A 112361-nucleotide genomic window follows, 5' to 3' on the forward strand; every position below is an offset into this window, starting at 1 on the left:
CCCCGGGCCTTCGCCCCGGCCCGGGCCTCGGCCGCCCCGCTTCGGCCCCGGGGCCGGGCCTCGGCCTCCGTCCCTGGCCGCCGGGCTGCCGTGCCTGGCCTCGAATCCTCCCCTCCGTCTCAGTCCGGCATGCCGCCCGGGCAGCTCGGGCCGTTGTCCGGGTTCCAGCCGCGGCCCGTCGCGTAGCCGTCGTCGCGGTTGTGGTGGCGGCGTAGCAGGCCGCCGTCGCGGGAGAAGTGGGGCAGGAAGAGGGTGAGGGCCGGGTCGCCGTAGAGGGCCACGTACAGGAGTACGTCCTTCGCGTCGGTGACCTGGCGGCGGTGGGCGGGCAGGGGGTGTCGGGCGCGGAGGTTCGCCAGGAGGCGGCGTGCGGCGCGGGTGGTGGACGGGACGCAGAGGAGGGCCGCGGCGGCGAGGACCGGTATCGCGCCGAGCGCGAGCGCGAGCAGGGAGGGCAGGGGGTCGCCTGCCGTCGGCGCCGTCGCGAAGAGGCCGATGCCGACCGTGACCGGCACGCAGACCAGCAGCACCCGGGCCGCCCGGAGCCGCCCCGGCGGGCGCAGCAGGCCGCTTCTGCCGAGCTCCGCGCGCAGCGCGTCGAGTGCCTGCCGGGCCTTCGGCCGCCCGGCCAGGACCCGCAGCGCGAGGGCCCGCTGCAGCGAGCGGTGCACGCCGAGCTGGAGCGGGTCGCGGGTGCGGCCGGCCCCGCCGTTGGCGCGAACCGTGCCCCGGCGGCCCGCCGCCACCGCCCCGCGCTGGTGCAGCGCGACGAGCGCCACGATCACGGCGGCGCGCGGTCCGCCCCGCAGCAGCGCGAGCGCCTCCGGAGCCAGCTCCGGGCGCTCCTGGCTGCGGGTACGCAACAGCAGGCCCGCCAGGAACAGTTGGACCACCGCCGCCCCAAGGAACCACCACATCCCCGTTGTCATGGTGTTCACCCCCCCAGGATGTTGTGCCCGGGGTTGGGGCGGTCATCACGTACGAATGGCCGAAATACTCACTGAGCCACGGGGATGACGCGGATCACGGGGCTCCGGTCGCGAGGAGTTCACCGGCCGGGCCGTTGACCGGTTGCGGCGTGCCCGTCAGGTCGAGCACAAAGAGCGGGACGCCGAGGCCCTCGGCGCGATCGTGGGCCTCGGGCGTGTAGCCGGCCAGCGAGAAGTAGACGCTCACCGCCGCGTTGCTGAGCCCGTTCAGCCACAGGCACTCCACCGCCCGCAGCCCGGTCGGCCGGGTGCTCGGATCCACCTGGGCGACGAGCCCGGGTGCGCGCAGGTCGACGGCCGACGCCGACCGCTCCTCCGGCTGGACCACGTCCCGGAAGCCCAGCCAGCGCAGATACCCGGCCGAGGCCGCCACCGCGTCCCGCGTGGTCCGGATCGTGACCGGGCGGAACGCCGTGCGCGGCGAGGCACCGGCCTCGGCCCGCCCCGGGTGCGGGGCCGGCGGCGGCAGCGGCGAGGGATGGCGGCGTGCGAAGGAACCGGGCGAGGAAGGCGAGCCGGGTGAGGAAGGCGAGCCAGGGGAGGAGGGAGAGGAGGGGGAGCCGGCAGCCCCGGTAGCCCCGGTGGGCCAGGGGGAGTCCTGCACGGGCGCGTCCGACTGGTCGGCGGCCGCCGGTCCTGCCGCGGGCCCCACGCCGGCCTCGGCACCGCCGGGCCGGCCAACGGGCCCGGCGCCTGTCCCACTGGCCTCGGCACCGCCAGACCAGCCACCTGCCCCGGCACCAGCCCCGGCGCCTGCCTCGTCGGCCGGCCCGCCACCTGCCCCGGCACCAGCCCCGCCGGCCGGGCCGCCGCTCGCCTCGGAGCCCGGGCTGCCGGCCGCCTCGGCGCCGCCGGGCCCGCTACCCGGCCCCGCGCTTGCCCCGCCGCCCGGCCAGGCGCTCGCTCCGGCGCCCGCCGCGCCGCTCGCCGCGCCCCTCGCCCCCGTACCCGGCCCGCCGCCGGGCTCCCGTACCGCCCGCGCCCCGTCCCCTACCCCCTCTGCCGCATCCCGCCCGGCCACATCCTGCTCCGCTGCACCCCGCCCAGCCACGCCCCACTCCGCCGCATCCCACCCCGCCGCGTCCCGTACCGCCACCCGCAGTACCGCCCCGCACGGGCAGCCGACTTCCGGGTGGGGCCAGTCCGAGGTGCGGGCGCAGGCGGTGCAGCGGACCGTGACCCACTCGTCCGACCAGTTGCGGTGCGTGATCGGTACGGCGGCGGCGCCCGGGATCACGGGTGGCGCGACCGGGGTGCCGCAGACGCAGGGGAAGGCGGGCGCCGCGTACCGGAGTGTGCGGAGGCATTCCGGACAGCGCACCTGGACCGACTCACCCACTTGCGAACCCCCTCTGCGTCGTGCGTCCCCATAGTCCACCAATCCGGACCCCCAAGGGGGGCACTTCGGCCATCACGCCCCCGTCCCGTGCCCGCGGTGGCATGCCGCTGGCATGTCACCGGCGTGGACGTCTCTTGACGCCTCTCCACACCCCCACCTACATTGCTTCCGTATAGCAGAACAGTACTTCCGCATTATGGAAACAAGCCGTCAAGGCCCCGGAGAGGGAGCACTCCCATGCCTCGTATGACCGCCGCAGCAGCGGCCGTTGAGATCCTCAAGCGCGAAGGCGTCACCAACGCGTTCGGCGTGCCCGGTGCGGCGATCAACCCCTTCTACCGCGAGCTCAAGAACGTCGGCGGCATCAGCCACACCCTGGCCCGCCACGTCGAGGGCGCCTCCCACATGGCCGAGGGTTACACCCGCGCCAAGGCCGGCAACATCGGCGTCTGCATCGGCACGTCCGGCCCCGCCGGCACCGACATGATCACCGGCCTGTACTCGGCCATCGCCGACTCGATCCCGATCCTGTGCATCACCGGCCAGGCCCCGGTCTCGAAGCTCCACAAGGAGGACTTCCAGGCCGTCGACATCGCCACGATCGCCAAGCCCGTCACCAAGGCCGCGACGACCGTCCTGGAGGCCGCGCAGGTCCCCGGCGTCTTCCAGCAGGCCTTCCACCTGATGCGCTCCGGCCGCCCCGGCCCGGTCCTCATCGACCTGCCGATCGACGTCCAGCTGACCGAGATCGAGTTCGACCCGGAGACGTACGAGCCGCTGCCGGTCTACAAGCCGTCCGCGACCCGCGCCCAGGCCGAGAAGGCCCTGAGCTTCCTCCTGGAGTCCGAGCGCCCGCTGATCGTCGCCGGCGGCGGCATCATCAACGCCGACGCCTCCGACCTGCTCGTCGAGTTCGCCGAGCTGACCAACATCCCGGTCATCTCCACCCTCATGGGCTGGGGCACCATCCCGGACGACCACGAGCTGGCGGCCGGCATGGTCGGCGTCCAGACCGCGCACCGCTACGGCAACGCGACCTTCCTGGAGTCGGACTTCGTCCTCGGCATCGGCAACCGCTGGGCCAACCGCCACACGGGCTACAACCTGGAGGCGTACACCAAGGGCCGCAAGTTCGTCCACGTCGACATCGAGCCCACCCAGCTCGGCAAGATCTTCGCCCCTGACTACGGCATCGCCTCCGACGCCAAGGTCGCCCTGGAGCTCTTCGTCGAGATCGCCAAGGAGCTGAAGGCCGCCGGCAAGCTGCCCGACTTCTCCGCCTGGGCCGCCTCCGCGCAGGAGCGCAAGGCCACCCTGCAGCGCCGTACGCACTTCGACAACATCCCCATGAAGCCGCAGCGCGTCTACGAGGAGATGAACAAGGCGTTCGGCCCGGAGACCCGCTACGTCACCACCATCGGTCTCTCCCAGATCGCGGCCGCGCAGTTCCTGCACGTCTACAAGCCGCGCCACTGGATCAACTGCGGCCAGGCCGGCCCGCTCGGCTGGACGATCCCGGCCGCGATCGGTGCCGCCACCGCCGACCCGGAGACCCCGGTCGTCGCCCTCTCCGGCGACTACGACTTCCAGTTCATGATCGAGGAGCTGGCGGTCGCCGCCCAGCACAAGGTCCCCTACGTCCACGTCCTCGTGAACAACGCCTACCTGGGTCTGATCCGGCAGGCGCAGGGCGGCCTCGGCATCAACTTCGAGGTCAACCTCGAGTTCGAGAACATCAACACCCCGGAGATCGGCGTCTACGGCGTCGACCACGTCAAGGTCGCCGAGGGCCTTGGCGTCAAGGCGATCCGCGTCGAGGACCCGAGCAAGCTCGGCGAGGCCCTGGAGCAGGCCAAGAAGATGGCCGCCGAGTTCCGCGTCCCGGTCGTCGTCGAGGCGATCCTGGAGCGCATCACCAACATCGCGATGAGCAAGACGGTCGACATGAGCGACGTCACCGAGTTCGAGGAGCTGGCCACCGAGCCGGGCCACGCGCCCACCGCGATCAAGGCTCTGAAGGTCTGACCAGGCATTGAAAGTCGGACCAGGCCCTGAAGGTCTGACCGCACTGGTGGACTGACCAGGCTGCCGTGACAAGGCCCTCGCCCCGTTGAGCACCGGGGCGGGGGCCTCATCGTGTCTGTGCCCGTACGAGGACGGCGCCCGCCTCCGTCCAGTCGTACAGCACCGAGCGCCCCGCCCGACGCCGCCGGACCAGCCCCGCGTCCAGCAGCACCTTCAGATGCCGGCCCACCGAGCCGAGTCCCTGCCCGGTCAGCGCCACCAACTGGCTGGTGGACAGCGGGGATTCGAGCCGTACGAGGATCCCGGCGCGAGCCCGCCCGAGCAGCGTCCCGAGCGCCTCGGGCACGGCCGGACCGTCGTCGTCGGCGAGGGCGCCCGCGCACGCGTACACCACCGCGAACCGCTCCGAGCCCTCCCATGACACCCAGCCCGTGGACGGGGTCACCGGCACGAAGAGCAGCGTGCCGCCGTCCACCGAACGCGGCGGGTTGTCAAGGGCGTTGACCTGGAGCCGGCCGTCACCCAGCCAGCGCGTCCGCCCCGGCCGCAGCTCGTCGAGGGCCGCCGCCCAGCCGTCCCGGGCGAGCCGAGCGGTCCGCGCCGTGATGTCGGCCTCCAGGATCCGGCGCCGGCGCGGCCAGTCCGGCAGCACCGTCTCCCGCCACACCCACTCCAGGACCGTCGCCATCCGGTGCGGCAGGTCGGGTGCCGAGCGCAGCGGCTCCGGTACGGGACCGCCGACCGCGACCTCCAACTGCGGGACCGCGTGGGCGGGTTCGGCCTCCCGGACCGCCACGACCTCCTCCTCGAAGGACTGCTCGCCCTCGCCCAGCGGCGTCGGCGTCAGGAAGTCCGCGTTCCAGGTCGGCCGGATCGCCGCCCGGACGAGCAGGGCGTCGAGCGGTTCGGCGGCGAGACGGCGCCGGTACGCGGGCAGGTGCGCGGCCAGCCAGGCGCGCTCGCCCGGGTGGGCGCCCGAGGCCCTGTGCAGGGTCTGCAGGGCGGCGACGGTCTCGGCGAGCGGCGAGACGACGAACCGGCTGCCGGCGAGCGCGTCCGTACCGATCCGCCACCAGCCCACCGTGTGCCCTCCCGCCCCTGATCGTTTCGCCCCGGCGCGAAACAATATCGGGGCGGCGCGGACCTGCCCGAGACTCCGGCGCATGCCCCGCAACAGCCCCCGCCACAGCCCCCGCAACGGCTCCGGCAAAAGCCCCCGCTACCGCGACGTCCTCCGCACGCCCGAGTTCATGCCGCTCTTCCTCGCGAGCTCCGCCCAGGTCGCCGCCCAGACCTTCTCCGGCCTCGGCCTCGCCACCCTCGTCTTCCGCGCCACCGGCTCACCGCTGCTCTCCGCCCTCGCCATGTTCGGCCCGGCCCTCGCCCAGCTCGTCGGCGCCACCACACTGCTCTCCGCCGCCGACCGGCTGCCGCCGCGCGCCGCGCTCACCACCCTCGCGCTCGTCTTCGCGGCCGGCACCGCCGTCCAGGCGATCCCCGGCCTCCCGGTCGCCGCCGCCTTCGCGGTCCTCTTCCTCCAGGGCCTCGTCGGCTCCGTCGGCGGCGGCGTCCGCTACGGCCTGCTCACCGAGATCCTGCCGCGCGAGCGCTACCTCATCGGCCGCTCCGTCATGAACATGGCCGTCGGCGTCTGCCAGATCGCAGGCTTCGCCACCGGCGGCCTGCTGCTCGCGCTGCTCTCGCCCCGCGGCACCCTGCTCGCCGGCGCCGCGCTCCACGTCCTCGGGGCGATCGCCGCCCGCGCCGGCCTGTCCCGGCGCGCCCCGCGCGCCACCGGCCGGGCCTCGGCCGCCGCGACCTGGCGGACCAACGTCCGGCTGTGGGCCTCGCGCCCGCGCCGCCACACCTACCTGGCGCTCTGGGTGCCCAACGGGCTCGTCGTCGGCTGCGAGTCGCTCTTCGTCCCGTACGCCCCCGAGCGCGCCGGCCTGCTCTTCGCCTGCGCCGCTGCCGGGATGCTGGCCGGGGACACGGTGGTGGGGCGGTTCGCGCCGCCGGCGTGGCGGGCCCGGCTCGCCGCACCCCTCCAGGCCCTGCTCGCGGCCCCGTACCTGCTCTTCGTCCTCCGCCCCGGACCCGCCCTCGCCCTGGCCGCCGTCACGGTGTCCGCCGTCGGCTACAGCGCGAGCCTGCTCTACCAGGAACGCCTCACGGCCCTCGTCCCCGACGAGCTGAGCGGCCACGCGCTCGGCCTGCACACCTCGGGCATGCTCGCGCTCCAGGGTCTCGGCGCCGCCCTCGCGGGCGCGCTCGCCCAGCTCACCTCGCCCGCCACGGCGATGACCCTGCTCGCGGCCGGCTCGCTCGCGGTCAACCTGGCGCTCGTCCTCACCGAACGGCCGCCGGGCACACGGCCGCGGGACACCCGACCGGCCGACCCCGCTTGCCCGGCCGCCCACGGCGGCCGACGCTGAGGCGAGAACCCCCTCCCATCCGATCGGCGAAGGGCAGGACGTGCTCATGGTGAACAGCTCGCGGACGGCGGCCGGAGACCGCCCGGAACCGGCAGCGGAACGAGCCATGACCCCGGACGCGCCCGTGGACCCGGACACCCCCCAGGACCCCGGAGAGCCCGGACAGACCGCGCATCCGGCGGAAGAGGCCTGGCAGACTCCCGGCCACACGAACGTCGAGACCGCGCTCGAAGTGACCGGGTACTCCCAGGCCACCCGCTGACGCCCCCGGACATGCTGCTCAAGGTGCTCGGCACCGCGGCCGGCGGAGGCGTGCCCCAGTGGAACTGCGCCTGCCGCGGCTGCGCCGGCGCGCGCGCCCACCCCGAGCGCCGCCGCCGGCACGCCTCGCTCGCCGTCGAGGCGGCTCCGGGACGCTGGTACGTGATCAACGCGACCCCCGACATCGCGGACCAGATCGAACGCTGCCCGGCGCTGCACCCGCGCCCCGGCACCGACCCGCGGCGCACTCCGCTCGCCGGGGTGGTCCTGACCGACGCGGAGCTCGACCACACCCTCGGCCTGGCCCGGCTCCGCGAGGCCGAACGGTTCGAGGTGATCGCCGCCGACCCGGTACGGGACGCGGTACGGGACCGTCAGGGCCTGGGCGAACTGCTCGCCCCCTACGCCGATGTGACATGGCGTCGGCTTCCGCTGCCGGGCAGCCCGGCTGGCCCGGGTGTCGCAGGTGGCCCGGACAGCCCGGACGAACCGCTCACGCCCGGTTCCACCGTCCACGTCGGTGCCGTGCCCGTCTCCGGCAAACACCCCCGCTACGCGGCCTCGGCCCCGCAGCCGACCAGCCCCGGGGCCTCCTGGGTGGTGGCGCTGCGCCTCACCGATCGCGCCACCGGGCGGACCCTCGTGTACGCGCCCGCGCTCGGCGCCTGGCCGGACGCCCTCCAGGCCGCCGTCGCCGAGGCCGACTGCGTGATCGTCGACGGCACCTTCTGGGACGACGAGGAACCGCGCGCGACGGGCTGCTCGGACCGCACCGCGACGGCCATGGGCCATCTGCCGATCACCGGGCCGAACGGCACGGCCCGGCGGCTCGCCGGCCTGCCGGGCCGCCGCCTCTACACCCATCTGAACAACACCAATCCCCTGGTCGACCCCGACGCCCCGCAGCACAAGGAGCTGATCCGGCTGGGCATCGAAGTGGCCGCCGACGGAACGGAGATCGTGCTGTGACCCTCTCGGAGACAGGAGCCGACGCGGCCGAGCCGTGGGGGAGGGCCGAGTTCGAGGAGCGGCTCCGTGACGTCGTCGAGCGCCGCTACCACCACCGGCATTCCTTCAACGTGCGCATGCACGAAGGCGAGTTGAGCCCCGACGAGGTGAGGCGCTGGATCACCAACCGCTTCCACTACCAGCGCCACATCCCCGTCAAGGACGCGCTGATCATGTCCAAGCTCGACACCCCGGAGCTGCGCCGCATGTGGGTGCGCCGGGTGGAGCAGCAGGACGGGCGCGCGGCAGGGGGACGCACGGCAGGGGGACGCACGGCGGACGAGGGCGGCATCGAACGCTGGCTGCGGCTGGGCGAGGCCGCCGGCCTCGACCGGGCCGTGCTGCTGGCCGGCCGGCAGGTCCTGCCGGGGGTGCGGTTCGCGGTCGACGGGTACGTCAACTTCTGCCGCCACCGCCCGGCCCTGGACGCCGTCGCGGCCTCGCTCACCGAGCTGTCCGCGCCGGACCTCATGCGACGCCGGACGGCGGCCTTCGAGCGGCATTACCCCTGGGTCCGGAGCAGCGGGCTCGCCTACTTCCGGGACCGCGTCCATCAGGGACGGCAGGCCGGCGACGAGGCGCTGCGGCTGGTCCTGGACTGGGCCCGTGACCGGGCCGGACAGGACCGGGCGGTCGCCGCGCTCGCCTTCAAGTGCGAGGTCCTGTGGTCGCTGCTCGACGCCGTCGACCACGCGTCCTCGCCCCCGTCCTCGGAGGCGGGCTCGCCGTCGCCCTCGTCCCCGCCGTCGCCGTCGATGTCGTCCTCGCCCTCGTCCTCCTCCTCGCCGTCGCCGCCGTCCTCGCCGTCGCCCTCGGGGGACGCGCGATGAGCTGGCGTCCCGTGCTCGCCCCGGCGGTCGTGCTGCGGCCCGACCGCGTGCGCGGCACCGATCTGCTCGTCAAGCCCGAACGCGTGGCCGTGCTGCACGGCGCGGCCGCCGGCGTCCTCGGCCTCTGCGACGGCCGGCGCACGGTGCCCGGGATCCTCGCCGAGCTGACGGCACGGTTCCCCGGAGCCCCGGTGGCCGAGGAGGTCCCCGCGTTCCTGGACCGGTTGCGGGCCGAGGGCTGGCTGCGGTGACGGCGGGCGAGCGCGTGCCGCGGCCCTGGGCGCTGCTCGCCGAGCTGACCCATCTGTGCCCGCTGCGCTGCCCGTACTGCTCCAACCCGCTGCAACTGACCGGTCGTTCGCGCGAGCTCGGCACCGCCCAGTGGCAGGACGTGCTGCGGCAGGCCGCCGAGCTCGGTGTCGTACAGACCCATCTGTCCGGTGGGGAGCCGCTGTTGCGCACGGATCTGGCCGAGATCGTCGAGGCCGCGGAGTCGGCGGGCGTCCACACCCAGCTCGTCACCAGCGGTCTCGGCCTGGACGAGGAGCGGCTGGCCGGCCTGACGGCGGCCGGGCTGCGCGCCGTACAGCTGTCGGTGCAGCACGCCGAGGCGCCGGCCTCCGACCGGATCGCCGGGCGCCGGTCGTACGAGGCGAAGGAGCGGGCCGCGGCGCTGGTGCGGGACGCGGGCCTGCCGCTCGGCCTCAACGTGGTGCTGCACCGGGCCAACCTCGACGCCGTCGACGCCCTGGTGGAACTGGGACTCGCCTGGGGCGCGGACCGGATCGAGCTGGCCAACGCGCAGTACTACGGCTGGGCCCTGCGCAACCGTGCCGCGCTCCTGCCGAGCCCTGCGCAGCTGGCCCGGGCGGCGGAGCGGGTGCGCTGGTGGCGGTCGCGCCTCGCCGGGCGTACCGAGCTGGTGTGGGTGGCGTCCGACCACCACGGGGGAGTGCCGAAGCCCTGCATGGGCGGCTGGGGACAGGTCTCGCTCACCGTCACCCCCGACGGCACCGTCCTGCCGTGTCCGGCGGCGGCGACGCTGCCAGGGATCGACGCGCCCAGCGTGCTGACCCGGCCGCTCGCCTGGATCTGGGAGCACTCGGCGGCCTTCGGCCGGTACCGCGGCACCGACTGGATGCGGGAGCCGTGCCGCACCTGTCCGCGCCGCGCGGAGGACTTCGGCGGCTGCCGCTGCCAGGCGTACGCGCTGACCGGTGACGCGGCCCGCACCGACCCGGCCTGCCGGCTGTCGCCCGACCACGGTCTCGTCGAGGGTCTCGTCCGTGCGGCGGCGTTGGACACGGACGCGGAGGACCGGGCGGCCTATGCGTACCGCACGTACGCGGACACGAAAAGGACCAGGGCCTGACCCTCTGTGCATGGGTCAGACCCTGGTCTTCGAACGCCCAGCGCGGGACCGTAAACCGCGCTGCGCGACGTGGTGACCGCCCGACGGTGCGAGGCTGGCGCGACAGGACGTTCGCGCCGCCGGGCGGAGTCTGGCCCCCTTCCGTGCGAGAAGGGGGTGCGTTGGGACCGCGGTGGCACCGACGGACGCCGCGGCCGGGTCCCCTTCCTTCAGGTCAAGAAGGGGAGCCGCGGGTCCTTACCACCGCACTGGCTCGGCGCCACCGCGGTCCTCACGCTGTCCGGCTCGACGACCACCCCTCATCCGGGCCGGCGAGCCGGACCGCGCACGGCACTGACCTCCCGTCAGGTGCCGTACGCAGCCTTGGAGTCGAAGGCTCAGTCCTCGCGCAGGGCGCGGACGGCCTCCTCGACGCGCCGGCCGTACTCGGCGTCGGCGGCGGCGAAGTGGGCGAGGTTCTTCTCGATGATGTCCTCGCGGGCGACCTGGGAGAGGCTGCCGGCGATGTTGGACACCAGACGGGACTTCTCGTCCTCGGACATCAGGCGGTAGAGCTCACCGGCCTGGAAGAAGTCGTCGTCCTTGGCGTGCTCCGGGGCCGCGTGGGTGCCGGTCCAGCCGTGGATGGCGAGCGGCGCGGAGAGCGCGTTGTCGGTCTGCGCCGGGCCCGAGTACGAGTTGGGCTCGTAGTTCTTGTCGTGGCGCGAGCCGTTGCGGGTGGCCATGAAGCCGTCGCGGCCGTAGTTGTCGGCCGTGGTCGCCTTGGGGGCGTTGACCGGCAGCTGGGTGTGGTTGACGCCGAGGCGGTAGCGGTGGGCGTCCGCGTAGGCGAAGAGACGGCCCTGGAGCATCTTGTCCGGCGAGGGGCCGATGCCCGGCACGAAGTTGTTCGGGGAGAAGGCGGCCTGCTCGACCTCGGCGAAGACGTTGTCCGGGTTGCGGTCGAGGACCAGGCGGCCCACGCGCTGCAGCGGGTAGTCGGCGTGCGGCCACACCTTGGTGAGGTCGAACGGGTTGAAGCGGTAGTCCGCGGCCTCGGCGGCCGGCATGATCTGGACGTAGAGGGTCCAGGACGGGCACACACCGCGCTCGATGGACTGCAGCAGGTCGGTCTGGTGCGAGTTGGCGTCCTTGCCGACCAGCTCGGCGGCCTGCTCGGCGGAGAGCGAGCGGATGCCCTGGTTCGTCTTGAAGTGGTACTTGACGAAGAAGGCCTCGCCCGCCTCGTTGGTCCACTGGTAGGTGTGCGAGCCGTAGCCGTTCATGTGGCGGTACGAGGCCGGGATGCCGCGGTCGCCGAAGAGCCAGGTGATCTGGTGGGTCGCCTCGGGGGCGTGGGCCCAGAAGTCCCAGACGTTGTCCGCCTCCTGCTTGCCCGTGAACGGGTCGCGCTTCTGGGAGTGGATGAAGTCGGGGAACTTGATCGGGTCCTTGATGAAGAACACCGGGGTGTTGTTGCCGACGAGGTCGTAGTTGCCCTCTTCGGTGTAGAACTTCAGCGCGAAGCCGCGCGGGTCACGGACCGCGTCCGCGCCGCCGAGCGAGTCGGCCACGGTGGAGAAGCGCAGGAAGGTCTCGGTCTTCTTGCCGACCTCGGAGAGGAAGGCGGCCTTCGTGTAGGCCGTGACGTCGTCGGTCACCTCGAAGTAGCCGTACGCGCCGGAGCCGCGGGCGTGCACCACGCGCTCCGGGATGCGCTCACGGTTGAAGCGCGCGAGCTTCTCCAGCAGGTGCTGGTCCTGGAGGAGGATGGGGCCACCGACGCCGGCGGTGGCGGAGTTCTGGTTGTCGGCGACGGGGGCGCCGGACTCGGTCGTAAGCACGCGCTTCGACATGGTGGACCTTCCGTGAGCTGCACTGCTACTGGTCAAGTGCTCTGGAGCGTAGGTACGCCCGGCAAACGACGTCAACAGTTTGTTGAAAATGAAGTGTGGTGTTCCGGACGGCGGCGGCGCCTGGGCGCGACAGGACAGGTGTCAGCGCCGCCGCCGCCCGGAAATCTGGGTCAGACCTGCTGGCCGGAGAGGCGCTCGACGGCGCGCAGCAGGGCCGAGTGGTCCAGGCCGCCGTCACCCTGGGCACGCAGGGAGGCGACGAGCTGGGCGACCACGGCGCCGACCGGAAGGGCCGCGCCGACGTTGCGGGCGGCGTCGGTGACGATGCCCATGTCCTTGTGGTGCAGGTCGATCCGGAAGCCGGGCTTGAAGTCCCGGTTCAGGAAGTTGTCCTTCTTGCGGGTCAGCACGGTGGAGCCGGCCAGACCGCCGTTGAGGACGTCGAGGGCGGCGTTCAGGTCCACGCCGGACTTCTCCAGGAAGACCACGGCCTCGGCGCACGCCTGGATGTTGACGGCGACGATGAGCTGGTTGGCGGCCTTCACCGTCTGGCCGGAGCCGTGCGGGCCGCAGAGCACGATGGTCTTGCCGAGGGCCTGGAGGATCGGCAGGGCCTCGTCGAAGTCGGCCTGCTCGCCACCCACCATGATCGACAGGACGGCCTCGATGGCGCCGGCCTCGCCGCCGGAGACGGGGGCGTCGATGACGCGGATGCCCTTCTCCTTGGCGTTCGCGGCCAGGTCGACGGAGGTCTGCGGGGTGATCGACGACATGTCGATGATCAGGGCGCCCGGCTTGGCGTTCTCCAGGATGCCCTCGGGACCGTAGGAGATGGCCTCGACCTGCGGCGAGGCGGGCACCATCGTGATGACCACGTCGGCGTCCTTGACGGCCTCGGCGATCGAGCCGGCCGCGGTGCCGCCGGCGGCGGCCAGGCGGTCCAGCTTGTCCTGCTCGAGGGTGAAGCCGGTGACGGAGTAGCCGGCCTTGATCAGGTTCTCGGACATGGGGGAGCCCATGATGCCGAGGCCGATCCACGCGATCTTGGGGAGGTTGCTCATGAGGGTGCCTCTCAAAACAAGGTGGTACGGGGAGGGGGCGAGGGTCAGCGCGCCGCGCGGTCCTCGGCGGGCAGCCATTCGAAGGAGGCGGCGGCGTCGGCGGCCTTGTACTCCAGGCCCACCCAGCCGTCGTAACCGGCCTTCTTCAGCTCGCCGAGCAGGTCCGCGAGCGGCAGCTCGCCGGTGCCCGGGGCGCCACGGCCCGGCATGTCCGCGATCTGGACGTGACCGGTCTTGTCGGCGTACTGCGCGATGACCTGGCTGACGTCCTCGCCGTTCATGGCCAGGTGGTAGATGTCGAGCAGGAACTTGGCGTTGCCGAGCCCCGTGGCCGCGTTGACCTTGTCGACGATCTCGATGGCGGCGGGGGCGCTCACCAGCGGGTAGAGCGGCGACTCCGGCTTGTTGAGGGTCTCGATCAGCAGGATCGCGCCGACCCGGTCGGCCGCGCGGGCGGCCAGGACCAGGTTCTCCAGGGCGAGCTCGTCCTGGACGGCCGGGTCCACACCCTCGACGCGGTTGCCGTAGAGCGCGTTCAGCGCCTTGCAGCCGACCGAGGCGGCGAAGTCCGCCGCGATGTCGATGTTGGCCCGGAAGCGGTCCGACTCCTCGCCGGGCACCGAGACCGCGCCGCGGTCCGGGCCGGGGAGCTGTCCCGCGTAGAAGTTCAGGCCGACCAGCTGGGTGCCGGCGTCCTCGAGGGCCTTCTTGAGGGCGTCGAGCTCGCTCTGCTCGGGGGTGGCGGTGTCGATCCAGGGCCACCACAGCTCGACCGCGGTGAAGCCCGCCGCGGCGGCGGCCGCGGGGCGCTCCAGGAGCGGGAGTTCCGTGAAGAGGATCGACAGGTTCACATCGAAGCGCTGGTCCGTGCCGGCGCCTTCAGAGAAGCGGGCCATGAGGGGCGGCGCTCCTTCCGTATTGCGGAAGTAACTTTCTGTCTGACGGAATGTTGTAGCGGGAGCGACCGACTTGTCAAGAGGTCCCCGCAGGTCCGGGGCTCCCGCTGGGGCCCGGACGGGCCGTAGCGTGGGGGCATGGTGCGTTTGAGAGTGGAGTTCACGACCGAGCCGTTCGACCTCGACGAGGCGCCGGCACACGCGGTCGTGGCTCGTGAGGTCATCCAGTCGGCCGAGCTGGACGCGGTGGACGTCGGCCCCTTCGGCAACACGGCGGAGGGCGGCGCGGACGCCGTGCTCACCGCCGTGGACGAGCTGCTGCGCAAGTCCCTGGCGGCGGGCGCCACCCGTGTCTCGCTCCAGGTGAACGTCCTCGACGGGTCGGGGGAGGCGGGCAAGTGACCGAGCACCCCCTGGTCGCGGCCGTGAAACCGCTGGTGGACGCGATGGGCGCGGAACTGCTCGGCCCCGAGCAGGCCGGGTCCGACGACGTCGTCCTCGCCTGGGAGGGCGAGGACGTGCTCGCCGTACGGCTGCCGCAGCTGTCCGAGTCCCTTGACCACATCCTCGCGGCGATGGAACGGCGGCACGGGATGCCGCTGGCCGAACTCGACCGCAAGGCGAAGCAGGAGATCGTCCGCATCCTGGAAGCACGCGGTGCCTTCTCGGTGCGCCACGGCGTGGAGACGGTGGCCGGTGCGCTGGGCGTCTCCCGCTTCACCGTCTACAACTACCTGAATCGGGAGACTGCCCTGAACAGGCAAAAACCCCCGAAGAACGGTTAGTTGATCATGTCTTGCCACAAGCCGTCGTCCGCATGTCGGGATGACGGCTTTTGTATGACCGAGTTTTCAACAAAGTGTTGACGTGGTGTTGCGGAGGGCGTTAGCTATCCGCAGCCCGTCCGACGCACAGCGAAAAACAGCCACGGAGGCTTCCCGTGACTTCAGGTACGACTCCGGGTCTCGCCCGGTTCAACACCTCGGCGGACGGCGACGCCGTCGCCGCACTCCACGAGGTGTGCTCCAGTTCGGCGTGGGGGAGCAAGCTCCTCGCCCAGCGCCCGTACGCCACCGCCGAAGCCCTCTTTCTCGCCAGCGACGCCGCCATGGCCGAGCTGACCGCCGAGGACCTGGCCGAGGCGATGGCGGGCCACCCGCCGATCGGTCGTCCGAAGGCCGGGGACCCGACCTCCTCCCGCGAGCAGAGCGGGATGGCCGGCGCCTCCGCGGAGCTCAAGGCCGAGATGCTCGAACTCAACCTGGCCTACCAGGACCGGTTCGGCCATGTCTTCCTCATCTGCGCCACCGGGAAGACCGGCGAGCAGATGCGCGACGCGATCCGCGCACGGATCGAGAACTCGCCCGAGCAGGAGCGGGAGATCGTCCGCACCGAACTGGGCAAGATCAACCGCATCCGCCTGACCCGTCTCGTAGAGACCGAGGAAGAGAACTGATGAGCACCGACACCACCGCCTCGGTGTCCACCCACATCCTGGACACCAGCCTCGGCCGGCCGGCCGAGGGCGTGGCCATCGCGCTCGCGGCCCGCGCCGGCTCCGGCGCGGAGTGGGTCGCCCTGGGCGGCTCCGCCACCGACGCGGACGGGCGCTGCAAGGACCTGCCGGCCCTGCCGGAGGGCACGACCCACGTACGTCTCGACTTCGAGACCGAGGCGTACTTCCTGACACAGCAGAACAAGCAAGCCGAGGCGCAGCAGGACGCCCCCGCGAATCGGGACAGCGGTGCGACCGGTGTGTTCTTCCCGGAGGTGGCGATCACGTTCGCCGTCGTACCGGGCGAGCACTACCACGTACCGCTGCTGCTCAACCCGTTCGGCTACTCCGTTTACCGAGGGAGCTAGCAGACATGCCCACGATTCTCGGCCAGAACCAGTACGGCAAAGCAGAGAACCGCGTCGTCAAGATCACGCGCGACGGCGGCACGCACCACATCAAGGACCTGAACGTCTCCGTCGCCCTCTCCGGTGACCTCGACGACGTCCACCTCACCGGCTCCAACGCCAACTGCCTCCCCACCGACACGACGAAGAACACCGTCTTCGCGTTCGCCAAGGAGTACGGCATCGAGTCCGCCGAGCAGTTCGGCATCCACCTCGCCCGTCACTTCGTGACGAGCCAGGAGCCGATCAAGAAGGCCCGGATCCGGATCGAGGAGTACTCCTGGGAGCGGATCGCCACCTCGGACGCCAACTCGAAGTTCATCGGCTCCGACGAGGTCAACCACTCCTTCGTCCGCAAGGGCCAGGAGACCCGCACCACCCAGGTCACCTTCGACGGCGAGAAGTGGGAGGTCATCTCCGGCCTCAAGGACCTCGTCGTCATGAACTCCACCAACTCGGAGTTCTGGGGCTACATCAAGGACAAGTACACCACCCTCAAGGAGGCGTACGACCGGATCCTTGCCACCCAGGTGTCGGGTCAGTGGCGGTTCAACTGGACCGACGACGAGCAGCGGATGCCGAACTGGGAGCGGTCCTACGAGCAGACCAAGAAGCACATGCTCGAGGCGTTCGCCGAGACCTACTCGTACTCGCTGCAGCAGACCCTCTACCAGATGGCCACGCGGATCATCAACCACCGCGCGGAGATCGACGAGGTCCGCTTCTCGCTCCCGAACAAGCACCACTTCCTCGTCGACCTCGAGCCCTTCGGCCTGAAGAACGACAACGAGGTCTACTACGCCGCCGACCGCATGTACGGCCTGATCGAGGCCACCATCCTCAGGGACGGCGCCACGGCGCAGATCCCGGTCGACATGACCAACCTCTAAGCGGCACTGAAAAGCCCCCGAGGCACTGCAGTCGCCTCGGGGGCGAGTTCCCGCAAAAGCCGGTTGAAACCGGAGGGAACCTCACGTGACTCCGCCCCATGGGGGCTTCCCGCTCGGCCGCGGCCTCGCGGCGGTCAAGCCCTGACCGCTCTTCCTGAGGGAAGGCAAGCAGTTTACTACGGCTCAGGAGATGTGCATGGCCCGGCAATCGGCCGTCCACCCGGTGGACGAGAAACTCCCCGCCTCGCGGCTCGTCCCCGCCGCGCTCCAGCACATCGCCGCCATGTACGCAGGCGTCGTCACCCCTCCGCTCATCATCGGCCAGGCCGTCGGCCTGGACGCCGCCGGAATGACCCGGCTCATCGCCGCCAGCCTGCTGATCGCCGGCTGCGCCACCATCCTGCAGACCCTCGGCCTCGGCCGCTTCGCCGGAAACCGGCTGCCGTTCGTCAACGCGGCCTCCTCCGCCGGCATCGCGCCCATGCTCGCCATCGCCGAGACCAGCGCCAAGGGCCACCAACTCCCCGCCATCTACGGCGCGGTCATGGTCGCCGGCGTCTTCTGCCTCGCCGTCGGCCCCTTCTTCGGGCGCCTCCTGCGCTTCTTCCCGCCCCTCGTCACCGGCGTCGTGATCACCCTCATCGGGGTCACCCTGATGCCCGTCCCGGTGAGCTGGGCCCAGGGCGGCGACAAGAACGCCGCCGACTTCGGCGACATGAGGTACCTGGCACTCGCCGGCTTCACGCTCGTCGTCATCCTGCTCTTCCAGCGCTTCGGCAAGGGCTTCGTCAAGCAGATCGCCCTGCTCCTCGGCCTGTTCATCGGCACGGTCGCCGCGATCCCCTTCGGCATGGCGGACTTCAGCGCCCTGCGCGAGGCGCCGGTCGCCGCGCTGCCCGCCCCCTTCGCCTTCGGCGCCCCCGAGTTCCAGCCCGCCGCGATCCTCTCTCTGTGCATCGTGATGCTGGTCCTGATGACCGAGTCCAGCGCCGGCATGCTCGCCCTCGGCGAGATCTGCGACCGGCGCAGCGACGGCCAGACCATCACCCGCGGCCTGCGCACCGACGGCATCGCCACCCTCCTCGGCCCGGTCTTCGGCGGCTTCCCCACCTCCGCCTTCGCCCAGAACGTCGGCGTCGTCTCGCTGACCCGGGTACGCAGCCGGTACGTGGTCGCCGTCGCCGGCGGCGCCCTCCTGGTCCTCGGCGCCTTCCCGGTGCTCGGCGCGGTCGTCTCCCTCGTGCCGATGCCGGTCCTCGGCGGCGCGGGCATCGTGCTCTTCGGCTCGATCGCCGTCAGCGGCATCCGCACCCTCTCGGAAGCGGGCCTCGACGACAGCTCCAACATCATCCTGGTGGCCGTCGCGCTCGGCGCGGGCATCATCCCGCTCGCCGCGCCCAGCTTCTACGCCGGCTTCCCCGCCTGGGCGCAGACCGTGCTCGGCTCCGGCATCAGCGCCGGCGCGCTCGTCGCCGTACTGCTGAACCTCTTCTTCCATCATCTCGGCACCCGGCACCGTCAGACGGCTCCGGCACTCAAATCCTCCTAGGGTCCTGCCGTGCCCGACCATCCCCCTGTTGATGAAGGAAGCACCGCCATGGCAGCACCTTCGGCAGCACCCCGGCGCATCGTCATCGAGAATGCGGCGATCGCGACCGTCGACGCGGACGACACCGAGTACGCCGCCGGCCATCTCGTCGTCGCCGGCAACAAGATCGAGTCCATCGGCGCCGGCCGCGCGCCGGACGGCCTCGACAACGTGGTCCGGCGGATCGACGCCACCGGCCATCTGATCACGCCGGGCCTGGTCAACACCCACCACCACTTCTACCAGTGGATCACCCGTGGGCTCGCGACCGACCACAACCTCTTCGACTGGCTGGTCGCGCTCTACCCGACCTGGGCGCGGATCGACGAGCAGATGGTGCGCGTCGCCGCCCAGGGCTCCCTCGCCATGATGGCCCGCGGCGGTGTCACCACCGCCATGGACCACCACTACGTCTTCCCGCGCGGCACCGGCGACCTGTCCGGCGCCATCATCGGCGCCGCCCGCGAAATGGGCGTCCGCTTCACCCTCGCCCGCGGCTCCATGGACCGCAGCGAGAAGGACGGCGGACTGCCGCCGGACTTCGCCGTCGAGACCACCGAGGGCGCGCTCGCCGCGACCGAGGAGACGGTGAAGCAGCACCACGACGCCTCCTTCGACGCGATGACCCAGATCGCCGTGGCCCCCTGCTCGCCCTTCTCCGTCTCCACCGAACTGCTCCGCGAGGGCGCGGCCCTCGGCCGCCGGCTCGGCGTGCGGATGCACACCCACGGCTCGGAGACGGTGGAGGAGGAGAAGTTCTGCCACGAGCTGTTCGGCATGGGCCCGACCGACTACTTCGAGTCCACCGGCTTCCTCGGCGAGGACGTGTGGATGGCGCACTGCGTCCACATGAACGACTCCGACATCGCGGCCTTCGCCCGCACGAGGACCGGTGTCGCCCACTGCCCCTCGTCGAACGCGCGGCTCGCCGCCGGCATCGCCCGCGTCCCGGACATGCTCAGGGCGGGCGTGCCGGTCGGCCTCGGCGTCGACGGCACCGCTTCCAACGAGTCGGGTGAACTGCACACCGAACTGCGCAACGCGCTGCTCATCAACCGCCTCGGCCACCACCGCGAGGCCGCGCTGAACGCCCGCCAGGCCCTCCGTCTCGGCACCTACGGCGGCGCGCAGGTCCTCGGCCGCGCCGACAGCATCGGCTCCCTGGAGCCGGGCAAGCTCGCCGACTTCGTCCTCTGGCGGATCGACGGCCTCGGCCACTCGTCGATCGCCGACCCGGTCACCGCGATCGTCTTCGGCGCGGCGGCCCCCGTGACCGCGTCCTTCGTCAACGGCCGGCAGATCGTCGAGGACAACCGACTCCTGACCGTCGACGAGGACACCATCGCGCGCGACGCGCGCACGGAGGCGCAGCGCCTGGCCCGTATCGCGGCCCGGAGCTGACCCACCCCAAGACGTCCGACCGAGGGGGACGGCCCTCGGTCGGTCGCCGTGGACCCGAGCGGGGCCCACGGCAGCCGGGCCGGGGGGTGTACGTACGCCAAGTCGTACGGCACCCCCCGGAACGGTGAACCCGCGCCCGCCCCCCCACCGGGCACCCGTCCCGCGCCGCACCCCCTCCGCCGGCGCACCACCGCAGTACCTCCCGCACCCCCCTCGCACCACCCCCGCACCGAGCCGCACCTCCTGCACCCCGCACCGCATCGCACCACCTCCCTGCATCCCACGTCCCCGCCGACGTGTACCTGACCGGAGGAACCGCCGTGGCCGCCAAGCCCCAGGTTCGCAATGCACCAGACGCAAACACCGCCCCCGAAGGGGCCGTCCCCGACGCCGACCGGACCAAGCATCCGGTCGACGAGACGCTGCCCCCAGCCAAGATGCTCACCAGCGGTCTGCAGCACGTGGCCGCCATGTACGCGGGCGTCGTCGCCCCGCCCCTGATCGTCGGAGCGGCCGTGGGCCTCACTCCGACCGAACTGACGTTCCTCACCGGAGCCAGCCTCTTCACCGCCGGCCTCGCCACCTTCCTCCAGACCCTCGGCGTCTGGAAGATCGGCGCCAAGCTGCCCTTCGTCAACGGCGTCACCTTCGCCGGCGTCGCCCCGATGCTGGCCATCGTCAACACGACGAAGGACAAGGCCGACGCGCTCCCGGTGATCTTCGGCGCGATCATCGTCGCCGGACTCCTCGGCTTCATAGCCGCCCCGTTCTTCTCCCGGCTCGTGCGGTTCTTCCCGCCGGTCGTCACCGGGTCCGTCATCACGCTCATCGGCGTCTCCCTGCTGCCGGTCGCCTTCGGCTGGGCGCAGGGTCCCAACCCGAAGGCCGACGACTACGGTTCGACGACCTATCTGTCGCTCGCCGGCATCACCCTCGTGATCGTGCTGCTGCTGCGGCGCTTCACCACCGGCTTCCTCAAGCAGGTCGCCGTCCTGGTCGGCCTGGTCGTCGGCACGGTCATCGCGATCCCGTTCGGCGTCGCCGACTTCTCCCCGGTGCGGCAGGCCGACGTCGTCGGCTTCCCGACGCCCTTCCACTTCGGCGCGCCGCAGTTCGCGACCGCCGCGATCATCTCCATGTGCGTGGTCATGCTGGTCTCCATGACGGAGTCCACCGCCGACATGCTCGCGCTCGGCGAGATCGTCGAGCGGCCGGCCGACGAGAAGACCATCGCGGCCGGACTGCGCGCCGACACCCTCGGCTCCGCGCTCAGCCCGCTCTTCAACGGCTTCATGTGCAGCGCCTTCGCCCAGAACATCGGCCTGGTCGCCATGACCCGGATCCGCAGCCGCTTCGTCGTGGCCTGCGGCGGCGGCTTCCTCGTCCTCATGGGCCTGTCGCCGATGGCCGCCTCGCTGATCTCGGTCGTGCCGCGGCCGGTGCTCGGCGGCGCGGGCGTCGTCCTCTTCGGCTCGGTCGCGGCCAGCGGCATCCAGACCCTGGTCAAGGCCGGCCTGGAGAAGGACAACAACGTGCTGATCGTGGCGGTCTCGCTGGCCGTCGGCATCATCCCGATCACGAAACCGGAGTTCTACCACGCCTTCCCCGAGACCGCGAAGATCATCCTGGACTCGGGCATCTCCACCGGCTGCGTCGCCGCCGTGCTGCTGAACTTCGTCTTCAACCACCTCGGCGGGCACCGGAACGACGACACGGTGACGGCGCCGATGGAACCGGGCGAGGAGATCTCGGAGACGGCGGCGGCGAAGGCGGCGCACGTCCACTGATCCCGTGAGCCGCCCACTGCCACCGTCGCCGCCCGCCCCGGATCCCGCGCACCCCGCGGGGCCCGGGGCGCCGGCCGTGGTCCTGATCAACCCCAACACCGCCACGGCGACGACCCGCATGATGACGGCCATCGCGCGCCGCGCGCTCGCCGTCCCGGGCCTGCGCGTGCGCGGCGTGACCGTCGCCCACGGCCCCGCGATGCTCACCGACCCGGCCGCGCTCGGTGAAGCCGCCCCGCACGTCCTCGCCGCCGCGCGCGAAGCCCTGGCGTCCGGCGACTGCGCCGCCCTGATCGTGGGCGCCTTCGGCGACCCCGGAGTCGAGGAGCTGCGGACCTGGCTCCGCCGCCGGGCGCGGCCCGGTAGGACGGGCGGCGAAGCCCGTCCCGGAACGCCGGCCGCTACGACGGTGGGCTCGTCCGTCGCCTTTCCCGTGCCCGTGCCCGCGCCCGTCCCCGTCGTCGGCATCGGCGAGGCCGCGCTCGCCGAAGCGGCCGAGGGCGGACGGCGCTTCGGCATCGCCACGACCACGCCGCGCCTCGCCGCCGCGATCGACGCCCACGTCGCCCGCCTCGGCCTCTCCGCCGCGTACACCGGCGCCCGCTTCACCTCCGGCACCCCCGAACAGCTCGCCGCCCACCCCGATTCACTGCTCGCCGCCCTGACGGAGGCCGCGCGCGCCTGCGTCGTACGCGACGGAGCCGAGGCCGTCGTCATCGGCGGCGGCCCACTCGGCGACGCGGCAGAAGCGCTCCGAACCCGCCTCGCCGTCCCCGTCGTGGCCCCCGTCCCGGCGGCCTGCCGCGAGGTGGTGCGACTGCTGGGCGCGGCCTCGGGCAGCAAGTAGGGCACGGCCCCGGAAAGGCCCCAGGGCACGGCCCCGGCCGCGCGCCAGGACCCGTGCTCGGGCGCGCCCCCGGACCCGCGCCGTGCTCCGTGCCAGAACAAAGCCCCGGCCACCAGTTCGGGCAGAACCCTGGACCCGCGCCCGGACCGTCGCTCCGATCTGCGCGGGGCCCAGTGCCAGGGCCGACGCTCGGCCCAGCGCCCGGACCCGCCCGCGGGCCGTGGCCTGGACCCGCGCCAGGGCCGTGGCCCGGACCCGCCTGCGGGCCGTGGCCTGGACCCGCGCCAGGGCCGTGGCCCGGACCCGCCTGCGGGCCGTGGCCCGGACCCGCGCCAGGGCCGTGGCCCGGACCCGCCTGCGGGCCGTGGCCCGGACCCGCCCCCGGGCCGTGGCCCGGACCCGCACCCGGGCCGTCGCTCGGCCCAGTGCCAGGGCCGTCGCTCGGCCCCGCGCCCGGGCCGTCGCCTGGACCCGCCCCCGGACCCGCCCGCGCGCCGCCACCCGGTCACCGCTCCCCGACGCGTCCTCACCGCTCCACCGCCGCTCGCCGCCTGCACTCGTGCGCCAGGTGTGGATATGCCGCCGCGATCGCCTCGTACACCCGGCGGCGCAGCAGGCGTTCGGCCTCGGCGCGGCCGGTGTCGCCGTAGAGGTCGTCGAGGAGGGTGTCGTAGCGGGAGAGGGCGTGTCGCAGATAGCCGACCTGCCAGCGGACCATGGCGCCGGCGGTGAGGCCGCCGGGGCCGCGGGCGCCGAGCAGGTGGCGGTGCCGGACGGCGCGGCGCTCCAGTTCGGCGGCCGGGAGGCGGGGCACCTCGATGGGTTCGGCGCGGATCGCCGCGAGGACCGCGCGACGGCGCCGCTCGGCCGCGAGCAGGCTCGCGGCGCCGGCCCGGCCGGCGGCCTCGGCGGAGGCGGCGAACTCCGGTGTGCGCTCCACGGCTTCGACGCGCGCCAGGAGATAGAGGCGCACGGGCGCGAGCGACCAGCGCCTCGGGTCGCGGCCCTGCACATCGGCCTGGCCGAGCATCTCGCTGACCATGGCGTCGCTCCAGCCGCGCACGCGCAGCCCGGCCAGTGACACATAGGTCGTACGGTCCGTCATGATTCCCCCAAATTCGGTTACGGAGAGTGATGGGACCAGTGAAGCGCACGCCACTGACAACGCCCTCTTGCCGGCGCCCCACCCGCTGTGCGATATAGGTCTGGACCTTTCCCGGATCCCCGGCCGGACGGAGGCACCCCCCATGCAACGCCCTTACCTCGCAGCCCCGTTGGCAGTCGCCGCACTCGGCTTCACCTTCACCCTCGCCGGCTGCGCCGGCCCCGCCGCGGCCGCCAAGGACACCCGCGCCCCCACCGCCCCCACCGGAGTCACCGCGACCGCCGGCAGCGCCACCACCGTCCACGTCATGTGGAGCGCCGCCACCGACGACCGGGGCGTCACGTCCTACGCCGTCTACGACCGGGGCCACGAGGTCAAGGAACTCCCCGCCGCCACCCTGATGACCGACATCAGCGGCCTGGCCCCCGCCACCCTCCACACCTTCACCGTCCGCGCCCGCGACGCCGCCGGGAACCTCTCCCCGGCCGGCGCCCCGGCCGCGGCCACCACCCTCGCCGCGACCGCCGAGGACCGCACACCGCCCACGCGCCCCACCGCCCTGCGCGCCGCTCCCGCCGGACCCGGCGCGGCGGTCCTCACCTGGCGGCCCGCCCGCGACGACACCCGCGTCACCGCGTACGACGTCTACCAGGCCGACTCCCGCGTCCACACCGTCCCCGGCACCGCCACCACCGCCCGCCTCACCGGCCTGCGCCCCGGCACCGCCTACTCCTTCACCGTCCGCGCCCGCGACGCCGCCGAGAACTCCTCCCCGGACAGCGCCCCCGCCGACCTCACCACCGCCCCCGCCCCCGGCGCCCCGCCCAGCACGGCCCCCACCGCCGTCAGCGTCCGCCCCGCCCGCGGCACCCTCACCGTCACCTGGACCCCGCCCCGTACCGCCACCGGCACCGCCGTCAAGGAGCACCAGCTCTATCTCGACGGCCGCTTCGCCACCACGATCGTCTGGGGCACCCAGCCCGCTTTGGGCCCCGTCACCTACACCCTCACCGTCCCCACCACCCCCGGCCTGCGCTACACCGTCACCCTCCGCGCCAAACTCCCCGACGGCACCTGGGGCGACTTCTCCGCACCCCGCACCGCCATCACCCCCTAGGGGGTGTCTCGTCGATCATGCCGGGCTCGCGACGCCTGGCACCGCGCCTCGCCGCGTTGTCGTCGGTCGCCGATGCTCCGCATGGACTCCCTCCTCCGCCTTGCGATGCACGGCACCAGACGCCGCTCCCTGATCCGGCCTGATCGACGAGACACCCCCTAGCTCCCCCCGCCCCCTTGGCCACACATGGCCGAAACGGCTCCCTTTCCGGACCCGCCCGCCGCGCCGCACCCTGCGAACGGGGCACTTGCCGAAGGGCGTTGGGGGAGCCGATGGCCGAGCCGAGCTACGTACCCGTTCTGCCCGCACGACCGAGCGCACGGAAGGCGTACGAGGCCCTCACGCCCTCCGTGCGCGCCGCCGTCGCCCCTCTGTGGGTCGTCCCGCCCCGCGACCCGGCCGCCTGTCGGCGCGCCCGCCGGCATCCCGTGCACGAGACCCTCGCCCACATCGCCCGGGTGCAGGAAGGCAGACCCGCGTGGGTGGACACCCGGGGCGGCGAGTCCGACGCCGACCCGCGCCCCGTCGAGGAGGCGCTGCGCGACGTGCCGGCCCGCACGGCGCTGAGACCCGTGACGGGGCCCGAACGCTCCGCCTGGCAGCAGGCCGCCTGCGCGGCCGCGGCCCGTGCGTGCGGCGACGGCCTCGGGATACGGATCGCCCCGGCCGCCCTCGCCGACGAGCGCCGCCTCGAAGCCCGGTTGCGACGCCTGCTCGCCGAGCTCGCCGACCTCCCCCTGGACCTGCTGCTCGACTTCGGCGACGTCCAGGACGACCACCGCTTCGCCTTCGTCGAGGAGTCGGCCCTTCGTGCCCTCGCCCTCCTCGGACCGCTGCACGGCTGGCGCACCGTGGCCGTCCTCGCCGGTTCCTGCCCGGGTGCCGACGCCGTCCCCGACGGCTACGGGGCGCCCTTGGCCGAGGCGGAGCGCTACGACTGGGACCTGTGGCACGTGCTCGGCCGTTCGCCGGACGGGCGCCGGCTCCGCCTCACCTACGGCGACTACGGAGCCGGGCACCCCCGGAGCACCGCCCGGCCGGCCGACCCGGACGACGGATCGCCGTGGGGCCTGCTGCGTCACACCGGCGAGCGCACGTTCCTCCTCGGCAAGGTGCCCACCTGTGCGGACGGCCACGCGGCCGACATCCGGCGCACGGCGGCCGAGATCGTGGCCACGCCGGACTTCGAGGAGGCCCCGCACAGTGCCGCCAAGGACTGGATGCGGGCCTGCGCCGCGGGCCGGGGCAGCGAGGGCGCGGGTCATCCCGGCGTGTGGGCCTGGGCCGCGCACAACCAGCACCTCACCTTCGTCGTCCACCGGCTGCAGCGGCTCCAGCAGCTGCAGCGGCTCCGCCTGCTGCACCAGCTCCGCCGGCTCCCGCAGCCGCACCGGAGCGCCCCCTTCCACCGCACCGCGTGACCCGCCTGGCCGCACCGCACCGCGCCCCGCCCCGCCCCGAATTACGCTGGGAAGCGTGGCCGAGATCGTGCTCACCAACACCGGTCGTGACCTGTTCCTGGAGGAAAGCCCCGAGTTCCGGGGGCCGGGAGCCGTCAGGGCCGTGGACGCCGTGCTCGGGCTGCTCGCGTTGCGCGGGGCGGACCGGGGATCGGGAGTGCCGGAGCCGACGCCCGGCCTGGTGAAGCGGCTCCTCGTGGAGGATCTGCCGGCGTTCGTGTGGGCGGCGCCGGAGGAGCTGGCGGTGTATCCAGCGGTGCTGCGGGCGCTCGCCGGGCGGTTCGACGGGGAGCGGCGGACGCGGATCGAGGGGGTGATCGGGGAGGCCGTGGCCGATTTCGAGCGGGCCATGGGCGACCCCGGGAACCTGACCTGGCCCCGCTGGTACGCGCAGCTCCTGCGGGCCGACGGCACCGATCCCGGCGACCCCGAGGCGGTACGGGCCTGGCTGGCCCGGCTCGACGGGCCGCCGGTGCCCGACGGGGTGCGCCGGGCGGACCTGGTGGGCCGCACCGCCATCGCGGACCTGGTCCTCACCGAGGTGCTGACCAGGGCCTACGTACGCGATGCCGAGCAGCCCCCGGCCGCCGGGCCGCTGCTCAGCGACCACGACGTGGCGCAGGGCATCGGCCGGGTCGCCCAGGCGCTGCTCGACCGGTGGACGGCGGCCGGACTCGCCGAAGGACTCGCGGGGGAGTACGCGCACCTCGCGCCCGGACCCGACGACCTGCCCCATCTCGTCCTCGCCGACGCCCTGCTCGACGAGCACCTCGACTACTACGGAGACGCCTCCGTGCCGCTGCCGCCGCCGGAGCGGGAGGCCGAGGAGGCCGTCACGGACGTGGAGCGGGACGCCGACGTGCTGGCCGCCGCCGTCGACGAGCTCGCCGACGAGGGAACGTACGGCGGCGAGGCCGCCCACCTGCTCTACACGCTCTACCAGCGCGGCTGCTCCGCCGAGTCGGTCGCCCGCCGGGCCGCCGAATTCGAGGACTGGACCGTCGACCCGGCCCTGGAGGACGCCCCCGTCCGCGTACCGCCGCCCGCCTCGCCCGGCTACACCACGCCGACCGCGTCCGAACTCGCCCGCCTCCTCGGCACGCCCGGCCTCACCGACACCGACCGGGCCCGGCTCGACAGGCCCGCCCACGGCCTCGCGGCCGTCGTCGACCGGCTGGCCGCGACCGGACTGGTCTTCCGGCGCGGCGACGCCTTCGGGCTCACCCCGGGCGGCTGCGCCGCGGTCCGCTATCTGCTGGCGGTACGGCGGGTCGCGGTGCCCGACGCCGAGGAGACGGCCGAGTGGGACGCGGACACCCTGGTGGCCGCCACCGCGGGCTGGCCGCCGGCCGTCGCCGGACGGGTCCTCGGTGAGTGGCTGCACGCCCGTGGGCACGCGGCGGAAGCCTGGTCCGGGCTGCTCGCCGCGCTCGGGAAGGTCAACGCCGGCACCTCCGAAGCCGCCGGCACCCGCGGCCTGCTGCATGTCCTGGACCTGTCCGCCGCCCCGACCGGGGCGCTGCGCGACGCCCTCGCGAACCCGGCCGTCGGCGTCCGGGCGGCGGACGTGCTGCGCGACCGCGGGGAGCCGGTGGACCCGGACCGGGTGCCGGCCGCCGCGCGGGCCCTGCACGTGCTCGACGGGCTGCCCGGCAAGAAGGGGCCGCTGGAGTCCCGCCGGGGCGCCTTCGACGCGGCGGCCTCGCGCTGGCCGGGCGGCTCGGCGGCGCTGGTCGCCGCCATGTGCGCCGCCGACCCGCACGAGGCCGAACGCGTCCTGAAGCCTCTCGGCATCAGCCTGCCCTGACGTGGCCCGCCGGCGGATCAGCCCGCCGCGAGGTACATCCCCGACGAACCCGACCCCGCCGTGTTCCGGCAGCTGTAGTTGCCGGATGCCTGCGCGTTGATCAGCGCGAGACAGCGGCCCAGCGCCAGCTGCCCGTAGTAGTTGGGGTGCATGTCCTCCTGGAGCGGCCCCTGGGTCTCGTTCTGGTCGATCCAGCGCGCCCACTCGCTCGTCGTCGGCGACGCCGGCACGGTCGAGGACACCTGCTTGCTGCTCTTGGAGCACACCTCACGGCCCTGGAGCATGTCGCGCAGATCCATGAACTGCGCGCCCTTCGCCGTGGCGACGGCCTTCAGCCGGCTCGCGATCTGCGGCACGAGGGAGTCGCGCGCCCAGTCGGAGTCGAGGTTCCAGAAGGGGCAGCCGCCGGTGTTCGTACGGCTCCAGCCGCTCTCGCCGTAGCGGTTCTCGGCGGCGCGCGGGATGGGGGAGGGGTACGACTGGAGCACGATCCGGTAGTCGGCGGCGGTGTAGCCGGCGCCCGTCATCACGGCTCTGATCTCGTCGATCGACTTGCCGACGTCCGCCATCACGCCGTCGATCTTCGAGTCGACGACGGCCTGCTGGTCGTCGTGGCAGTAGGAGTACCAGACGATGTAGTCGGTGGCGCAGGTGCTGATGATGTCGGCGAAGCCGAGGTCGTTGCCGCCGATCGACAGGGCGATCAGCTTGACGTCGTGGGTGGCGGCGACGGCCGCGAGCTGGTCGGCCTGCGGGGCCTCGCCCTTGAACGCGGTCCCGCCGGAGGCCGTACGGAACACGTTCTTCGTGACGGCCCCGGAGCAGGCGATGTTGATCAGGTTGGTGGCGATCGGGCCGGCGCTGTTGACCTCGGCCGAGTCCGAGCGGTGACAGCCGCCGGCCTCGGTCGTGCCGTACACCCGGCTCGGGTCGTACGTGCTGCCGTTCCAGGCGCGGTCGGTGCCGTTGCGGCTGCCGGTGGTGGTCAGGCTGTTGCCCTGCCAGCGGCCGGCCTCGCCGGAGATGTAGCTGTCGCCCATGGTGACGACGGTGGAGGGGCCGGAGCCGGGAGCGGCGACGGCGGGGGACGGAGCGGCCAGGAGGGCGAATCCGGCGGTCAGGCACAGGGTGAGCAGACCGCGCAGAGCGCGGCGGGGGGACGAGGACATGGCTGTGCTCCTGCGAGGTGCGGTACGCGAGGTACGCATCGACGTGGGGGACAGCCGCCGGCCGGTGGCATGGCGGAACTTCGCACGGGCCGGCTTGTTACCGCTAGGTAGTTGCGTATTTCGGTTGAGTTACGTGACTTGTGAAACGCCATGGATCGAAAACCGGCCACGTCTTCCGCAAACAGCAAAAGGCCCCGCCCCCGGTGCTGTGCGAACACCGGGGGCGGGGCCTGCTCGGGCGAGCTGTTCGGCCGCTGTGCGGTCAGCCGACCAGCTGGTCGTACGCCGGGAGGGTCAGGAAGTCCGCGTAGTCGGCGTCGAGGGAGACGTGCAGCAGGAGGTCGTGGGCCTGCTGCCACTTTCCGGCCGCGAAGGCCTCCGCGCCGATCTCCTCGCGGATCGCGGCCAGCTCCTCGGCGGCCACCTTGCGGGCCAGCTCCGGCGTCGCCTTCTCGCCGTTCTCGAACACCACACCCGCGTTGATCCACTGCCAGATCTGCGAGCGCGAGATCTCGGCCGTGGCCGCGTCCTCCATCAGGTTGAAGATCGCGACGGCGCCGAGGCCGCGCAGCCACGCCTCGATGTAGCGGATGCCGACCTGGACGGCGTTGCGCAGGCCCTCGTACGTCGGCTGGGCGTCCAGGGAGGCGATGTCGATGAGCTCCGGGCCCTCGACGTGGACGTCCTCGCGCAGCCGGTCCTTCTGGTTCGGCTTGTCGCCGAGGACCGCGTCGAAGGAGGCCATGGCGATCGGCACCAGGTCGGGGTGGGCGACCCAGGAGCCGTCGAAGCCGTCGCCGGCCTCGCGGTCCTTGTCGGCCTTGACCTTCTCGAAGGCGACCTTGTTGACCTCGGCGTCCTTGCGGGACGGGATGAAGGCCGCCATGCCGCCGATGGCGTGCGCGCCGCGCTTGTGGCAGGTGCGGACGAGGAGTTCGGTGTACGCGCGCATGAACGGGGCCGTCATCGTGACCGCGTTGCGGTCCGGAAGGACGAACTTGGCGCCGCCGTCACGGAAGTTCTTGACGATGGAGAAGAGGTAGTCCCAGCGGCCCGCGTTCAGCCCGGCGGCGTGGTCGCGGAGTTCGTAGAGGATCTCCTCCATCTCGTACGCGGCCGTGATGGTCTCGATGAGGACCGTGGCGCGGACGGTGCCCTGCGGGATGCCGACGTAGTCCTGGGCGAAGACGAAGATGTCGTTCCAGAGGCGGGCCTCCAGGTGCGACTCGGTCTTCGGCAGGTAGAAGTACGGGCCCTTGCCGAGGTCGATCAGGCGCTGGGCGTTGTGGAAGAAGTAGAGGCCGAAGTCGACCAGCGCGCCGGGGACCGGGCGGCCGTCGACGGTGAGGTGACGCTCCTCCAGGTGCCAGCCACGGGGCCGCATGACGACCGTGGCGAGCTGGTCGGCCGGCTTCAGGGCGTACGACTTGCCCGAGCGCGGGTCCGTGAAGTCGATGTTGCGGGTGTAGGCGTCGATCAGGTTGACCTGTCCGAGGACCACGTTCTCCCAGGTGGGCGCCGAGGCGTCCTCGAAGTCGGCGAGCCAGACCTTCGCGCCCGAGTTCAGTGCGTTGATCGTCATCTTGCGGTCGGTCGGGCCGGTGATCTCGACCCGCCGGTCGTTCAGGGCCGCCGGGGCCGGCGCGACCCTCCAGGACTCGTCGGCGCGGATCGCCGCGGTCTCGGGCAGGAAGCCCAGGGTGGAGGTGCGGGCGATCTCGGCGCGGCGCTCGCCACGGCGGGCGAGCAGCTCGTCCCGGCGCGGGGTGAACCGGCGGTGCAGCTCGGCCACGAAGGCGAGCGCCGCGTCGGTGAGCACCTCCTCCTGGCGCGGCAGGGGCTCGGCTTCGACGACGACCAGGGAGGACGGCGCTGGTGCGGACATGAACTGTCACTTCCTTCAGCGGGCTTCACGGGCGGTGCGTGCCGGCCGCCGGGCGTCGTCGGGTGGCACGCCGTGCCACAGGCGCCGAGATACGGCCGGGAGCGCCGTCACGGAGGATCAGGCGCTTCTGAACAGTGGATACTAGTTTCCTCATAGTGGAAGTTCAATGGTTTGTTGATGTCGAGATTCTTTGGGTCGACACAACGTGGCTCTGAGTGTCACCACGCTCACTCCCGTTCCCTTCCCGCTTCCGCTCCCGCTCAGGCCAGACGCCGGAGATCCGCCTCCGTGTCGATGTCATAGGGCTCGGCCACATCCGAACAGTCCACGAGAGTGATCGCATCCCGGTGCGCCTCCAGGTACTCCCGCGCCCCCCGGTCCCCGACCGCCGCCGCCGCGATCCCCGCCCAGTGGTCCGCGCCGAACAGCACCGGATGGCCGCGCCTCCCGTCGTACGAGGCCGCGGCGAGCGTGGCGCGCCCTCGGTACGCGGCATGGACCCGGGCCACCGCCGCCGCCCCGATCCCCGGCTGGTCCACCAGCGACACGAGCGCCGCGTCGACTCCGTACGGAGCGGCGGCGAGCGAGGCGAGCCCGGCCCGCAGCGACGACCCCATGCCCTCCGCCCATTCCGGGTTCTCCACGAGCACGCACCCCGGCAGGTCCGCCTCCTGCCGTACACGCTCCGCCGCCGCGCCCAGCACCACGTGCACCACCTCGCAGCCGCCCTCCCGCAGCACCCGCGCCGCGCGCTCGACCAGAGGGCGGCCGCGGTACGGGAGCAGCGCCTTCGGCCGCCCGCCGAGGCGCCGGCCGCCGCCCGCGGCGAGCAGCAGCCCGGCGGTCCGGGGCCCCGTCGCGGGGGCGGCCGCGGGCTCCCCTGTCGTCTCTTGCGCTGACTCTCCTGCTGTCTCTCCCGTCATGGGGAGTGCATACCGCATCAGACCCCACCACCCGGATGCCTGAATGTGCGTCCGCCTGCTGGCGCGCCGGGCGCGCGAAGGAGTTAACTGGCCCGCGACCCCGAGCGCCCGACCGCCGCCCGAGGGGTCGCGCAGCGACGTGCACGTGCACAAGGGGGGCCGGCGGCTCCCTGGGGGGAGAACCATGTTGCGAAGCGTGGGGCAGAGGCGAGTGACCGCTGACGGCGTGGACCCGAGGGTGGCCGAACTACGCGCCGCCGTGTCCCGGCTCCGGCGAGAACTCGCCGGGCACCGGCCGGAGTTCGCCGACCGGGGGATCGCCGAGGACGAGCTCGCCGCGCTCGACGCGATGGCGCTCAGCGGCGCCCCCGAGGTGTGGCGGCTGCGCCGCTCGCTGCTCCTGGTCGCCGGCGCGATCGGCTCCGTCAGCGCCCTCACCGAGGGCCTCGCCGCCGTCCGCCGCGCCGTCGAACTCTTCGGCCCGGCGACACCCCGCCAGCCGGACGCCTGACCGGCGAGACTTCCCCGGAGGGACCTTCGGACACCGGGGAGGGGTTCACCGGGCGCCGGGCGGCCCACCGGGATTGCGGCGAGACTTCTGCGCAGAGGGGCTCTGCCCGGAATCCGACCGGAGGGTGGTGGCGAAACGTGGCGGCGGTGCGCGGCGACGCCCCGCGGGAACCGGGCGGGAAGGGCGAGGACGGGCGGGGGGCGGGCGCCCGCGGCGACTCCCACGGAGGCGGCGCCCGCCGTGACCCCCACGAATCCGTCGTCCCCAGCGCCGACCCGTACGGACCCGGCGCCTTTGGTGTCGACCCCTACGGACCCGGCGCGTCTGGTGTCGACCCGTACGGACCCGGCGTCCTCGGTGTCGACCCGTACGGACCCGGTGCCCTCGGCGTCGACCCCCTGGGTGACCCGTTCCTGCGAACCCGGTTCGTGCCGCCCGAGCGGCCCGCGACGTTTCTGAGGCGTGTACGGCTGGCCGAGCGGCTCGGGCAGGCGCCGCGGACCCCGCTCACGGTGGTCGAAGGGCGCGCCGGGGCGGGCAAGACGCTGCTGGTGGCGGACTGGGCCGCCGGTCTGGACGAACCGGTGGCCTGGCTCACGCTGGACGCGGCGATCCAGGGGCCGGGCGTGTTCTGGGCCCACTTCCTCCAGGCGCTGCGGGCCGGCGGCACGGCGTTGCCCTCGTCGGTCGGCTCGCCCGCCCGGGCGGGCGAGGCCGACCACGCGCTGCTGTCACGGCTCGCCGCGGAGCTCGGCGGCCGCGACCGGCCCGCGATCGTGGTGATCGACGAGTTCGACCGGATGACCGCCCCGGAGGTCGCGCGGCAGCTGGAGTTCGTCCTGCACCACGGCGGGGCGGGACTCCGCCTGGTCCTGGTCACCCGCACCGAGCCGCTGCTCCCGCTGCACCGCTACCGGCTGGCCGGGGAGACGACGGAGATCAGGGACGCCGAGCTGGCCTTCACCGTCGAGGAGGCGGTCACGCTGCTCGAGCTGCACGGCCTCGACCTGTCCGACGCGGCGGCCGGGGCACTGGTGGAGCGCACCCGGGGCTGGGCCGCCGGCCTGCGGCTGTGCGCCATGGCCGCGCGGCTGAGCCCGGACCCGGAGATCTACCTGAAGGAGTTCGAGGCGGGGCGCAGCACGATCGCCGACTTCCTGCTCGCCGAGGTGCTCGACCGGCAGCCGCCCCGGACCCAGGACCTGCTGCTCCGGGTCAGCGTCCTCGACCGGTTCCGGCCCGAGCTCGCGGACGCGCTGACCGGGCGGCAGGACGCGGCGCCCATCCTGGCCGGGCTGCTGCGCGACAACGCGTTCGTGGAGGACTTCGGGCAGGGGTGGTACCGGCTCCATCCGCTGTTCCGGGAGATCCTCCGGGCCCATCTGCGCCACCGTTCGCCCGGTCTGGAGCGGGACGTGCACCGGCGGGCGGCGGGGTGGCTGCGGCACTCCGGGACCCTGCCCGAGTCGCTCGCCCACGCTGCCGCCGCGGGGGACCTGGCGTTCGCCGCCGGGGCCCTGGTCGACGACCTGGCGATCGGTCAGCTGTTCGCCGGTCCGCGCGCGGACGAGCTGGCCGAGCTCTTCGCGGCCCTGGAGCCGAAGACGGGGAGGACGGAGCCGAAGACGGAGACGGAGACGGAGACGGAGGCGCCGGGCCCGGCCGCGGACCTCGTCCGCGCCGCGCGCGAGCTGTCCCGCCACGACCTCGCCCGCGGCCTGGCCCACCTCGGCCGCGCCGAGGAACAGCTGACCGCCGGCACCGGCGACTCCCCGGCGGCCCGGCTCGGCTGCGCGCTGCTCGCGGCACTGGCGGGCCGGCTGGCCGGCTCCGTGCGGCAGACGGAGGAAGCCGCCCGGTCCGCCGCCGGACTGCTGCGATCGGTGCCCGTCCCGCTTGTCGACGAACACCCCGAACTCCTCGCCCTGCTGTGGACCCACCTGGGCGCGACCCGGCTGTGGGCCGGACTCCTCGGCGAGGCCCGGGCCGCACTCACCGAAGTGACCCGCGGGCCCGGCGACGCCGCCACGGCACTGCCACGGCGGGACTCCCTGGAGCACCTCGCCCTCATCGACTACCTCGACGGCTGGCCCGGCCGGGCCGAGCGCCGGGTCCGCGCGGCGACGGCCGAGACGGAGCGCTTCGGCCTTCCCGCGCCGGCCGGCCCCGGCCTCGGGCAGCTGGTCCTCGCCGCGGTCGCCGTCGAACGGGACGAGCCGGCCCGTGCCGAGGAACTGCTCGGCCGACCGTCCGACGGACCGGCGCCGGATCCGGTCACCGCCGCGGCCCGCCGCCTCGCCACGGCCCGGCTGCTCCTGGCCCAGGGGCGCACCCGCGCCGCGTCGGCCGCCGCGCGACAGGTCGTCGCCGCCGACGAGGACTCCCCGTGGGCCCGGGGCCACGCCGCTCTGGTCGTCTCGGCCGCCCACCTCGCGGAGGGCCGCCCGGAGGCCGCCGCCGAGGTCCTCCGGGCGGTGGCCGCGGACCAGCCGATGTGCCTGGTCGGCGCGGCGCGGGCCCACCTCGCGGCCGGTGACCGGGCCGAGGCCCTCCGCCTGCTCGACGGCCTCGACGACCTCCACGGCAACGCCCGTCCCCCCGGGCTCGACGGCAACGCCCGTCCTCCCGGCGTCGACGGCAGCGCCGGTCCCTCCAGCCCCGACGGAAACGCCGGCCTCGACGACCTCTTCGGCAACGCCCGTCCCCCCCGCCTCCACGGCAACGCCCGTCTCCCCGGCCTCGACGGCGACGCCCGTCTCCCCGGCCTCGACGGCAACGCCCGTCCCCTCGGCCTCGACGGCGACGCCCGTCCCCCTGGCCGCGCGCACGTCGGCCCGGCCGTGACGGTGCGCGCCGCGCTGGTGCGGGCCCGGGCCGCGAAGCTGGAGGGCGACCTCGGGGCCGTACACACCCTGCTCGAACGTGCCCTGAGGGAGGCCAGGCCCGAGGAGTTGCGGCGTCCGTTCGCGGAGGCCGGACCCTGGATCGGTCCCTTCCTGGAGGCGGCGCCCCTGCGCGCGCTCGCCGCGGGCTGGCTCCTGCCGGAGGCCGGGCTGGACGGCGAAGCGGCCGGTCCGGCGGCGGAGGAGCCGCTGGTGGAGCCGCTGAGCGAACGGGAACACGAGGTGCTGGAGCGGCTCGCCCGGATGATGTCGACCGAGGACATCGCCGCCGACCTGTACCTGTCGGTCAACACGGTGAAGACCCACCTCAAGAGCGTCTACCGGAAGCTGTCGGTGCACCGGCGCAACGAAGCGGTACGCCGGGCCCGCGACCTGGGCCTGCTCTGATCCCGGGAAGTGCTCCCGGAAGGCATCTGCCCGACCCGCTCACCCGCCGCGGGTGAGGCGGCCGGCGGGCGTTTCGGGTGCGATGGCAGGGACGGGCCGACCTGGTGAGGTGGACACGATGAGGCAGTGGGGCGCTCTGATGGTCCTGGGGACGGCCCAGTTCCTGATGGTGCTCGACACCGCCGTCATGAACGTCTCCATCACCCAGCTGGTCGAGGACTTCGACACCGAGGTGACCTCGATCCAGGCCGTCATCACCCTGTACGCCCTGGTCATGGCCGCGTTCATGATCGTCGGCGGGCGGATCGGGGACATCCTGGGGCGCCGCCGCGTCTTCCTGATCGGCATGGGCGTCTACGGCGTCGGCTCGGCCCTGACCGCCGTCTCGCCGGCCCTGTGGGTCCTGGCGCTCGGCTGGTCGCTCATCGAGGGGCTCGGCGCCGCACTGGTGCTGCCGTCCATGGCGGCGCTCGTCGCCGAGTCCTACCGGGGCCGGGACCGCTCCGTCGCGTACGGCGTCATCGGCGGCCTCGCCGGCGCCGGCATCGCGGTCGGACCGTTGCTGGGCGGCTGGGTGACCACGTACCTCACCTGGCGGCTGGTCTTCGCCGGTGAGGTCGTGGTGGTCCTCGCCGTGCTGCTCTTCCGGCGCGCGATCAAGGAACGGCCGCCGACGGGCCGGCGCCCCGGCCTGGACGTCGTCGGCGCCGTGCTGTCGGCCGCCGGTCTGGGCCTCGGCGTCCTCGGAGTGCTGCAGAGCACCACCTGGGGCTGGGTCGCGCCGCTCGATCCCCCGTTCACGGTGTTCGGCTTCGCCCCCACTCTGTTCGTCGTCGCGGCCGGAGCGGGCCTCCTCCACGTCTTCCAGATCTGGGAGCGGCGGCGGGAGGCCCGCGGCGAGGACCCCCTCGTCCACCTGGCTCTGTTCCACAGACCCGTGCTGCGCTCCGGCCTGATGACCCTGCTCAGCCAGAACCTCATCCTGCTCGGCCTCTTCTTCACCATCCCGCTGTACCTGCAGGTGGTGCAGGGCTTCGACGCCTTCCAGACGGGACTGCGGCTGCTGCCGGTCTCCGTCACCATGCTCGTGGCCTCCCTGGCCGGCGCCCGGCTCGGACGCAGGGCGGGGCCGCGGCGGATCGTGCGGGTGGCGCTGGTGCTGCTGGCGGCGTCGATCGCCTGGCTCCTCGCCGCCATCAGACCCGTCGTCGACGACGCCCAGTTCTTCGGGGCCATGGCGCTCCTCGGTCTCGGCATGGGCCTGCTCGCCTCGCAGCTCGGCAACGTCGTCCAGTCCACCGCCGGGGAGCAGGAGCGCAGCGAGGTCGGCGGCCTGCAGTTCACCGCCCAGAACCTCGGATCCGCGCTGGGCACGGCCCTCATCGGCTCGATCCTGATCGGCGCCCTGGCCCACGCCTTCACCACGCACGTCGAACAGCATCCGGGCATCTCCGAAGAGGCCCGCCGGCAGACGAGCGTCGCCCTGGAAACGGGCATCAGCTTCGTCTCCACCGACCAGGTGCACGCGGCGGCCGAGCAGGCCGGGCTGCCGCCGGCCGAGGTGGACGCCGTCACGGAGTCCTACGCGAAGGCCCAGCTGAACGGCCTGAAGGCGGCCGTCCTCGCGACCGGAGGCATCACGCTGGCCAGCTTCCTGGTGACGCGAGGCCTGCCCGCCGCCGGCCCGGCGCCGGGCGCGGGCGAGTCCCCCGATCCCGCCGCCCCGTCGCCGGCACCGCCGAAGCGTGGGTCCAGCCCGCCGAGGAGGTCGTGATGTTCGGAACCGGACGCGTGGGTCACCCCCGTGCGGTGAGGCGGGCGGAGGTCTCCGGGGCGGACCGTCGCGGCCTGCCGTACGAGATCCGCGTCGAGGGGCACATGTCGGAGACGCTGGTCGGCGCCTTCCCCGAGCTGGAGCACGTGATGATCTCCGGCCAGACGGTGCTGTACGGCCCCGTCGTGGACGAGGCGCACCTCTACGGACTGCTGGCCCGCTTCCAGTCGCTCGGCCTCCAGGTGGTGGAACTGCGGCGCCTCCCGGACTGACACCCACGGAGCCCCGGACTCACCCGTCCCGGGTGAGGTGATCCCCCGAGGGGCCACGCACCCTGAAGAGAGCCCGGAACGGCGCCCGGCACCCGGGAACCGGTCCGGACGGAACGGAGCAGAGAGATGGGCACCTATCTCGCCTACGACTATCCGTTGCTGAACACCTTCTGGACCATGCTCTGGTTCTTCCTGTGGATCCTGTGGATCATCCTGCTCTTCCGGATCATCGGCGACATCTTCCGCGACGACGACCTGGGTGGCTGGGGCAAGGCCGGCTGGCTGGCGTTCGTCATCCTGCTGCCCTTCCTGGGCGTGTTCGTCTACCTCATCGCGCGCGGCAAGGCCATGGGCCACCGGGAGATCACGCACGCGCGCAAGCAGCAGGAGGCGTTCGACTCGTACGTCCGTGAGACCGCGGGCACCGCCGGCGGCACCAGCCAGGCCGACGACCTCGCCAGGCTCGCCGATCTCCGCAGCCGCGGTGACATCACCGAAGAGGAGTTCCGCCGTGCCAAGGAGATCGTCCTGAGCGGCGGCGGCCCGTCCGCCTCCGCCGGAACCGGAACCACCCCCCGGCAGTAGCCGGAGGGCGGGGACCGGGACCAGGACAGGGAAAGCGGGACACCCGAAAGGGACAGGGAAGGACAACCGAGATGGCCACCACACACACTCCCCGGATGCACTCGGCCAAATACGCCTGGGCCGAGGGGCTGACCGCCTTCGCCGCCGTCATGCTCGCCCTCGCGGGGCTGCTCGGCATCTTCCGCGGCATCATGGCGATCGCCGAGGACGACATCTTCGTCACCACGCCCAACTACGTCTTCAAGTACGACCTCACCGGATGGGGCTGGGTCCACCTCGCTCTCGGCGTCGTCGCCGTGCTCGTCAGCTTCGGACTCTTCCGGACGGCGACCTGGGCACGGATCGCCGGCGTGGCCATCGCCGGGCTCGTCATCATCGCCAACTTCCTCTCGCTGCCGTACTACCCGGTGTGGTCCGTCATCATGATCGCGATGTCCGGGTTCATCATCTGGGCCCTGTGCGTCAGCCGGAGCGGCAGGGAGCAGCTGTGAAGGACCTCAAGTTCGAGCAGAAGCGCTCGCTGAGCCGCGCCGAGGCCGCGGAGCTGCTGGCCGGGCTCGCCGAGGCGTTCCGGGAGGGCGGCGAGGCCGAGCTGACGCTGGGCCCGGGAGTGGAGCTGAGCCTCCGGGTCCCCGACGAGTTCCGCACCGAGGTGGAGTTCGAGGTCGACGACGGCGAGATCGAGCTGGAGATCGAGCTGAAATGGCCGCTGGGCGGCGGGCGCGCCACGCCCGCCACCGTCGCCGCCTCCGCCCGCAAGGCCGTCGAGTCCGGGGCCGCCGGGCCCGGGGCCGCGACCGGGCCGGCCGAAGAGCAGCCCGAACCCGCCGCACCGGCCGAGCCCTCCGCTCCCCGGAGCCGGAAGGCCACGTCGGCCGCCAAGCCGAAGCGGCCCCCGGCCAAGCGGACTCCCGCCAAGCGGACCGCCGCGAAACGGTCCTGAACCGGCCGCCCAGCGGCAGCGCCGATCCCGCCTACCGCCGGATCAGCCGCCGGGCGGTCGCGGCCGCCACCGCGGCCGTGCGCGAGTCCACGCCCAGCTTGGCGAAGATGTGCACCAGATGGGACTTCACCGTCGCCTGGCTCAGGAACAGCGCCTTGCTGATCTGCTGGTTCGACAGTCCCTCGCTCACCAGCTGGAGCACCTCCAGCTCCCGCTTGGTCAGCGCCTCCGCGGGCGTGCGCATCCGGTCCATCAGCCGGTGCGCCACCGCCGGGGCGAGCGCCGACTGGCCGGCCGCGGCCGTCCGTACCGCCGCCGCCAGCTCCTCCGGCGGGGCGTCCTTCAGGAGGTAGCCGGAGGCACCGGCCTCCACCGCCGCGAGGATGTCGGCGTCCGTGTCGTACGTGGTGAGGACGAGGACCCGCGGCCCGCCCCGTACGGCGGTGATCGCGGCCGTCGCCTCCGAGCCGTGCATCCCGGGGCCGAACTGGAGGTCCATCAGGACCACGTCCACGCCGCCCGCGGCGGCCAGCTCGACCGCCCGCTCGGCCGTCGCCGCCTCGCCGACCACGGCGAAGTCCGGCTCGGTGTCGAGGACGGCCCGCAGCCCGGCCCGTACCACCGGGTGGTCGTCGGCGAGCAGCAGTCGGATGGTCATGCGGCGGACTCCAGGGTGGTCATGCGGCGGGCTCGGGGGTGGTCATGCGGCGGGTTCGAGGGTCATGCGGAGGGCTCCGGGATGGTGGTCCTGCGTCAGGCTCCGGGGGAGTCGTGCGTCAGGTTCCGGTCGTGGTGCCGGCGGGCAGCGGAAGGGAGACGGCCACGGCGGTGCCCTGGCCGGGGGCGGACTCGACGGTGAAGGAGCCGCCCAGCGACTCCGCGCGCGAGCGCATCGCCGGCAGTCCGAAGCCGCCGTCCGAGGACGGGCGCACGGAGCGCGGCGCGGCCGGGTCGAAGCCCTTGCCGTCGTCGACCACGTCCAGCGTCACCGAGCCGCCCATGAACGACAGGGTGATCTCCGCCCGCGAGGCCGAGGCGTGCCGCACCGTGTTCGCGAGCGCCGACTGGGCGATCCTCAGCAGCGCCACCTCGTACGGGGTGGGCAGCTCGGCCGGTGTCCCGCTGACCGAGAACCGCACCCGCGGCCCGTCCGGAGCGGCCGGCGGACCGGCCGTCTCGCACAGCCGTTCCAGGGCCCCGGCGAGCGAGCCGTGCTCCAGATCGGGCGGGGTGAGCGCCCGTACGAAGCGGCGGGCCTCCGCCAGGTTGTCCTGCGCCGCCCGCCGGGCCGCGTCGATGTGCCCGGCCGCCGGCGAGCCCTCCGGCAGCGCGCGCTCGGCGGCCCGCAGCAGCAGCTGGATCGAGGAGAGCCCCTGCGCCAGGGTGTCGTGGATCTCCCGGGCGAGCCGCTCGCGCTCGGCGAGCGTCCCCGCGTGCCGCTCGGCCGCCGCCAGCTCGGCCCGGGTCGAGATCAGCTCCTCGATCAGCCGGCGCCGCCGCTCGCTCTCCCGGTACAGCGCCTGGTAGCCGAGGACGGTCGCCACGGCGACCGCCGCGCCGAGCAGCGGCCCGATGAACACGCCCGGGCTGAGGGCCGCGCCGTGCCGCACGTACGACAGGATCGCCGCGCACGCCGTGAGCGCCACCGCCGGCAGCGACCAGCGCACCGGCAGCAGGTGCAACTGCAGGAAGTACAGCGGGAAGGCCAGCCACAGCCCCTCGGGCGTCAGCCACAGCAGCACCAGCCAGGACAGGCACAGCGCGCCCAGCCAGACCGCCGCTCCGCGCTGCGAGCCGCGCACGGCGGGCAGCAGCGAGCCCGCCGCGTACACCGCGCCGGTCAGCACCGCCGCGACCACGCCCGCCGTCGTCTGCGCGCGCACCGCCGCCAGGACGAGGAGCCCCGCCATCAGCAGATGAAGACAGAGGCGCAGCGCGCGCAGGGCAGGGGTGAGGGAGCGGGGATCCATGATGGTTCCAGGGTAGGCGGGGCCGCGAGCCGGTCCGGACAATCCGGACTCAACCGAAAGTTTGATTACGGAGCCATCCGTGGCGCGATGCCCGCGCGGGGCTCCGGCCAGCAGGCTTGGCCCCATGTTCGTGGCATGGAGAGACCTGAGATTCGCCAAGGGGCGTTTCACCCTGATGGGCACCGTGATCGTCCTGATCACCCTGCTCGTCGGACTGCTTTCGGGACTGACCGCCGGGCTCGCACGGGAGAACATCTCGGCGATCACCGGTCTTCCGGCGGACCGGCTGGCCTTCGCCGCCCCGCCCGCCGGCCAGTCGGTCTCCTTCACCAACTCGGCCGTCACGGCCTCCCAGTGGCGCGACTGGGCCGGCCGCCCCGGCGTCGAGCGCGCCGCGCCGCTCGGCATCCGCACCCTCAACGCCACGGCCGGCGACCGCACCGCCGCCCTCTCCGCCTTCGGTACGGAGCCGGGCGCGGGCCTCGCGCCGGAGGGCTCGCGGCTGGGGCCGGGCAAGGTGGTCCTGTCCGAGTCGGCGGCGAAGGAACTCGACGTCACCGCCGGGGACGCGGTGCGCCTCGGCCCCCTGGACGCCACCGTCGTCGCGGTCGCCGGGGACGCCTCGTACAGCCACACGCCCGTCGTGTGGACCTCCCTCGACGACTGGCAGAAGCTCGGCCGGGCCGGCACGGGAGCCGGGTCCGAGCAGCAGGCCACCGTGATCGCCCTGAGCGGCTCGGGTGCCGACTGGGCGGCCGGGGACAAGGCCCTCGGCACGGCCGCGAAGACCGTCGACGAGGCCCTCGGCGCCATAGGGTCCTACCAGGCCGAGAACGGCTCGCTGCAGCTGATGCGCGGCTTCCTCTTCGTGATCTCCGCGCTGGTCATAGGAGCCTTCTTCACCGTCTGGACCATCCAGCGCAGCGCCGACGTGGCCGTCCTCAAGGCGCTCGGCGCCTCCACCCCGTACCTCCTGAAGGACGCCCTCGGGCAGGCCGTGGTGATGCTCGGCGCCGGCACCCTGCTCGGCACCGGGCTCGCCTCCGGCATCGGCGCGCTGATCAGCGGCGGCGACGTGCCGTTCGTGCTGCGGCCGCTCACCGTGCTCGGCCCGGCCGCCGTGATGATCGTGCTCGGTGTGCTCGGCGCGGCCCTGTCCATCCGGCGGATCACCGCCGTCGACCCCCTGACCGCGCTCGGGAGCGCCCGATGAGCCTGCTGCTCGACCACGTGACCCTGACCTACCCCGACGGCGACGGCCGGCTCACCGCCCTCGACGCCGTCTCCCTGGACGTGCCCGCCGGCCGCCTCACCGCCGTCGTCGGCCCCTCCGGCTCCGGCAAGTCCAGCCTGCTCGCCGTCGCCGCGACGCTCGTCACGCCGGACACCGGCCGGGTCGTCGTCGCCGGCACGGAGACCGGGGCGCTCACCCCGGCGGCCAAGGCCGAACTGCGCCGCGAGCACATCGGCATCGTCTTCCAGCAGCCGAACCTGCTGCCCTCGCTCAGCGCCCTGGAGCAGCTCCAGGTGATGGCGCACCTGTCCGGGCGCGGCCCGCGGACCGCCCGGGACCGGGCCCTGGAGCTGCTCGACGCGGTCGGCCTCGCCGATCAGGCGCACCGCCGCCCGCACCAGCTCTCCGGCGGCCAGCGCCAGCGCGTCAACATCGCGCGGGCGCTGATGAACGAGCCCTCCGTGCTCCTGGTCGACGAGCCGACGAGCGCGCTCGACCACGAGCGGGGCGCGGCCGTGATGGAGCTGCTCGGCCGGCTGACGGCGGAGCGGGGGACGGCGACGGTGCTCGTGACGCACGACCGGACGCACCTGGGGCGGGCGGACCGCACGGTGACGGTGGTGGACGGGCGGCTTACAGAGGAGCTACTGGTACAGAAGTAGAGTCAAGCGTGTGGCAGCGACGAGCTGCCACACGCTTGACTCACGACTGTACGAGTTTCAGACCTGGCCGTTGCCCGCCGTGTTCACCAGCGCCGCCGACAGCTCCTGGGCGACCTGCTGGAGGATCGGGACGATCTTGTCGGTGGCCGCCTCGGTGACCCGGCCGGCCGGGCCGGAGATGGAGATGGCGGCGGGGGTGGGGGAGTTGGGGACGGGGACCGCGAGGCAGCGGACTCCTATCTCCTGCTCGTTGTCGTCGACCGCGTAGCCCGTGTCGCGCACCAGAGTCAGGGCGTCCAGGAAGCCCTCGGGCGTGGTGATCGTCTTCTCGGTGGCGGCGGGCATGCCGGTACGGGCGAGCAGCGCGCGCACCTCGTCGGCGGGGGTGTCCACGAGCAGCGCCTTGCCGACGCCGGTGGAGTGCGGCAGCACCCGGCGGCCGACCTCGGTGAACATGCGCATCGAGTGCTTGGACGGCACCTGGGCGACGTACACGACCTCGTCGCCGTCGAGCAGCGCCATGTTCGCGGTCTCGCCGGTCTCCTCGACGAGCCGGGCCAGATACGGGCGGGCCCAGGTGCCGAGCAGCCGGGAGGCGGACTCGCCGAGCCGGATCAGGCGCGGGCCGAGGGCGTAGCGGCGGTTCGGCTGCTGGCGGACGTAGCCGCAGGCGACCAGCGTGCGCATCAGGCGGTGGATGGTCGGCAGCGGCAGTCCGCTGCTGGCGGAGAGTTCGCTGAGCCCGACCTCGCCGCCCGCGTCGGCCATCCGCTCCAGGAGGTCGAAGGCACGCTCGAGGGACTGGACGCCACCGCTCGCGGCGGCGGGCTTGGCGGCGTCGGTGGCGCTGGCGCTGGACGTCGGCACGGCAACGGTCCTTTCGGGGCAGGCGGGCAAGGCAGCAGCCTACCGGGCGCCCGGGCCGGGCACACGGCCCAGGTCCCGGCGTCCGGGCCGGTCAGCGGGGTGTTTGTCCGTTGTCGGCGGCTGCCCGGAGGGGTCCTGGTCCACCCCGCATGTGCGGAGCTACGTTCTACTGTACGAAATTCTCATTCCACTTCATGGAAACGTCCAATCGGCCCTCGCGAGAGCGGGGCATGCCGGGCGATCCTGAAAACGCGCCCTTGACGACATGTCGTCACGGCCGCAGACTCCTTCAACAGTTCGTTGAATTTCTGCTTCGCGGAAGAAGAAGGGGTACGGGTGGACGTCAACCTGGTCCTGCGCTCGACGCGCGTCATCACCCCCGAGGGGACTCGTGCGGCGTCGATCGCCGTCTCCGGCGGAACGATCGCGGCCGTGTGGCCGTACGACGCCGAGGTCCCGGCCGGGGCCCGGCTGGAGGACGTCGGCGACGACGTCGTCCTGCCCGGTCTCGTCGACACGCATGTCCATGTGAACGACCCCGGGCGCACCGAGTGGGAGGGCTTCTGGACCGCGACGCGCGCCGCGGCCGCCGGTGGCATCACCACCCTGCTCGACATGCCGCTGAACTCGCTGCCGCCGACCACCACCGTCGAGCACCTGCGGATCAAGCAGGACGTCGCCCGCACCAAGGCGCACATCGACACCGGCTTCTGGGGCGGCGCCCTGCCGGACAACGTCAAGGACCTGCGGCCGCTGCACGACGCCGGAGTCTTCGGCTTCAAGTGCTTCCTGTCGCCGTCCGGCGTGGACGAGTTCCCGCAGCTCGACCAGGACCAGCTGGCCGCCTCGCTCGCCGAGATCGCCGGCTTCGACGGGCTGATGATCGTCCACGCCGAGGACCCGCACGAGCTCGACGCCGCACCGCAGACGCCGGGCGCGAAGTACGCCGACTTCCTCGCCTCCCGGCCGCGGGTCGCGGAGAACACCGCGATCGAGAACCTGATCAACCAGGCCCGCCGGCTGAGCGCCCGCGTGCACGTCCTGCACCTGTCGTCCTCGGACGCGCTGCCGCTGATCGCCGCCGCCAAGGCGGAGGGCGTGAAGGTCACCGTCGAGACCTGTCCGCACTTCCTGACCCTGACGGCGGAGGAGGTCCCGGACGGCGCGACCGAGTTCAAGTGCTGCCCGCCGATCCGCGAGTCGGCCAACCAGGACGCGCTGTGGGAGGGCCTGGCGGACGGCACCATCGACTGCATCGTCTCCGACCACTCGCCGTCCACGGCCGACCTCAAGACCGGCGACTTCGCCACCGCCTGGGGCGGCATCTCCTCGCTCCAGCTCGGCCTGCCGGCCATCTGGACCGAGGCCCGCCGCCGCGGCCACGACCTCACCGACATCGCCCGCTGGATGTCCGAGAGCCCCGCCCGCCTCGCCGGTCTCGACCGGAAGGGCGCCATCGAGCCGGGCCGCGACGCCGACTTCGCGATCGTCGACCCCGACGCCACCTTCACCGTCGACCCGGCCGAGCTGCAGCACCGCAACCGCGTCACCGCCTACGCCGGCAAGACCCTCCACGGCGTCGTCACCTCCACCTGGCTTCGCGGCGAGCGCATCAACGACCGCGGCACCCTCACCGAGCCCACCGGCCGTCTCCTCGAAAGGAACAACTGACGTGTCCTCCATACCCAGCTTCACCGGAGACGCGAGCCCGTACGGCGGCGGTGACCCGTACGCCGACTACCGCACCGCCGACTTCCCCTTCACCCAGTACGCCGACCTCGCCGACCGCCGCCTCGGCGCGGGCGTCGTCGCCGCCAACGACGAGTTCTTCGCCGAGCGCGAGAACCTGCTCAAGCCCGAGGCCGCCGAGTTCGACCCCGAGCACTTCGGCCACAAGGGCAAGATCATGGACGGCTGGGAGACCCGCCGCCGCCGCGGTGTCTCCGCCGAGCAGCCGCACCCCACCGAGGACGACCACGACTGGGCGCTCGTACGCCTCGGCGCCCCCGGCGTGATCCGCGGCCTCGTCGTCGACACCGCGCACTTCCGCGGCAACTACCCGCAGGCCGTCTCCGTCGAGGCCACCTCCGTCGCCGGCTCGCCCTCGCCCGAGGAGCTCCTCGCCGACGACGTCAAGTGGACGACGATCGTTCCGCGCACCGCCATCGGCGGCCACGCCGCCAACGGCTTCGCCGTCGACGTCGAGCAGCGCTTCACCCACCTCCGCGTCAACCAGCACCCCGACGGCGGCATCGCCCGCCTCCGCGTGTACGGCGAAGTCGCCCCCGACCCGGCCTGGCTCGGCGTGCTCGGCACCTTCGACCTCGCCGCCCTGGAGAACGGCGGCCAGGTCGAGGACGCCTCCGACCGCTTCTACTCCCCGGCCACCAACACCATCCAGCCCGGCCGCTCGCGCAAGATGGACGACGGCTGGGAGACCCGCCGCCGCCGCGACAAGGGCAACGACTGGATCCGCTACAGCCTCGCCGCCGAGTCCGAGATCCGCGCCGTCGAGATCGACACCGCGTACCTCAAGGGCAACAGCGCCGGCTGGGCCGCGCTCTCCGTCGCCGCCGAGGGCTCCGACGACTGGACCGAGATCCTCCCGCGGACCCGCCTCCAGCCCGACACCAACCACCGCTTCGTGCTCGACACGCCCGCGGTCGGCGCCCGCGTCCGCATCGACATCTACCCCGACGGCGGCATCTCCCGCCTCCGTCTCTTCGGCTCCCTCACCGAAGCGGGCACGGCGCGCCTGACGGCCCGCCACCAGGAACTGGGCGGCTGACGGCCCCCCTCTTTCCGAGGCTCGGTTCCCCTCCGGGGCGCTTGAGCCGGACTCACAGCCCCGACCGTGCTCGACCCTCCCCCTGCCTTCGGCGGGGGGACCCCCACTCCTCGCGGGCCTCCGCGCGCTCGGGACTGTTCCCCCGTCGCGCCCCTTCGGCTCACTCGCCGCAGGCGCGTCGGGGGGGCAACCCCAGGGGTTTGTCGGGGGCACCCGAAACGGCCCCCGGCCATGAACTGGGCGGGCACGACACCCCGCCCGGCCCGCGAGGGCGCACCGACCCGACAGCACCGGTGCGCCCTCCACCTCTTTCCGAGGCTCGGTTCTCCTCCGACTCACTCGCCGACGTGTTCGTCGGGGCGTTTACGCGGCGTGGCCGCCGTCCACCGAGAACTCGGCGCCCGTCACGTACGCCGCGTCCGGGCCGGACAGGAACGCCACCATCGAGGCGACCTCGGCGGCCGTGCCGAAGCGGCCGAGGGCCGTCATCATGGCCTGGGCCTCGGCGTAGGGGCCGTTCGCCGGGTTCATGTCGGTGTCCGTCGGGCCGGGGTGGACGATGTTCGCGGTGATGCCGCGGCCGCCCAGCTCGCGGGCGAGCGACTTCGTCAGGCCGACGAGGGCCGCCTTGCTCGTCGCGTACAGCGTGCCGCCGGGGCCCGGTACCCGCTGCGTCATGCAGGTGCCGATGGTGACGATCCGGCCGCCCGCCGCCATCCGCGCGGCGGCCGCCTGCGCGGCCAGGAAGACCGAGCGGACGTTCACCGCGAGCACCCGGTCCACGTCCGCGAGGGTCAGGGACTCCAGCGGGCCGAGGACCCCGACGCCGACGTTGTTCACCAGCACGTCGAGCCGGCCGAGCGCGTCCGCGGCCCACTCCACCGCGCCGGCCGCGTCGCCCGCGTCCGCCGCGTCCGCGCGGAGGGCGAGCGCCTTGCCGCCGGCCGCCTCGATCCGGGCGGCGACCTCGCGGGCCTGCTCCTCGCCCTGGACGTAGGTGAAGGCGACGTCCGCGCCCTCCTCGGCGAGCCGGACGGCCGTCGCCGCGCCGATGCCCCGGCTGCCGCCGGTGACCAGGACCGCCTTGCCGCTCATCGTGGACATGTTGAACTCCTCGTACGTCGTCGACCGGTTGTCGTTGCGAGTTCAATCAAACGCGGGACGGCGTCCCCGCGCTGGCGGGAATCGGACGGCGAGCCGATCACCGCGCGGCCATCGATGAGTTCCGCGGGCGGGCGGGGTCTGCAGAGGTGAGACACGACGACAAGAAGAGAGAGGGCCCTCTCATGGCCACCCTGAGCCTCACCCAGTTCCTCACCCTCGACGGCGTCTACCAGGCCCCCGGCGGTCCCGAGGAAGACCCCGGCGGCGGCTTCGAACACGGCGGCTGGTCCTTCCCGTACGGCGACGAGGACTTCGGCCGCTACATGAACGAGGTCTTCGCGCGGCCCACCGCCTTCCTCCTCGGCCGCCGCACCTACGAGATCTTCGCGAGCTACTGGCCGAAGCACGACGACCCCGACAACCCCATCGCGACCAAGCTCAACACCCTCCCCAAGTACGTGGCCTCCCGCACCCTCACCACCGCCGACTGGGAACCGGCCACGATCCTCTCCGGCGACGTCGTGCGGGAGGTCAGCGCGCTCAAGGAGCGGTTCGACGGCGAGATCCAGATGCACGGCAGCGGCGGCCTCGCGCGGACCCTGCTGGAGCACGACCTCATCGACACGCTCCACCTGCTCGTCTTCCCGGTCGTCCTCGGCACGGGCCGCCGCCTGTTCGCCGAGGGCGCGAGGCCCACCGCCTTCCGGCTCACCGACGCGCGTACGACGCCGGCGGGCGTCACCCTCCAGACGTACGAACAGGCGGGCCGGCCCACGTACGGCAGCTACTGAGGGCCGCCCACGTGCGGCAGCCAGGAAAGGTGTAGCCACCACGGGCGGGCCCCGGTACGGTGATCACCCCTCCGCGTGCGAGCCGTCGAAGTCTCCACCCCGCCTGATCAGTTGGAGACGCCATGTCGTCGCTCGCCGCTCCCGCGACCCTCGGCGCCCCGCGCCGCGCCTGGCTCACCGACCTGCCGGTGCTGCTCGTCGCGGTGGTCTGGGGCGCCAGCTATCTCGCCGCCAAGGGCGTCACCACCGCCCACACCGTGCTCGCCGTCCTCGTGCTGCGCTTCGCGATCGTGCTGCCGGTGCTCGTCGCCGCGGGATGGCGCAGGCTGCGGGCCCTCGACGCGGCCCAGTGGCGCGGGGCGGCGGTCCTGGGGCTGATCCTCGCCGGGATCTTCGTACTCGAGACGTACGGGGTGGTGCACACCTCGGCCACCAACGCGGGCCTGATCATCAGCCTCACCATGATCTTCACGCCGCTCGCCGAGGCCGCCGTCACCGGGACCTGGCCACCCCGCGCCTTCCTCGGCGCCGCCGCGCTGTCCGTGGCCGGCGTGGCCCTGCTGACCCAGGGCGCGGGCTTCACCGCGCCCTCGGCCGGCGACCTGCTGATGCTGCTCGCCGCGCTCGCCCGTACCGTGCACGTCCTCGCGATGTCGCGCATCAAGGCTGTGCGGAGCGCCGACTCGCTCTCCCTCACCACCGTCCAGCTCGGCGCCGCCGTCGCCGTCTTCGCCCTCCTCGCCGCCGTCCCCGGCACCGGCGCCACCCCCTGGGCGACGGCCCTCGGCCTCGGGCCGGGCGAGTGGGCCGGACTGCTCTTCCTCTCCGTCTTCTGCACCCTGTTCGCCTTCTTCGTCCAGATGTGGGCCGTCCGCCGCACCTCCCCGTCCCGCGTCAGCCTCCTCCTCGGCACCGAGCCCCTCTGGGCCGCCGCCGCGGGCATCGCGCTCGCCGGCGACCGCCCCGGAACCCTGGGCCTCGCGGGCGCCGTCCTCGTGCTCGCGGGCACCAGCTGGGGCCGCCGGGCCGCCGACGCCGCCTAGGGCCTGTCCGACGGATCATGGCCGGACAGGCCCGGCCCTGGCCCGGAGGGCCGCCGAACTGGTGGTCTCCGAAGCGACGATCGGCAAGCACTTCGGCAACATCCTCACCAAGCTGGACCTGCCTCCTGCGGACGAGACCCACCGCCGGGTGCCGGCCGTCCTGACGTACCTGCGCGCCTGACGTACGCGCTCAGCTCTTCACCCGGTCCGATATCACCAGGACCACCAGTCCGAGCCCCGCGATCACGATGTTCGCGAACAGCTCCCGGCCCTCCAGGAAGCCGATGTTGTCGGTCAGGAAACGGGTCGCGCCCATCAGTTTGAACCAGCCGTCGGTCAGCTCGCGGATCACCCCGCACACGCCGAAGACCAGCACCAGAAAACCCGTGACCTCAAGAAGCCTCTTCATGCTCCGAGCATGATCCACGGCCGCCCCCGCCCGCGTCGGCCACCGGTATCCCCTTTCCGCGACTTCCGTACGACCTTCGTACGACCGAGGTCCCCGGCTCGCGCGACTTTGGTATCGCGTGGGCCGCACGGGGCCGCGACACGCCGCTCACCTGCGTACATTTCCCGTATGACGCGTACCTGGCTGCTCCCTTCCCATCTGGTCGAGGCCGCCCGCACCGGCGGCCGGGGGCCGGGGGAGGGGCGGCCGCGGCGGACCGTGCGGGACTGGGTGGTCGACACCACGATCTTCCTGCTCGCGGCGTTCGTGGGGCTGCTCGCGGCCGAGACCAGCGCCACGTACAGCAGCGAGGCCGTCGCGCTGACCGACCAGCTCGCCGGCGGGCTCGCCTGCTGCGCCCTGTGGCTGCGCCGCCGCTGGCCCACCGGGCTCGCGGTCACGCTCTCCGTCGTCAGCGTCGTCGCGCCCACGGCGGGCGGCGCCGTGCTCGCCGCGCTGTTCAGCGTGGCCGTGCGCCGCCCCTTCAGGGAGGTGGCGTGGATCGGACTGCTCGCCATGGCCGCGTCCACCGTGCAGGTCTTCGTACGGCCCGACCCGACCACCGGCACCCCGCTCGCCATCGGCATCGGGATCGTCCTGATCCTCCTGGTCACCGCCTGGGGCATGCTGGTCCGCTCCCGCCGCCAGCTCGTCGAGGCGCTGCGCGACCGCGCGCTGCGGGCCGAGGCGGAGGCGGGGCTGCGGGCCGAGCAGGCGCAGCGGCAGGCGCGGGAGGCCATCGCGCGGGAGATGCACGACGTGCTGGCCCACCGCCTCACCCTGCTCAGCGTGCACGCCGGCGCCCTGGAGTTCCGGCCCGACGCCCCGCCCGCGCAGGTCGCGCGGGCCGCCGGGGTGATCCGGGACAGCGCCCACGAGGCGCTGCAGGACCTGCGGGAGATCATCGGCGTGCTGCGCGCGCCGCACGACGACGAGGGCGACGGCAGCGCCGCGAACCGGCCGCAGCCCACCCTCGCCACCCTGGACAGCCTCGTCGCCGAGGTCCGCGAGGCCGGCATGAAGGTCGTCCTCGACTCCACCGTGGCCGACCCGGACACCGTGCCCGCCGCCACCGGCCGCACCGTCTACCGCATCGTCCAGGAAGCTCTCACCAACGCCCGCAAGCACGCGCCCGGCGCCGAGGTCACCCTCACGCTGCGCGGCCGCCCCGGCGCCGGACTCGACCTCGACATCCGCAACCCCGCCCCCACCGGGCCCGTCCCGCCCGTGCCCGGCTCCGGGCAGGGCCTCATCGGGCTGACCGAACGCGCCACCCTCGCCGGCGGCCGGCTCACCCACGGACCCGCCCCCGACGGCGGCTTCGCCGTGCACGCCTGGCTACCGTGGCCCGCATGACACCCACCCCGCCGCCCTCCTCGCCGTCCGCCCGGCCGCCCGTCCGGCTGCTCGTCGTCGACGACGACCCGCTGGTCCGCGCGGGCCTCGCCCTCATGCTCGGCGGCGCCGAGGACATCGAGATCGTCGGCGAGGGCGCCGACGGCGCCGAGGTCCCCGAACTCGTCGAGCGGCTCGCCCCCGACGTCGTCCTCATGGACATCCGCATGCCGCGCGTCGACGGCCTCACCGCCACCGAACGGCTCCGCACCCGGCCCGGCGCGCCCGAGGTCCTCGTCCTCACCACCTTCCACGCCGACGAACAGGTCCTGCGGGCGCTGCGCGCCGGGGCCGCCGGCTTCGTCCTCAAGGACACCCCGCCGGCCGAGATCGTCACCGCCGTGCGCCGGGTGGCGGCCGGTGACCCGGTGCTCTCCCCGGCCGTCACCCGCCAGCTCATGACCCATGTCGCCGGGCAGGACGCGCCGCCCACTCCCCGCACCGGCCCGCAGGAGCCCCCGCGCCGTGCCACCGCAGCCCGCCGCCTCGCCGAACTCGCGGACCGCGAACGGGAGGTGGCGCTCGCCGTCGGACGGGGCAGCTCCAACGCCGAGATCGCCGCGGCCCTCTACATGAGCGTCCCCACCGTCAAGACCCACGTCTCACGCATTCTGGCCAAACTCGGCCTCAACAACCGTGTCCAGATCGCGCTCCTCGTCCACGACGCCGGCCTGCTCGACCTCCCCGACGGAGCGGACGGCGCGTAGCCTGGACCGATGTCCGTCATTCAACTGGGGGAATACGGAGCGGACTTCACCGCCGACCCGTACCCGTATTACGCGAAACTCCGCGAGAGCGGCCCGGTGCACGAGGTCGTGACGCCGGACGGCATGCCGGCCTGGCTCGTCGTCGGCTACGAGGAGGCCCGCGCGGCCCTCGCCGACCAGCGGCTCTCCAAGTCCTTCTCCGAATTCGGCCCGGAACGGGCGCAGGACGAGATCATCGGACCCAACCTGCTCATCGTCGACCCGCCCGACCACACCCGGCTGCGCAAACTCGTCGCGGGCGAGTTCACCGGCCGCCGGGTGGAGGCGCTGCGGCCGCGCGTCCAGGAGCTCACCGACGAACTGCTCGACGCGATGGCCCCGGCCGGCCGCGCCGACCTCGTCGACTCCTTCGCCTTCCCGCTGCCCATCACCGTCATCTGCGAACTGCTCGGCGTCCCGGCCGCCGACCGCGACACCTTCCGGACCTGGTCCAACGCGCTCGTCGCGCCGACCGAAGACCCGTCCGAGCAGGAGGCGGCCGCGGTCGGCTTCTACGGCTACCTCGACGAACTCATCGAGGACAAGCGCGCCGCCGGGCCGCAGGACGACCTGCTGTCCGCCCTCATCGCCACCCGTGCCGAGGACGGCGACCGGCTCTCGCTTCCCGAACTGCGCGCCCTCGCCTATCTGCTGCTCATCGCGGGCCACGAGACCACCGTCAACCTGATCGCCAACACGGTCCGCGCCCTGCTCACGCACCCCGAGCAACTCGCCGCGCTGCGCGCCGACTTCGGCCTGATCGACGCCGCAGTCGAGGAGGGGCTGCGCTACGACGGACCGGTCGAGAACGCCACGCTCCGCTTCGCCAAGGAGCCGATCACCCTCGGCGGCGCCGAGATACCCGCCGGCGCGATCGTGCTCGTCGGCCTCGCCTCCGGCGCCCGCGACCCGGGCCGGTTCCCCGAACCCGACCGCTTCGACATCGGGCGCGACCCGCGCGGCCACCTCGCCTTCGGCCACGGCATCCACTACTGCCTGGGCGCTCCACTGGCCCGCCTGGAAGGCAAGACGGCGATCGAGTCACTGCTCCGGCGCTTCCCGCGGCTGGAACTCGACCCCGACGCGGCCCCCTGGGAATGGCTCCCCGGCATGCTGATCCGCGGCACCCGCCACCTGCCCGTCGTCTGGTGACCACCGAGCCCCGGGCCCGCCGTCACCGGCCCCCGGGGCTCACCCCGCCGGGACCTCCGCCACCCGCACCGGGCGGCGCTCCCGGCGCGAGCGCTCGCACGCCTCGGCGATCCGCAGCGCGGCGAGCGCCTCGCCGCCGTCGCAGGGGTTGTCCCGCTCGCCGCGCACCAGACCGACGAAGGCGTCCAGCTCCGCCTCGTACGCCGGCCCGAAACGCTCCAGGAAACCGGGCCACGGCTTGGTGGGCGGCGGCGGGCCCTGCGGCTCGACCGACTCCAGCGGGGTCCGCTCGTCCAGGCCGACCGCGAGCTGCGTCCGCTCGCCGGCCAGCTCCATCCGTACGTCGTACCCGGCGCCGTTGCAGCGGGTCGCGGTCGCCGACACCAGCGTGCCGTCGTCCAGGGTGAGCAGCGCGGCTGCCGTGTCCACGTCGCCGGCCTCGCGGAACATCGCGGGCCCCGCGTCCGACCCGGTCGCGTACACCTCCACGACCTCGCGCCCGGTCACCCAGCGCACGATGTCGAAGTCGTGCACCATGCAGTCCCGGAACAGCCCGCCGGACAGCGGAAGATAGGCGGCGGGTGGCGGCGCGGGGTCCGACGTCGCCGTCCGTACGGTGTGCAGCCGGCCGAGCCGGCCCGCGCCGACGGCCTCCCGCGCCGCCCGGTACCCGGCGTCGAACCGCCGCATGAACCCCAGCTGCAGCTCCGTCCCGGCCGCCGCCACCGCCCGCAGCGCGCCCAGCGTCCCCGGCACGTCGAGCGCGATCGGCTTCTCGCAGAACGCCGGAAGCCCCGCCTCCGCCGTCCGCCCGATCAGCTCCGCGTGCGCCGCCGTCGCCGACGCGATCACCACCGCGTCCAGCGCGTGATGCCCGAACAGCGCCTCCACCGAAGGCGCCGCCTCCGCCCCGAGCGCCCCCGCGACCCGCGCCGCCCGCTCCGCGTCGGCGTCCGCGAGCACCAGCGCGCCGACCTCAGGGTGCCGGGCGAGCAGCCCCGCGTGAAAGGCGCCGATCCGTCCCGTCCCGACCAGTCCGATCCGCATGGCCCCCAAGGTGGTGCGGAACGGACGGGGTGTCAAGGAAATGTCAGGACAACCGGACACCAACCCGTCCCGACCGCCTCCCGGCCACCGTTCCGGCCCGCTCCGCCTCCTTCCGGTGATCCGCCCCCGGGACTAGCCTCCCGTCCGTGTCTCCGCGAGGCCCCGAGCCGCCAGCGCACCTGCCCGGTCTGTCCGTGGACCGGGGCAGCCCCGTGCCGCTGTACTTCCAGCTCGCCCGGCAGCTGGAGACGGCCATCGAGAACGGGACGCTGCGCCCGGGCAGCCGGCTCGGGAACGAGATCGACCTCGCCGGGCGGCTCGGGCTCTCGCGGCCCACCGTGCGGCAGGCGATCGGGTCACTGGTGGACAAGGGGCTGCTCGTGCGGCGCCGGGGAGTGGGCACGGTGGTGGTGCACAGCAGGGTGCGGCGGCGGGTGAAGCTGAGCGGGCTCTACGACGACCTGGAGGCGGCCGGGCAGCGGCCGGCGACCCGGGTCCTGGTGGACCGGCTGGAGCCCGCCGGGGCCGAGGTCGCCGCGGCGCTCGGCGTGCCGGAGGGGGCGGAGGTGCGATATCTGGAGCGGCTCCGCTCGGCACACGGCGAGCCCCTCGCGTATCTGCGCAACCACCTGCCCGCCGGGCTGCTCGACGCGGACACCGCGAGCCTCACGGCCACCGGCCTCTACCGGCTGCTCGGCGCCGCCGGAGCGGACCCGCACAGCGCCACGCAGACCGTCGGCGCCCGGACCGCCGGGCCGGGGGAGGCGTGGCTGCTCGGCGAGCGGGAGGGTGCGGCGCTGCTGACGATGGAACGCGTGACCTTCGACGCGGCCGGCCGTGCGGTGGAGTTCGGCCGGCACCTCTACCGGGCCTCCCGCTACTCCTTCGAGTTCCCGCTGCCCGCCCGCGGGTAGGACGGGGACGGGACGCGGGCCCCGCTGAAGATCGGCGCGACCCCCATGACCGATACTGCAATGCACGCAGAAGGACACAAAGGAGGGCAGGTCCTGGTGACCAGGGTTCGCACAGGAGGGGTACGCGCGGCGATCGGCGCCGTGCTCGCGGTGGCGCTGACGGCCGCGCTCGCCGGCTGCAGCAGCACCGGCGGTAAGCGCGCGGAGGACGCCCGCAAGGCGGCCGCGGCGCAGGGGCGGGCGGCCGTGAACACCCCCCGCTGGACCTTCGCCATGATCACCCACTCGGGCGACGGCGACACCTTCTGGGACATCGTCCAGAACGGCGCCAAGCAGGCCGCCGTCAAGGACAACATCAACTTCCTGTACGCCCACAGCGACGAGGCGCAGCAGCAGGCCCAGCTCATCGACTCGTACGTGGCCAAGAAGGTCGACGGCATCATCGTCAGCCTCGCCAAGCCCGACGCGATGAAGGCGTCCGTGGAGAAGGCCGTCAAGGCCGGCATCCCGGTGATCACGGTGAACTCCGGCGCCGAGGCGTCCAAGGCGTTCGGCGCGCTCACCCACATCGGCCAGGACGAGACCGTCGCCGGCGAGGCCGTCGGCACGGAGCTCGGCAAGCGCGGCCGCAAGAAGGCCCTGTGCGTCCTGCACGAGCAGGGCAACGTCGGCCACGAGCAGCGCTGCGCCGGCGCGAAGAAGACCTTCGGCGGCGACATGCAGAACCTGTACGTCGACGGCACCAACATGCCCGACGTCCAGGCGTCCATCCTCGCCAAGCTCCAGGCCGACCCGACCATCGACGCCGTCGTGACGCTCGGTGCGCCGTTCGCCGACGCGGCCGTGCAGGCGAAGCGGACGGCCGGCAGCAAGGCCGAGGTCGACACCTTCGACCTCAACGCCAAGGTCGCCGCCGCGCTCGAGTCCGGCACCCTCGGCTTCGCCGTCGACCAGCAGCCGTACCTCCAGGGCTACGAGGCCGTCGACCTGCTCTGGCTCTACCGCTACAACGCCGACGTCCTCGGCGGCGGCAAGCCGGTGCTCACCGGCCCGCAGATCATCACCAAGGACGCGGCCGCCGCGCTGAAGGACTACACCGAGCGGGGCACCCGATGAGCGCCGCCGCACCGCCCTCGGCCACACCCCCGCCCTCACCCTCCGACGGTCTCGACCACGTCGACGAGCGGCTCCTGCGCACCTCCCCGCTGAAGAAGCTGCTCGCCCGCCCGGAACTCGGCTCGGTCGTCGGCGCGGTCGCCGTCTTCGCGTTCTTCTCGATCGTCGCCGACAGCTTCCTGCGCCCCGCCAGCCTCGGCACCGTCCTCTACGCGGCCTCCACCATCGGCATCATGGCCGTGCCCGTGGCGCTGCTGATGATCGGCGGCGAGTTCGACCTGTCGGCCGGTGTCCTGGTCACCACCTCGGCGCTGGTCTCCTCGATGTTCAGCTACCAGATGACCGCGAACGTGTGGGTCGGCGTCGGCGTCTCGCTGCTCGTCACCCTCGCCGTCGGCGCGTTCAACGGCTTCATGCTGACCCGCACCAAGCTGCCCAGCTTCATCATCACGCTCGGCACCTTCCTGATGCTGACCGGTCTGAACCTCGGCTTCACCAAGCTGATCAGCGGCACCGTCTCCACCAAGTCGATCGCCGACATGGAGGGCTTCCCCTCCGCCCGGGACCTCTTCGCCTCCACCTGGACCGTCGGCGGCGTCGAGCTGAAGGTCACCATCCTGTGGTGGCTGGTCCTGGTCGCCCTCGCCACCTGGATCCTGCTGCGCACCCGTTTCGGCAACTGGATCTTCGCCGTCGGCGGCGGCGCCGACGCGGCCCGCGCGGTCGGCGTCCCGGTCTACCGGACCAAGATCCTCCTCTACATGAGCGTGGCCTTCTGCGCCTGGATCTCCGGCCAGCACCTGCTCTTCTCGTTCGACGTCGTCCAGTCCGGCGAGGGCGTCGGCAACGAGCTGATCTACATCATCGCGGCCGTCATCGGCGGCTGTCTGATCACCGGCGGCTACGGCTCGGCCATCGGCTCCGCCGTCGGCGCCTTCATCTTCGGCATGACCGGCAAGGGCATCGTGTACGCGGAGTGGAACCCGGACTGGTTCAAGTTCTTCCTCGGCGCCATGCTGCTGCTCGCCACCCTCCTGAACGCCTGGATCCGCAAGCGCGTGGAGGCCACCAAGTGACCACCGAGCCGACCACCACCGACACCGCGAGCCCGCTCGTCGAGCTCGACGACGTCAGCAAGTACTACGGCAACATCCGCGCCCTCGAAGGCGTCTCCCTGGAGGTGAACGCGGGCGAGATCTCCTGCGTCCTCGGCGACAACGGGGCCGGCAAGTCCACCCTCATCAAGATCGTCGCCGGCCTGCACCGGCACGACGCCGGCAGCTTCCGCATCGAGGGCGACGAGGTCACCCTCGCCAACCCGCGCGAGGCCCTCGACCGCGGCATCGCCACCGTCTACCAGGACCTCGCCGTGGTCCCGCTGATGCCGGTGTGGCGCAACTTCTTCCTCGGCTCCGAGCCCACCCGCGGCAAGGGCCCCTTCAAGCGCCTCGACGTCGAGCTGATGCGCGAGACCACCCGGACGGCCCTGCTGCGCATGGGCATCGACCTGCGCGACGTCGACCAGCCCATCGGCACCCTGTCCGGCGGCGAGCGGCAGTGCGTGGCCATCGCCCGCGCCGTCCACTTCGGCGCCAAGGTCCTCGTCCTCGACGAGCCGACCGCCGCGCTCGGCGTGAAGCAGTCCGGGGTCGTCCTGAAGTACGTGGCCGCCGCACGTGACCAGGGCCTCGGCGTGGTCCTCATCACGCACAACCCGCACCACGCCTATCTCGTGGGTGATCGTTTCGTCCTGCTGAAGCGCGGGGTCATGGCGGGCAGCCACACCAAGGACTCCGTCACCCTCGACGAGTTGACCCGCCAGATGGCCGGCGGCAGCGAGCTGGAGGACCTGCGCCACGAGCTGGAACGCCCGTCCGGGACGTGATCGCGTCCGTCACGCGCCCCCTACACCCCACCTGGCAGAATCGAGCCGATGAGTACCTACCGTGACCTGACGCTCAGGGGCGCCTCCCGCGGCACGGTCCTGCGGACCGTCGGCACCCGGGAGCGGCGCTCGCACCTGACCGCGCCGCGGGTGCCGACCGTCGGCATCGACATCGGCGGTACGAAGGTGATGGCCGGCGTCGTCGACGCGGACGGCAACATCCTGGAGAAGGTCCGCACCGAGACCCCCGACAAGTCCAAGAGCCCCAAGGTCGTCGAGGACACCATCGTCGAGCTGGTCCTGGACCTCTCCGACCGGCACGACGTGCACGCCGTCGGCATCGGCGCCGCCGGCTGGGTCGACGCCGACCGGGCCCGGGTGCTCTTCGCCCCCCACCTCGCCTGGCGCAACGAGCCGCTCCGCGACGCCCTCCAGGACCGGCTCGCCGTCCCCGTCATGGTGGACAACGACGCCAACACCGCCGCCTGGGCCGAGTGGCGCTTCGGCGCCGGACGCGGCGAGGACCACCTCGTCATGATCACCCTCGGCACCGGCATCGGCGGCGCCATCCTGGAGGACGGCCAGGTCAAGCGCGGCAAGTACGGGGTCGCCGGCGAGTTCGGGCACATGCAGGTCGTGCCCGGCGGCCACCGCTGCCCCTGCGGCAACCGCGGCTGCTGGGAGCAGTACAGCTCCGGCAACGCCCTGGTCCGCGAGGCCCGCGAGCTCGCCGCCGCCGACTCCCCGGTCGCGTACAACATCATCGAGCGGGTCAAGGGCAGCGTCCCCGACATCACCGGCCCGCTCATCACCGAGCTCGCCCGCGAGGGCGACGCCATGTGCGTCGAGCTGCTCCAGGACATCGGCCAGTGGCTGGGCGTCGGCCTCGCCAACCTGGCCGCCGCCCTCGACCCCTCCTGCTTCGTCATCGGCGGCGGTGTCTCCGCCGCCGACGACCTGCTCATCGGCCCCGCCCGGGACGCCTTCCGCCGCCACCTCACCGGCCGCGGCTACCGCCCCGAGGCCCGCATCGCCCGCGCCCAGCTCGGCCCCGAGGCCGGCATGGTCGGCGCCGCCGACCTGGCCCGGCTCGTCGCCCGCCGCTTCCGCCGCGCCAACCGGCGCCGCGTCGAGCGCTACGAGCGGTACGGGCGCTACACCCAGGCCCTGCGCGCCCCCGCCGACCGCAGCTCCCGCACCACCCCCGAGGACCCGCAGACATGACCGTGGCGCCGCCCCCGCCCACCCTGCCCCACCCCGCCCCGGCCCCGGACGGCAGGCTGCCCGAGGACCGGCGGCACATGCTGCGCCGCCGCTTCCTCACGCTGCTCACCATCGTGCTGCTCATCGGCGTGCCGGCCGGCTATCTGGTGATCTCCGCCGACCAGAGCCGGGACAGCGGACTCGACAAGGAGCGCGAGTCCGCCCCCGTGGGCCTCCAGGACAACTGGCCCTCGCAGATGAAGCGCCGGGTCTTCGAGATCCCGGTCCCGTCCGACGCCTGGCACGTCGCCTACTACGAGACCAGCAACTGGAAGACCAGCCGGCTCTACGTGCAGTTCACCACCACCGCGAACGGGCTCGACACCTACCTCGCCGACAGCGGCACCAGCCGCGCCGCCCTCAAGGCGGGCCGGGTCACCGTCGGGGAGCACGACTCCGGCATCGTCGGCTGGGACTTCACCTCCGGCCACCACGCCTGGACCGGCACCAGCGTCAACCGCGAGAAGCCCCGCCCCACCAGCGACATCACCGTCAACCTCGACGACCCGGCGTTCCCGCGCGTGTACGTGGTCTCCACGACGTCGCCCTGACGGACGTCCCCCTGGCGCCCGGGCGCCAGGGGGACGGGTGATCAGCCGCGGTCCAGGACGGCCGCGAGGACCGCCCGCAGCGCCGTCTCGGGGTCGTCCGAGGGCCCCTCGGAGCGCCAGGCGACGAAGCCGTCGGGGCGGACGAGCACCGCGCCGTCCTCGGTGACACCGTGCACCTCCGCCCAGTCCGCGTCGCCCACCGGGGTCAGCTCCGCGCGGGCCCCCTGGCCGATGCGGTACGAGTCGATCGGCACCCCGAGACGTTCCGCGACGTGCGAGGCGGCGGTGTGCCAGCTGCCGGTCGTGCTCGCGGAGCTGAGCAGCACCAGGTGCCGCTCGTACAGGTCGAGGGTGGAGATGCGGGTCCCCGCGCGGTTCAGCCACACGTGGGGCGCCCGGCTGCCCGGCTCGCCCACCAGGCTGAGCCGGTCCGGCACCACCGGCTGGGCCGGGTCGGCGCCGTACACCGCGCCCTGCGGATAGCGGTAGCCGAGCGCCACATGGAGGATGCCGTTCCGCCTGCCCGCGGGGCCGCCCGCGCCGGGCGCCGGCGCGTAGCCGGGGTGGCTGTGCTCGACCGAACGCGAGGAGGCGCGCGCGCTCGTCGCCTCCGCGACCGGCCGGCGCTCCGTGTCGTACGACGCGAGCAGCCCCGGACCCGCCCAGCCGCCCAGGACGGCGGCCAGCTTCCAGGCCAGGTTGTGCGCGTCCTGGATACCGGTGTTGGAACCGAAGGCCCCGGTGGGCGGCATCTCGTGCGCCGAGTCGCCGGCCAGGAACACCCGGCCGTCCGCGTACCGTTCGGCGACCCGCTCGGCGGCGTGCCAGGGGGCCCGGCCGGTGATCTCCACATGGAGGTCCGGAACCCCGACGGCCCGGCGGATGTGCTCCCGGCACCGCTCGTCGGTGAACTCCTCCAGGGTCTCGCCCCGTTCGGGGTGCCAGGGGGCGTGGAACACCCACCGTTCCCCGTTGTCGACCGGCAGCAGCGCCCCGTCCGCCTCCGGGTTCGTCAGATAGCAGACGACGAAGCGCCGGTCGCCGACGACGTCCGCGAGGTCACGGGAGACGAACGTGATGCTCACGTTGTGGAACAGGTCGCCCGGGCCGGTCTGGCCGATGCCGAGCTGCTCGCGCACCGGGCTGCGCGGGCCGTCGGCCGCGACGAGGTAGTCCGCGTGGATGGTGGTGTGCTCGCCCGTCTCGCGGCTCTTGACGTACGCGGTCACTCCGTCGGAGTCCTGTTCGAACGACATCATCTCCGTCGAGTAGCGCAGGTCCCCGCCCAGCTCGCGGGCGTGCCGGAGCAGCACCGGCTCCAGGTCGTTCTGGCTGCACAGGCACCAGCCGGCGGGGCTGAACCGGGCGGTCCCGCCGCCCGGGTCGATCTCCCGGAACAGCCACTCGCCGGCGTCGCCCACCAGGGTCGGCGTCTGCAGGATGCCGTTGTTGCGGCTCAGCACCGACGCGGCCTCCTCGATGTGCCGCTCGACACCGGCGCTCCGGAACAGCTCCATCGTGCGGACGTTGTTCCCTCGCCCGCGGGGGTGGATCGACGTGCCCGCATGGCGCTCGACGAGGGTGTGCGGCACGCCGAGCCGCCCCAGGAACAGCGAGGTGGACAGGCCCACCAGAGAGCCGCCGACGATGAGGACGGGCGTGCGGTGACGGCCCTCGCCGGCCTCTTCGAATCGGTTCATTGATCGCCTCCAGCGTCAGCCACGACGCGAGTCGGGGATGGGGTCCGCAGATTCATGCCCGGCGAGGACCGATTCGTGCGTTCGGGGCACCCGGATGACGCGCGGTTCACTCATCCGCACCGTGGGAGTCGCGTGGATCGCCCCGCCCGCCAACGATCGGCACATGACGACCCCGGCCTTTCGGGCACGGCGGTCCCTCCCGACCCTCCCGGAAGAGAGAAAGAGGTGCGTCGGATGACCCCCTCGGGACGAGTGTCGCAGTCGGCCTTCGACGGCTCCAGGCTGCGGGTGATCCTGCTGCTCGATCTGTACGAAGGCGCACAGGAGCAGTTCCTGGAGGCGTACGAAGTGATGCGGAAGCAGGTCGCCTCCGTCCCCGGCCACATCAGCGACCAGCTCTGCCAGTCCATCGAGAACCCCTCGCAGTGGCTGATCACCAGCGAGTGGGAGAGCGCTCCGCCGTTCCTCGCCTGGGTGAACAGCGAGGAACACGTCGAGACCGTCAAGCCGATGCACAGCTGCGTCCGGGACACCCGGTCGATGCGCTACAGCATCCTCCGCGAGACCGGGGCACGACAGCCCTCCGCGTCGGACCGGACGACCAGGGGCGCGCAGGACGCGGTCCGCGTGGGCGACGGCGTGGCACGCCACGCCCTGACCTTCACCGTCAAGCCGGGCTCCGAGTCGAAGGTCGCGGAGCTGCTCGCCGGCTACCAGTCGCCCCGTGCCCAGGTCGACGAGAACACCCGGCTGCGCCGCACCTCGCTGTTCATGCACGGCAACCGCGTCGTGCGGTGCGTGGAGGTGGAGGGCGACCTCCTCGCCGCCCTGCGCCACGTCGCCCGCCAGCCCGAGGTGCGCGCGGTCGAGGAGGCCATCAACCCGTACCTGGAGCAGGACCGGGACCTGACCGACCCCGAATCGGCGCGCGTCTTCTTCACCCGGGCCGCCCTCCCGGCCGTACACCACGTGGTGTCCGACCGGCCGGCACCGGCCCGGCTGTCGCGGCACGCGCTGTACTACCCGGCCAAGGAAGGCCGCGGGACGGAGCTGGCCAGGCTGCTCGCCCACCAGGACCAGGCCGCGGCGGAGGACCCGGACAGCGCCGTGTACGGAAGCACCGTCTTCCAGCGGGACGACATCGTGGTGCGCCTCGTGGACCTGACGGGCGACCTCGACCTCGACCCCGTCGCCTCGCTCGGTCTCAAGGGCGCCGGGAAGGCCGCGGAGCTGGAACGTCTCCTCGACGGCGCCGCGCTCGGCGTCGAGGGCTCCCTGGAGACGGAACGCAACATCAACCGGCTCCTGTCGCACGCCGACATGCTGCCCGTCACCGACCGCAGCTCGGCGGAATCCTGACGGACGGCCGCGGCCGGCCCGTCGTGCCGGGCCGCGGCCGTTCCCCCGCACGCAACCGCTCCACTCGGAGGTATCAACCATGCTCAAGCAGCGACCCCGCATCGTGAACCTGAGCGACACGGAGCCCAACCGCAGGCGCGGAGGTGACCTGCGGGCCATGCTCACGCCCGCCACCGTGGGTTCCACCAGCGGCTTCATGGGCCTGGCCATCCTTCAGCCCGGCGAGCGCATCGGTGAGCACTACCACCCCTACTCCGAGGAGTTCGTGTACGTCATCCAGGGCGCGCTCGAAGTGGACCTGGACGGCGACACGTACGCGCTCCACCCCGATCAGGGGCTCCTCATCCCCATCGACATGCGCCACCGGTTCCGCAACGTCGGCACGGTGGAGGCCCGCATGGTCTTCCACCTGGGCCCGCTCGCCCCGCGCCCGAGCCTCGGCCACGTCGACACGGAGGCCACCGAGGACGGCGAGCTCGCCGCAGCCGGGCCGCACCTCACCGTGGGCGACCCCGGACAGGCGGCCGAGCGAAGCGGGGCCCTCGAGTGACCCGGCGCGTGGCGGTCACCGGGATCGGGGTGGTCGCTCCCGGCGGCACCGGAGCGGCGGCGTTCTGGGACCTCCTCGCCGACGGCCGTACCGCGACCCGTGGCATCACCCTGTTCGACCCGGCCGGCCTGCGCTCGCGGATAGCCGCCGAGTGCGATTTCGACCCGGCCGCGCACGGGCTGGACCCCGAACTGAGCGAGCACGCCGACCGGTACGTCCAGTTCGCCCTCGTCGCCGCGGACGAGGCCGTACGCGACTCCGGGCTCGACACCGCCGCCGGCGACCCCTGGCGCGTCGCGGTCTCCCTGGGCAGCGCCGTCGGCGGGACCACCCGCCTGGAACACGACTACGTCCTGGTCAGCGAGGCCGGACAGCGCTGGGACGTGGACCACCACCGGGCCGGCCCGCAGCTGCACACCGCCTTCCAGCCGAGCACGCTCGCCGCGGTGGTGGCCGAACAGGTCGGGGCCCGCGGCCCCGTGCAGACCGTCTCCACCGGCTGCACCTCCGGTCTCGACGCGGTCGGCTACGCCTTCCACGTCATCGAGGAGGGCCGGGCGGACGTCTGCATCGCCGGCGCGTCGGACTCGCCGATATCGCCGATCACGATGGCCTGCTTCGACGCCATCAAGGCGACCTCCCCCGACAACGACGACCCCGAGCACGCCTCCAAGCCCTTCGACAACCGCCGCAACGGCTTCGTCATGGGAGAGGGCGCGGCGGTCCTCGTCCTGGAGGAGTACGAGCACGCGCGGGCCCGCGGCGCGCACATCTACTGCGAGATCAGCGGCTACGCCACCTACGGCAACGCGTACCACATGACCGGTCTGACCACGGAGGGAATCGAGATGTCGCGGGCGATCGACTCCGCGCTCGGCCAGGCCCGGCTCGACCCGACGAAGATCGACTACGTGAACGCGCACGGCTCGGGCACCCGGCAGAACGACCGGCACGAGACCGCCGCCGTGAAGCGCTCCCTCGGCGCGCACGCCTACGACACGCCCATGAGCTCCATCAAATCCATGGTGGGGCACTCGCTCGGGGCGATCGGCGCGATAGAGGTCGCCGCCTGCGTGCTCGCGCTGAAGCACCAGGTGGTGCCTCCGACCGCCAACTACGAGACCCCCGACCCCGAGTGCGACCTGGATTACGTGCCTCGCACCGCCCGCCCGCGCAAGCTGAGGAACGTGCTCTCCGTGGGCAGCGGATTCGGCGGCTTCCAGTCCGCGGTGCTGCTGACAGGGCCGGGTGGGAGGACACGATGAGCACGCAGCCACGGTCGGCGGCCGTCACCGGGATCGGTGTGATCGCCCCCAACGGACTGGACGCCGACGCGTACTGGAAGTCCGTGCGGGAGGGCCTCGGCTTCCTCGCCCGGATCACCCGCGAAGGATGCGAGCACCTGCCCCTGAGGGTCGCCGGCCAGGTCGAGGGCTTCGACGCCTCGGCCCTCATCGAGGAACGCTTCGTCGTCCAGACCGACCGCTTCACCCACTACGCCATGGCGGCGGCCCGGCTCGCCCTCGACGACGCCGGCCTCGGCGGGGACGAGGAGCCCGGCGATCCGTTCTCCATCGGCGTCGTCACCGCCGCCGGGTCGGGCGGCGGTGAGTTCGGCCAGCGCGAGCTGCAGAAGCTGTGGGGACAGGGCTCCAAGTTCGTCGGCCCCTACCAGTCCATCGCCTGGTTCTACGCGGCGAGCACCGGCCAGATCTCCATCCGGCACGGCTTCAAGGGGCCGTGCGGGGTCGTCGCGAGCGACGAGGCGGGCGGTCTGGACGCCCTCGCCCACGCGGCCCGGGCCGTGCGGCGCGGGACCGACGCCATGGTCGTCGGTGCCGCCGAGGCGCCCCTCGCCCCGTACTCGATGGTGTGCCAGCTCGGTTATCGCGAGCTCAGCACCGCCGAGGAGCCCGACCGCGCCTACCGCCCCTTCACGGCGGGAGCCCGCGGCTTCGTGCCGGCGGAGGGCGGTGCCATGCTCGTCGTCGAGGAAGCAGCCCGCGCCCGCGACCGGGGCGCGCCGGTCCGGGCCACCCTCGCCGGCAGCGGCGCCACCTTCACCGGCGCCTCCCGCTGGGAGGAGTCCCGGGAGGGACTCGCGCGTGCGATCCGGCTCGCCCTCGACGAGGCCGGCTGCGCCCCCGAGGAGATCGACGTCGTGTTCGCCGACGCCCTGGGCGTACCGCAGGCGGACCGCGCCGAGGTGCTCGCGCTCGCCGACGCCCTGGGAGCACACGCCACCGACGTGCCCGTGACCGCCCCCAAGACCGGTATCGGACGCGCCTACTGCGGGGCACCCGTGCTGGACACCGCCGCCGCGGTGCTCGCCATGGAACACGGCCTGGTGCCCCCCACCCCGAACGTGTTCGACATCGCCTACGACCTCGACCTGGTGATGTCCCGCGCTCGCCCCGCCGAGCTGAACACGGCCCTGGTCCTGAGCCGGGGACTCACCGGATCCAACGCGGCGCTCGTGTTGCGCCGTGGCGGCGAATCCGTCCGGTAGCACCGGGCGGGGAAGGAGACACATGATCACCAAGGAACTGACCTTCGACGAACTGGCCACGCTGATGAAGACGTCGGCCGGCGTCACCGTCGATCCCGTGGAGCTGGAGCAGGCCTCGGACGCGCCGTTCAGCAACCTCGGTGTCGACTCGCTCGGCCTGCTCGGCATCGTCGGCGAACTGGAGAACCGGTACAGCGTGTCGCTGCCCAACGACGCCGAGCGCTGCAAGACACCGGCCGAGTTCGTCGACCTCGTCAACAACACCCTCAAGACCGGAGTCTGACGTGTCAGGACACACCGACAACAGCATCACCATCGACGCCCCCCTCGACTTCGTCTGGGACATGACCAACGACATCGAGAACTGGCCACGGCTCTTCAGCGAGTACGCCTCCGTCGAGGTGCTCTCCCGCGAGGGCGACACGACCACCTTCCGCCTGACCATGCACCCGGACGAGAACGGGACGGTCTGGAGCTGGGTGTCGGAGCGCACCGTGGACCGGGAGAGCCGGACCGTGCGCGCCCGCCGCGTCGAGACCGGACCGTTCGCCCACATGAACATCCGGTGGGAGTACGAGCAGCTGCCCGGTGGCGTCCAGATGCGCTGGGTGCAGGACTTCGCGATGAAGCCCGACGCCCCGGTCGACGACGACTGGATGACGGACAACATCAACCGCAACTCCCGCGTCCAGATGGCCCTGATCAGGGACCGTGTCGAGGCGGCGGCCCGGGAGAGCCGGCCCGCACCGGTCCGGTCCGCCTGACCGCGCCCCGAAGGGAAGGACAGCCGATGCACCACGCCCTGATCGTCGCCCGCATGAAACCCGGTTCGGCGCCGGCCATCGCCGACGTGTTCGCCGAGTCCGACCGCGGCGAACTCCCGCACCTGGTCGGCGTCAACCGGCGCAGCCTCTTCCAGTTCGGCGAGGTCTATCTGCACCTCATCGAGTCCGATCACGACCCGGCGCCCGTCATCGCCAAGCTGACCGGGCACCCGGAGTTCCGCAGCACCAGCGAGAAGCTGGCGGCGTACGTCAGCGCGTACGACCCGGCGACCTGGCGCAGCCCCAAGGACGCCATGGCGCACTGCTTCTACCGCTGGGAGCGCGACGCCGGCTCCTGAGCGAGCCCGGCGTCAACCCGAGGCCGCCCGCTCCGCGACAGACGCGGAGCGGGCGGCCTCGGGTTCGTTCCCGCTTCCGGTCAGGCGGGCGGCACGGCGCACTCGAAGGCGTGCAGATACGCGTTGACCGGGCGGATCTCGCCGATGACCAGGCCGGCGTCCGTCAGCCGCTCGACCATGCTCCGCCGGGTGTGCTTCGCACCGCCCACGTTGAGGAGCAGCAGCAGGTCCATGGCCGTCGAGAACCGCATGGAGGGAGTGTCGTCCACGAGGTTCTCGATCACCACGACACGGGCGCCGGGGAGCGCCGCCCTGCGGATGTTGGCCAGCGTCCTGCGGGTGCTGTCGTCGTCCCACTCCAGGATGTTCTTGATGATGTAGACGTCCGCCTGTACGGGGATCTCCTCGCGGCAGTCGCCGGCCACCACCCGCGCCCGGGAGGCCAGTTCGCCGCCCTCCCGGAGACGTGGATCGGCGTTCTCCACCACCCCCGGCAGGTCGAGCAGCGTGCCGTGGAGGCCGGGGTGCTTGTCCAGCAGACTCGCCAGGACGTGCCCCTGACCGCCCCCGATGTCGGCGACCGACGACGCCCCGCGCAGATCGAGCAGCTCGGCGACGTCCTGCGCCGACTGCCGGCTCGACGTCGTCATGGCCCGGTTGAACACGTGCGCGGACTCGGGCGCCTCGTCGTGCAGGTACGAGAAGAACTCCCGCTCGTACACGTCCTGGAAGACGTTGCGGCCGGAGCGCACCGCCTCGTCGAGCTTCGGCCAGACGCTCCACGTCCACGGCTCGGTGCACCACAGCGCGATGTACCGGAGGCTGTGCGGATCGTCCTCGCGCAGCAGGCGGGACATCTCGCTGTGCGCGAAGGAGCCGTCGGGGAGCTCCGTGAACACGCCCTGGCAGGACAGGGCGCGCAGCAGCCGGCGCAGGGTCCGGGGCTCGCTCTTCACCTCGGCCGCGAGCTCCTCCGCGGTCATGGGTCTGTCGCCCAGGGCGTCCGCCACGCCCAGGCGGGCGGCCGCGCGCACGGCGGCGGCGACCGCCGCCCCGAACACGAGCTCCCTCAGCCGCATGGGCGCCGGGGGAGCGGAATCGAGAGTCGTCATGTGTTCGCCTTGCCTTTGCTGTCGTGTCGTGTGGGAGGCGGTACGGGGGGAGAGGGGGCCGTCAGCACATGCCCGCGGGCTCGGAGAGCTCGCAGGTGTTGCCGCGGAAGGTGTTGCCCTTGCCGGTGTCGCGGTTGGCCAGGTCGGCCTTGCCGTTGCGCAGCGCGACGTTGTCGCGGATCTCGTTCCGCTCGTTGAGGGCGCCCACGAAGCTCTTGAACAGCACGATGCCGCCCGACAGCGGGGAGTCGCCCACGTTGTCCACGACCCGGTTGTTCGCGACGAGGGTGTCCTCGGTGCCGGTGAGGACGATTCCCGAGCCCTGGAGGAAGGGGAGGCGCGGGGTCTTCGGGCACTGCTTGTTGTTGGCGTGGATGTGGTTGCGGCGGATGGTCATCGCCCCGGCGCGCGGCAGGGACTCGTCGCCCACCACGAACACGGCGGCGCAGTTGCCGGTCATGTCGTTGTGGTCGACGCTCAGGTTCCGCAGCCGCCGGACCGTGACGCCGACCCGGTTGCCCGACAGCAGGCTGTGGCTGACCACCGTGCCGTGGGTGTCGGTGGCTCCCCCTTCCTTGTCGACGGTGTTGGCCAGGAACAGCCCGGCGTCGCCGTTGTCACGGGCGATGTCGTGGCTCAGCTCGCTGCGCACGGACCCCTGCTGGGCGATGCCCCAGGTGCCGTTCTTCTCGGCGATCACCTGCCGGACCCGCAGCCCGTCGGTCCACGACGCCCACAGGCCGGACTTGGCGAAGCCCCGAAGGGTCAGCGAGTGCACGGTGACGCCGCTGACGGGACGGCCCTCCGTCCCGGTGACGCAGATGCCGTTGCCGGCCTTCGCGCACGCGCTGTCGTCGGCCGTGCCGGGCACGAGCACGGTGGGGAGGACGCCGGAGCCGCGCAGCGTCAGGTTCGGTGTGGCGATGCGGACGCTCTCCCGGTAGGTGCCGGGGGAGAGGAGGACGGTGTCCCCCGGGCCGGCGGCGTCCACGGCCTTCTGGATCGATTCACCGGGGCGGACCCAGTGCACGGTTCTGCTGTGTGCCGTCGGTGCGGCGGCGCCCAACCCCGACGCCGCGAGAGCCGCGGTGCACGCCAGGAGGGCGATCTGTCGTGTGGTCATATGGCGAAGTTATGAGCGCGAGTTCGACCCGGCCACCGCTGATCGCCCGGGTGGGCTCCTGTCCGGCGTCCCTCGCCCGTTCGCGCGCCGGGCGCCGTCGGGCCCGACGCCCCGGGCGGTACGCCGTGACCTGCGACGATGATCACGGCGCGGACGCGTCGGAGCCCGACCGGGCGACACCCGCGCGTGTTCCTCCCGTTGCGGCGATCACCGGCCGGGGTTTCGCTCGTGCTCGGAGCACAGCACAGGCGCCGCGCGGTCGAGCCGGCCAGGCGGCTCCACCGTAAGGAGAGAATCATGCGCCTCGTCCGCATAGTCCCGCAGAGCGCCCTGGTCCTGGGCGCCCTCGTCCTGTCCGCCCCCACCGCCCTGGCAGCGGTGGCGGAACCCGCCGGAGGCGCCGCCGGGGACGTCCGGATCACCCCGGAGAAGGCGGCTCCCGGCACGACCGTCACCGTCACCACCTCCGCCTGCGGCAAGGAGACGTACGGCAAGGGCGAGTCGGAGTCGGCCGGCCAGTTCCACCTCCTGCCGGGCGACCGGAAGGGCGTCCTGGTCGGCGAGTTCCAGGTGCCCGAGGACGCCGACTCCGGCACGGACACGGTGACCCTCAAGTGCCCGCCCCGGATCAAACAGACCGTCACCTACCGGATCTCCGGCCGTCCCAACGGTGCCGTCGACGCCGGCTTCGGCTGGGGTGCCGCGGCCGCCGGGGCCGACGGCACCGGCGTCCAGCTCGCTCTCGGCGGGCTGCTCCTCGGTGCCGCCGTCACGGGCGGGGTGATCAGGCTGCGCCGGTCCTCGCCATGATCACCCGCCTCCGGGCCCGGGCGCCGCGAGGAGCCCGGGCCCGGAGGCCCGGCACCGACCAGAGGCACGATCGGCATGAGGAACGGCTTCACCCGCACCACCACCGGAAGGCCGCCGAGGCGCGTCCCGTCGGTCAAGACGCTCGCCTGGACGGCGCTCGCCGGCACCCTGCTGCTGACCCACGCCCTGCACCTCGACGGCCCGTCGCGCCCGACGGCGGCGCAGGCCGGGCCGTCCGCCGCCCGGACCGGCGTCCGCGCCGGCCCGGACGGCCCCGCACCCCTGCCGCTGCCCGCGGCGGACCCGACGAGGGTCAGGATCCCGGCCATCGGCGTCGACGCTCCTCTGACGCCCCTGGGACTCGACGGAACCGGAGCGCTGCGGCCGCCGCCCGCGACGTCCCCGACGGTGGCCGGCTGGTACGCCGACGGCACCACCCCCGGGGCACCGGGCACGGCCGTCGTGGCCGGGCACGTCGACACCCCGATGGGCCCGGCCGTCTTCCACCGGCTCGGCACCGTGTCGCGCGGCACCGAGATCGCGGTCGACCGTGAAGACGGCCGTACGGCCCTCTTCACCGTCGACAAGGTCGAGGTCCACCCGAAGGACGGGTTCCCCGACGACCAGGTCTACGGCAGCTCCGGCCGCCCGGAGCTCCGGTTGATCACCTGCGGCGGCGACTGGTCCGAGAGCACCGGCTACGAGGCCAACACCGTGGTGTACGCCACCCTCACCGGGACGAGATGAAGGACGGGGGCGGGAGCCGGCGGGTTCGACCCGGCTGGCTGGATCACCGCGGGAGATGAGAGGGTCTTGCGGGTGAGTGAGACACCGACGAACATCCTGCAATACCGCGCTGACGGCCGCGACGACGCTCCGGTGCTGGTCCTGGGGCCCTCGCTCGGCGCCACCTGGCACATGTGGGACCGGCAGATAGCCGAGCTCACGCGCACCTGGAGAGTCCTCCGCTTCGACCTCCCCGGCCACGGCGGCGCCCCCGCCCATCCGGCGAGCTCCGTCGCCGAGCTCGGCGACCGGCTGCTCGCCACCCTCGACGAGCTCGGCATCCAGCGCTTCGGGTACGCCGGCTGCGCCCTCGGCGGCGCCATCGGCATCGACCTCGCGCTGCGCGCCCCGCACCGGGTCGCCTCCCTCGCGCTGGTCGCCACCTCGCCCCGCTTCGGCACCCCCGACGAGTTCCGCCAGCGCGCCGTGATGGTCCGCGCCAACGGCCTGGAGCCGATCGCCCGCAGCGCGCCCGAGCAGTGGTTCACGCCCACCTTCGCCGGCGCCCAGCCCGCCATCGTCGACTGGGCCGTGCAGATGATCCGCACCACCGACCCCGGCTGCTACATCGCCGCCTGCGAGGCGCTCGCGGTCTTCGACGTCCGCGAGGCGCTCGGCCGGATCGCGATCCCCGCGCTCGTGCTCGTCGGCTCCGAGGACGCGGTCACCGGACCCGCCGAGGCCCGCACCCTCGTCGCCGGCATCGCCGACGCCCGGCTCGCCGTCGTCCCCGGCGCCTCCCACCTGGCCCCGGTCGAACAGCCCGCCGCCGTCACCGAGCTGCTCGCCGGCCACTTCGCGCAGCTCGGCCACGACACCCACGGCGCCCTCGCCGTCGTCCCCGCGCCGCCCGGCATGCCGGCCCCGCAGGTCCCGCAGGTCCCGCCGGGCCCGGCCGCCCCGCAGGTCTCCGCACCCGTCGTCCCGGCCGGCGAGATCGCCCCGGCCGCACCCGCCGAGGAGACCGGCGCGCCGCGCCCCGACCCGTACGAGACCGGGCTCAAGCTGCGCCGCGAGGTGCTCGGCGACGCCCGTGTCGACGAGGCCCTCGCCGAGCCCTTCGACGCGGACTTCCAGACCCTCGCCACCCGCTTCGCCTGGGGCGAGGTGTGGAGCCGCGACGGCCTCGACCGGCGCACCCGCAGCGCCGTCACGCTCGGTGCGCTGATCGCCGGCGGCCATCACGACGCCCTCGCCGACCACACCCGGGCCGCCCTGCGCAACGGCCTGAGCCCGGACGAGCTGCGCGAGATCGTGCTCCAGACCGCCGTCTACTGCGGTCTTCCGGCGGCCGAGAGCGCGCTGCGGGTCGTCCGCCGCGTGATCGAGGAGTACACGACCCCGCAGGCGTAGCCTGCCCGGTGTGAAGCTCACCAAGAACACCCACGCCTGCGTCCGCCTGGAGAAGGACGGGCGGACGCTCGTCATCGACCCCGGGATGTTCACCGAGGAGGACGCCGCGCTCGGCGCGGACGTCCTCCTCGTCACCCACGAGCACCCCGACCACTTCGACGAGGCCCGGCTGCGCGCCGCCCTGGACGCCAACCCGGCCGCCGAGGTGTGGACGCTGCGGAGCGTCGCCGAGCAGCTGACCGCCGCGTTCCCGGGCCGCGTCCACACCGTCGGCCACGGCGACACCTTCTCCGCGGCCGGCTTCGACGTCCAGGTGCACGGCGAGCTGCACGCCGTGATCCACCCGGACATCCCGCGGATCACCAACGTCGGCTTCCTGGTCGACGGCTCGGTCTTCCACCCGGGCGACGCGCTGACCGTCCCGGACCGGCCGGTGGAGACGCTGTTCCTGCCGGTCATGGCCCCGTGGAACAAGATCTCCGAGGTCATCGACTACGTCCGCGAGGTCAAGCCGGTCCGCGCGTTCGACGTCCACGACGCGCTCCTCACCGACCTGGCCCGCCCCATCTACGACCGCCAGATCGGCGCCCTCGGCGGCACCGACCACCGCCGGCTCGCCCCGGGCGACTCGACCGAGCTGTGAGACGCCGCCCGGTGACTGTCACACCCCGCGGCTAGGCTTGCGGACATGCGCATCGCCACCTGGAACGTCAATTCGATCACCGTCCGGCTGCCCCGGCTCCTGGCCTGGCTGGAGAGCAGCGGCACCGACGTGCTGTGCATCCAGGAGACCAAGTGCACCGCCGAGCAGTTCCCCACCGAGGAGCTGCGCGAGCTGGGGTACGAGTCGGTGGTCAACGCCACCGGCCGGTGGAACGGGGTCGCCCTGCTCTCCCGGGTCGGCCTGGAGGACGTCGTCACCGGCCTGCCCGGCGGCCCCGACTACGAGGGGCTGCAGGAGCCGCGGGCCATCTCCGCGACCTGCGGCCCGGTCCGCGTCTGGTCGGTGTACGTGCCGAACGGCCGCGAGGTGGCCCACGAGCACTACGCGTACAAGCTGCGCTGGCTGGAGGCGCTGAAGGCGGCCGTCGCCGACGACGCGGCGGCCGGGCGCCCCTTCGCCGTGCTCGGCGACTTCAACATCGCGCCCACCGACGACGACGTCTTCGACATCGCCGCCTTCGAGGGCGCCACCCATGTCACCGCGCCGGAGCGGGCCGCGCTCGCCGCGCTGCGCGAGGCCGGCCTCGACGACGTGGTGCCGCGCCCGCTGAAGTACGCCCACCCGTTCACGTACTGGGACTACCGCCAGCTCTGCTTCCCGAAGAACCGGGGCATGCGCATCGACCTGGTCTACGGCAACAAGCCGTTCGCCGACGCCGTCAAGGACAGCTACGTGGACCGCGAGGAGCGCAAGGGCAAGGGCGCCTCCGACCACGCCCCGGTCGTCGTCGACCTCGACGTCTGACGGTCTCCGCGACAGCGGATGATCTCCGCGTGCCGGGTGGTGCCGGGCAGGGCGCGGTGGGACGCTGTTCGGATGAACATCCCCTTCCTGGACAACTGGCGCAAGCGGCACGAGGCCGAACGGTCCCCGCTGGTCACGGTCTTCGACCGGGACCCGGCGGGCGCGGCCGAGCTGCTCGCCGAGTGCGAGCTGCTGCGCACCCGTGCCCAGGAGGCCGGGGTGCGGCTCGACGACACCCCGCGCTCGCTCGCCGCGCTCGACCAGCTGCCGCCGCGCTGGCGCGAGGACCCCGAGGAGCTGCCGTGGTTCGGCAACGACGCGGGGCTCTATCTCGGCACGGTCGTCGTACGGACCGTGCCCGGCGCCGGCTGGCGGCTGCGGCCCGACGGCCAGCCGGTGGTCCGGCTCGCCTCGGGCCGCGAGATCGACGTGGTGGCGGCCGGCCTCGACTGGGCGTCGACCGGCATCCCGGAGCTCTCCCAGATCTACGGCGAGGCCGCCGAGTACTGACCGCTTCGCCGGTCACCGGCAGCCGGTGGTCACTCCGTCCGCAGCGGCACCGACAGATACGAGGGGTCGTCCGCCGGTGAGGAGAAGGCCAGCCGCGCACCGGCCGGGTTGTGCTCGATGTAGAGCGGGTCGACGGTGTCCACGACCAGGGCGAGCCGGTGGCCGGCCGGCACGTCGTACGCGGTGGAGAACAGCTCCAGGTCGACGGCGAACGGGCGGCCGGGCGTGCGGTCGTGGAAGGTGTACGGGGCGTTGCTCACCAGCTTGCCGAGGCCGAGCGGGCCCACGTCGTAGAGGTAGGCGACGAAGGTGCCGCTCTCGGCGGTCGGCGTGACCGTCGTGTGCAGCCGCACCGTGCCGCGCACCCGCTGCGGGGCGTCGGCGCGCTCGGACTGCCACACGGCCGCGAAGGCGCGCGGGAGCAGTGGGATCGAGGCGACGGGCGGGGTCTTGAAGAACTGGTCGAGGGCGTTGGAGAGCATCACGACTCCGCCGTCGGCGCCGGAGTCGACGCCGGTGAGGATGCGCCGGGTGTCGTCGAGGGCGAACTTGCGGCGGTTCGCCTGGACGGACTTCCAGTCGGGGTAGCCCTCGTAGCCGGCGTCGGAGCGCGGCTTCAGCTGGACGGGCTGCTCGCGATCGATGCCGTTGTCGGCGCCCTTGAGGTAGTGGTCGAACCAGCGGTGGGCGCTGGTCCAGGTGTCGTTGGGCAGCCCGAACAGGCCGGTGGCCTCGGCGGTGGCGTGGTCGCCGGGCCGGAACTCCAGGCGCTTGGGCAGGTCGAGCTTCTCGTAGAAGCTCGCGTACTGGTTGGGCGGGAAGATGGTGTCGCCCCAGGCGTTGCCGAGCATGACCGCGGGGTGGCTGGCGTTGAGCGCGTCGAGATAGGTGGTGGCGGACCGGACACGGCCCCAGGCGATCATCTCGTCCTCCTTCGCCAGGTTGGAGGAGAGGAAGTCGCCGAGGACCTGCCGGAGTTCGGGTCCGGGCCGTCCGGTCAGATAACCGGCGCCGCCGAGCAGGGCCGCGGCCTGCAGGTGCTGGGTGCGGCCGCTGTAGATGGAGTCGATGAGATCGGCCCAGCCGCTGAGCGCGGCCACCGCCCGGATCCGCTTGTCGTGCGCCGCCGCGAGCAGGCTGATCCCCGCGCCGTACGACACCCCGGCCATCCCGACCTTCGCCGGGTCGGCGGGGGTGTGGGCGAGCGCCCAGTCGATGACGAGCGAGGCGTCGGCGATGTCCTTGGGGCCGGCGGTCTCGATCTCGCCGCCCGACTGCCAGAAGCCGCGGCTGTTGTAACTCACCACGACATAGCCGGAGTCGGCGAGCTTCTCGGCCTGCGCGAGGTACTCGATCTGGGGCATCGCCCAGCTCGTGGGCAGCACGATCACGGGATGGCGGGCGGAGCCGTCGGCGCCGGCCGGGGTGACGACGTTGGCCTTGAGGACGGTGCCGCCCTCGCCCGCGATGTCGACGAACCGGACGGTGGGGGCGGACTGTTCGGCGGCCTGGGCGGCGGGCGCGAGGCCGAGGGCCGTGCCGGCGACGAGGGAGGCCGATACGGCGAAGGTCAGGGCGGTACGCACGGGTCACTCCTCACTGGGTGCCACTGTGGGGACAGTGAATGGGGGGCAGTGAAAGTGACTCGACGGTAACCGCGAGGACTTACCGGAGGTAACTGTCCGGTAAGTTACGCAAGGGTAACGATCGCCTCCCGGTAGTCCTCGCTGTAGTCCTCCCTGCGAAGTCCGGCCCTGGCCTGTCATCATGGTGACGTCTTCACTCCGACGGGAGGAACGGTGGGCAGCAGCGGCACATCCGAAGTCCCCGAAGTTCCGGAAGTCCCCGACGTCTTCGACCCCCGGATCTACGCCGCCGGGATCCCGCACGAGCGCTTCCGGGTCCTGCGCGACCGGCACCCCGTCGCCCGCCAGGACGAGTACGAGGTCCTCGGCTGGCCCGCCGGGCCCGGCTTCTGGGCCGTGACGCGGCACGCCGACGTCGTACGGGTGCTCAAGGACACGGCCGGGTTCTCGTCGTACCTCGGCGCGACCCAGATCCGCGACCCCGACCCGGCCGATCTGCCGTTCATCCGGCGCATGATGCTCAACCAGGACCTGCCGCATCACGGGCGGCTGCGCCGGCTCGTCAGCCGCGCCTTCACCCCCGGCCGCATCGAGCGCTTCGCCGAGACGGCCCGGCAGCGCGCCCGTCAACTGCTGGACGGCGCACGGGAGTCGGGGGCGGACGGTGAGATGGACCTGGTGCGGGCCGTCACCGACGACTACGCGCTGCTCAACCTCACCGACATCCTCGGCGTGCCCGCCGCCGACCGCGGACTGCTGCACGCCTGGACCGAGCGGGTGATCGCCTACCAGGACCCCGACGAACCGCCCGTGCTCGACGCCGAGGGGCGGCCCGTCAACCCCCGCTCACCGGCGATGCTCGCCGAGATGTTCGGCTACGCGCAGGACCTCGCCGCCCACAAACGCGCCCACCCCGCCGACGACATCATGACCGTGCTCGCGCACTCCGAACTCCTCGACGCCGAGCTGGAGATGTTCTTCTTCCTGCTCACCGTCGCGGGCAACGACACCGTCCGCAGCGCCGCCCCCGGCGGACTGCTCGCACTCGCCGAACACCCGGACGAGCTCAGGAGGTTGTGGGACGGCACAGTGGACACCGGCACGGCCGTCGGCGAACTCCTGCGCGTCCACCCGCCCGTCCTGCACATCCGCCGCACCGCCGCCCGGGACACCGAGCTGGCCGGGGTGCCGATCGCCGCGGGCGACAAGGTCGTCGTCTTCCACGCCTCCGCGAACTTCGACGAACGCGCCTTCGCCGACCCGCACCGGCTCGACCTCGCGCGCACGCCGAACCCGCACGTCTCCTTCGGTGACGGCCCGCATGTGTGTCTCGGCGCCCACTTCGCCAGGCTCCAGCTCAGGCTGCTCCACGAGGAGATGCGAGACGCCTGCGCGGACCTGGAGACCGCCGGACCGCCCCGGCGCCTGGTCTCCAACTTCATCAACGGGATCAAGTCGCTGCCGGCGCGGGTGGCGTGGCGGAGCTGAGCGGCCGCGCCGTCGCCTGCCGGGTCACGTCGGCGACGATCTCGACGACATCGGGGCCGTACGCCTGCGAGTTCACGACGCGCAGGAGCAGGACGAAGGTGCCGTCCGGACCGTACTTGCCGGCCAGCGCCTTGTGGTGGCGGGCCAGATGGCGCGCGGCGGCCTCGTTGGTGACCGCGGCCTGACCGCACAGCAGGAACACGGGGCGGCCTCCCTCGCCGCGGGTGAGGCGGGCGAGGACGACGTACTCGCTCAGGCCCCGGTCCGCGCGGTAGGTCTCGCCCGCCACGGTGAACATCCCCCGGTCCTCGGGCGGTTCCTGCTCGACGTTCATGGTGAGCCCCGGCAGCAGGTTCGGCAGGTGCGCCGCCATGCGGCGGTTCGAGAACGGGCCGCCGATGCAGAACTCGGCTATCTCGCCCAGGCCCTGACGGGCCGTGTCGTGCTGCACGACCCGGGGCCGCGCTCCGCAGTCCTTGATCAGCGCCGACAGTTCGAGCAGCGCCGACACGTCGGTGGCGTGCACCCCGCGCTCGCTGCCGGCCAGACGGTTCACCACGAGCAGGCACTCCGAGCCGGAGGGCAGCCCGAAGAAGGCCTGCTTGCGCCGGAGTCGGCGGCGCCACAGATACGTCCGGGTCAGCCAGCCGATCGAGCCGCTGACGCCGGTGGCCAGGACCCCGAGCACGACATTGCGCAGGTCTTCGTTCATGGGCGCGCATGGTAGCGGGGAGCGGCCGGTTGTTCGAGATCGCGTTCGGACGCGGTCCGGACGCGGTCCGGATGCGGTCCCGACGCGGTCCTGACGTGACGCCGGGGCAGAAGTTACGCTGCGCGGACGCTCGTTGACTGGAGGTAGGGAATGCGCGTTTCCGCCGTACGTTACGGGTCGATCCTGGCCGTCGCCGCGACGGTCCTCACGGTGGGCGCGGCCGCCCCGCCGCCCGCGGACGCCACCTCCGCCAAGGTGCCCGTCGCCACCGGCTGGGGCGGCGCCGTCGCCAGCGTCGACGCGGACGCCTCCGCGGCCGGCATCGAGGTGCTCCGCAAGGGCGGCAACGCGGTCGACGCCGCCGTCGCCGTGGCCGCCGCGCTCGGCGTCACCGAGCCCTACTCGGCCGGCATCGGCGGAGGCGGCTACTTCGTCTACTACGACGCCAAGTCCCGTACGGTGCAGACCATCGACGGCCGCGAGACCGCCCCCGGCTCCGCCGACGCGAACCTCTTCGTCGAGAACGGCTCTCCCATCCCGTTCGAGGAGGGCCAGACCAGCGGCCGGAGCGTCGGCACGCCGGGCACCCCCGCCACCTGGCAGACCGCCCTCGACGCCTGGGGCAGCAAGCCGCTCCGGCGCCTCCTGGAGCCCGCCGAGCGACTGGCCCGCGACGGCTTCACCGTCGACGCCACCTTCCGCGCCCAGACCGCCGGCAACGAGGCCCGCTTCCGCGACTTCCCCGCCACCTCCGAACTCTTCCTGCCCGGCGGGCAGTTGCCCGTCGTCGGCTCGGTCTTCAAGAACCCCGACCTGGCCCGCACCTACGAGACCCTGGGCCGGGAGGGCGTCGACGCGCTCTACAAGGGCCCCCTCGCCGACGACATCGTGAACACCGTCCAGCACCCGCCGGTCCGCGCCGGCGCCACCCGGGTCGTCCGCGCCGGCGACCTGACCGAGGCCGACCTCGCCGGGTACGCGACGATCCGGCGCAGGCCCACGAAGGTCGGGTACCGCGGGCTCGACGTCTACTCGATGGCACCGTCCTCCTCCGGCGGCACCACCGTCGGCGAGGCTCTCGGCATCCTGGAGGGCACCGACCTCGCGCACGCCTCCCAGGCCCGCTATCTGCACCGCTTCATCGAGGCGAGCCGGATCGCCTTCGCCGACCGCGGCCGCTGGGTCGGCGACCCGGCCTTCGAGGACGTGCCCACCCGCGGTCTGCTCTCGCAGCGGTACGCCGACTCCCGGGCCTGCCTGATCCGCGACGACGCCGTCCTCACCAGCCCCCTCGCGCCCGGCGACCCGCGCGACCCGGCAGCGGGCTGCCGGGCGGGCGGGACCGCCGCCCCGACCACGTACGAGGGTGAGAACACCACGCATCTGACCGTGGCCGACAAGTGGGGCAACGTCGTCGCCTACACCCTCACCATCGAGTCCACCGGCGGCAGCGGCATCACCGTCCCCGGCCGCGGCTTCCTGCTCAACAACGAGCTGACCGACTTCTCCTTCGCCCCCGCCAACCCGGCCGTGCACGACCCCAACCTGCCCGGCCCGGGCAAGCGCCCGCGCTCCTCGATCTCCCCGACGATCGTGCTCGACAAGGCCGGCCGGCCGGTGCTCGCGCTCGGCTCGCCGGGCGGCGCCACCATCATCACCACCGTCCTGCAGACGCTCACCGGGGTCGTCGACCGCGGTCTGCCGCTCGTCGACGCCATCGCCGCACCTCGCGCCAGCCAGCGCAACCAGGCCACCACCGAGCTCGAACCGGCCCTGTGGAACAGCCCGTTGAAGGCGGAGCTGGAAGCGATCGGGCACGGCTTCCGGCAGAACCCGGAGATCGGCGCGGCGACCGGCGTGCAGCGGCTGCCGGACGGACGCTGGCTGGCCGCGGCGGAGCCGGTGCGCCGGGGCGGCGGCTCGGCGATGGTGGTCCGCCCGGACCCGGGCGACTAGACGGCCGGCGGCTACAGGACGGTCAGGATCCGCGGGCCGTCGTCCGTGATCGCCACGGTGTGCTCGGTGTGGGCGGCGCGCGAGCCGTCGATCGTACGGACCGTCCAGCCGTCCCGCGCCGTGTAGTGGTGGTCGCCGCCGCCGGCGATCAGCATCGGCTCGATCGCGATCACCATCCCGTGCCGCAGCGGCATGCCCCGGCCCGGGCGTCCCTCGTTGGGGACGTCCGGGCCCTCGTGCATGGTGCGGCCCACGCCGTGCCCGCCGAAGCCGTCCGGGATGCCGTACCCGGCCTTGCGGCAGACCCGGCCGATCGCGTGGGCGACGTCCCCGATCCGGTTGCCGACCCGTGCCGCCGCGATGCCGGCCTCCAGCGCCTCCCGCGCCGTGTCGATCAGCCGGGTGTCCTCGGCGCGGGCCCGGCCGACCGTGAAGCTCACGGCCGCGTCCCCGACCCAGCCGTCGAGCACCGCGCCGCAGTCCGCGCTCAGCAGATCGCCGTCGGCGAGCCGGGTGCCGTCGGGGACGCCGTGCACGATCGCGTCGTTCACCGACAGGCACACCACGGCCGGGAAGGGCACCGGCGCCCAGTCCGGGCGGTACCCCAGGAACGGCGACCCGGCCCCCGCCGCCGCGAGCACCTCCCGTGCCACGCCGTCGAGTTCGGCGAGCGTCACCCCGGGCGCCGCCTTCTCCCGTACGGCCTCCAGGGCGCGGGCCACGACCCGGCCCGCCTCGCGCATCGCCAGCAGGTTCTCGTTGCTCTTGATCTCCACCATGCCAATTACTATACCGGTATAAGAATGGGGTTCATGGCCGCGAGTCCGTAGAATGGGCTCATGGTGCGCACCCCCCTGACCCCCGAAGAGCGCGAGCGCGGCGAACGCCTCGGCCTCCTGCTGCGCGAGGCCCGCGGCCCCCGCTCCATGGCCGAGATCGCCGCCGCGGCCGGCCTCTCCGCCGAGACCCTCCGCAAGATCGAGACGGGCCGCGCTCCGACCCCCGCCTTCTTCACCGTGGCGGCGCTGGCGGGCGTCCTCGGGCTCTCGCTCGACCAGCTGGTGGAGCACTGCCTTCCCGTGGCGGCCGCCGCGGCCTGACGCGACGGCGGCCTGACGGACGAGTGCCGTGCGGAGCCGCTACGCCGACACCGCCAGCTGCACCCGGCTGTGCCGCGGCCGCTCGGCCTCGTCGACGATCGCGCGGGCGAGGTCGGCATGGGCGATCCGGCCCGGGCCGTCGAGCACCGTCCCGACCGCCGTGCGGTAGCCACCGGTCACGGGAGCCTCCGCGTCCAGGTCGAGCGGCGGCACCACCATCAGCCAGTCGAGCTCCGCGCCCGCCTCGGCCGTGAGCAGGTCGAACTCGTCGACATGGCCCTGCGAGAAGGCCCGGTACTCCGCGGGGAAGTCCGGGGCGTCCATCACCCGCACGCCCGGCGCGGTCTCCAGCGTCGTGGCGATGCCCACCACGACCAGCCGGCCCACCCCCGCCTCCGTGAGCCCCGCGAGCAGCGCCTTCGCGGCCGCCGTGAAGTAGTCCACGGCCGGGACGTCGAGCCGGACCGAGGCGTTCACCACCGCTGTGTGGCCCGCCGCGAGCGCCGCCACCGACCCGGGATCGGTGACGTCACCCCGTACCAGGGTCACCGAATCCCCCTCCAAGTCACGGTACTTGGCCGGATCGCGGACCACGGCCGTCACCCGCAGACCCCGGGCCACCGCCTCCGCCACGGTCGCACGGCCCACCCGGCCGCCCGCGCCGAACACCACGATGTCGTTCTTCCGGTCGTTCACGCTGTTCGTGTCGTCAGTCATGGGACGGACCGTAGGACGCGGGTACCCGGTTACTTCAACGGTACCGGCGCCCGCTGGGCTAGGTTCGGAGTCATGGAGGACCTGACCGAGCCGAAACCGCTGCCGCGCGACCTGTTCCGCGACCCCGACTGCACCGATTCCGCCCGGCCGATCCGCCTCGGCGGCAAGTGGACCGCGATGGTCCTGCGCTGCCTGGAGGACGGCCGGCCGCGCCGCTTCACCGAGCTGCGCGTCCCGCTCCACTGGGTCACCCCCAAGGTGCTCACCGAGACCCTGCGCGCCATGGAGCGCGACGGTTTCGTCTCCCGTACCGAGTACGACGAGAACCCGCCCCGCGTCGAGTACGTCCTCACCGACCTCGGCCGCTCCCTGCTCGACCCCCTGGACGCGGCCTGCGCGTGGGCCCGCGCCCACACCCCCGAGATCACCGGCGCGCGCCGGTCCTACGACACGGCCGCGAGCACCGGAAGCCCTGTGGCCTAGCAGCGGAGGCGGGGCCGGGCGCCCGCCCCACGTGGGAGCGTGCACCGTCGTCAGCAGCGACACCGACGGTCTCTTCGTGGCCTGGGAGACCCTCGCGCACGCCGGCAGCCCGACCCCTGCGTAGGCTCACGGGCGTGATGCCCGAAGAACTGCGGCGCGGCCGCTACGTCAGCCTCACCACCTTCCGCGGGAACGGCACCGGGGTCGCCACCCCGGTCTGGTACGCGGTCGAGGGCGAGACGCTGTACGCCTGGACCCGCACCGACTCCTGGAAGGTCAGGCGACTGCGCCGCGACCCGCGCGTCGTGGCCGCCGTCTGCGACGTGCGCGGCAACGTGGCCGCCGACGCCGTACGCGCCGAGGGCACCGCCCGGCTCGTCACGGGCGAGGAGCTGCGGCACGTCCGCAAGCTGCTCTCGCGCAAGTACACCTGGCAGTTCTGGGCGGTCGACTGGCCCGCGACGCTCGCCCGCCTCGGCAAGCGCCCGCACACGGGCATCGTCGTGAGCTTCCCGGGCGCCTGACGGAAAACTCTGCGTAGCCGCCCCGTAACACGAATGCGGTCCAATGCCGGTGGACCGAGCGGCAGTGGCACAGGGCGGGCGGCGGTAGGCATGACGGTGCATCAACTTCCGGTGGACGTCGTCATGTTCACCAGGTGGCTGAACGAGCTGGTGGGTCGGCTCCGCCCTGGCGAGGGCTGGTACGGGGAGTTCGCCGCCCGCGACCCCGAGGGCATGCGCGCCTGCTTCGAGGGCGCGGACATCCTGCCCTGGGACATCGTCGAGTCGCTCCTCCACGACCTCGGTGAGACCGCTGACGGGCCCCGAGGCGTCCGCGGCAGAGCGCTGTACGAGGCCGCCGCCACCGCCCACGACCGCGCGCCGGGCGCGGCGTCTGCGCTCGCCGAACGGCGCGAGCTGTTGACCCGCGAGGCCGCCCGCGCGGAGGCCCGCCTCCGCGAGCCGGACGCCGACGACGCCGAACGGGCATGGGTGCGCGACGACCTGGCCCGCGCGAGGTCGAGGTCGGCGGACCTCGGGAGGCGCCTGGCACGACTCGCCGAGGCCACGACGGCGCGGAGCCCCGAGCCGGTGACCGCGCCCGGACACGGGGCCGGCCCGGCGCCCCGGCGGGTGGCCGCACCCACGCTCGGGTACGGGGGCGGGGCGGCGCCCGGGTACGGCGCCGAACCGGCGTCTCACCCCGCGCCCGCGGCGCCCGGGTACGGCGCCGAACCGGCCTCTCACCCCGCGCCCGCGCCGCCCGGGTCAGCGCCCGCGCCGCCCGTGTCCCCGGCAGCGCCGCCCGGAACCCCGGCCGCGCCGATGTCCCGGCCGGCGTCTCACCCCGCACCCGCGCCCGCACCCCGCGTCCCCGCGTCCCCGCCGGGTCGGCGGCGCCCGCGTGGGGCGCGGTATGCCTGGGTGGAGGCCTCGTCGGACGAGGCGGAGCCCGTGAGCGTGCCCGCTTCCCTGGTCGATCTGCCGGTCGGCGGGGTGGCCGCTCCGCGTGGGGCCCGGTTCGGTGGTGTGGCCGCCGGGCCCGTGACCGCGCCCGCCCCGGCCCCGGCCCACGAGCCCGGTCCGGATTCCGCCCGCGCCGCCGGGAACGTCGTCTACGCGCTGCGGCGGCTGCGCGCCCAGGGGCGTAGCGGCGAGGCGCACGCGCTGCTGTGCGAGGCGCTCGGCGGGCCGCCCGGGTGGCTTCCGGTGCTGGCCGCGGAGTTGTGTGCCGCGGGGCTCACGGCGGACTGGTCCACCCTGCTGTGGGAGGCGGCCACGCTGCCGCCCGACCGGCTCGCGGCCGTCGCCGGGGCGCTCGCCGACGCGGGGCGCGCGCAGGACTGCGAGCAGCTGCTGCGGCAGGGCGTGGCCCGCCCGGTGGAGGAGCTGGCCGGGGCGTGCGCCGCGCTTCAGGGGGCGGGGCGCGAGGGTGAGGCCCGGGCCCTGCTGACCGCGTTCGTCCGCTGCCGTACCCCCGAGGACGCGGCCCGCCTCGCCGCCGCCGGCCCCGCCACGCTCACACCCGAGCTGCTCGCCGCCGCCCGTGCCGTGTCGGCGGTCCGCGAGCGCGAGCTGCGGCACGCGCTACGGGTCACGGGGCGCGCCTGAAGTCCGGAAGGACGGGACTTGAAGCTGCCGCTGCGGCAGCTTCTACGGTGCTGACCAGGGCCGGAACGACCGGCCCGGTGAACCCGTGAGGGAGGCGGCGATGGCCTGGCCGATCGCGGAGGTGGCCCGGATGTCGGGCGTGACGGCCCGCACCCTGCGCCACTACGACGAGGTGGGCCTGCTGCCGCCGGCCCGGGTCGGCGAGATCGGCCGGGTCCTCGCCGAGCAGGTCGACGAGGTGGAGGCGCTGCGCGGCCACCACCGCCGGCTGGTCGAGGAGCGCGACCGGCTCGACGCGCTGGCCGCCACCGTCTCCCGCACGATCACCGATCTGGAACGGTCCAGGAAGGACGGCACTCCCATGACCGCGATCAACCGCCCGGAGAACCTCTTCGAAGGCGTCCGTCCCGACGATGTCGCCGAGAGCCTGCGCGACTTCCCGGAGCACGCCGAGCGGGTCGCCGCCCACACGGCGACCCTGACCGCGTCGGAGGCCGACGCGGCGCAGCGCGAGCGGACCGCGCAGATGGTCCGCCTCGCCGAGCTGCTGGCCGCCGGCCACCCGGCCGGCGCGGCGCCCGTCCAGACCGAGGTCGCCGCCCAGTACGCGGCGCTGACCGCCCTGCGTACGGTGACCCCGGCCGAGTACCGGGCCTTCGCCGCCGCCTGCACCGACAACCCCGCGTGGCGCGCCGCCTACGAGTCGGTGGCCGAGGGCCTCGCCGCCTATCAGCGCGCGGCGATGGAGACGTACGCAGACGCCCGGCTGAGCTGAACCCGTCGGTCCGCGCTGCGGGGCGCCCCGCAGCGCGGACCGGTACGGCAAGATCGACATGTACCCGGACGTGTCGTTACGTGTCCGACGTCGACCACTCGGGTATGAAACATGATCGACTCAGCTGCTTCACGGCAGTGGTCTTGCTCCGGGCTGTGACGGGGCTTACGTTCTCCTCCTACGCATCGCGTCTACGTGCGTAGAGGCTCTCTGACGCCGTGCCGAAGGAGCAGCTCATGACCGACGTCGTACGCGCCGCGCTCGTCCAGGCGACCTGGACCGGCGACACCGAATCCATGATCGCCAAGCATGAGGAACACGCCCGCGAGGCGGCCCGGCAGGGGGCGAAGGTCATCGGGTTCCAGGAGGTGTTCAACGCCCCGTACTTCTGCCAGGTGCAGGAGCCCGAGCACTACCGCTGGGCCGAGCCCGTGCCCGACGGACCCACCGTGCGCAGGATGCGGGAGCTCGCCCGGGAGACCGGGATGGTGATCGTGGTGCCCGTCTTCGAGGTCGAGGGCGCCGGCTTCTACTACAACACCGCCGCCGTCATCGACGCCGACGGCTCCTACCTCGGCAAGTACCGCAAGCACCACATCCCCCAGGTCAAGGGCTTCTGGGAGAAGTACTACTTCCGCCCCGGCAACCTCGGCTGGCCCGTCTTCGACACGGCCGTCGGCAAGGTCGGCGTCTACATCTGCTACGACCGCCACTTCCCCGAGGGCTGGCGCCAACTCGGCCTCAACGGAGCACAGTTGGTCTACAACCCGTCGGCCACCCACCGCGGTCTCTCCTCCTACCTCTGGCAGCTGGAACAGCCCGCCGCCGCCGTCGCCAACGAGTACTACGTCGCCGCCATCAACCGCGTCGGCATCGAGGAGTACGGCGACAACGACTTCTACGGCACCAGCTACTTCGTCGACCCGCGCGGCCAGTTCGTCGGCGACGTCGCCTCCGACAAGGAGGAGGAACTCGTCGTCCGCGACCTCGACTTCGGGCTCATCGAACAGGTCCGGCAGCAATGGGCGTTCTACCGGGACCGCCGCCCCGACGCGTACGACGGGCTGGTGCGGCCGTGAGCAGCCTGTACGACCGCCACCGCGCCGTCATCCCCGACTGGGTCGCCCTCTACTACCGGCAGCCCATCGAGCTCACCCACGGCGAGGGCCGCCACGTCTGGGACGCCGACGGCAACCGCTACCTCGACTTCTTCGGCGGCATCCTCACCACCATGACCGCCCACGCCCTGCCCGAGGTCACCAAGGCGGTCGCCGAACAGGCCGGGCGGATCATCCACTCCTCCACCCTCTACCTCAACCGCCCCATGGTGGAGCTCGCCGAACGGATCGCCGCCCTCTCCGGCATCCCCGACGCCCGCGTCTTCTTCACCACCTCCGGCACCGAGGCCAACGACACCGCCCTGCTGCTCGCCACCGCCTACACCGGCTCCAACCAGATCCTGGCGATGCGCAACAGCTACCACGGGCGCTCGTTCTCGACCGTCGGCGTCACCGGCAACCGCGGCTGGTCCCCGACCAGCCTCTCCCCGCTCCAGACGCTCTACGTGCACGGCGGCGTCCGCAGCCGCGGCCCGTACGCCGGGCTCACCGACGAGCGGTTCATCGAGGCGTGCGTCGCCGACCTGGAGGACGTGCTCGGCCAGACCCGCGCCGGCGTCGCCGCGCTCATCGCCGAACCCATCCAGGGCGTCGGCGGCTTCACCTCCCCGCCCGACGGCCTCTACGCCGCCTTCCGCCAGGTCCTCGACCGGCACGGCATCCTGTGGATCGCCGACGAGGTACAGACCGGCTGGGGCCGCACCGGCGAGCACTTCTGGGGCTGGCAGGCACACGGCCAGGCCGGACCGCCCGACATCCTCACCTTCGCCAAGGGCATCGGCAACGGCATGTCCATCGGTGGCGTCGTCGCCCGCGCCGAGATCATGAACAGCCTCGACGCCAACTCCATCTCCACCTTCGGCGGCTCGCCGGTCACCATGGCCGCCGGGCTCGCCAACCTCACGTACCTCCTCGACCACGACCTCCAGGGCAACGCCCGCCGGGTCGGCGGCCTGCTCATCGAACGGCTCAGGTCCGCGACCGCCGGCGTCGACGCCGTACGCGAGGTGCGCGGCCGCGGACTGATGATCGGCATCGAGCTGACCGAACCCGGCACGGACCGGGCGAACCCGGACGCCGCGAGCGCCGTCCTGGAGGCCACCCGCGCGAACGGGCTGCTCATCGGCAAGGGCGGCGGCCACAACACCAGCGCCCTGCGCATCGCGCCGCCGCTCTCGCTCACCGTCGCCGAGGCCGAGGAAGGCGCCGCGATCCTCGAACAGGCCCTCAGGAACCTCTAGTTCACGATCCCTCTACCTTTCGGGGAGTAGTCCCGTGAGCACCCGAACCCTCATCCGCGGCGGCCTCGTCATCACCGCCGCCGACGAGACCCACGCCGACGTGCTGATCGAGGACGGGCGGATCGTCGCCCTGGCCGCCCACGGCTCCGACATCGCCGCCGGCTGGACCGCCGACCGCACGATCGACGCCACCGACCGCTACGTCATCCCGGGCGGCGTCGACGCCCACACCCACATGGAACTCCCCTTCGGCGGCACCTTCGCCTCCGACACCTTCGAGACCGGCACCCGGGCCGCCGCCTGGGGCGGCACCACCACCATCGTCGACTTCGCCGTGCAGAGCGTCGGCCACACCCTCCGGGAAGGGCTCGACGCCTGGTACGCCAAGGCCGACGGCAACTGCGCCGTCGACTACGGCTTCCACATGATCCTCTCCGACGTCAACGAGCAGACGCTCAAGGAGATGGACCGGCTCGTCCAGGAGGGCATCTCCTCGTTCAAGCTGTTCATGGCCTATCCCGGGGTCTTCTACAGCGACGACGGACAGATCCTGCGGGCCATGCAGCAAGGCGCCGCCAACGGCGGGCTGATCATGATGCACGCCGAGAACGGCATCGCCATCGACGTCCTCGTGGAGCAGGCCCTGGCCCGTGGCGAGACCGACCCCCGCTACCACGGCGAGGTCCGCAAGGCGCTCCTCGAGGCCGAGGCCACCCACCGGGCGATCCAGCTGTCCCGGGTGGCGGGCGCGCCGCTGTACGTCGTGCACGTGTCGGCCGAGGAGGCCGTCGCCGAGCTCGCCGCCGCCCGTGACAAGGGTCTGCCGGTCTTCGGCGAGACCTGCCCGCAGTACCTGTTCCTGTCCACCGACAACCTCGCCGAGCCCGGCTTCGAGGGCGCCAAGTACGTCTGCTCCACGCCGCTGCGGCCGAAGGAGCACCAGGCGGCCCTGTGGCGGGGCCTGCGCACCAACGACCTCCAGGTCGTCTCCACCGACCACTGCCCCTTCTGCTTCGTCGGCCAGAAGGAGCTCGGCCGCGGCGACTTCTCCAAGATTCCCAACGGCCTGCCGGGCGTCGAGAACCGCATGGACCTGCTCCACCAGGCCGTCGTCGACGGGCACATCTCCCGCCGCCGCTGGATCGAGATCGCCTGCGCCACCCCGGCCCGGATGTTCGGCCTCTATCCGCAGAAGGGCACCATCGCGCCCGGCGCCGACGCCGACGTCGTCATCTACGACCCGCACGCCACCCAGACCCTGTCCGCGGCCACCCACCACATGAACGTCGACTACTCGGCGTACGAGGGGAAGACGGTCACCGGCCAGGTCGAGACCGTCCTCTCCCGCGGCGAACCCGTCATCGAGCAGCGGAAGTTCACCGGCCGCGCCGGCCACGGCAGCTTCGTCCCCCGCTCCACCTGCCAGTACCTGAACTAGGAGGCCACCGAAGTGGACTTCGGACTCGTCCTGCAGACCGACCCGCCCGCCTCGCAGGTCGTCGGCCTGATGCGCCGCGCTGAGCGCAACGGCTTCCGCTACGGCTGGACCTTCGACTCCGCCGTGCTCTGGCAGGAGCCCTTCGTCATCTACAGCCAGATCCTCGAACACACCACCAAGCTCCACGTCGGCCCCATGGTCACCAACCCGGGCACGCGGACCTGGGAGGTGACCGCCTCCACCTTCGCCACCCTCAACGACATGTTCGGCAACCGGACCGTCTGCGGCATCGGCCGCGGCGACTCCGCCATGCGCGTCGCCGGCCGCAGGCCCAACACCCTGGCCCGGCTCGGCGAGGCGATCGACGTCATCCGCGACCTCGCGGAGGGCCGCGAGGCGGTCGTCGACGGCAACCCGATCCGCATCCCCTGGGTGAAGGACGGCAGGCTGCCGGTCTGGATGGCCGCCTACGGGCCCAAAGCGCTCGCCCTCGCCGGACAGAAGGCCGACGGCTTCATCCTCCAGCTCGCCGACCCGTTCCTGACCGAGTGGATGGTCAAGGCGGTCCGCCAGGCCGCAGCCGACGCCGGCCGCGACCCCGACGACCTCACCATCTGCGTCGCCGCCCCCGCGTACGTGGGGGACGACCTGGCGCACGCGCGGGACCAGTGCCGCTGGTTCGGCGGCATGGTCGGCAACCACGTCGCCGACCTGGTGGCCAAGTACGGCGAGCACTCGGGGATGGTCCCGGACGAGCTCACCGCGTACATCAAGGACCGGCACGGTTACGACTACAGCCACCACGGCCGCGCCGACAACCCGTCCACCGACTTCGTCCCCGACGAGATCGTCGACCGCTTCTGCCTGCTCGGCCCGGCCGAGGCCCACATCGAGAAGCTGCGCCACCTGCGCGAGCTCGGCGTCGACCAGTTCGCCGTCTACAACATGCACGACAACCGCGAAGGCACCATCGACGCCTACGGCTCCGAGATCATCCCCGCGCTCAACGCCTGAAGGGTCCCGTCGCCATGACCGCCACCACACCCGCGGAAAGACCCCGGATACCCGGCGGCCGCGTCGAGCTCCCGCCCGGCGCGGCCGGCGCCGACCCCCGTTTCGTCAACGACGACCTGCTCCCCGTCCCCCTCGCGCGGCGCCGCTGGACCACGTACAACTTCGCCGCCCTCTGGGTCGGCATGGCCCACAACATCCCGTCCTGGCTGCTCGCCTCCGGGCTCGTCGCCCTCGGCATGGACTGGCTCCAGGCCGTCCTGACCATCGCCCTCGCCAATCTCGTCGTGCTCGTGCCGATGCTGCTCACCGGGCACGCCGGACCCAAGTACGGCATCCCCTTCCCGGTCCTCGCCCGCGCCTCCTTCGGACTGCGCGGCGCCAACCTGCCGGCGCTCGTACGGGCCGGGGTGGCCTGCGCCTGGTTCGGCATCCAGACCTGGATCGGCGGCCAGGGCATCTTCGTCCTGCTCGACAAGGTCTTCGGCGGCCACTGGGCCGCGGCCCGGGAGGTCGGCGGGCAGCCGTGGACGCTCTGGCTCTGCTTCGGCCTCTTCTGGGCCTTGGAGCTCGCCATCATCCACCGCGGCATGGACGCCCTGCGCCGCTTCGAGAACTGGGCCGCGCCCTTCGTCATCGTCGGCGCGCTGGTGCTCCTCGGATGGGTCGCCGTCAAGGCCGGCGGCTTCGGCCCCCTCCTCGATCAGCCGTCCAGGCTGGGCTGGGGGGACGACTTCTGGCCAGTCTTCTTCCCCGCGCTCATGGGCATGATCGCCTTCTGGGCGACGCTCAGCCTCAACATCCCCGACTTCACCCGCTTCGGCGCCGGACAGCGCGCCCAGGTGTGGGGCCAGGCCCTCGGTCTGCCCACCACCATGACGCTGTTCGCGCTGCTCTCGGTCCTGGTCACCTCCGGCTCGCAGGCCGTGTACGGGGCGCCGGTCTGGGACCCGGTCGCGCTCGCCGCCAGGACCGACAACGTCTTCGGGCTGCTCTTCGCCCTGGTCACGGTGCTGGTCGCGACACTGTCGGTGAACATCGCGGCGAACGTCGTCTCACCCGCGTACGACCTCGCCAACCTCGCCCCGCGACTCGTCGACTTCCGCCGGGGCGCACTGGTCACCGGCGTCGTCGGGGTCCTGATCATGCCGTGGAAGCTGACCTCCACGCCCGAGCTGTACATCTTCACCTGGCTCGGCCTGGTCGGCGGACTGCTCGGTACGGTCGCGGGCATCCTCATCGCCGACTACTGGCTGGTGCGGCGCACCGTCCTCGACCTGGGCGGTCTCTACCGGGCCGACGGGCCCTACTGGTACCGCGGCGGGTGGAACCCGGCGGCCGTGCTGGCCTTCGCGGCCGGCGGCCTTCTGGCGGTCGGCGGCTCCCACTCGGCGCCCGGCACCGGGCCCTTCCCCGCGGACGGGCTGATCCCCTTCCTGAAGCCGCTCGCCGACTACGGCTGGGCCGTGGGCCTCGCCGCCTCCCTGCTGCTCTACACGGCCCTGATGGCGGGCCGGCGGACCGCGCGCGACGGCGGCCGGTAATCCATGGGCTGATCTTTACCGGGCAGTCTCCATGGCATAGCCTCGGCAGACGCGCGGCACAAGCGCGCGGACACGAGCAAGAGCAGAAGGCGGTCGTCGATGTCCGGCACGGAGTCCTCCGACTACACCCAGCGCCTGGCCCGGCTGGAGACCTCGGGGATCAAGCGACTGCTGCCCACCCAGGCCCCGTACCGCTGGAACCTCAAGCGGCTCGGCCTCGGGCGCGTGCTCGACATCGGCTGCGGCCTCGGCCGCAACCTGCTCAACTGCGGCCCCGACAGCGTGGGCGTCGACCACAACGCCAGCTCCGTCGCCGTCTGCCGCGAGCGCGGCCTCACCGCCTACACCCCCGACGAGCTCGCCGCCGCCGCGGACTGCGGACCCGGCTCCTTCGACAGCCTGCTCTGCGCCCACGTCCTGGAGCACATGGACGAGACGCTCGGCAACTCGGTCCTGGAGCAGTACCTGCCGCTGGTGAAGCCCGGCGGCCACGTCGTGCTGATCTGCCCGCAGGAAGCCGGCTACAAGACCGACGCCACTCACGTGCGCTTCGTCGACTTCGACGGCCTGCGCGCCCACGCCGAGAAGCTCGGCCTCACCGTCGACCGCACCTACTCCTTCCCCTTCGCCCGCTCGGTCGGCAAGGCGTTCCCCTACAACGAGTTCATCCTCGTCGCCCGCACCCCGGCCGCCTGACCCGCCGAGCTCACGGCAGCGGCGCAGGCCCCCACCCGGGCACCTGCGTGGCCGCGGCCCGCTCCCAGCCGGACACACCCCCGGCGACGGGCCACGCCCGGGTGATCTCCGGCGTCCGCTCGATCGCCCGCAGCGCCCTCGCGAGCGCCTGCCCCGCCGCGGCGCCGCGCACCCCGTCGAGCGGGCCGCCGCCGAGCGCGGCCATGCGGTGCGCGTACTCCTCGACCGGCCGGGCGGCGCACAGCGCCACGTAGGCGGCGTCGACGGCCCGTGACAGCAGCAGCACCTCCGGCCGGCCGCCCTCGGCGAGGGCCGCGACGAGCCGGTCGTGCCCGTCGAGCACGACCGGCGAGTTCAGCCCGCTGATCCACCACAGCAGTACGGGCGGCAGCACGCCCTCCCGGTACTGGCGCCGGTACGCCCTGACCCGGGCCGACCCCGGGTCGGACAGCGCTCGCAGCGGCAGCAGGTCGCGGGCGTCCTCCGCCGGGTCGCCATAACCGAACCAGGTCAGCCGGCCCCGGTCGGGATCGTGCGCGAGGAGCTTGGCCCAGTTGCCGTCCACGAACCAGCCCGGAGTCATCGGGCCCAGGTTCCAGTCGCCCTCGTGCAGCGGACCCCCGGCCGCGACGCGCAGCTCCGCCTCCGCGTACGCGGCCCAGCGCTCCGTCCAGGCGTCCGAGCCGGGCGCGGCGAGCGCGGCCACCGCGCGGGCCGTGCCGGCCCGCAGAGGCGCGACCGGAGAGGCGTACCGCCCGGTCCGGGCATAGTGCACCCCGCGGTGCCCGGCCCGCTGGCGGGCGAAGAGGACCGGCCGGTCGCCCTGCGTCAGGACGAGCCGGCCGCCGTCCGCGCACTCCATGCGCAGGCCCGGCCGCACAGGCTGTTCGATCCGCATGGCCCGGAGCCTACGAGACGATGCGAGGCCGCTGTCAGGGCACCCGGGCCGTCCACTCGGGCGACGAGAACTTCGTCTCGGCCAGCTCCTTGGCCAGGGCCAGCTCCTCCTCCGTGACGCGGCCCTCCGTCAGGCCGTAGCGGTCACGGAAGGAGGCGATCATGCGGTCGATGACGGCTTCGCGCGGCAGGCCGGTCTGGCGGCGGAGGGGGTCGACGCGCTTCTTGGCGCTCTTGGTGCCCTTGTCGGAGAGCTTCTCGCGGCCGATGCGCAGCACCTCGGTCATCTTGTCGGCGTCGATTTCGTACGCCATCGTCACGTGGTGCAGCACCGCGCCCGCGCCCGCGACCATGCGCTTCTGGGCCGCGCCGGCGATCTTGCCGGCGTCCGTGGCGATGTCGTTCAGCGGCTGGTACCACGCCTTGACGCCCATGTCGCCGAGGGCGCCGAGCACCCAGTCGTCGAGATAGGCGTAGCTGTCGGTGAAGGACAGGCCCTGGACCAGGGCGTCGGGGACCGACAGGGAGTACGTGATGGTGTTGCCCGGCTCGATGAACATCGCGCCGCCCCCGCTGATCCGGCGCACCACCTCGATGCCGTGCCGCTCGGCGGCCTCCGGGTCGACCTCGTTGCGCAGCGACTGGAAGCTGCCGATGACGACGGCCGGGGAGCCCCACTCCCAGACCCGCAGGGTCGGCGGGCGGCGGCCGGCCGCGACCTCTGCGGTCAGGACCTCGTCCAGCGCCATGTGCAGGGCGGGGGACTGCGGCGGCTCGTGGATCAACTGCCAGTCGTAGTCGGTCCAGTCGGTGGCGTGCGCGAGCGCCCGGCGCACCGCGACCCCGATGCCCTCCGTGGTCAGGCCGAACATCTCCGTGCCCGGTGGCAGCGCCTGGTCGATCCGGGCCGCGAGACCGGCCGCGTCCGTGTCGGCGGGCGCGCCCTCCAGGGCCCCGTCGATCGCCAGGATCGCCTCGTCCGGCTCCAGGAAGAAGTCGCCCGCTACCCGCACCCGGCGCAGCACGCCGCCTTCCACGTCCAGGTCGACCACGACCAGCTTGCCGCCCGGGACCTTGTACTCGCCGTGCACCGGATCCGCCCTCCCAGCCTGTCAGGGGTCCCCAGTAAGGGGTGAAGCCGTCCAAAGCGTACTCCGCGGCCCGGCCGGTCCCCCGGGGCGGACGAGGGGGCGCCGGGAGCCCGGCCTATCCTGGAAACCAGTGATCGCCGGACGACATGAGGAGTCCTCAGGTGACGTCGATGCTCGATGCCGTGGTCGTGGGGGCGGGACCCAACGGGCTGACCGCCGCCGCCGAACTCGCCCGCCGGGGCTTCTCCGTGGCCGTCTTCGAAGCGAAACCCACCGTGGGCGGCGGCGCCCGCACCGAGGAGCTGACCCTCCCGGGCTTCCGGCACGACCCCTGCTCCGCCGTGCACCCGCTCGGCGTCGGCTCGCCGGTCTTCAACTCGATGCCGCTGGACCGCTACGGCCTGGAATGGATGCACCCCGCGCTGCCGATGGCCCACCCCTGGGACGACGGCACCGCGGCCGTCCTCGCCCGCTCCGTCGCTGAGACCGCCGCCTCCTTCGGCCCGCGCGACGCCGGCACCTACCGGCGGCTCGTCACCCCGTTCGTACCCCGCTGGGACACCCTCGTCCGCGACTTCATGCAGCTGCCGCTCACCGCGCTGCCCCGCGACCCGGTCACCCTCGCCCGCTTCGGACTCGCCGGACTGCCGCCCGCCACCTGGCTGTTGAGACGTTTCCGCGACGAGAAGGCGCGGGCCCTGTTCGCCGGGCTCGTCGGCCATGTCATCGCCCCGCTCGACGGCATCGCCACCGGTGCCGTAGGCCTGGTCTTCGCGCTCGCCGCGCACGCGCTGGGCTGGCCGATGCCCCGCGGCGGCTCGCAGTCGATCTCCGACGCCCTCGCCGCGTATCTGAAGGACCTCGGCGGCGCCGTGCACACCGACTTCGAGGTCAAGCGGCTCGACGACCTGCCGCCGGCCCGCGCGTACGTCTTCGACACCTCGCCCACCGCGCTCGCCCGGATCGCCGGGCTCGGCTCCTTCTACGACGGCTACCGCTACGGCGCCAGCGCGTTCAAGATCGACTACGCGCTCTCCGGGCCCGTGCCGTGGACCGCCGAGGCCGCCCGCCGCGCCGGCACCGTGCAGATCGGCCCCACCATGGGCGACATCGACACCGCCCTCAACCAGGCGTCCTCCGGGACGGCCCCGCACACCCCGTTCCTCATCACCGCCCAGCCCAGCCTCGTCGACCCCGGCCGCGCCCCCGAAGGCAAGCACGTCTTCTGGGCCTACGGCCACGTCCCCAACGGCTGGCGCGGCGACCTCACCGACGCCATCGAGCGGCAGATCGAGCGCTTCGCGCCCGGCTTCCGCGACCTGATCCTCGCCCGCGCCACCGCCGGCCCGCCCGAACTCGCCGAGCGCAACGCCAACTACATCGGCGGCGACATCGCCTGCGGCGCCGCCCGCGGCCTCCAACTGCTGCTGCGCCCCCGGCTCTCCCTCTTCCCCTACAGCACCCCGCACCCGGCGGTCTTCCTCTGCTCCTCCGCCACCCCGCCCGGCCCCGGCGTGCACGGCATGTCCGGGCACAACGCGGCCAAGGCCGTCTGGCGGCGGCTGCGCACGCCCGGGGCGTAAACCCCGTGCGGTGCCGTGCCCGGGGGCGCGAGGATGGAGGCATGAGCACCACGCAGCCCGCCATCGTCCTCGTCCGCGGCGACATCACCGACCAGGACACGGACGTCATCGTGAACGCCGCCAACTCCTCCCTCCTCGGCGGCGGCGGAGTGGACGGCGCCATCCACCGGCGCGGCGGGCCGGCGATCCTGGAGGACTGCCGCAAGCTCCGCGCCGGCCACTACGGGCGCGGCCTGCCGACCGGACAGGCCGTCGCCACCACCGCCGGCGAGCTCGCCGCCCGCTGGGTGGTCCACACCGTCGGCCCGGTGCACAGCCGCGAGGAGGACCGCTCGGCGCTCCTGACCTCGTGCTACCGAGAGTCGCTTCGTGTCGCGGACGAACTGGGTGCGCGGTCCGTGGCCTTCCCGGCGATCTCGACGGGGATCTACGGATGGCCGATCGCCGACGGGGCCCGCATCGCCGTGGAAACGGTGCGCGCCACGCGGACGGCCGTCGAGGAGGTCCGCTTCGTCCTTTTCGATGCCGCGGCCTACGCGGCCTTCCAGACGGCCCTGGCCTGATCCGCGGGAAGGCCGCCCCCTCCAGGCGCCTCTTGACCAGGGCCCTCACCCGCGCCCAGACTGGTATACGTAGTACGCGAGCCTCGTACATGTACGCCTAAAGCCGCCCTCCTCCGGGCGGGCGCGTAACAGAGGGGAGGCCTCGCGATGGCCTTCCACACCCTTCATCACCATGACCCCGGCACGCTCCGCCCCCGGTTCTGGGCGGAGGTCGTCCTGGGCAGCATTTCCGCGCTGCTCTTCCTGGTCACGCTCGTCTGGCGCGACTGGATCGAGGTCCTCTTCGGCGTCGAGCCGGACGCCGGAAGCGGAGCACTCGAGTGGCTCATCGTGGCCGTCACGGCTCTGGTCGCCGTCCTGTGCGCGCTCGGCGCGCGGATGGAATGGCGCCGAACCCGTTCCGCTGGGGCGCACGCCTCGCGGTAGCGGCCCAAGGCCGAGGCGAGAGGAGGATCGATCGCCATGCCTGAGGACGTGAGGGACCTCGTGAGAAAGGCCCCGCTCAGTTTCGTCGGTACGGTCACCAGGCTCGGTGACGCACGGGTGACGGACGTACCGGTCGACGACCGGACCGCCGTGGTTCAGGTGAGCGCGGTGCTGCACGCACCCGACGCCTTCAAGAACCTCGCGGGCAGCGAAGTCACGGTCCAGCTGTCGCAGGATCTCGCGCCGCCCGCCGTCGGCGACGCGGCGGCGTTCTTCACCAGCGGAACGGTCTACGGCCAGGGCCTCGCCGTTCAGGAGGTCGGACGGCTTGCCCCGGACGTGGTCCAGCCGGCCATCTCACGCGCGGCCAGGACCGCCGACGCGATGCCGTTCTCCACGCTGGAGCGCGACATCGAGGACGAGGACATGGTCGCGCACGCCGACGCGGCGGACGCGGTCGTGACCGGCGTCGTCGTCGGCCTGGAGCGGGCGGCCGGCGGGCCGGAGGGCGGCCGGGACTTCTCGGAGCACGCCCCCAACTGGTGGCTCGCGCAGATCGACGTGGCCCACGTCGAACAGGGCCAGGTCGCCCCGGGGCGGATCACCGTCCTCTACCCCAACAGCCGGGACTCCCATTGGTACCGGGCACCCAAGCCGCAGCCCTCGCAACAGGGGATGTGGTTCCTGCACGCGACCGAGGGCAGCCTGGCGCAGTGGGCCCCGTTCCAGCTCCTCCACCCCGACGACTACCAGCCCGTGCAGAAGCTCGAAGCACTGCAAGCGGCACGGAGGTGAGTGGACATGCCCACGATCAAGGTCGTCAACATCACTCCCGCCGCGCTGAGCGGCGACCGCAGCCAGGACTCCGAGCCGGACCTCGCGGTCAACCCCGAACACCCCGACGAGATGGTCGCGACCGCGTTCACCCCCGACCCGATGGGAGGCCCCCTCGCCCCGATCTACGTCTCCACCGACGGCGGGAACACGTGGACGCTGCGGAGCATCGTCCCCGGCGGCGGCCCGCACGGCACCTCCGACATCTCCGTCGGGTTCGCGACCACGGGAGGCGTGCTGTACGCGGGAATCCTCAACTCCCACGGCGCGCCGGGCGGCAAGACCCGCATGCAGCTCCTGCGATCCCCGGGCATCTCCTCGACGGCGCCCATGGAAACGCTCGTCACCCGGGACCGGCCGGACCAGCCGTGGGTCGTGGCGGGGAGCGTCCACCAGAACGGCACCACCCGCGACCGCGTCTACATCTCCAACAACGACATCGGGCAGAGACCACGGTCCGCCGCCGTGGACGTCTCCGGCGACGCCCGCACGGCACCGCCGCCCGCCGGGTTCACGCGCAGCCTCATCGAGCGGCGTACCCCGGAGGGCCAGGACGCGCCGCCGGTACGGATCGCTCTGCACCCCGAAGGGACGGTGTACGCGGCTTTCGAGAGCTGGACGCGCGTCACCGGGGACGACGTGCTGGACGTCACCTACGACGTCGTGGTCACCCGCGACGACAGCGGCGGCCTCGGGCCCGACGCCTTCCAGGATCTGAAGGACGCGGACGACTCGGAGATCGGCCAGCGAGTGGCGGTCGACCGGGTCGAGACGTTCAACGCGGAGATGGGCCAGGAACGGCTGGGCGGCGACCTCGCGATCGCGGTGGACCCGACCGCACCGGGCAGCGTACGGGTGGCCTGGTGCGACCGCGTCGGCGCCTCCCCGGGCGTCGGCTGCATCCTGCACGTACGCCACTCGACCGACTTCGGGCAGACCTGGTCGGAAGACGACCGCACCGTCACCAACGCCAAGAACCCGGCGCTGGCGGTGAACGCGGACTCCTTGCTCGGACTGGCCTACCAGCAGTTCAAGCAGGGGCAGTGGACGACGGTGCTGGAGCTGACGGACGACGACTGGAAGACCGATCCGGAGCGCCACGTACTGCACCAGGCGCCCGCCGACGTGCCCGCGGCGCGTCTCCTGCCCTTCCTGGGCGACTACATCCGGCTCCTCGCGGTCGGCCGGGACTTCTACGGGGTGTTCGCGGGCAACAACACGCCCGACCACGCCAACTTCCCGGAGGGCGTCACGTACCAGCGGAACGCCGACTTCGTCAGCCACCAGCTGCTCGACATCGACAACGTGACCCGGGTCCGCCCGTCCATCGATCCGTTCTTCTACCACCGGGCGGCGTAGGTCCGTACCGTCCGTACCGGACCGGTCGGGGCACCCCGCTCGGCGGGGTGCCCCGGTCGCGCGGTGTGAACGGGCTACGGGAGGGCGGTCAGGCAGAACTGCACCAGCCCGGCGTCGACGTCGAGGACGATCTTCTTCATCTCGGGCCACGGCGGGTGGAAGTCCATGCCCCACTCGACGGTGAAGGCGAGGACCTTGCCCCCGTCCGGGTTCACGATGTGGCGCGCGAAGGTGTAGTCGTCGCTGGTTCCGCACGTCGGGTAGAGGTCGAAGGAGGGCTCGGGGGTGTACTCGACACCGCGTACGCCCTTGAGCGCCTTGCAGAACTGCTCGGCGAGCACGGCGGAGTCGTCGTGGTCGGTCTTCGGGATGAACTCCGCGTAGAGCTGGTCGTCCTTGAGTCCGCGCTTGCCGTCGAAGGCGGGGTTCTGGAAGTTCCTGGTCGGGTCGTTGGACTGGCTGTTGTCGTCGCCCCACGGATAGAGCATCTTCTGCGTGTAGCTGTGCACGTCGACGAGCCATCGGGTCCGCACGAACTGGTCCAGGAGCCAGCGGACGTTGCGGGTCTCGGGCTCCGAGAAGGGAGCGGGCCCCTGGTACGTCTGGTTGGGGTCGGCCGGGTCGTCGGAGACATGGACCGGGGCGAGGGGATGGAAGGCGGTCCGGAAGTCGAAGAGGAAGTCGAAGTTGCGGTTGATGTCGACGCCGACCGCGGCCGGGTTGCCGCCGGACTGGGCCGGGTTGCGGTTGCGCCGCCAGTTTTCGACGACGGTCTGGCTGTAGTGCCGGCCGTCCGGGTTGACCAGCGGGAAGACCACGAGGTCGAGTCCCTCCAGGATGCTGCGCACCTGGCCGGCGGTGAAGTGCGTGCCGCCGTACGCCAGGCCGGCGCCGCCGGCGTGGGCGTGCAGCAGGTCGGCCGCGAGGTTGACGAGGATCTCGCAGCTGCCCCATTCACGGGCGTGTGCGCCACCGATCAGTACGGCGGCGGGCTTCGGCACCAGGGTGTGGACGCCGATCCGCAGGGCGCGGCAGGTCCGGCCCTCGACGCTGGGCTCGGGCAGTTCGACGAGGTCGGAGGTGTTCGGGAAGGCGGCGGCCAGACTGGTGACGCCGGAATCGACCTCGGTGATGTTCAGGTACGTCATGGCGTCGCTCCTAGGCGTCGTTCACCTTGAGGGCCAGTCCTTGCGGGACCGCGTCCGCGGCGGCGAACCTGTCCCCCTCGCCCACCTCGGCCTGGCGGGCGCGTCCGGTGGCGGTGGCGTCCTCGACGACGCTGGCCGTGACGCCGTCGCGTTCGAACACGCCGGCCTGGTCGGCGGGCACGTAGGCGTCGATGGTGCAGCTGCCGTCCTCGTGCCGGCGGACGCGGCCGCCGACGTCGGGACGGGTGTCGCGCAGCAGCGCGCGGAGGGTGTCGGCGTCCCGGGCGGTGACCCGGACGCGCAGGATCGAGTGCTCGTGGTGGGACATGACGGCCTCCCTGGGTGCCGTCGACCGACGCCGCTGACGTCGGCTGATGTCGGCTTCGAGGGTAGGGATACGTACATTTATGGGCGATGTGTACGTCGTATCCTCAGCGTGCGCCTTCGCCGTAGAACGCGTCAAGGGGCGCCTCGGGCATGCCGCTGAGCAGGCTGTCCAGGCCTTCGATCAGCTCGCGCTCGTCGTCGTACTCGGCCAATTTGGGGACGAGCGCGCGCAGTCGCGGGTACTCGGCGGCGGGCAGTCGGTGCAGGCCGAGGCGCAGCATGACGTCCGGCTCGTCGGGGTTGTCGACCACCTGGCGCTTGTCCACGAGGAGGCAGCCGAGGTTCCAGGCCACGAACGTGCGGTAGATCATCAGCGCGGTGGCGTCGTCGAAGCCGGCCCGGCCGAGGACGGCGAGGATGTGCTCGGTGAGCTGGAGCGTCGGTGCCGGGCGGCGGGCCACCGGCACGTTGAGCGGGCGGGTGGCCACCACGGGCAGGAGCTCGGGGTGGGCGTGCACCACCGCCGAGAAGGCGCGGGCGATCCGGCGCAGCTCCGCGCGCCAGGAGGGCACGGCGGCCTCGGCCGAGGTGCGCAATCGGTCGTTGACCTCGGTGAAGAAGGCCTCGACCAGGCCGTCGAGGAGCGCCTCCTTGCCGGCCGTGTACCGGTAGAGGGCCATGGGCTCCACGCCCAGGTCGGCGGCGAGACGCCGCATGGTCAGCGCCCCGAGGCCCTCCCGGTCGACCAGTGCCACGGCAGCGGCGAGCACGAGGGGGCGGCTGAGGCGCCGCCGCTTGTCGGGGGTGCCCGGGTCCGGTCCAGTCATGTCCGCACTCCCATCGCCCCGCCCGGCGACGCCCTCGGGGCGTGCCGGGGCCGGCCTGTGGATACTGGGATACACAGTACACTTACTCCAATATTGTACTTAATGCCATCGAAGTCGAAGACGCCGCCGTGTCCGGCTCGGCCACCGAGTCCGTTTCCGCGCCGTCCGCTCCCGCCCGCACGTCGATGTCGTTTTCTCGCCAGCCGTCCCCCTCCGGGATCACCCATCCTGGAGCCATGCACACCGACACCGAGCGCTGCGTCCGGGCCGTCCAGTCGAAGGACGCCCGCTTCGACGGCGTCTTCTTCACCGCCGTCCGCTCCACTCGGATCTACTGCCGGCCCAGCTGCCCGGCGGTGCCGCCCAAGCCCGAGAACATGGAGTTCCACCCCACCGCCGCCTCCTGCCAGCGGGCCGGGTTCCGGGCCTGCAAGCGCTGCCGGCCCGACACCAGCCCCGGCTCACCCGCCTGGGACGCCCGCGCCGACTCCGTGGCCCGCGCCATGCGGCTCATCAGGGACGGCATCGTCGACCGGGAGGGCGTCCCCGGGCTCGCCACCCGGCTCGGCTACTCGACCCGGCAGATCGAGCGCCAGCTGCTCGCCGAGCTCGGCGCCGGGCCGCTCGCCCTCGCCCGCGCCCAGCGGGCCCAGACCGCGCGGCTGCTCATCGAGACCACCCCGCTGCCCATGGCCGAGATCGCCTTCGCCGCCGGCTTCGCCTCGATCCGCACCTTCAACGACACCGTCCGCGAGGTCTTCGCGCTCACCCCCGGCGAGCTGCGTGCCCGCGCCGCCCGCACCGGTTCCGTACCGGCGGCCCCCTCCGGGGCGATCACCCTGCGGCTGCCGTTCCGCGCGCCCCTCAACCCCTCCAACCTCTTCGGCCACCTCGCCGCCACCGCCGTCCCCGGCGTGGAGGAGTGGCGCGACGGCGCCTACCGCAGGACGCTGAGCCTCCCGTACGGGCACGGCATCGTCGCCCTCGCCCCGCGCGCCGACCACGTCCTGTGCCGGCTCTCCCTCACAGACCCGCGCGACCTCACGCTCGCCATCAACCGCTGCCGCCGGCTGCTCGACCTCGACGCCGACCCCGTCGCCGTCGACGAACAGCTGCGCGCCGACCCGCTGCTCGCGCCGCTCGTCGACGCGGGCCCCGGGCGGCGGGTGCCGCGGACCGTGGACGCCGCCGAGTTCGCCGTACGGGCGGTGCTCGGCCAGCAGGTGTCCACGGCCGCCGCACGCACCCACGCGGCCCGGCTGGTCGCCGCGCACGGCGTGCCCGTCGAGGACCCGGAAGGCGGCCTCACCCACCTCTTCCCGACCCCCGCGGCGCTCGCCGGCCTGGACCCGGAGACCCTCGCCCTGCCGCGCAGCCGCCGCGCCACCCTGCTCAACCTCGTCACCGCGCTCGCCGACGGCAGCCTCGCCCTCGGCCCCGAGAGCGACTGGGACGAGGCCCGCGAGCGGCTGCGCGCACTGCCCGGCTTCGGCCCCTGGACCACCGAGGTCATCGCCATGCGGGCGCTCGGCGACCCCGACGCCTTCCTCCCCGGCGACCTCGGCGTGCGCCGCGCCGCCCAGGGCCTCGGCCTGCCCGCCGGGCCAGCCGCGCTCACCTCCCGGGCCGCCCGGTGGCGGCCCTGGCGGGCCTACGCCGTCCAGTACCTCTGGGCCACCGACGCCCACCCGATCAACCACCTCCCCGCGTAAGGACCTCCGCTCATGCCCACCGTGCAGCACACGGTCGTGGACAGCCCCTACGACCTGCTGACCCTGGTCGCCGTCGACGGCGTCCTCAGCCGCATGCACATGACCCAGCAGCGGCACCGCCCGCCGGAGGAGACCTTCGGCACCCCCGACCCGCGACCCTTCACCGAGGCGGTGCGCCAGCTCGACGCCTACTTCGCGGGCGAACTCACCGAGTTCGACCTGCCGTTGAAGCTCGTCGGCACCCCGTTCCAGCTCCGCGTCTGGGAACAGCTCCGGCTCATCCCGTACGGGGAGACCCGCACGTACGGCGAACTCGCCGAGGCCCTCGGCAAGCCCGCAGCCTCACGCGCCGTCGGCCTCGCCAACGGCAAGAACCCGGTCAGCATCATCGTCCCCTGCCACCGGGTGATCGGGGCCGGCGGCAGCCTCACCGGCTACGGCGGCGGCCTGGACCGCAAGAAGCGCCTGCTCGCCTTCGAAGCGGGCGCCCGCGACGACGCCCTCTTCTAGTTCCAGGACCTAGGGGGTGTCTCGCCGATCATGCCGGGCTCGTCGACGAGACACCCCCTAGCGCAGACTGTCGAGGAGCGCGGGCAGCGCCGTGCCGATCGGCTCACGGACGATCTCGTCCGCGACCGGGTCGTACGGCGTCGGCTCGGCGTTCACGATGATCAGCCGCGCCCCGTGCTCCGCCGCGATCCCGGCGAGCGAGGCCGCGGGCTGCACCTGGAGGCTCGTACCGACCGCGATGAAGACCTCCGTGGCCTTCGCGATCGACATCGCCTCGCCGAGCACCCGCGGATCGAGCCGCTGCCCGAACATCACCGTCGCCGACTTCAGGATCCCGCCGCACGCCAGGCACGCCGGATCCGCCTCACCGGCCCGCACCCGGTCCAGCGCCTCCTCCATCGGCGAGCGGGCGTGGCACGTCGTGCACACCACCGTCCGCGCGGAGCCGTGCAGTTCGAGCACCTTCCGCTCCGGCACTCCGGCCAGCTGATGCAGCCCGTCCACGTTCTGCGTGATGACCCGCAGCGCGTTCCCGCTCTTCTCGTACGCGGCGATCGCCTCGTGCGCCGCGTTCGGCCGCGCCCTGAGGACCGGCCCGTCCAGCCGCATCCGCCACGACCGGCGGCGGATCTCCGGGTCGGCCATGTACGGCCCGTAGGTGACGAGCCGCTCGGCCTCGGGGTCCTTCCGCCACAAGCCGTTGGGCCCCCGGTAGTCGGGAATGCCCGAGTCGGTGGAGATACCGGCACCACTGAGGATCGCGACCATGGTCATACCGCGAGCCTAGGTCGGCCCACGGACCTCCCGCGAGCCGATTTACCCGGCGGCCGGCACGACTGCTTCACGCGGCCCGTGCACTGCGCGGCCCGGTCAGTGTGCGGCTTGCTCAGCGTGCGGGCCCGGTCACCGCACCGGCCGGTCGCCGTACGGACCCGGTCACCGTGCGGGCCCGGTCACCGCACGGGCCCGATCACCGCACCGGCCGGCCGTTCTCCAGCTCCGCCGGGCCGCGGCCGGCCGCCAGGGCGTCCAGGGCAGCCGTCACGCGCAGGCCCAGACCCGCCAGGATGTAGCGCGGCAGCTCCGCCGGCTCCACCAGCTTCCAGGAGATCAGCTCCGTCTCCTGGAGGCGGATCGCGGCGAACTGCTCGTCGGTGAGGACACCGCCGTCGAAGAGGTACGCCACGAGCGGCGGGCGGTCCGGGCCGTGCGACCAGTCGACCGCGAGCAGCGCGCCGAGCTCCAGGTCCAGGCCGATCTCCTCGGCCGTCTCGCGACGGGCGGCCTGGCGCGGGGTCTCGCCCGCGTCGGACTCGATCGTGCCGCCCGGAAGCGCCCAGCCCTCCCGGTAGTTCGGCTCGACGACAAGGACCCGGCCGGCCCGGTCCCGGAAGAGGGCGGCGGCACCGGCCAGGACCCGGGGCAGGCTCGCGATGTACGTGGCGTAGTCAGAGGTCGTCATCCCGTCAGCGTAGCCAGCCGCACCGTCCGCTCGGCCAGCTCGCTGATCCTCGCCCGGTCGAAACCGGCGACCGCGCTGCGCACCCGGTCCGCCAGCGGCTCCGACCACTGCGCCGGGATCGCCGCCGCCCCGCACAGCACGCCTGCGACCGAACCGGCCGTCGCCCCGTTGGAGTCGGTGTCCAGGCCGCCGCGCACGGTGAGCGCGATCGTGCGGGTGAAGTCGCCCTCCCCGTACAGCAGTCCGGCGGTCAGCACGGCCGCGTTCGGGATCGTGTGGATCCAGCCCAGCGCGCCGGTCTCCTTCGCCAGCTCGGCGAGCGCCTCCGACCACTCGACGCCCGCCTCGTGCAGCGCCATCGTGTGCCGCACGGTCCGGGCCAGCCGGCAGCTCGCCGGGATCCGCTCCAGGGCGGCCGCCACCGCCGTGCGCGCGTCGGGCGCGGTGAAGGCCGCGGCCACGAGCGCGGCCGCCCACATCGCCCCGTACACCCCGTTCCCGGTGTGCGAGAGCACCGCGTCCCGGCGGGCCAGCGACGCGGCCCGGCGCGGATCGCCGGGCGAGGTCCAGCCGTACACGTCCGCCCTGATCAGCGCGCCGATCCACTCCTGGTACGGATTGTCGAAGGTGGCGGTCAGCGGCGGCTTCAGCCCGTTGGCCAGATTGCGGTAGGCCACCCGCTCGGCGGTGAACGTCTGGAGGTACGGCAGCCGCAGCAGCCACTGCTCGCCGACCTGCTCGGTGGTGAACGAGAAACCGCGGGTCTCCAGAAGGTGCAGGCCCAGGATCGTGTAGTCGATGTCGTCGTCCCGGCAGCTGCCGTGGATCCGGCCGCGCACGCACTGCGGCCACTCCGGCCGCAGCTCGAAGCCGTCCGCGCCGGCGGCCGGCGGCGCGGGCAGATAGTCGGTGAGCGGCAGCGCGCCGGTCAGCCGCAGATAGGCGTCGATCCGCTCCCGCGTCCAGTGCTCGCCGCTCTCCACCGGCTTGCCGAGCATGTTCCCGGCGATCCGCCCGGTCCAGCCGCCGAGGATCCGGTCGGCGAGTTCGCTGTGCTTGAGCAGGCCCATGCCTCCGGTGTACCGAATGCGACGCCGGGCCGCGCGCCGACGCACCGCCGCCGTGCGGCCGCCGGGCCCGTCCGGGTCACCGCCGTCGGGCCGCGTGCGACGCACCGCCGTCGGGCCCGCGGGCACGTCCGGGTCAGCCCTCGTCGGCGCGGTCGGTGTCCGGCGCCCCGGTGGTCGTCCGGCCGGCCGGCTGGGCGGGCGGTCGGGCGTCGCCGTCGCGCGCGGGCCGCTCCCCGCCCCGCTCCCGTTCCGCGATCGCCTCGCCCACCATCGCCCGTACCGCGTCCCGTACCCCGTGCAGCGCGTGCTGCCGGGCCGGGCCCGCGCCCGGGTCCGTGCGGAGCTCCTTCCACAGCGCCCAGCACAGGCCCAGCATCACGAGCACGAACGGCAGCGCCACCAGGATCGTCGCCGTCTGCAGCGACTTCAGACCGCCCGCGACGAGCAGCACGGCGGCCACCGCGGCCATCAGGACGCCCCAGGTGACCACCAGCCAGGTCGGCGGGTGCAGCGCACCGCGGCTGGTCAGCGAGCCCATCACCAGCGAGGCCGAGTCGGCGCTGGTCACGAAGTACGTCATCACCAGGAGCATCGCCAGGTACGAGGTGAGCGTGCCCAGCGGCAGCGCGTCCAGCATCGCGAACAGCGAGGCCTCCACCCCGTTCTTCACCGCGCCCGCCAGGTCCGCCGCGCCCGTCGAGTCGAGCCGGATCGCGGTGCCGCCCATCACGCAGAACCAGAGCACCGTCGCGCCCGAGGGCACGAGCAGCACCCCGACCAGGAACTCGCGGACGGTCCGGCCGCGCGAGATCCGGGCGATGAAGGTGCCCACGAAGGGTGCCCAGGACAGCCACCACGCCCAGTAGAAGATCGTCCAGGCGCCGAGCCAGGTCCGGTCCGTGAAGGCGCCGGTGCGGCTCGCCATCGGCAGCAGCTGGTACAGATAGCCGCCGAGGGACGCCGGGATCGTGTCGAGGACGTAGACGGTCGGCCCGAGCAGGAAGACGAAGACCATCATCGCGGCGGCGAGCACGATGTTCAGCGTGGACAGCCACTTCACGCCCTTGTGCAGGCCGGAGAAGGCGGAGAGCACGAAGGCCGCCGACAGCGACACGATGATGATCAGCTGGGTGGCCGTGGAGTTCTCGACGTCCATGGTGATGTTCAGGCCCTCCGCCACCTGCAGCGCGCCCAGCCCCAGGCTGGTCGCGGTGCCGAAGACGGTCGCGAAGACGGCCAGCAGATCGATCGCCTTCCCCGGCCAGGAGCGGGCCCGGCGCTCGCCCATCAGCGGGACGAAGGCGGCGCTGAGCGTGTTGCCGCGGCCCTTGCGGAAGCCCGCGTAGGCGAGCGCGAGGCCGGCGATGCCGTAGATCGCCCACGGGGTCAGCGTCCAGTGGAAGAACGAATACTCGAGCGCGGTGCGGGCCGCGGCGCCCGACCGCGGCTCGACGCCGCTCGCCGGGGGCGGGCTCAGATAGTGCTGGAGCGGCTCCCCGACTCCGTAGAACATCAGGCCGATGCCCATCCCCGCGCTGAACATCATCGCGATCCACGCGAGGTTCGTGAACTCCGGCTCCGAGTCGTCGGCGCCGAGCCGGATCCGGCCGAAGCGGCTCAGCGCGATCACCACGCACAGCGCCAGGAAGACGTCCGCGGCCGTCACGAAAAGCCAGGCGAAGTTGTCCAGGACCCAGCGCAGCGCCGAGGAGGACGCGGTGTCGAAGGAGTCCTTTCCGAGCGCCGCCCAGCACACGACGGCGACGACGGCCGCCATCCCGATCCCGATGACTTTCCCGTCCGGGCGGTTTTCGTCCGGGCGGGAACTTCGTCCAGGGATTTGATCGATCAGTTCCGTGCTCATATGGCCCCACTATGGTGCGGAATATCGCGTTATCAGGGGGTGGCACGCCGTCTTCCGGTACGGATAGGGTCGGCCTCGGCGCGACTGCCTGTTCGAAAGCAAGGGATGCAAGGTGACGGACGGAGCAGTAACTGAGGTCGCACGCGTGCTCGTCGCGGCCGACAAGTTCAAGGGCTCGCTCACGGCCGTACAGGTCGCGGAGCGGGTCACAGCAGGTCTGCGACGGGTCGTCCCGGAGCTCGGAGTGGAGACGCTGCCCGTCGCGGACGGCGGCGACGGCACCGTGGCCGCGGCCGTGGCGGCCGGGTTCGAACGGCGTGAGGTGACCGTGAGCGGGCCGCTCGGCGAGCCCGTCACGGCGGCGTTCGCGCTGCGCGGGACCACGGCGGTGGTGGAGATGGCGGAGGCGTCCGGCCTCCAGCTGCTGCCGGCCGGGGTGTTCGCCCCGCTCACCGCCACCACGTACGGCTCCGGCGAGCTGCTGCGCGCGGCGCTCGACGCCGGGGCCACCACGATCGTCTTCGGCGTGGGCGGCAGCGCCACCACCGACGGCGGCGCGGGCATGCTCGCCGCGCTCGGCGCCGTGTTCCTCGACGCCGCGGGCGAGCCCGTCGGCCCGGGCGGCGGCGCCCTCGCGCAGCTGGCCACCGCCGACCTGTCCGGCGTCGACCCGCGCCTGGCCGACGTCGACCTCGTCCTCGCCAGCGACGTGGACAACCCGCTGACCGGCCCCAAGGGCTGCGCGGCCGTCTACGGGCCGCAGAAGGGCGCGAGCCCGGAGGACGTCGAGACCCTCGACGCCGCGCTCGCGCACTACGCGGAGGTCCTGGAGCAGGCCATCGGCGCCAAGGCCGCCGAGCTGGCCGCCTCGCCCGGCGCGGGCGGCGCGGGCGGCATCGGCTACGGCGCGCTGCTGGTCGGCGCGAGCTTCCGGCCCGGCATCGAGCTGATGCTGGAGGTACTCGGCTTCGCCCCGGCCCTGGAGCGGGCCACCCTCGTCATCACCGGCGAGGGCTCGCTCGACGAGCAGACCCTGCACGGCAAGGCCCCTGCGGGCGTCGCCGCGGCGGCCCGCGCGGCCGGCAAGGAGGTCGTCGCCGTCTGCGGGCGGCTCCTGCTGGCGCCGGAGGCCCTGGGCGCCGCCGGCATCCGCCGGGCGTACCCGCTGACCGACCTGGAGCCCGACCCGGCGAAGTCGATCCCGAACGCGGGGCCGCTCCTGGAGCAGGTGGCGGCGAACGTGGCGCGCGACTTCCTGGTGTAGCGGGCGGGGGCACGGCGTGCCCCCCGGGGCGCGGCGCGCGGGGCGCGAGGGCGGCCCGGTGGTGGGCGCGCGGGCCGTTCCGGTGACCGCATTCGGGACTGCATGATTTACGGCGCGGATCACGTCGCTTGAGGAGTGCGCGTCCTTGTTTCCGCGCCACAAATCACGCTTTACGGGCCCCCTCCACGGCCCCCGCTCCCGTCCGTCGGGCGGCTGCGGCTCCGCTGGGGCTGGGGGATGGGCTGCTCACGGCAAACGAAAGGGCCCCGGACGCTTTCGCGTCCGGGGCCCTTCTCGTATCGCCTATCGCAGCTGTGCCGCCTGCGCCTCGCGCGCCTCGCGGCTCTCGCGCCGGTTGTCGCGGAAGGTGTTCACTCGTCGGGCCGTCGCGAAGAGGGGGATCACGGCGCCCAGGACCACCTGGAGGGCGCAGCCGGCCTGGAGCAGGAACTGTCCGCCGGGGGCGTCGAACGCCCACGCGGCCAGCATCGCCATCGCTCCGACGATCCAGCTGAGCATGGCCGCGGCGAGCACACCCCGCGGCTTCGGGTACTCCACACGGCTCACCATCAGCCACGCCGTGCCGATGATCGCGAGCAGGGTCGGGATGAACGGCAGCTCGAGCAGGATGATCGAGACGACCGTCAGCGCGCCGAAGGGGCTCGGCATGCCCTGGAACATGCCGTCCTTCATCGTCACGCACGAGAATCTCGCGAGCCGCAGCACCACCGCGAGCAGCACCACGATCGCGGCCACGGCCGAGACCTTCTGCTGTGCGTCGTCCGCGACCATGCCGTAGACGAGCACGAAGTAGGCCGGGGCCAGACCGAAGCTGATCAGGTCCGACAGGTTGTCGAGCTCGGCGCCCATCGGCGAGCTGCGGAGCTTGCGCGCCACGATGCCGTCGAACAGGTCGAAGATCGCCGCGGCCAGCATCAGGATCACGGCGGTGGCGGCGCTGTTGCGCGCCATGCCGGTCTCGCCGCTGCCGGTGAGGTGCGGGATGAGGATGCCGGTGGTGGTGAAGTACACCGCCATGAAGCCACAGGTGGCGTTACCGAGCGTGAGGGCGTCCGCTATGGACAGCCTCAACGACAGCGGCATCTCCTCGGCCTCGTCGGCGGCCTCCGCCGCCGTCTCGGCGGCCCAGTCGGCCGCCCGTGTGTCGGGATCAATCACGGTCAATGCGAGTCACCCCCGCGGTCGTGGCCTGACCGACCTCGACGGCGACCTCGACACCCTCCGGGAGGTAGATGTCGACCCGCGAACCGAAGCGGATCAGGCCGATCCGGTCACCCTGCTCGACCTTCGTCCCCTGCGGGATGTACGGCACGATCCGCCGCGCCACGGCGCCCGCGATCTGCACCATCTCGATGTCGCCGAGCTCGGTGTCGAAGTGCCAGACAACGCGCTCGTTGTTCTCGCTCTCCTTGTTGAACGCCGGCACGAAGCCGCCGGGGACGTGCTCCACGGACGTCACCGTGCCCGCCAGGGGCGCGCGGTTGACGTGGACGTTCAGCGGGCTCATGAAGATGGCGACCCGGGTACGGCCGTCCTTCCACGGCATGATGCTCTGCACCACACCGTCGGCGGGCGAGATGACCCGGCCCTGAGCGATCTCGCGCTCGGGGTCGCGGAAGAACCACAGCATGCCGGCCGCGAGAGCGGTGGCCGGCACGGCGACGGCCCGGGCGCGCTTCGACTTGCCCGCGCGCGCGAGGCTGAGCGCCGCGGTGGCGACGGTCGGCAGAAGCCACGGCGATGCTCCGCGTGCGATGCGTACGCCCTTGAGGCTGTCGCGGTGTGCAGAGGTTTGGCTGTGGGGCATGGATGACCTTCGTAGCGGATGATGCCGCGCTGGCAACGGGGGACGGCGGCTTTCGGGCGATGCTATCGGTTGCGAGCCGCAACTGGGCAAGCCAGAAGCCGAGTCGGCGGCCGGAAGACGAACACGGGGTGTGATCTTCTTCGCGGCCAAACCGACCCAAATCCGACAATCAACCCTGGAATCGGTACTCCTCGAGCAGCCGACGACCGATGATCATTTTCTGGATCTCGGCGGTACCTTCGCCGATCAGCAGCATCGGCGCCTCGCGGTAGAGGCGCTCGATCTCGTACTCCTTGGAGAACCCGTAACCGCCGTGAATGCGGAAGGCGTCCTCGACGACCTCCTTGCAGTATTCGGAGGCGAGGTACTTCGCCATCCCTGCTTCGAGGTCGTTTCGTTCCCCGGAGTCCTTTTTGCGTGCTGCGTTCACCATCATGGCATGAGCGGCCTCGACCTTGGTAGCCATCTCGGCCAGCTTGAACTGAATCGCCTGGTGCTGGGCGATCTGCTTACCGAAAGTGTGACGCTGCTGGGCATACTGGACACCCAGCTCGAAGGCACGCTGCGCGACACCGCAACCACGGGCCGCCACGTTCACGCGACCGACCTCGACGCCGTCCATCATTTGGTAAAACCCTCGGCCGGTGACCCCGCCCAGGACGCGATTGGCCGGAATGCGCAGTCCGTCCATGATGAGCTCGGTCGTGTCGACGCCCTTGTAACCCATCTTCTCGATCTTGCCGGGAATGGTGAGGCCCGGACGGACCTCTCCGAAACCGGGCTCCTTCTCGACGAGGAAGGTCGTCATCGACTTGTGCGGGGCGGTGCCCTCCGGGTGGCCTTCGTCACTTCGGACGAGAACCGCGACCAGCGTTGACGTGCCGCCGTTCGTCAGCCACATCTTCTGGCCGTTCAGGACGTACTCGTCGCC

110 protein-coding genes and 1 pseudogene (1 of these 111 only partly in view) are annotated in these 112361 nt (G+C 72.9%); 76 read left to right on the forward strand and 35 right to left on the reverse strand.

All coding sequences use genetic code 11. From position 1 onward, the window contains the following. Positions 1-119 precede the first annotated feature (119 nt). Together ACIRSU_RS06025 and ACIRSU_RS06030 are read right to left on the reverse strand one after the other, a co-directional pair. Positions 120-929 carry a TIGR04222 domain-containing membrane protein gene (locus tag ACIRSU_RS06025; RefSeq protein ID WP_403790183.1) on the reverse strand — a complete coding sequence of 270 codons (810 nt, stop codon included), beginning with the start codon at positions 927-929 and terminating at the stop codon, positions 120-122. Positions 930-1023: 94 nt separating this feature from the next. Next, positions 1024-1362: a hypothetical protein gene (locus ACIRSU_RS06030; protein ID WP_403789499.1), complete on the reverse strand. Its 339-nt coding sequence runs from the start codon at positions 1360-1362 to the stop codon at positions 1024-1026. A 1203-nt stretch (positions 1363-2565) separates the two neighbouring features. Here ACIRSU_RS06030 and gcl point away from each other — a divergent pair. Then, positions 2566-4353, forward strand: a complete 1788-nt coding sequence (gene gcl / locus ACIRSU_RS06035; protein WP_403789500.1) for a glyoxylate carboligase — start codon at positions 2566-2568, stop codon at positions 4351-4353. Positions 4354-4459: 106 nt separating this feature from the next. Here gcl and ACIRSU_RS06040 read toward each other — a convergent pair whose 3' ends face one another. Then, a complete protein-coding gene (locus ACIRSU_RS06040; RefSeq protein WP_403789501.1) occupies positions 4460-5434 on the reverse strand; it encodes an ArsR family transcriptional regulator in 975 nt (324 codons plus the stop codon). An 82-nt stretch (positions 5435-5516) separates the two neighbouring features. On the opposite strand from ACIRSU_RS06040, the gene ACIRSU_RS06045 reads away from it, so the two are divergent. From ACIRSU_RS06045 to pqqE, 6 genes are all read left to right on the forward strand, one after another. After that, positions 5517-6788, forward strand: a complete 1272-nt coding sequence (locus tag ACIRSU_RS06045; RefSeq protein WP_403789502.1) for an MFS transporter — start codon at positions 5517-5519, stop codon at positions 6786-6788. Between the two features lie 106 nt (positions 6789-6894). After that, complete coding sequence (locus ACIRSU_RS06050) at positions 6895-7050, forward strand: pyrroloquinoline quinone precursor peptide PqqA (RefSeq protein WP_403789503.1); 156 nt, start codon at positions 6895-6897, stop codon at positions 7048-7050. A gap of 11 nt (positions 7051-7061) precedes the next feature. Next, the gene (gene pqqB, locus ACIRSU_RS06055; protein ID WP_403789504.1) at positions 7062-8018 is read left to right on the forward strand and encodes a pyrroloquinoline quinone biosynthesis protein PqqB; all 957 of its coding nucleotides are present in this window, start codon (positions 7062-7064) and stop codon (positions 8016-8018) included. Beyond that, a complete protein-coding gene (pqqC, locus tag ACIRSU_RS06060) occupies positions 8015-8887 on the forward strand; it encodes a pyrroloquinoline-quinone synthase PqqC (RefSeq protein ID WP_403789505.1) in 873 nt (290 codons plus the stop codon). Before pqqB ends, pqqC begins: the two co-directional genes overlap by 4 nt. Further along, entirely contained in the window at positions 8884-9138 is a 255-nt protein-coding gene (gene pqqD, locus ACIRSU_RS06065; RefSeq protein WP_403789506.1) for a pyrroloquinoline quinone biosynthesis peptide chaperone PqqD, read from the forward strand. Before pqqC ends, pqqD begins: the two co-directional genes overlap by 4 nt. Continuing rightward, positions 9135-10259: a pyrroloquinoline quinone biosynthesis protein PqqE gene (gene pqqE, locus ACIRSU_RS06070; RefSeq protein WP_403789507.1), complete on the forward strand. Its 1125-nt coding sequence runs from the start codon at positions 9135-9137 to the stop codon at positions 10257-10259. The genes pqqD and pqqE overlap by 4 nt, the downstream gene beginning before the upstream one ends. 377 nt (positions 10260-10636) lie before the next feature. Here pqqE and ACIRSU_RS06075 read toward each other — a convergent pair whose 3' ends face one another. The 3 genes from ACIRSU_RS06075 to ACIRSU_RS06085 form a co-directional block, all read right to left on the reverse strand. After that, on the reverse strand, positions 10637-12094 hold the full coding sequence (locus ACIRSU_RS06075; protein WP_403789508.1) for a catalase: 1458 nt from the start codon (positions 12092-12094) through the stop codon (positions 10637-10639). A 170-nt stretch (positions 12095-12264) separates the two neighbouring features. After that, entirely contained in the window at positions 12265-13155 is an 891-nt protein-coding gene (locus tag ACIRSU_RS06080) for a 2-hydroxy-3-oxopropionate reductase (protein ID WP_403789509.1), read from the reverse strand. A 44-nt stretch (positions 13156-13199) separates the two neighbouring features. Then, the gene (locus ACIRSU_RS06085) at positions 13200-14051 is read right to left on the reverse strand and encodes a TIM barrel protein (protein ID WP_403789510.1); all 852 of its coding nucleotides are present in this window, start codon (positions 14049-14051) and stop codon (positions 13200-13202) included. Positions 14052-14192: 141 nt separating this feature from the next. On the opposite strand from ACIRSU_RS06085, the gene ACIRSU_RS06090 reads away from it, so the two are divergent. The 9 genes from ACIRSU_RS06090 (at position 14193) to ACIRSU_RS06130 (ending at position 22466) form a co-directional block, all read left to right on the forward strand. Continuing rightward, positions 14193-14453 carry a thiamine-binding protein gene (locus ACIRSU_RS06090; protein ID WP_403790185.1) on the forward strand — a complete coding sequence of 87 codons (261 nt, stop codon included), beginning with the start codon at positions 14193-14195 and terminating at the stop codon, positions 14451-14453. A 44-nt stretch (positions 14454-14497) separates the two neighbouring features. Continuing rightward, a complete protein-coding gene (locus tag ACIRSU_RS06095) occupies positions 14498-14836 on the forward strand; it encodes a helix-turn-helix domain-containing protein (RefSeq protein WP_403790187.1) in 339 nt (112 codons plus the stop codon). Between the two features lie 155 nt (positions 14837-14991). Further along, positions 14992-15507: a 2-oxo-4-hydroxy-4-carboxy-5-ureidoimidazoline decarboxylase gene (uraD, locus tag ACIRSU_RS06100; RefSeq protein WP_403789511.1), complete on the forward strand. Its 516-nt coding sequence runs from the start codon at positions 14992-14994 to the stop codon at positions 15505-15507. After that, positions 15507-15914, forward strand: coding sequence for a hydroxyisourate hydrolase (gene uraH / locus ACIRSU_RS06105; protein ID WP_403789512.1), 408 nt, complete (start codon positions 15507-15509; stop codon positions 15912-15914). Before uraD ends, uraH begins: the two co-directional genes overlap by 1 nt. Positions 15915-15919: 5 nt before the next feature. After that, on the forward strand, positions 15920-16843 hold the full coding sequence (pucL, locus tag ACIRSU_RS06110) for a factor-independent urate hydroxylase (RefSeq protein ID WP_403789513.1): 924 nt from the start codon (positions 15920-15922) through the stop codon (positions 16841-16843). A gap of 196 nt (positions 16844-17039) precedes the next feature. Beyond that, on the forward strand, positions 17040-18392 hold the full coding sequence (locus ACIRSU_RS06115) for a nucleobase:cation symporter-2 family protein (RefSeq protein WP_403789514.1): 1353 nt from the start codon (positions 17040-17042) through the stop codon (positions 18390-18392). 48 nt (positions 18393-18440) lie between these two features. Continuing rightward, the gene (locus ACIRSU_RS06120; RefSeq protein ID WP_403789515.1) at positions 18441-19832 is read left to right on the forward strand and encodes an 8-oxoguanine deaminase; all 1392 of its coding nucleotides are present in this window, start codon (positions 18441-18443) and stop codon (positions 19830-19832) included. A gap of 320 nt (positions 19833-20152) precedes the next feature. Next, positions 20153-21619, forward strand: a complete 1467-nt coding sequence (locus ACIRSU_RS06125; protein WP_403789516.1) for a nucleobase:cation symporter-2 family protein — start codon at positions 20153-20155, stop codon at positions 21617-21619. Positions 21620-21623: 4 nt separating this feature from the next. Further along, positions 21624-22466 carry an aspartate/glutamate racemase family protein gene (locus ACIRSU_RS06130; protein ID WP_403789517.1) on the forward strand — a complete coding sequence of 281 codons (843 nt, stop codon included), beginning with the start codon at positions 21624-21626 and terminating at the stop codon, positions 22464-22466. Positions 22467-22992: 526 nt separating this feature from the next. Here ACIRSU_RS06130 and ACIRSU_RS06135 read toward each other — a convergent pair. Further along, positions 22993-23571 carry a hypothetical protein gene (locus ACIRSU_RS06135; protein WP_403789518.1) on the reverse strand — a complete coding sequence of 193 codons (579 nt, stop codon included), beginning with the start codon at positions 23569-23571 and terminating at the stop codon, positions 22993-22995. 142 nt (positions 23572-23713) lie between these two features. Between ACIRSU_RS06135 and ACIRSU_RS06140 the strand changes: the two genes are divergently transcribed. From ACIRSU_RS06140 to ACIRSU_RS06150, 3 genes are all read left to right on the forward strand, one after another. Then, a complete protein-coding gene (locus tag ACIRSU_RS06140) occupies positions 23714-24688 on the forward strand; it encodes a fibronectin type III domain-containing protein (protein ID WP_403789519.1) in 975 nt (324 codons plus the stop codon). 272 nt (positions 24689-24960) lie between these two features. Further along, complete coding sequence (locus ACIRSU_RS06145; RefSeq protein ID WP_403789520.1) at positions 24961-26109, forward strand: hypothetical protein; 1149 nt, start codon at positions 24961-24963, stop codon at positions 26107-26109. Between the two features lie 55 nt (positions 26110-26164). Next, positions 26165-27955 carry a hypothetical protein gene (locus tag ACIRSU_RS06150; RefSeq protein WP_403789521.1) on the forward strand — a complete coding sequence of 597 codons (1791 nt, stop codon included), beginning with the start codon at positions 26165-26167 and terminating at the stop codon, positions 27953-27955. A gap of 17 nt (positions 27956-27972) precedes the next feature. On the opposite strand, the gene ACIRSU_RS06155 is transcribed toward ACIRSU_RS06150, so the two are convergent. The 3 genes from ACIRSU_RS06155 to ACIRSU_RS06165 all read right to left on the reverse strand — a co-directional run bounded on the left by ACIRSU_RS06155 (position 27973) and on the right by ACIRSU_RS06165 (position 31932). Beyond that, entirely contained in the window at positions 27973-29124 is a 1152-nt protein-coding gene (locus tag ACIRSU_RS06155; protein ID WP_403789522.1) for a hypothetical protein, read from the reverse strand. 262 nt (positions 29125-29386) lie between these two features. Next, positions 29387-31009, reverse strand: coding sequence for a malate synthase A (gene aceB / locus ACIRSU_RS06160; protein ID WP_403789523.1), 1623 nt, complete (start codon positions 31007-31009; stop codon positions 29387-29389). A 260-nt stretch (positions 31010-31269) separates the two neighbouring features. Next, the gene (locus tag ACIRSU_RS06165; protein WP_403789524.1) at positions 31270-31932 is read right to left on the reverse strand and encodes an NTP transferase domain-containing protein; all 663 of its coding nucleotides are present in this window, start codon (positions 31930-31932) and stop codon (positions 31270-31272) included. A 184-nt stretch (positions 31933-32116) separates the two neighbouring features. On the opposite strand from ACIRSU_RS06165, the gene ACIRSU_RS06170 reads away from it, so the two are divergent. The 7 genes from ACIRSU_RS06170 to ACIRSU_RS06200 all read left to right on the forward strand — a co-directional run bounded on the left by ACIRSU_RS06170 (position 32117) and on the right by ACIRSU_RS06200 (position 39307). Then, the gene (locus ACIRSU_RS06170; RefSeq protein ID WP_403789525.1) at positions 32117-32443 is read left to right on the forward strand and encodes a DUF5955 family protein; all 327 of its coding nucleotides are present in this window, start codon (positions 32117-32119) and stop codon (positions 32441-32443) included. A gap of 398 nt (positions 32444-32841) precedes the next feature. Continuing rightward, entirely contained in the window at positions 32842-35733 is a 2892-nt protein-coding gene (locus ACIRSU_RS06175) for a LuxR C-terminal-related transcriptional regulator (protein WP_403790189.1), read from the forward strand. Positions 35734-35851: 118 nt separating this feature from the next. Next, complete coding sequence (locus tag ACIRSU_RS06180; RefSeq protein WP_403789526.1) at positions 35852-37507, forward strand: MFS transporter; 1656 nt, start codon at positions 35852-35854, stop codon at positions 37505-37507. Positions 37508-37581: 74 nt separating this feature from the next. Beyond that, entirely contained in the window at positions 37582-37779 is a 198-nt protein-coding gene (locus tag ACIRSU_RS06185) for a hypothetical protein (RefSeq protein ID WP_403790191.1), read from the forward strand. A gap of 126 nt (positions 37780-37905) precedes the next feature. Beyond that, a complete protein-coding gene (locus ACIRSU_RS06190) occupies positions 37906-38364 on the forward strand; it encodes an SHOCT domain-containing protein (RefSeq protein ID WP_403789527.1) in 459 nt (152 codons plus the stop codon). A 71-nt stretch (positions 38365-38435) separates the two neighbouring features. Next, on the forward strand, positions 38436-38855 hold the full coding sequence (locus ACIRSU_RS06195) for a hypothetical protein (RefSeq protein WP_403789528.1): 420 nt from the start codon (positions 38436-38438) through the stop codon (positions 38853-38855). Continuing rightward, positions 38852-39307, forward strand: coding sequence for an amphi-Trp domain-containing protein (locus ACIRSU_RS06200; protein ID WP_403789529.1), 456 nt, complete (start codon positions 38852-38854; stop codon positions 39305-39307). The genes ACIRSU_RS06195 and ACIRSU_RS06200 overlap by 4 nt, the downstream gene beginning before the upstream one ends. A 31-nt stretch (positions 39308-39338) precedes the next feature. Here the strand turns inward: ACIRSU_RS06200 and ACIRSU_RS06205 are convergent, their stop codons facing one another. Further along, a complete protein-coding gene (locus ACIRSU_RS06205; RefSeq protein ID WP_403789530.1) occupies positions 39339-39965 on the reverse strand; it encodes a response regulator in 627 nt (208 codons plus the stop codon). A 118-nt stretch (positions 39966-40083) separates the two neighbouring features. After that, entirely contained in the window at positions 40084-41277 is a 1194-nt protein-coding gene (locus ACIRSU_RS06210; RefSeq protein WP_403789531.1) for a histidine kinase, read from the reverse strand. A gap of 124 nt (positions 41278-41401) precedes the next feature. Here ACIRSU_RS06210 and ACIRSU_RS06215 point away from each other — a divergent pair, with 124 nt between their 5' ends. Together ACIRSU_RS06215 and ACIRSU_RS06220 are read left to right on the forward strand one after the other, a co-directional pair. Continuing rightward, positions 41402-42490 (forward strand): ABC transporter permease, encoded by a 1089-nt coding sequence (locus ACIRSU_RS06215; protein WP_403789532.1) that lies wholly within the window; start codon positions 41402-41404, stop codon positions 42488-42490. Continuing rightward, complete coding sequence (locus tag ACIRSU_RS06220; protein ID WP_403789533.1) at positions 42487-43173, forward strand: ABC transporter ATP-binding protein; 687 nt, start codon at positions 42487-42489, stop codon at positions 43171-43173. Before ACIRSU_RS06215 ends, ACIRSU_RS06220 begins: the two co-directional genes overlap by 4 nt. A gap of 57 nt (positions 43174-43230) precedes the next feature. Here ACIRSU_RS06220 and ACIRSU_RS06225 read toward each other — a convergent pair whose 3' ends face one another. Continuing rightward, complete coding sequence (locus ACIRSU_RS06225) at positions 43231-44040, reverse strand: IclR family transcriptional regulator (RefSeq protein ID WP_403789534.1); 810 nt, start codon at positions 44038-44040, stop codon at positions 43231-43233. A 336-nt stretch (positions 44041-44376) separates the two neighbouring features. On the opposite strand from ACIRSU_RS06225, the gene allB reads away from it, so the two are divergent. Both allB and alc read left to right on the forward strand, forming a co-directional pair. Continuing rightward, positions 44377-45711, forward strand: a complete 1335-nt coding sequence (allB, locus tag ACIRSU_RS06230) for an allantoinase AllB (RefSeq protein ID WP_403789535.1) — start codon at positions 44377-44379, stop codon at positions 45709-45711. A 1-nt stretch (position 45712) separates the two neighbouring features. Further along, a complete protein-coding gene (alc, locus tag ACIRSU_RS06235) occupies positions 45713-46828 on the forward strand; it encodes an allantoicase (RefSeq protein ID WP_403789536.1) in 1116 nt (371 codons plus the stop codon). A gap of 363 nt (positions 46829-47191) precedes the next feature. Here alc and ACIRSU_RS06240 read toward each other — a convergent pair whose 3' ends face one another. Then, a complete protein-coding gene (locus ACIRSU_RS06240) occupies positions 47192-47932 on the reverse strand; it encodes an SDR family NAD(P)-dependent oxidoreductase (protein ID WP_403789537.1) in 741 nt (246 codons plus the stop codon). Positions 47933-48114: 182 nt separating this feature from the next. Between ACIRSU_RS06240 and ACIRSU_RS06245 the strand changes: the two genes are divergently transcribed. From ACIRSU_RS06245 to ACIRSU_RS06255, 3 genes and pseudogenes are all read left to right on the forward strand, one after another. Then, a complete protein-coding gene (locus ACIRSU_RS06245) occupies positions 48115-48723 on the forward strand; it encodes a dihydrofolate reductase family protein (protein ID WP_403789538.1) in 609 nt (202 codons plus the stop codon). A gap of 122 nt (positions 48724-48845) precedes the next feature. Beyond that, the gene (locus ACIRSU_RS06250; RefSeq protein ID WP_403789539.1) at positions 48846-49766 is read left to right on the forward strand and encodes a DMT family transporter; all 921 of its coding nucleotides are present in this window, start codon (positions 48846-48848) and stop codon (positions 49764-49766) included. Between the two features lie 34 nt (positions 49767-49800). Further along, positions 49801-49947: pseudogene (locus ACIRSU_RS06255) on the forward strand (DNA-binding response regulator); the annotation flags it as partial. Between the two features lie 9 nt (positions 49948-49956). Here ACIRSU_RS06255 and ACIRSU_RS06260 read toward each other — a convergent pair. After that, a complete protein-coding gene (locus ACIRSU_RS06260) occupies positions 49957-50175 on the reverse strand; it encodes a hypothetical protein (protein WP_403789540.1) in 219 nt (72 codons plus the stop codon). A gap of 168 nt (positions 50176-50343) precedes the next feature. Here ACIRSU_RS06260 and ACIRSU_RS06265 point away from each other — a divergent pair, with 168 nt between their 5' ends. The 3 genes from ACIRSU_RS06265 to ACIRSU_RS06275 are packed head-to-tail and all read left to right on the forward strand — an operon-like array spanning position 50344 to position 53507. Beyond that, positions 50344-51570 (forward strand): sensor histidine kinase, encoded by a 1227-nt coding sequence (locus tag ACIRSU_RS06265; protein WP_403789541.1) that lies wholly within the window; start codon positions 50344-50346, stop codon positions 51568-51570. After that, positions 51567-52316, forward strand: a complete 750-nt coding sequence (locus ACIRSU_RS06270; protein ID WP_403789542.1) for a response regulator — start codon at positions 51567-51569, stop codon at positions 52314-52316. The genes ACIRSU_RS06265 and ACIRSU_RS06270 overlap by 4 nt, the downstream gene beginning before the upstream one ends. Before the next feature lie 9 nt (positions 52317-52325). Beyond that, positions 52326-53507 (forward strand): cytochrome P450, encoded by a 1182-nt coding sequence (locus ACIRSU_RS06275; protein WP_403789543.1) that lies wholly within the window; start codon positions 52326-52328, stop codon positions 53505-53507. A gap of 39 nt (positions 53508-53546) precedes the next feature. On the opposite strand, the gene ACIRSU_RS06280 is transcribed toward ACIRSU_RS06275, so the two are convergent. After that, positions 53547-54554 (reverse strand): Gfo/Idh/MocA family oxidoreductase, encoded by a 1008-nt coding sequence (locus tag ACIRSU_RS06280; protein WP_403789544.1) that lies wholly within the window; start codon positions 54552-54554, stop codon positions 53547-53549. 194 nt (positions 54555-54748) lie between these two features. On the opposite strand from ACIRSU_RS06280, the gene ACIRSU_RS06285 reads away from it, so the two are divergent. The 6 genes from ACIRSU_RS06285 to ACIRSU_RS06310 all read left to right on the forward strand — a co-directional run bounded on the left by ACIRSU_RS06285 (position 54749) and on the right by ACIRSU_RS06310 (position 60283). After that, entirely contained in the window at positions 54749-55468 is a 720-nt protein-coding gene (locus tag ACIRSU_RS06285; protein ID WP_403790193.1) for a GntR family transcriptional regulator, read from the forward strand. A gap of 96 nt (positions 55469-55564) precedes the next feature. Next, a complete protein-coding gene (locus ACIRSU_RS06290; protein WP_403789545.1) occupies positions 55565-56584 on the forward strand; it encodes a sugar ABC transporter substrate-binding protein in 1020 nt (339 codons plus the stop codon). Further along, positions 56581-57660: an ABC transporter permease gene (locus ACIRSU_RS06295; RefSeq protein WP_403789546.1), complete on the forward strand. Its 1080-nt coding sequence runs from the start codon at positions 56581-56583 to the stop codon at positions 57658-57660. Before ACIRSU_RS06290 ends, ACIRSU_RS06295 begins: the two co-directional genes overlap by 4 nt. After that, positions 57657-58469 (forward strand): ATP-binding cassette domain-containing protein, encoded by an 813-nt coding sequence (locus tag ACIRSU_RS06300; RefSeq protein ID WP_403789547.1) that lies wholly within the window; start codon positions 57657-57659, stop codon positions 58467-58469. Before ACIRSU_RS06295 ends, ACIRSU_RS06300 begins: the two co-directional genes overlap by 4 nt. Positions 58470-58517: 48 nt before the next feature. Further along, positions 58518-59693 carry an ROK family glucokinase gene (locus ACIRSU_RS06305; protein WP_403789548.1) on the forward strand — a complete coding sequence of 392 codons (1176 nt, stop codon included), beginning with the start codon at positions 58518-58520 and terminating at the stop codon, positions 59691-59693. Then, on the forward strand, positions 59690-60283 hold the full coding sequence (locus tag ACIRSU_RS06310; protein ID WP_403789549.1) for a hypothetical protein: 594 nt from the start codon (positions 59690-59692) through the stop codon (positions 60281-60283). The genes ACIRSU_RS06305 and ACIRSU_RS06310 overlap by 4 nt, the downstream gene beginning before the upstream one ends. Positions 60284-60324: 41 nt before the next feature. Here ACIRSU_RS06310 and ACIRSU_RS06315 read toward each other — a convergent pair whose 3' ends face one another. Then, entirely contained in the window at positions 60325-61983 is a 1659-nt protein-coding gene (locus ACIRSU_RS06315) for an FAD-dependent oxidoreductase (protein ID WP_403789550.1), read from the reverse strand. A gap of 234 nt (positions 61984-62217) precedes the next feature. Here ACIRSU_RS06315 and ACIRSU_RS06320 point away from each other — a divergent pair, with 234 nt between their 5' ends. The 7 genes from ACIRSU_RS06320 to ACIRSU_RS06350 all read left to right on the forward strand — a co-directional run bounded on the left by ACIRSU_RS06320 (position 62218) and on the right by ACIRSU_RS06350 (position 67524). After that, the gene (locus ACIRSU_RS06320; protein ID WP_403789551.1) at positions 62218-63342 is read left to right on the forward strand and encodes a SchA/CurD-like domain-containing protein; all 1125 of its coding nucleotides are present in this window, start codon (positions 62218-62220) and stop codon (positions 63340-63342) included. 79 nt (positions 63343-63421) lie between these two features. Then, positions 63422-63892, forward strand: a complete 471-nt coding sequence (locus ACIRSU_RS06325; protein ID WP_403789552.1) for a cupin domain-containing protein — start codon at positions 63422-63424, stop codon at positions 63890-63892. Beyond that, on the forward strand, positions 63889-65157 hold the full coding sequence (locus ACIRSU_RS06330) for a beta-ketoacyl-[acyl-carrier-protein] synthase family protein (protein ID WP_403789553.1): 1269 nt from the start codon (positions 63889-63891) through the stop codon (positions 65155-65157). Before ACIRSU_RS06325 ends, ACIRSU_RS06330 begins: the two co-directional genes overlap by 4 nt. Then, on the forward strand, positions 65154-66401 hold the full coding sequence (locus ACIRSU_RS06335; protein WP_403789554.1) for a ketosynthase chain-length factor: 1248 nt from the start codon (positions 65154-65156) through the stop codon (positions 66399-66401). The genes ACIRSU_RS06330 and ACIRSU_RS06335 overlap by 4 nt, the downstream gene beginning before the upstream one ends. 22 nt (positions 66402-66423) lie before the next feature. Next, complete coding sequence (locus tag ACIRSU_RS06340; protein WP_403789555.1) at positions 66424-66684, forward strand: acyl carrier protein; 261 nt, start codon at positions 66424-66426, stop codon at positions 66682-66684. A gap of 1 nt (position 66685) precedes the next feature. Beyond that, on the forward strand, positions 66686-67165 hold the full coding sequence (locus tag ACIRSU_RS06345; RefSeq protein WP_403789556.1) for an SRPBCC family protein: 480 nt from the start codon (positions 66686-66688) through the stop codon (positions 67163-67165). 26 nt (positions 67166-67191) lie between these two features. After that, positions 67192-67524, forward strand: a complete 333-nt coding sequence (locus tag ACIRSU_RS06350) for a TcmI family type II polyketide cyclase (RefSeq protein ID WP_403789557.1) — start codon at positions 67192-67194, stop codon at positions 67522-67524. An 80-nt stretch (positions 67525-67604) separates the two neighbouring features. Here the strand turns inward: ACIRSU_RS06350 and ACIRSU_RS06355 are convergent, their stop codons facing one another. Both ACIRSU_RS06355 and ACIRSU_RS06360 read right to left on the reverse strand, forming a co-directional pair. Beyond that, positions 67605-68636 (reverse strand): methyltransferase, encoded by a 1032-nt coding sequence (locus ACIRSU_RS06355; RefSeq protein WP_403789558.1) that lies wholly within the window; start codon positions 68634-68636, stop codon positions 67605-67607. 61 nt (positions 68637-68697) lie between these two features. Next, entirely contained in the window at positions 68698-69759 is a 1062-nt protein-coding gene (locus ACIRSU_RS06360; protein ID WP_403789559.1) for a nitrous oxide reductase family maturation protein NosD, read from the reverse strand. A 297-nt stretch (positions 69760-70056) separates the two neighbouring features. Between ACIRSU_RS06360 and ACIRSU_RS06365 the strand changes: the two genes are divergently transcribed. The 6 genes from ACIRSU_RS06365 (at position 70057) to ACIRSU_RS06390 (ending at position 74686) form a co-directional block, all read left to right on the forward strand. Further along, on the forward strand, positions 70057-70569 hold the full coding sequence (locus ACIRSU_RS06365; protein ID WP_403789560.1) for a sortase: 513 nt from the start codon (positions 70057-70059) through the stop codon (positions 70567-70569). Between the two features lie 75 nt (positions 70570-70644). Then, a complete protein-coding gene (locus ACIRSU_RS06370; protein ID WP_403789561.1) occupies positions 70645-71316 on the forward strand; it encodes a class F sortase in 672 nt (223 codons plus the stop codon). Between the two features lie 72 nt (positions 71317-71388). Continuing rightward, positions 71389-72708 carry an alpha/beta fold hydrolase gene (locus tag ACIRSU_RS06375; protein ID WP_403789562.1) on the forward strand — a complete coding sequence of 440 codons (1320 nt, stop codon included), beginning with the start codon at positions 71389-71391 and terminating at the stop codon, positions 72706-72708. A 10-nt stretch (positions 72709-72718) separates the two neighbouring features. Continuing rightward, the gene (locus tag ACIRSU_RS06380; RefSeq protein ID WP_403789563.1) at positions 72719-73351 is read left to right on the forward strand and encodes an MBL fold metallo-hydrolase; all 633 of its coding nucleotides are present in this window, start codon (positions 72719-72721) and stop codon (positions 73349-73351) included. 45 nt (positions 73352-73396) lie between these two features. After that, positions 73397-74176: an exodeoxyribonuclease III gene (locus ACIRSU_RS06385; RefSeq protein WP_403789564.1), complete on the forward strand. Its 780-nt coding sequence runs from the start codon at positions 73397-73399 to the stop codon at positions 74174-74176. A gap of 72 nt (positions 74177-74248) precedes the next feature. Then, a complete protein-coding gene (locus tag ACIRSU_RS06390; protein WP_403789565.1) occupies positions 74249-74686 on the forward strand; it encodes a DUF6278 family protein in 438 nt (145 codons plus the stop codon). A 29-nt stretch (positions 74687-74715) separates the two neighbouring features. Here ACIRSU_RS06390 and ACIRSU_RS06395 read toward each other — a convergent pair whose 3' ends face one another. Then, positions 74716-76272 (reverse strand): alpha/beta fold hydrolase, encoded by a 1557-nt coding sequence (locus ACIRSU_RS06395; protein WP_403789566.1) that lies wholly within the window; start codon positions 76270-76272, stop codon positions 74716-74718. Positions 76273-76485: 213 nt separating this feature from the next. On the opposite strand from ACIRSU_RS06395, the gene ACIRSU_RS06400 reads away from it, so the two are divergent. Further along, positions 76486-77760, forward strand: a complete 1275-nt coding sequence (locus tag ACIRSU_RS06400) for a cytochrome P450 (protein ID WP_403789567.1) — start codon at positions 76486-76488, stop codon at positions 77758-77760. Here the strand turns inward: ACIRSU_RS06400 and ACIRSU_RS06405 are convergent. Further along, positions 77723-78472 carry a hypothetical protein gene (locus ACIRSU_RS06405; RefSeq protein ID WP_403789568.1) on the reverse strand — a complete coding sequence of 250 codons (750 nt, stop codon included), beginning with the start codon at positions 78470-78472 and terminating at the stop codon, positions 77723-77725. The two genes, ACIRSU_RS06400 and ACIRSU_RS06405, sit on opposite strands and share 38 nt — an antisense overlap. 150 nt (positions 78473-78622) lie before the next feature. Between ACIRSU_RS06405 and ggt the strand changes: the two genes are divergently transcribed. Next, positions 78623-80428 (forward strand): gamma-glutamyltransferase, encoded by a 1806-nt coding sequence (gene ggt / locus ACIRSU_RS06410; RefSeq protein ID WP_403789569.1) that lies wholly within the window; start codon positions 78623-78625, stop codon positions 80426-80428. 11 nt (positions 80429-80439) lie between these two features. Here ggt and map read toward each other — a convergent pair whose 3' ends face one another. Beyond that, entirely contained in the window at positions 80440-81207 is a 768-nt protein-coding gene (gene map / locus ACIRSU_RS06415) for a type I methionyl aminopeptidase (protein WP_403789570.1), read from the reverse strand. 60 nt (positions 81208-81267) lie between these two features. Between map and ACIRSU_RS06420 the strand changes: the two genes are divergently transcribed. Further along, positions 81268-81528, forward strand: coding sequence for a helix-turn-helix domain-containing protein (locus ACIRSU_RS06420; protein WP_403789571.1), 261 nt, complete (start codon positions 81268-81270; stop codon positions 81526-81528). Positions 81529-81567: 39 nt separating this feature from the next. Here the strand turns inward: ACIRSU_RS06420 and ACIRSU_RS06425 are convergent, their stop codons facing one another. Further along, positions 81568-82245: an NAD(P)-dependent oxidoreductase gene (locus tag ACIRSU_RS06425; protein WP_403789572.1), complete on the reverse strand. Its 678-nt coding sequence runs from the start codon at positions 82243-82245 to the stop codon at positions 81568-81570. A 72-nt stretch (positions 82246-82317) separates the two neighbouring features. Between ACIRSU_RS06425 and ACIRSU_RS06430 the strand changes: the two genes are divergently transcribed. The 10 genes from ACIRSU_RS06430 to ACIRSU_RS06475 all read left to right on the forward strand — a co-directional run bounded on the left by ACIRSU_RS06430 (position 82318) and on the right by ACIRSU_RS06475 (position 92665). Then, complete coding sequence (locus ACIRSU_RS06430) at positions 82318-82728, forward strand: winged helix-turn-helix transcriptional regulator (RefSeq protein ID WP_403789573.1); 411 nt, start codon at positions 82318-82320, stop codon at positions 82726-82728. Between the two features lie 137 nt (positions 82729-82865). Then, a complete protein-coding gene (locus ACIRSU_RS06435; protein ID WP_403790195.1) occupies positions 82866-83252 on the forward strand; it encodes a PPOX class F420-dependent oxidoreductase in 387 nt (128 codons plus the stop codon). Between the two features lie 90 nt (positions 83253-83342). Beyond that, complete coding sequence (locus tag ACIRSU_RS06440) at positions 83343-84842, forward strand: UL36 very large tegument protein (protein WP_403789574.1); 1500 nt, start codon at positions 83343-83345, stop codon at positions 84840-84842. A 100-nt stretch (positions 84843-84942) separates the two neighbouring features. Further along, a complete protein-coding gene (locus ACIRSU_RS06445; protein ID WP_403789575.1) occupies positions 84943-85617 on the forward strand; it encodes a MerR family DNA-binding transcriptional regulator in 675 nt (224 codons plus the stop codon). A gap of 236 nt (positions 85618-85853) precedes the next feature. After that, complete coding sequence (locus tag ACIRSU_RS06450; protein WP_403789576.1) at positions 85854-86696, forward strand: nitrilase-related carbon-nitrogen hydrolase; 843 nt, start codon at positions 85854-85856, stop codon at positions 86694-86696. Continuing rightward, on the forward strand, positions 86693-87976 hold the full coding sequence (locus ACIRSU_RS06455) for an aspartate aminotransferase family protein (protein ID WP_403789577.1): 1284 nt from the start codon (positions 86693-86695) through the stop codon (positions 87974-87976). Before ACIRSU_RS06450 ends, ACIRSU_RS06455 begins: the two co-directional genes overlap by 4 nt. Positions 87977-88010: 34 nt before the next feature. Further along, positions 88011-89414, forward strand: a complete 1404-nt coding sequence (gene hydA / locus ACIRSU_RS06460) for a dihydropyrimidinase (protein ID WP_403789578.1) — start codon at positions 88011-88013, stop codon at positions 89412-89414. Positions 89415-89426: 12 nt separating this feature from the next. After that, a complete protein-coding gene (locus tag ACIRSU_RS06465) occupies positions 89427-90428 on the forward strand; it encodes a TIGR03842 family LLM class F420-dependent oxidoreductase (RefSeq protein ID WP_403789579.1) in 1002 nt (333 codons plus the stop codon). Positions 90429-90442: 14 nt separating this feature from the next. Next, on the forward strand, positions 90443-91969 hold the full coding sequence (locus ACIRSU_RS06470) for an NCS1 family nucleobase:cation symporter-1 (protein ID WP_403789580.1): 1527 nt from the start codon (positions 90443-90445) through the stop codon (positions 91967-91969). A gap of 99 nt (positions 91970-92068) precedes the next feature. After that, positions 92069-92665, forward strand: a complete 597-nt coding sequence (locus ACIRSU_RS06475) for a class I SAM-dependent methyltransferase (RefSeq protein WP_403789581.1) — start codon at positions 92069-92071, stop codon at positions 92663-92665. Positions 92666-92675: 10 nt separating this feature from the next. Here the strand turns inward: ACIRSU_RS06475 and ACIRSU_RS06480 are convergent, their stop codons facing one another. Continuing rightward, positions 92676-93563: a hypothetical protein gene (locus tag ACIRSU_RS06480; protein ID WP_403789582.1), complete on the reverse strand. Its 888-nt coding sequence runs from the start codon at positions 93561-93563 to the stop codon at positions 92676-92678. Between the two features lie 34 nt (positions 93564-93597). Beyond that, positions 93598-94653, reverse strand: a complete 1056-nt coding sequence (locus ACIRSU_RS06485; RefSeq protein ID WP_403789583.1) for a biotin/lipoate A/B protein ligase family protein — start codon at positions 94651-94653, stop codon at positions 93598-93600. A 161-nt stretch (positions 94654-94814) separates the two neighbouring features. On the opposite strand from ACIRSU_RS06485, the gene ACIRSU_RS06490 reads away from it, so the two are divergent. The 5 genes from ACIRSU_RS06490 to ACIRSU_RS06510 all read left to right on the forward strand — a co-directional run bounded on the left by ACIRSU_RS06490 (position 94815) and on the right by ACIRSU_RS06510 (position 99418). Beyond that, positions 94815-96236, forward strand: coding sequence for a phytoene desaturase family protein (locus ACIRSU_RS06490; protein WP_403789584.1), 1422 nt, complete (start codon positions 94815-94817; stop codon positions 96234-96236). Between the two features lie 41 nt (positions 96237-96277). After that, positions 96278-96799, forward strand: coding sequence for an O-acetyl-ADP-ribose deacetylase (locus ACIRSU_RS06495; protein ID WP_403789585.1), 522 nt, complete (start codon positions 96278-96280; stop codon positions 96797-96799). Between the two features lie 147 nt (positions 96800-96946). Further along, a complete protein-coding gene (locus ACIRSU_RS06500; RefSeq protein ID WP_403789586.1) occupies positions 96947-97225 on the forward strand; it encodes an ABC transporter permease in 279 nt (92 codons plus the stop codon). Between the two features lie 36 nt (positions 97226-97261). Next, positions 97262-98020 carry a hypothetical protein gene (locus tag ACIRSU_RS06505; protein ID WP_403789587.1) on the forward strand — a complete coding sequence of 253 codons (759 nt, stop codon included), beginning with the start codon at positions 97262-97264 and terminating at the stop codon, positions 98018-98020. A gap of 6 nt (positions 98021-98026) precedes the next feature. Continuing rightward, on the forward strand, positions 98027-99418 hold the full coding sequence (locus ACIRSU_RS06510) for a hypothetical protein (protein ID WP_403789588.1): 1392 nt from the start codon (positions 98027-98029) through the stop codon (positions 99416-99418). Positions 99419-99492: 74 nt separating this feature from the next. Here the strand turns inward: ACIRSU_RS06510 and ACIRSU_RS06515 are convergent, their stop codons facing one another. From ACIRSU_RS06515 to ACIRSU_RS06525, 3 genes are all read right to left on the reverse strand, one after another. Continuing rightward, positions 99493-100566, reverse strand: coding sequence for a M14 family metallopeptidase (locus ACIRSU_RS06515; RefSeq protein WP_403789589.1), 1074 nt, complete (start codon positions 100564-100566; stop codon positions 99493-99495). A gap of 10 nt (positions 100567-100576) precedes the next feature. After that, positions 100577-100894, reverse strand: a complete 318-nt coding sequence (locus ACIRSU_RS06520; protein ID WP_403789590.1) for a hypothetical protein — start codon at positions 100892-100894, stop codon at positions 100577-100579. A 103-nt stretch (positions 100895-100997) separates the two neighbouring features. Further along, positions 100998-101720 carry a TetR/AcrR family transcriptional regulator gene (locus ACIRSU_RS06525; RefSeq protein ID WP_403789591.1) on the reverse strand — a complete coding sequence of 241 codons (723 nt, stop codon included), beginning with the start codon at positions 101718-101720 and terminating at the stop codon, positions 100998-101000. Positions 101721-101956: 236 nt separating this feature from the next. Between ACIRSU_RS06525 and ACIRSU_RS06530 the strand changes: the two genes are divergently transcribed. Together ACIRSU_RS06530 and ACIRSU_RS06535 are read left to right on the forward strand one after the other, a co-directional pair. After that, positions 101957-103432: an AlkA N-terminal domain-containing protein gene (locus tag ACIRSU_RS06530; protein ID WP_403789592.1), complete on the forward strand. Its 1476-nt coding sequence runs from the start codon at positions 101957-101959 to the stop codon at positions 103430-103432. A gap of 12 nt (positions 103433-103444) precedes the next feature. After that, complete coding sequence (locus tag ACIRSU_RS06535; RefSeq protein ID WP_403789593.1) at positions 103445-103942, forward strand: methylated-DNA--[protein]-cysteine S-methyltransferase; 498 nt, start codon at positions 103445-103447, stop codon at positions 103940-103942. Between the two features lie 57 nt (positions 103943-103999). Here ACIRSU_RS06535 and ACIRSU_RS06540 read toward each other — a convergent pair whose 3' ends face one another. The 4 genes from ACIRSU_RS06540 to ACIRSU_RS06555 form a co-directional block, all read right to left on the reverse strand. Further along, a complete protein-coding gene (locus tag ACIRSU_RS06540; protein ID WP_403789594.1) occupies positions 104000-104716 on the reverse strand; it encodes an SIR2 family NAD-dependent protein deacylase in 717 nt (238 codons plus the stop codon). A gap of 196 nt (positions 104717-104912) precedes the next feature. After that, entirely contained in the window at positions 104913-105404 is a 492-nt protein-coding gene (locus tag ACIRSU_RS06545; RefSeq protein WP_403789595.1) for an NUDIX domain-containing protein, read from the reverse strand. Further along, positions 105401-106474: an ADP-ribosylglycohydrolase family protein gene (locus ACIRSU_RS06550; RefSeq protein ID WP_403789596.1), complete on the reverse strand. Its 1074-nt coding sequence runs from the start codon at positions 106472-106474 to the stop codon at positions 105401-105403. Before ACIRSU_RS06550 ends, ACIRSU_RS06545 begins: the two co-directional genes overlap by 4 nt. A 133-nt stretch (positions 106475-106607) precedes the next feature. Continuing rightward, entirely contained in the window at positions 106608-108338 is a 1731-nt protein-coding gene (locus ACIRSU_RS06555; protein WP_403789597.1) for a BCCT family transporter, read from the reverse strand. A 112-nt stretch (positions 108339-108450) separates the two neighbouring features. Between ACIRSU_RS06555 and ACIRSU_RS06560 the strand changes: the two genes are divergently transcribed. After that, entirely contained in the window at positions 108451-109602 is a 1152-nt protein-coding gene (locus tag ACIRSU_RS06560; protein ID WP_403789598.1) for a glycerate kinase, read from the forward strand. A 303-nt stretch (positions 109603-109905) separates the two neighbouring features. Here the strand turns inward: ACIRSU_RS06560 and pssA are convergent, their stop codons facing one another. The 3 genes from pssA to ACIRSU_RS06575 all read right to left on the reverse strand — a co-directional run. Further along, complete coding sequence (gene pssA, locus ACIRSU_RS06565) at positions 109906-110781, reverse strand: CDP-diacylglycerol--serine O-phosphatidyltransferase (protein WP_403790197.1); 876 nt, start codon at positions 110779-110781, stop codon at positions 109906-109908. Beyond that, a complete protein-coding gene (locus ACIRSU_RS06570; protein WP_389207101.1) occupies positions 110774-111430 on the reverse strand; it encodes a phosphatidylserine decarboxylase in 657 nt (218 codons plus the stop codon). The genes pssA and ACIRSU_RS06570 overlap by 8 nt, the downstream gene beginning before the upstream one ends. 169 nt (positions 111431-111599) lie before the next feature. Next, a protein-coding gene (locus ACIRSU_RS06575; protein ID WP_403789599.1) for an acyl-CoA dehydrogenase family protein crosses the window boundary here: on the reverse strand, positions 111600-112361 show its 3' portion. 444 nt of this gene lie beyond the right edge of the window; the window shows 762 of its 1206 coding nt (coding positions 445-1206); its start codon lies off the right edge, out of view; its stop codon occupies positions 111600-111602.

Origin of the sequence: Streptomyces sp. NPDC101160, assembly GCF_044768205.1 — a bacterium.
GTDB lineage: Bacteria > Actinomycetota > Actinomycetes > Streptomycetales > Streptomycetaceae > Streptomyces.

Coding starts and splice junctions, on each gene's coding strand:
- ACIRSU_RS06025 (WP_403790183.1), bottom strand. CDS start 929: ATGACAACGGGGATGTGGTGGTTCCTTGGGGCGGCGGTGGTCCAACTG.
- gcl (WP_403789500.1), top strand. CDS start 2,566: ATGCCTCGTATGACCGCCGCAGCAGCGGCCGTTGAGATCCTCAAGCGC.
- ACIRSU_RS06045 (WP_403789502.1), top strand. CDS start 5,517: ATGCCCCGCAACAGCCCCCGCCACAGCCCCCGCAACGGCTCCGGCAAA.
- ACIRSU_RS06050 (WP_403789503.1), top strand. CDS start 6,895: ATGACCCCGGACGCGCCCGTGGACCCGGACACCCCCCAGGACCCCGGA.
- pqqB (WP_403789504.1), top strand. CDS start 7,062: ATGCTGCTCAAGGTGCTCGGCACCGCGGCCGGCGGAGGCGTGCCCCAG.
- pqqD (WP_403789506.1), top strand. CDS start 8,884: ATGAGCTGGCGTCCCGTGCTCGCCCCGGCGGTCGTGCTGCGGCCCGAC.
- ACIRSU_RS06075 (WP_403789508.1), bottom strand. CDS start 12,094: ATGTCGAAGCGCGTGCTTACGACCGAGTCCGGCGCCCCCGTCGCCGAC.
- ACIRSU_RS06080 (WP_403789509.1), bottom strand. CDS start 13,155: ATGAGCAACCTCCCCAAGATCGCGTGGATCGGCCTCGGCATCATGGGC.
- ACIRSU_RS06085 (WP_403789510.1), bottom strand. CDS start 14,051: ATGGCCCGCTTCTCTGAAGGCGCCGGCACGGACCAGCGCTTCGATGTG.
- ACIRSU_RS06095 (WP_403790187.1), top strand. CDS start 14,498: ATGGGCGCGGAACTGCTCGGCCCCGAGCAGGCCGGGTCCGACGACGTC.
- uraH (WP_403789512.1), top strand. CDS start 15,507: ATGAGCACCGACACCACCGCCTCGGTGTCCACCCACATCCTGGACACC.
- pucL (WP_403789513.1), top strand. CDS start 15,920: ATGCCCACGATTCTCGGCCAGAACCAGTACGGCAAAGCAGAGAACCGC.
- ACIRSU_RS06115 (WP_403789514.1), top strand. CDS start 17,040: ATGGCCCGGCAATCGGCCGTCCACCCGGTGGACGAGAAACTCCCCGCC.
- ACIRSU_RS06120 (WP_403789515.1), top strand. CDS start 18,441: ATGGCAGCACCTTCGGCAGCACCCCGGCGCATCGTCATCGAGAATGCG.
- ACIRSU_RS06135 (WP_403789518.1), bottom strand. CDS start 23,571: ATGACGGACCGTACGACCTATGTGTCACTGGCCGGGCTGCGCGTGCGC.
- ACIRSU_RS06140 (WP_403789519.1), top strand. CDS start 23,714: ATGCAACGCCCTTACCTCGCAGCCCCGTTGGCAGTCGCCGCACTCGGC.
- ACIRSU_RS06145 (WP_403789520.1), top strand. CDS start 24,961: ATGGCCGAGCCGAGCTACGTACCCGTTCTGCCCGCACGACCGAGCGCA.
- ACIRSU_RS06155 (WP_403789522.1), bottom strand. CDS start 29,124: ATGTCCTCGTCCCCCCGCCGCGCTCTGCGCGGTCTGCTCACCCTGTGC.
- aceB (WP_403789523.1), bottom strand. CDS start 31,009: ATGTCCGCACCAGCGCCGTCCTCCCTGGTCGTCGTCGAAGCCGAGCCC.
- ACIRSU_RS06165 (WP_403789524.1), bottom strand. CDS start 31,932: ATGACGGGAGAGACAGCAGGAGAGTCAGCGCAAGAGACGACAGGGGAG.
- ACIRSU_RS06170 (WP_403789525.1), top strand. CDS start 32,117: ATGTTGCGAAGCGTGGGGCAGAGGCGAGTGACCGCTGACGGCGTGGAC.
- ACIRSU_RS06180 (WP_403789526.1), top strand. CDS start 35,852: ATGAGGCAGTGGGGCGCTCTGATGGTCCTGGGGACGGCCCAGTTCCTG.
- ACIRSU_RS06190 (WP_403789527.1), top strand. CDS start 37,906: ATGGGCACCTATCTCGCCTACGACTATCCGTTGCTGAACACCTTCTGG.
- ACIRSU_RS06195 (WP_403789528.1), top strand. CDS start 38,436: ATGGCCACCACACACACTCCCCGGATGCACTCGGCCAAATACGCCTGG.
- ACIRSU_RS06205 (WP_403789530.1), bottom strand. CDS start 39,965: ATGACCATCCGACTGCTGCTCGCCGACGACCACCCGGTGGTACGGGCC.
- ACIRSU_RS06210 (WP_403789531.1), bottom strand. CDS start 41,277: ATGGATCCCCGCTCCCTCACCCCTGCCCTGCGCGCGCTGCGCCTCTGT.
- ACIRSU_RS06215 (WP_403789532.1), top strand. CDS start 41,402: ATGTTCGTGGCATGGAGAGACCTGAGATTCGCCAAGGGGCGTTTCACC.
- ACIRSU_RS06220 (WP_403789533.1), top strand. CDS start 42,487: ATGAGCCTGCTGCTCGACCACGTGACCCTGACCTACCCCGACGGCGAC.
- ACIRSU_RS06240 (WP_403789537.1), bottom strand. CDS start 47,932: ATGTCCACGATGAGCGGCAAGGCGGTCCTGGTCACCGGCGGCAGCCGG.
- ACIRSU_RS06245 (WP_403789538.1), top strand. CDS start 48,115: ATGGCCACCCTGAGCCTCACCCAGTTCCTCACCCTCGACGGCGTCTAC.
- ACIRSU_RS06250 (WP_403789539.1), top strand. CDS start 48,846: ATGTCGTCGCTCGCCGCTCCCGCGACCCTCGGCGCCCCGCGCCGCGCC.
- ACIRSU_RS06260 (WP_403789540.1), bottom strand. CDS start 50,175: ATGAAGAGGCTTCTTGAGGTCACGGGTTTTCTGGTGCTGGTCTTCGGC.
- ACIRSU_RS06265 (WP_403789541.1), top strand. CDS start 50,344: ATGACGCGTACCTGGCTGCTCCCTTCCCATCTGGTCGAGGCCGCCCGC.
- ACIRSU_RS06270 (WP_403789542.1), top strand. CDS start 51,567: ATGACACCCACCCCGCCGCCCTCCTCGCCGTCCGCCCGGCCGCCCGTC.
- ACIRSU_RS06275 (WP_403789543.1), top strand. CDS start 52,326: ATGTCCGTCATTCAACTGGGGGAATACGGAGCGGACTTCACCGCCGAC.
- ACIRSU_RS06280 (WP_403789544.1), bottom strand. CDS start 54,554: ATGCGGATCGGACTGGTCGGGACGGGACGGATCGGCGCCTTTCACGCG.
- ACIRSU_RS06295 (WP_403789546.1), top strand. CDS start 56,581: ATGAGCGCCGCCGCACCGCCCTCGGCCACACCCCCGCCCTCACCCTCC.
- ACIRSU_RS06305 (WP_403789548.1), top strand. CDS start 58,518: ATGAGTACCTACCGTGACCTGACGCTCAGGGGCGCCTCCCGCGGCACG.
- ACIRSU_RS06310 (WP_403789549.1), top strand. CDS start 59,690: ATGACCGTGGCGCCGCCCCCGCCCACCCTGCCCCACCCCGCCCCGGCC.
- ACIRSU_RS06315 (WP_403789550.1), bottom strand. CDS start 61,983: ATGAACCGATTCGAAGAGGCCGGCGAGGGCCGTCACCGCACGCCCGTC.
- ACIRSU_RS06320 (WP_403789551.1), top strand. CDS start 62,218: ATGACCCCCTCGGGACGAGTGTCGCAGTCGGCCTTCGACGGCTCCAGG.
- ACIRSU_RS06325 (WP_403789552.1), top strand. CDS start 63,422: ATGCTCAAGCAGCGACCCCGCATCGTGAACCTGAGCGACACGGAGCCC.
- ACIRSU_RS06335 (WP_403789554.1), top strand. CDS start 65,154: ATGAGCACGCAGCCACGGTCGGCGGCCGTCACCGGGATCGGTGTGATC.
- ACIRSU_RS06340 (WP_403789555.1), top strand. CDS start 66,424: ATGATCACCAAGGAACTGACCTTCGACGAACTGGCCACGCTGATGAAG.
- ACIRSU_RS06350 (WP_403789557.1), top strand. CDS start 67,192: ATGCACCACGCCCTGATCGTCGCCCGCATGAAACCCGGTTCGGCGCCG.
- ACIRSU_RS06355 (WP_403789558.1), bottom strand. CDS start 68,636: ATGACGACTCTCGATTCCGCTCCCCCGGCGCCCATGCGGCTGAGGGAG.
- ACIRSU_RS06360 (WP_403789559.1), bottom strand. CDS start 69,759: ATGACCACACGACAGATCGCCCTCCTGGCGTGCACCGCGGCTCTCGCG.
- ACIRSU_RS06365 (WP_403789560.1), top strand. CDS start 70,057: ATGCGCCTCGTCCGCATAGTCCCGCAGAGCGCCCTGGTCCTGGGCGCC.
- ACIRSU_RS06370 (WP_403789561.1), top strand. CDS start 70,645: ATGAGGAACGGCTTCACCCGCACCACCACCGGAAGGCCGCCGAGGCGC.
- ACIRSU_RS06385 (WP_403789564.1), top strand. CDS start 73,397: ATGCGCATCGCCACCTGGAACGTCAATTCGATCACCGTCCGGCTGCCC.
- ACIRSU_RS06390 (WP_403789565.1), top strand. CDS start 74,249: ATGAACATCCCCTTCCTGGACAACTGGCGCAAGCGGCACGAGGCCGAA.
- ACIRSU_RS06405 (WP_403789568.1), bottom strand. CDS start 78,472: ATGAACGAAGACCTGCGCAATGTCGTGCTCGGGGTCCTGGCCACCGGC.
- ggt (WP_403789569.1), top strand. CDS start 78,623: ATGCGCGTTTCCGCCGTACGTTACGGGTCGATCCTGGCCGTCGCCGCG.
- map (WP_403789570.1), bottom strand. CDS start 81,207: ATGGTGGAGATCAAGAGCAACGAGAACCTGCTGGCGATGCGCGAGGCG.
- ACIRSU_RS06420 (WP_403789571.1), top strand. CDS start 81,268: ATGGTGCGCACCCCCCTGACCCCCGAAGAGCGCGAGCGCGGCGAACGC.
- ACIRSU_RS06425 (WP_403789572.1), bottom strand. CDS start 82,245: ATGACTGACGACACGAACAGCGTGAACGACCGGAAGAACGACATCGTG.
- ACIRSU_RS06430 (WP_403789573.1), top strand. CDS start 82,318: ATGGAGGACCTGACCGAGCCGAAACCGCTGCCGCGCGACCTGTTCCGC.
- ACIRSU_RS06435 (WP_403790195.1), top strand. CDS start 82,866: ATGCCCGAAGAACTGCGGCGCGGCCGCTACGTCAGCCTCACCACCTTC.
- ACIRSU_RS06440 (WP_403789574.1), top strand. CDS start 83,343: ATGACGGTGCATCAACTTCCGGTGGACGTCGTCATGTTCACCAGGTGG.
- ACIRSU_RS06445 (WP_403789575.1), top strand. CDS start 84,943: ATGGCCTGGCCGATCGCGGAGGTGGCCCGGATGTCGGGCGTGACGGCC.
- ACIRSU_RS06450 (WP_403789576.1), top strand. CDS start 85,854: ATGACCGACGTCGTACGCGCCGCGCTCGTCCAGGCGACCTGGACCGGC.
- ACIRSU_RS06470 (WP_403789580.1), top strand. CDS start 90,443: ATGACCGCCACCACACCCGCGGAAAGACCCCGGATACCCGGCGGCCGC.
- ACIRSU_RS06475 (WP_403789581.1), top strand. CDS start 92,069: ATGTCCGGCACGGAGTCCTCCGACTACACCCAGCGCCTGGCCCGGCTG.
- ACIRSU_RS06480 (WP_403789582.1), bottom strand. CDS start 93,563: ATGCGGATCGAACAGCCTGTGCGGCCGGGCCTGCGCATGGAGTGCGCG.
- ACIRSU_RS06495 (WP_403789585.1), top strand. CDS start 96,278: ATGAGCACCACGCAGCCCGCCATCGTCCTCGTCCGCGGCGACATCACC.
- ACIRSU_RS06500 (WP_403789586.1), top strand. CDS start 96,947: ATGGCCTTCCACACCCTTCATCACCATGACCCCGGCACGCTCCGCCCC.
- ACIRSU_RS06505 (WP_403789587.1), top strand. CDS start 97,262: ATGCCTGAGGACGTGAGGGACCTCGTGAGAAAGGCCCCGCTCAGTTTC.
- ACIRSU_RS06510 (WP_403789588.1), top strand. CDS start 98,027: ATGCCCACGATCAAGGTCGTCAACATCACTCCCGCCGCGCTGAGCGGC.
- ACIRSU_RS06515 (WP_403789589.1), bottom strand. CDS start 100,566: ATGACGTACCTGAACATCACCGAGGTCGATTCCGGCGTCACCAGTCTG.
- ACIRSU_RS06520 (WP_403789590.1), bottom strand. CDS start 100,894: ATGTCCCACCACGAGCACTCGATCCTGCGCGTCCGGGTCACCGCCCGG.
- ACIRSU_RS06525 (WP_403789591.1), bottom strand. CDS start 101,720: ATGACTGGACCGGACCCGGGCACCCCCGACAAGCGGCGGCGCCTCAGC.
- ACIRSU_RS06530 (WP_403789592.1), top strand. CDS start 101,957: ATGCACACCGACACCGAGCGCTGCGTCCGGGCCGTCCAGTCGAAGGAC.
- ACIRSU_RS06535 (WP_403789593.1), top strand. CDS start 103,445: ATGCCCACCGTGCAGCACACGGTCGTGGACAGCCCCTACGACCTGCTG.
- ACIRSU_RS06540 (WP_403789594.1), bottom strand. CDS start 104,716: ATGACCATGGTCGCGATCCTCAGTGGTGCCGGTATCTCCACCGACTCG.
- ACIRSU_RS06545 (WP_403789595.1), bottom strand. CDS start 105,404: ATGACGACCTCTGACTACGCCACGTACATCGCGAGCCTGCCCCGGGTC.
- ACIRSU_RS06550 (WP_403789596.1), bottom strand. CDS start 106,474: ATGGGCCTGCTCAAGCACAGCGAACTCGCCGACCGGATCCTCGGCGGC.
- ACIRSU_RS06555 (WP_403789597.1), bottom strand. CDS start 108,338: ATGAGCACGGAACTGATCGATCAAATCCCTGGACGAAGTTCCCGCCCG.
- ACIRSU_RS06570 (WP_389207101.1), bottom strand. CDS start 111,430: ATGCCCCACAGCCAAACCTCTGCACACCGCGACAGCCTCAAGGGCGTA.